Below are 115,343 nucleotides of genomic sequence, written 5' to 3'. Positions count from 1 at the left end.
GTCCCAAAACAGTTTTATCCAATTTTAATTTTGACATTGAAAATTGAACAATTTACATATTGAGAGGAGGAAAAAGAGTGGCTAGACAATATCCGTTAGAAATGTTTCGTAATATTGGAATAATGGCTCATATAGATGCTGGTAAGACTACATCAACTGAGCGTATATTATTTTATACAGGAAAAACACACAAAATTGGTGAAACTCATGAAGGTGCAGCAACAATGGACTGGATGGTTCAAGAACAAGAAAGAGGTATAACAATTACTTCAGCAGCAACTACTTGTTTTTGGAAGGATCACCAAATAAACATTATAGATACACCAGGACACGTAGATTTTACAGTAGAAGTTGAAAGATCCCTAAGAGTACTTGACAGTGCGGTAACTATACTTGATGCTAAAGGTGGGGTTGAACCACAAACTGAAACTGTATGGAGACAGGCAGATAAATACGGAGTACCTAGAATGATATTCGTAAATAAAATGGATATATTAGGTGCTGACTTCTATATGTCAGTTAACACAGTTAGAGAAAGATTGCGTGCAAATGCAGTTCCTATACAACTTCCAATAGGAAAAGAAGATAATTATCAAGGTCATGTTGATCTTATAAAGAATGTGGCTATAATTTTTGACCACGAATTGGGAGTAAACTTTGAAGAAGTTGAAATTCCAGAAGACTTAAAGGATAAAGCAGAAGAGTATAGAGGAGCTTTAATAGAAGCAATAGCTGAAACTGACGAAGAATTAATGATGAAGTACCTTGAAGGAGAAGAAATTACTGAAGAAGAAATTCATGTAGCTTTAAGAAAAGCTGTTATAGCTAATGAAATAGTTCCAGTTCTTTGCGGTACTGCATATAGAAATAAAGGTGTTCAACATTTGCTTGATGCAGTTATTGCTTACCTACCATCTCCAGTTGATATCCCATCAATTAAGGGAGTTGATGAAAATGGAGAAGAAGTTGAAAGACACGCATCTGATGAAGAGCCAATGGGAGCTTTAGCATTTAAAATCGCTACAGACCCATTTGTTGGTAAATTAGCTTTCGTAAGAGTTTATTCAGGTGTTATGAAGAGTGGTAGCTATGTATTAAACAGTAACAAAGGCAAAAAAGAAAGAATCGGAAGACTTGTTAAAATGCATGCTAACCACAGAGAAGAAGTAGAAGAATTATATGCTGGAGAATTAGGTGCTGTTATAGGTTTGAAAAATACAACTACTGGAGATACACTATGTGATGAAAATGCTCCAGTTATACTTGAAAGCATGGAATTCCCAGAACCAGTTATCCATGTAGCTATTGAACCAAAGACAAAAGCTTCTCAAGAAAAGATGGGTATAGCATTAGCTAAGCTTGCTGAAGAAGATCCAACATTCAAGACATATACTGACCAAGAAACAGGTCAAGTAATTATAGCTGGTATGGGTGAACTTCATCTTGAAATAATAGTTGATAGACTACAAAGAGAATTTAAAGTAGAATGTAATGTTGGTGCTCCACAAGTTGCTTACAAAGAAACTATTAAAACAGCTGTTAAAGCTGAAGGTAAGTTTGTAAGACAATCAGGTGGACGTGGACAATACGGTCACTGCTGGATTGAATTAATACCTCATGAAGGCGAATACGAATTTGAAAATGCTATCGTTGGAGGAGCTGTTCCAAAAGAATACGTTCCAGCTATAGACAATGGTATTCGTGAAGCTTGTCAAAGTGGTATTTTAGGTGGATATCCAGTTATAAACTTCAAAGTTAAATGTTATGATGGTTCATACCATGACGTTGACTCATCAGAAATGGCCTTCAAAGTTGCTGGATCTATGGCATTTAAGAATGGTATGGCTAAAGCAAACCCAGTGTTACTTGAACCTGTAATGAAGGTTGAGATAACAGTTCCAGAAGAATACATGGGAGATGTAATGGGTGATGTTAACTCAAGAAGAGGAAGAATTGAAGGAATGAATGCAAGATCAGGTGCTCAAGTTATAGATGCATTTGTACCACTTTCTGAAATGTTCGGATATGCTACAGTGTTAAGATCAAGAACACAAGGTAGAGGCGTATACAGCATGGAATTTGATCACTACGAAGAAGTGCCAAAGAACATAGCTGAAAAAGTTATAGGTGAAAAATAATTTATATAAAACAAGTAAACAATAAAAAACAATATAAAATTTAATTCATTAGATTAGGAGGAAGAATAAATGGCAAGACAAAAGTTTGAAAGAACAAAGCCACACGTAAACATAGGAACAATTGGTCACGTAGACCACGGTAAGACAACAACAACAGCAGCAATCACAATGACACTTGCAAAAGAAGGAAAAGCACAAGTACAAAAATACGACGAAATAGATAAAGCACCAGAAGAAAAAGAAAGAGGAATCACAATCAACACAGCACACGTTGAATACGAAACAGATGCAAGACACTATGCACACGTTGACTGTCCAGGACACGCTGACTATGTAAAGAACATGATTACAGGAGCAGCACAAATGGATGGAGCAATCTTAGTAGTATCAGCAGCAGATGGTCCAATGCCACAAACAAGAGAACACATACTACTAGCATCAAGAGTTGGAGTTAACCACATAGTAGTATTCTTAAACAAAGCAGACCAAGTAGATGATCCAGAACTATTAGAATTAGTAGAAATGGAAGTAAGAGATCTATTAAACGAATATGGATTTGACGGAGACGGATGTCCAGTAGTAGTAGGATCAGCATTAAAAGCAATTGAAGAAGATGATGATGCATGCATCCACGAATTAATGAAAGCAGTAGATGATTACATTCCAACTCCAGAAAGAGCAACTGATCAACCATTCTTAATGCCAGTAGAAGATGTATTCACAATAACAGGAAGAGGAACAGTTGCAACAGGAAGAGTAGAAAGAGGAACATTACACGTAGGCGATGAAGTACAAATCGTAGGAATGAAAGAAGAAATAGGAAAGACAACAGTAACAGGAATAGAAATGTTCAGAAAGATGTTAGATGAAGCAATGGCAGGAGATAACATCGGAGCATTACTAAGAGGTGTTCAAAGAGATGAAATCGAAAGAGGTCAAGTATTAGTAAAACCTGGCTCAGTAACACCACACAAGAAATTCGTAGGTCAAGTATACGTATTAAAGAAAGAAGAAGGTGGAAGACACACTCCATTCTTTAACGGATACAGACCACAATTCTACTTCAGAACAACAGACGTTACAGGATCAATCAACCTACCAGAAGGAGTAGAAATGGTTATGCCTGGAGACCACATAGATATGACAGTAGAATTAATAACTCCAGTAGCAATGGAACCAAACCTAAGATTCGCTATCAGAGAAGGCGGAAGAACAGTTGGTTCAGGAGTTGTTACTACAATATTAGAATAGTTTAAACTTATAGTTAAAGTAAGTTTCTAACAAAATGAAAAAGAGAGGGGGACGCCCTTCTCTTTTATTTATATAATTTAATATGGAAAAACGATGAAATAGAAGATTATCAAAGAAATTGTGATTAAATATAAAAAATACTTGTCAAATTTAAAAAAATATTATACAATATAAGAGTTGTGACACGATAATGGCGATGAAGCAAGAGGTTGCTGGGTTTACTCAGGTTATTCTTAGCTGAGCATGCTTGATCATGAATCAGGCGGCGATGTTATGTGATGTTTATGGTTTTCAAAATTTATGGAACACCTGGAGCAGTTTACATAACAACGTAGTTACATACAAGAATTAATGAGATATGAAAAGGAGGGAAATCAAAAATGGCAAATCAAAAAATAAGAATTAGATTAAAGGCTTTTGATCACAATATATTAGATCAATCAGCTGAAAAAATTGTTGAAACTGCAAAGAATACAGGTGCTAAAGTAGCTGGTCCAGTGCCACTACCTACTGAAAAAGATATAGTTACAATACTAAGAGCTACTCACAAATATAAAGATTCTAGAGAACAATTTGAAATTAGAACACATAAGAGATTAATTGATATATTAAGTCCATCACCAAAAACTGTTGATGCTCTAATGAGATTAGACTTACCAGCTGGTGTAGATATCGAAATAAAATTATAATTTTTAGAGATAATTGGATATTATGATCGGATTCGATCCGCTAATATTTTAGGAGGTGCAAGAAATGAAGAAAGCAATACTAGGTAGAAAACTTGGAATGACTCAAATATTTGATGAAAATGGTAAAGTGGTTCCAGTTACAGTTGTAGAAGCAGGTCCTTGCGCAGTTATCCAAAAGAAAACTGTAGAGAAAGATGGATACAATGCTATACAAGTAGGATTTGAAAACATTAGAGAAAAATTAGCTAATAAAGCTAAAAAAGGACACTTTGCAAAAAGTGGAGTTGCTTTAAAGAGAATAGTAAAAGAATTTAGATTAGAAGACGTTGATCAATATGAAGTTGGAAGCGAAATTAAAGCTGACACATTCGTAGCAGGAGAAAAAGTAGACGTATCAGGAGTTTCTAAAGGTAAGGGATTCCAAGGTACAATTAAGAGATGGAACTTTAACAGAGGACCTATGTCTCACGGTTCTAAATATCACAGAGCGGTTGGATCAATGGGAGCTTCATCATATCCATCAAGAACATTCAAAAACAAAAAGATGCCTGGACACATGGGAAATAGAAAAACAACTGTATTAAACCTTGAAGTTGTAAAAGTAATGCCAGAAAAGAACGTTATTTTAATTAAAGGTGGAATACCAGGTCCAAATAAAGGCTACGTTGTAATTAGAAATACAGTAAAAGCTTAAGACTTGGAAGAAAGGAGGATAAAGAATGCCTACAGTAGATTTATATAATAGAGAAGGACAAAAAGTTGGAGATATGCAATTATCTGACAACGTATTTGCCGTTGAAGTTAATGAAAGCGTATTGCATCAAGTTGTAGTTGCACAACTTGCAAATAAAAGACAAGGAACTCAATCAGCTAAGACAAGATCTGAAGTTTCTGGAGGTGGAAAGAAGCCTTGGAGACAAAAAGGAACTGGTAGAGCAAGACAGGGTTCAATAAGAGCTCCACAATGGATACATGGTGGTATAGTATTTGCTCCAAAGCCAAGAGACTATAGAATGTCAATTCCTAAATCAATGAAAAAAGTTGCTATGAAGTCTGCTTTAACAAGTAAAGTAAACGGAAATAGCATGGTAGTTCTTGAAAGCTTAGAGTTAGAAGTTCCAAAGACTAAAGAAATGGTTAAAATGATAACTGCATTTGAAGCTAAAAAACCTTTAATAGTTGTACCAGCAGCAAATGAAGTTGTTTTAAAATCTGTAAGAAACATAGAAGGGGCAACTGTTATCCCAGTTAATAATTTAAATGTTTATGATATATTAAAACATGATAAATTCATTGTTACAAAAGAAGCGGTTGCTAAAATTGAGGAGGTGTATGCATAATGATGTTAAGTAGTTACGATATCATTAAAAGACCTGTAATAACTGAAAAAAGCATGTCTGCAATGTCAGATAGAAAATACACCTTCATCGTAGATATTCATGCTAACAAATCTCAAATAAAGAGAGCAATTGAAGAAGTATTCGGTGTAAAAGTTGAAGAAGTAAATACAGCAAGAGTAATGGGAAAAGTTAAAAGAGTTGGTGTTCATATAGGAAAAAGACCTGACTACAAAAAAGCTGTAGTTACATTAACAGCAGACAGCAAAACAATAGAATTTTTTGAAGGAATGTAATAAATGAATTAGAGCTATTATTGGTGGTAGAGCCAGATAAGCGATAAAGAAGGAGGGAATTTATATGGCAGTTAAAAAGTTTAGGCCGGTTACGCCTTCATTAAGACAAATGACAATGTCTACTTTTGAAGAAATAACTACTGACAAACCAGAAAAATCACTTCTTGTTGCATTGACTAAAAATGCAGGAAGAAATGCTCAAGGTAAAATAACTGTTCGTCACCGTGGCGGTGGTGCTAAGAGAAAATATAGAATAATAGATTTCAAAAGAACTAAGGATGGAATACCTGCAAAAGTTACTACAATAGAGTATGATCCAAACAGAACAGCGTATATAGCATTATTAGTATATGCTGATGGTGAGAAGAGATATATAATCGCACCAGCTGGATTAAAAGTTGGGGATGCTTTAATGTCAGGTGTAGATGCTGATATTAAAATAGGTAACGCACTTCCATTACAAAACATACCTGTTGGTACAGTAATACACAATATTGAATTACAATCTGGAAAAGGCGGTCAAATAGTAAGAGCTGCTGGAACTTCAGCACAACTTATGGCTAAAGAAGGAAAGTACGCTATATTGAGACTTCCAAGTGGTGAAATGAGATACGTAAGAATCGAATGTAGAGCTACAATAGGAACAGTTTCAAACTTAACTAATGACATAATCAATATTGGTAAAGCAGGAAGAAAGAGACATATGGGTTGGAGACCTACAGTTAGAGGATCTGTAATGAACCCTAACGATCACCCTCACGGTGGTGGAGAAGGTAAATCACCTGTTGGACGTCCAGGTCCTGTTACTCCATGGGGTAAACCTGCTCTTGGATACAAGACTAGAAAGAATACTAAGTATTCTGATAGAATGATTATTAAGAGAAGAAATCAAAAATAGTTGATAAGTGGAAAGAAGAGAATTTATATTCTCTTCCTAAACATTTAAGAGTATGAAAGGAGGACACTAGCTTGAGTAGATCACTTAAAAAAGGACCTTTCGTTGCAGATTCTTTAATGAAAAAAATTGAGGAAATGAACGAAAATGGTGAAAAGAAGGTTATAAAAACTTGGTCAAGAAGTTCAACAATTTTCCCTCAAATGGTTGGCCACACTATAGCTGTCCATGATGGTAGAAAACATGTTCCAGTTTATATAAGTGAAGATATGGTAGGACATAAATTAGGAGAATTTGTTTTAACAAGAACATTTAAAGGCCACGTAGACAAAAGTGAAAAGTCAACACGTGTAAGATAGTTATAGGAAGGAGGAACTAAAATGGAAGCTAGAGCTATAGCAAAGTATGTAAGAATTGCTCCAAGAAAAGTAGCAGTTGTTCTAGATTTAGTAAGAGGTAAGAATGTAAACGAAGCTTTCGCTATATTAAAATATACTCCAAAAAGTGCAGCTGACATAATAAATAAAGTTTTGAAATCAGCTGTAGCTAATGCAGAAAATAATTTTAACTTAGATGTTAATAAATTATATGTTGCAGAAGCTTATGCTAACCAAGGACCAACATTAAAAAGATTTAGACCACGTGCGCAAGGTAGAGCGTATTCAATAATGAAAAGAACTAGTCACATCACACTAGTAGTAAAAGAAAGAGCATAGAAGGAGGGAAATAAGAGTGGGACAAAAAGTACATCCACATGGCCTCAGAGTCGGTGTAATAAAGGACTGGGACGCTAAATGGTATGCAAATGATAAGAATTTTGCTGACAATTTAGTAGAAGATGACAAAATAAGAAAATTTATAAAAAACAAATCTTACTCAGCAGGTATTTCAAAAATAGAGATTGAAAGAACTCCCAAAAGAGTTAAGATAAATATATACACTGCTAAGCCAGGAATGTTAATTGGAAAAGGCGGAAAAGGCATAGACGATTTAAAAGCAGAATTAGTGTCTATGGTAAGTGAAAAGAATGTAATAATCAATATAGTTGAAGTAAAGAAACCAGAAGTTGATGCTCAATTAATGGCTGAAAATGTTGCTCAACAACTTGAAAAAAGAATTTCTTTTAGAAGAGCTATGAAGCAAACAATTCAAAGAGCTATGAGAAGTGGTGTTAAGGGAGTTAAAACTGCTTGTTCAGGAAGACTTGGTGGAGCTGAAATTGCTAGAACTGAGCAATACCACGAAGGAACAATTCCTCTACAAACATTAAGAGCAGATATTGACTACGGATTTGCAGAAGCAAATACTACTTATGGAAAAATTGGTGTTAAAGTTTGGATTTATAAAGGTGAAATTCTTCCAAAGAGAAAAGTTAAAGCAGAAGAAGTTAACCAATAAGAAAGGAGGAATAAGTTATGTTGATGCCAAAGAAGGTAAAACATCGTAAGGTACAACGTGGCAGAATGAGAGGAAAAGCTACAAGAGGAAACTTTATCGCATACGGTGATTACGCTATACAAGCAACTGAACCAGGATGGTTAACAAGCAATCAAATAGAAGCTGCCAGAATAGCTATTAATAGATATATAAAAAGAGGTGGAAAGCTTTGGATTAAAGTTTTCCCAGATAAGCCAGTAACTGAAAAACCAGCTGAAACTCGTATGGGTTCTGGTAAAGGTTCACCAGAATACTGGGTAGCAGTTGTTAAACCAGGCAGAGTATTGTTTGAATTATCAGGAGTTCAAGAGGAAGTTGCTAGAGAAGCTATGAGACTTGCTTCACATAAACTTCCAATGAAGACTAAATTTGTTACAAGAAAAGATTTCGAGCAAATGGGTGGTGAAGTAAATGAGGGCTAATGAATTGCAAGAATTAAAACAAAGTTCTTCTCAAGAGTTATCAGCTAAATTAACTGATCTTAAGGCTGAGTTATTTAACTTGAGATTTCAATTAGCAACTGGTCAACTAGAAAACCCAATGAGAATTAGACAAGTTAAAAAATCAATAGCTCAAGTTAAAACAGTACTTAGAGAAAAAGAATTACAAGTGCTTGAACAATAACGCGCTGAAAGGAGGTTTATTCTGTGGAAAGAGGTAACAGAAAAACTAGAATAGGTAGAGTCGTTTCAGATAAAATGGATAAAACTATTGTAGTTGCAGTTGAAGATAAAGTTCGTCACCCATTGTATGGCAAGACTATAAATATAACTAAGAAATTTAAGGCTCATGATGAAAAGAATGAAGCTGGAATAAATGACAAAGTTTTAATAATGGAAACAAGACCATTATCTAAAGATAAGAGATGGAGATTAGTTGAAATTGTTGAAAAAGCTAAGTAATTTAATGGTTGGAAGGAGGTCGTTTATATGATACAGCCACAAACACGTTTGAAAGTAGCTGATAATACTGGTGCAAAGGAAATAATGTGTATCAGAGTTTTAGGCGGTTCAAGAAGAAAATATGGCAATATCGGAGATGTAATAGTTGCTAGCGTTAAAAGTGCAACACCAGGCGGTGTTGTTAAAAAAGGTGATGTAATCAAAGCTGTTATCGTAAGATCAAAAAGAGGCGTAAGAAGAGTAGACGGTTCTTATATAAAATTTGACGATAATGCTGCTGTTGTTATAAAAGATGATAAACAGCCAAAAGGAACACGTATATTTGGACCAATTGCTAGGGAACTAAGAGAAAAAGATAAAGAATTTAACAAAATATTATCATTAGCACCTGAAGTTCTATAAAAGGGAGGTGGCTGTGATGGCTAAAGTTCATGTAAGAAGAACAGACAAAGTAGTTGTTATTTCAGGTAAAGATAAAGGAAAAGTAAGCGAAATATTAGCTGTATATCCTAAAAATGGTAAAGTATTAGTGAAAGACGTTAATATAGTTACAAAGCATGTAAAACCAAGTAGAGAAAACATGCAAGGTGGATTAGTTAAACAAGAATCACCTATAAATAGTTCAAAAGTAATGTTATATTGCACTAAGTGTAATTCTGCTACAAGAGTTAGTAAAAAACTTTTAGAAGATGGAACTAAGGTAAGAGTTTGCAAGAAGTGCGGAGAAATACTATAGACTTTGAAAGGAGGTTTACTAGATGGATAGACTACAGGAAAAATATAATAAAGAAGTAGTACCAGCCCTAATGGAAAAGTTCGGATATAAAAATATAATGGAAGTTCCAAAGCTTGAAAAAATAGTTATAAATATGGGTGTAGGTGAAGCTAAAGACAACTCTAAAATATTAGAATCAGCTGTAGCTGACTTAGAAAAAATAACAGGACAAAAGCCAATAGTAACAAGAGCAAAAAAATCTGTAGCTAACTTCAAAGTTAGAGAAAACATGCCTATTGGATGTAAAGTTACATTAAGAAAAGATAAAATGTATCAATTTGCAGATAGATTAGTAAGTGTAGCTTTACCAAGAGTTAGAGATTTTAGAGGAGTTTCAGCAAAATCTTTTGATGGTAGAGGAAATTATGCTTTAGGAATTAAGGAGCAAATTATATTCCCTGAAATAGAATATGATAAAGTTGACAAAGTAAGAGGTATGGATATTATATTTGTTACTACTGCCAAGACAGATGAAGAAGCAAGAGAATTGCTTAGATATCTTGGAATGCCATTTGCTCAATAATAAGGAGGGAAGAACGTGGCACGTAAAGCAATGATTGAAAAGTGGAATAAAACCCCTAAATATGCTACTAGAGCATACACTAGATGTAGAATATGCGGAAGACCACATGCTGTTTTAAAGAAATATGGAATATGCCGTATTTGTTTTAGAGAATTAGCATATAAAGGTCAAATTCCTGGATGTAAAAAAGCTAGCTGGTAATATATAATATTGGAAAGGAGGCATAATAGATGGTTATGACAGACCCTATTGCAGATATGCTAACTCGTATAAGAAATGCAAACATAGTTAGACATGAAGTTGTTGAAGTTCCGTCTTCAAATGTAAAAAAATCTATAGCTAACATATTACTTCAGGAAGGATATGTTAAAGATGTAGAAGAATATGCAGATGGAGCAGTTCCAATGCTTAGAATGTCTTTGAAATATCAAGGAAAAGAAAGAGTAATAACTGGTCTTAAGAGAATATCAAAACCAGGTTTAAGAGTTTATTGTAAGAAAGACAATATACCAAAAGTGTTAAATGGATTAGGAGTTGCTATTATATCAACTTCTAAAGGTATAGTAACTGATAGAGACGCAAGAAATTTAGGTTTAGGTGGAGAAGTTGTTTGTTACATTTGGTAATTTAACGGAATAGGAGGTGTGGTAATGTCAAGAGTAGGAAGACTTCCAATAGAAATACCTAATGGAGTAAAAGTTGATGTAACACCAGATAACGTTGTTACAGTAAAAGGTCCAAAGGGAGAATTAGTAAAGGCTATGCATACAGATATAAACATAGCTTTAGAAGATAATCAAATTGTTGTTACAAGACCAAGTGAGATTGCTCAACATAGAGCTTTACATGGATTAACAAGAGCGTTAATTAAAAACATGGTTGTTGGAGTAACAGAAGGATACCAAAAGACATTAGAATTAGTTGGTGTTGGTTATAGAGCTCAATTAAAAGGAAAAGATCTAGTATTAAATCTTGGATATTCACATCCAGTTGAAATAAAAGCTGTTGAAGGCGTAGAGTACTCAGTTCCAGAAACAACAAAGGTTGTTGTTAGCGGAATTGACAAAGAATTAGTTGGTTCAGTAGCAGCTAATATAAGAGTTTGGAGAAAACCAGAACCTTATAAAGGCAAAGGAATTAAATACGCTGGCGAAGTTATAAGACGTAAAGAAGGTAAAACTGGTAAATAACAAGAGTAACAGCAGAAAGGAGTGAATGAAATGTTCAAGAAAGAAGATAGACAAAAAGCTAGAGTTAAACGTCATCTAAGAGTTCGTAACAAAATTACTGGTACAGCAGAAAGACCAAGATTAGCTGTATACAGAAGCGAAAAGAACATTTACGCACAAGTTATTGATGATGTAGCTAGAGTGACTTTAGTATCAGCTTCTACTTTAGATAAAGATTTTTCAGAAAAAGTAGGAAGTAACAAAGAAGCAGCTAAAGTTGTTGGAACAATGATAGCTAAAAAAGCTTTAGAAAAAGGAATCGAAGAAGTTGTTTTCGATAGAGGCGGAAATGTATATCATGGTAGAGTAAAAGAACTTGCTGAAGGAGCAAGAGAAGCAGGTCTAAAATTCTAGAGAAGGAGGGAAAGCTATGAAAATAGATCCTAGCACGCTAAATCTAAAAGAAAAAGTTGTATTTATAAATAGAGTTGCTAAGGTTGTTAAAGGTGGAAGAAACTTTAGATTTAGTGCTCTTGTAGTAGTTGGAGATGAAAATGGGCACGTTGGCGTTGGTATGGGTAAAGCTACTGAAATACCAGAAGCTATAAGAAAAGGTATCGAGGATGCAAAGAAACACTTAGTAGAAGTAGCAATAGTTGATACAACTGTTCCACACAGAATAGAAGGAAGATTCGGCAGAGGAGAAGTTTTAATAATGCCAGCTGCTGAAGGTACAGGAGTTATAGCTGGTGGTCCAGTTAGAGCAGTATTAGAATTAGCAGGATTAAAAGATGTTAGAGCTAAGTCATTAGGTTCTAATAACCCAAGAAATATGGTCGGAGCTACAATTGATGGATTATCAAAATTAAGAACTGCTGAGCAGATTGCTAAATTAAGAGGCAAAACTGCAGAAGAGATATTAGGTTAGGAGGGGATCAACCTTGGCTAAGCTGAAGGTTACACTAACTAAGAGCACTATAGGTAGAAAGAAAGATCATATAGCTACTGTAAATGCTTTAGGGTTAAGAAAAATAGGCAATAGTGTTATGCACGAAGATACTCCTCAAATAAGAGGTATGATAAGCAAAGTAAATTATCTTCTAGATGTTGAAGAAATACAATAAGAGGAGGTGTAGAGTATGCAACTTCATGAATTGAAACCAGCTGTAGGTTCAAAAAAATCTTCTAAAAGAGTTGGTAGAGGAAATGGATCAGGATTAGGTAAGACTGCAGGAAGAGGACAAAACGGACAAAATTCAAGATCAGGTGGAGGCGTAAGACCAGGATTTGAAGGAGGTCAAATGCCTTTATACAGAAGATTACCTAAAAGAGGGTTCACTAACATATTTGCAAAAGAATATGTTGAAGTTAACGTTAGCAGATTAAATATATTTGAAGACGGAACAGAAGTTACAATAGAATTACTTAAAGCTAATGGAGTAATTAGCAAAGTTAAAGATGGAGTTAAGATATTAGGAAACGGTAATTTAGAAAAGAAGCTTACCGTTAAAGCAACTAAATTCACAAAGGGTGCAATAGAAAAGATAGAATCCATGGGGGGAAAAGTAGAGGTGATATAATTGTCAACCTTACGTAATGCTTGGAAAGTTCCCGAATTAAGAAAAAGAATAATATTTACAATACTTATGGTAGCAATTATCAGGATGGGAAATCATATTCCTGTTCCTGGAATTGATACCGACGCACTATCTAATCTAGCAAAGGCGGGGACGCTGTTTAGTTTCTATGATTTGATGTCAGGCGGAGCACTAAGTAGCTTTAGTATTTTTGCTATGGGAGTTGTACCATACATCAACTCATCAATTATATTTCAGTTATTAACAATTGCTATTCCTTCATTAGAACAACTTTCTAAAGAAGGGGAAGAAGGAAGAAAAAAGATACAGAAATATACAAGATATGGTGCGGTTATTTTAGGTGCCCTCCAATCATTTGGAACATATGCTTTAATAAGAAATTATGGAGCGATTTCAAATGTAAGTAATTTCGATGTATTCTTAATAGTACTCACTTTAACAGCATCTTCAGTTTTCTTGATGTGGTTAGGTGATCAAATTACTGTTAATGGAATAGGAAATGGTGTTTCTTTAATAATATTTGTAAATATAATATCTAGATTACCACGAGAAATAGGAAGAATTGCTAGTTTACAATCAACCGAAGCAGTAAGTATAGTTCAAGTAATATTATTAATATTACTAACTATAGTATTATTTACTGCAGTTGTTATAGCTACATTAGCTGAAAGAAGAATACCAATTCAATATGCAGCTAAACAATCTGGTGGAAGAATGTTTAAAGGACAATCAACACATATTCCTATAAATATGAATTCATCTGGAGTTATAGCTATAATATTCGCTATGTCAGTTATGCAATTCCCTGCAACAATAGGAAGCTTCTGGCCTGAATCTGCATTTAATAGCTTTGTAACTGGGAGCAAATACAGTGTGTTTAAATATAATTCATGGCCTTATGCAGTACTTACAGTAGTACTAGTTATATTCTTCACATGGTTCTACTCAGAAGTTACATTTAAACCAGATGAAATGGCTGAAAATATACATAAGTCTGCTGGTTTTATCCCAGGAGTTAGACCTGGTGAGTCAACAGCAAGATTTATTGAAAAAGTATTGATGAGAGTTTCAATACTAGGTGGATTATTTGCTGCAGTTATTGCTATAATTCCAATGGGTGTAGAAGGCTTTACAGCTTTCAAAGGAATATCTTTTGGTGGTACTGCTTTATTAATTGAAGTTGGAGTGGCTCTAGATTTTATGAGACAGCTTGAATCTCAATTAATGATGAGACATTACAAAGGATTCCTTAGATAGAAATGTTATAAAGGATTTGGAGTTGATATCTATGAGAATAATTTTGTTAGGCCCTCCTGGAGCAGGTAAGGGAACACAAGCAAAGTTAATAAGTGAGAAATTTGATATTCCTCATATATCTACTGGAGATATATTCAGAAAAAATATTTCTGAAAAAACTCCTTTAGGAGTAAAGGCAAAAGAATATATGGATAAGGGACTATTAGTTCCTGATGAGTTGACAATTGATATAGTTAACGATAGATTAACAAAAGATGATTGTAAAAAAGGATTTTTATTAGATGGATTTCCTAGAACAGTGAAGCAAGCAGAAGCCTTAGAAGATTTTCTAAGTGGAAGAAATGAATCAATTGATACTGCATTGCTTATTGAAGTTCCTAGTGAATACATCCTAGATAGAATGACTGGAAGAAGAGTTTGCCCTTCATGTGGAGCAAGTTATCATATTAAATTCAACCCTCCTAAAGTTGATGGAATATGTGATTTATGCGGTAGCAAAATCATACAAAGAAAAGATGATACTGCAGAAACAGTAAAAGAGAGAATAGATGTATACGAAAAACAAACTCAGCCATTAGTAGACTTTTACAGAGCAAAAGATCAATTGTTTGTGGTTGATGGTACACAATTAATTGATACAGTTTTTGAGGTTATTTCTAATCACTTAGAAGGCGATAAGTAGATGATAATTATAAAAAACGATAAAGAAATTGAGCTCATGAAAAAGGCTGGAAAAATAGTAGGTGAAACTCTTGCATTACTGCAAGAATCTGTAAAACCAGGAATAACTACTGGTGAGTTGGATAGAATAGCAGAAGAATACATAGTAAAATGTAATGCTACTCCATCTTTTAAAGGATACTACGGTTTTCCTGCTTCAATATGTACTTCTATTAATGAAGAAGTTGTCCATGGAATACCAGGAGAAAAAGCACTAAAAGAAGGCGATATAATAAGTGTCGATTGTGGTGCTATTTTAAATGGTTATCATGGAGATGCAGCTAGGACTTTTGCTGTAGGTCAGATTTCAGAAGAAGCTAAAAATCTGATTGAAGTTACAACAGAAAGTTTTTTTACAGGCGTTAAAAAAGCAATCGTTGGAAATAGATTAACCGATATTTCCTCAGCAATTCAGGAATATGCTGAAAGCCGAGGCTATTCTGTAGTTAGGGATTTTGTTGGTCATGGCATTGGTACGAAAATGCATGAAGATCCTGAAGTACCCAATTTTGGAAGACCTGGAAGAGGACCCAAATTAATTAAAGGAATGGTTTTAGCAATAGAGCCAATGATTAATATTGGGGAGTTCTACGTAAGAGTTCAGTCAAATGATTGGACTGTAGTTACTAAGGATGGCACATTATCAGCTCACTATGAGAATACTGTGGCTATTTTAGATAATGGCCCAGAAATACTAACTCTAATTTAGGTTAATCGAGGTGACTATATTGTACGAAAAAGAACTTATAGGCAGAATAGCTTATTCAAAAGCCGGAAGAGATTCAGGCAGAATGTCTATAATATGGGATGTAATCGACAGCGAATATGTTTATATTATAGACGGAGATTTAAGAAAAATCGAAAGACCTAAGAAGAAAAAGTTAAAGCACTTAAACATTACCAACGAAGTTGTAGATGTTATAAGAGAGCTGATAATTTCTGGTGAAAGCATTAGTAATGCAAAAATTAGAAAGTGCTTAGAAAATAGGTACGATATTAAGGAGGGTTAAGTGCCTTATGTCAAAAGATGATGTAATTGAAATGCAAGGTACAGTTTTAGAAGCTTTACCTAATGCTATGTTTGAAGTTCAGTTAGAAAGTGGTCAAAAAATATTAGCACATGTATCTGGCAAACTAAGAATGAATTTTATTAGAATCTTACCAGGTGATAAAGTTACAGTTGAGCTTTCTCCATATGATTTAAGTAGAGGCAGAATAACTTGGAGAGCAAAATAGCGAGGAGGGTTAGTGATGAAAGTAAGACCATCAGTAAAACCTATATGTGAAAAATGTAAGGTTATAAAAAGAAAAGGCAGAGTAATGGTTATTTGCGAAAATCCTAAACATAAACAAAAGCAAGGTTAATAGATAAAAAGTCAATTTAATAGTTGATAATTTATTTAAATTGCAATATTATGTATAGGTATGATTGTTAATTTGAATAAAAGTTTATATGCGGCTGCTAACATAAATAGTAACAAACAACAGTTAAAATTAGGAGGTGTAGAATCCAATGGCAAGAATAGCTGGTGTTGACCTACCAAAGGAAAAAAGAGTTGAAGTGGGTCTAACATACATTTACGGGATTGGAATAAATAGATCTCGTGAAATTTTAAGTACTACTGGTGTTAATCCTGATACTAGAGTTAAGGATTTAACTGAAGAAGAAGTAAATGCAATAAGAGATTATATTGGAAAAAGCTTTGTTGTTGAGGGAGATTTAAGAAGAACAATAGCTCTTGACATAAAAAGATTAGTTGAAATTGGATGTTACAGAGGAATAAGACATAGAAGAGGTCTTCCAGTAAGAGGACAAAAGACTAAGACTAATGCAAGAACTAGAAAAGGACCTAAGAGAGCAATTAGTGCTAAAAAGAAGAAATAGTAAGGAGGGATGATAAGTGGCTAAAGCAAAGGCAAAAAAGACAAGAAGAAAAAAGGAAAGAAAGAATATTGAACATGGCTGTGCTCATATAAAATCAACCTTCAATAATTCAATCGTGACATTAACTGATGCGGTTGGTAACGCTCTATCATGGTCAAGTGCGGGAGCATTAGGATTTAAAGGTTCAAGAAAAAGCACACCATTCGCTGCTCAAATGGCAGCAGAAACAGCAGCAACAGCTGCAATGGAACACGGTTTAAAGAGTATAGAAGTTTATGTAAAAGGACCAGGTGCTGGTAGAGAAGCTGCAATCAGATCACTACAAGCTGCAGGTCTTGAAATAACATTAATAAAAGATGTTACACCAATACCACACAATGGTTGTAGACCACCAAAGAGAAGAAGAGTTTAATTATATAGAAACAGGAGGTGTTACTTAAATGGCTAGATATACTGGACCTACATGTAGACAATGTAGAAGAGAAGGCATGAAACTATTCCTAAAAGGGGATAGATGTTATACAGATAAATGTGCATTCGCTAGAAGAGGATATGCACCAGGACAACACGGACAAAGTAGAAAGAAACTTTCTAACTACGGAATACAATTAAGAGAAAAACAAAAAGCTAGAAGAATTTATGGAATTCTTGAAGGACAATTCAGAAGATACTATGAAAAGGCTAGTACAATGAGAGGAATTACTGGTGAAAACTTGTTAAGACTTCTTGAAATGAGATTAGACAACGTAGTATACAAATTAGGTTTTGGATCTTCTAGAGCAGAAGCTAGACAATTAGTTACTCATGGACATTTCTTAGTAAATGGTAAGAAAGTTGATATAGCATCTTACCAATTAAGTGTTAATGATATAATAACTGTTCGCGAAAAGAGCAAAGCTAGTGAAAAGTTTAAGGTTTTCGCAGAAAATCCTAAAACTTTACCAGCTTGGTTACAAGGAAGTACTGAAAACTTTGAAGCAAAGGTTGTTGCTGAGCCAACTAGAGCTGATATTGATGTTCCAGTAAATGAAACATTAATCGTTGAGTTATACAGCAAATAGGAATGGTAATTAGAATGGAATCAGTTGCCCTCAGTATGGTATAATTCATTAAGGGAGGGTTCGTATGTTAGAGATAGAAAAACCCAAAATAGAATGTGTTGAAACAGCTGAAGATGGTACTTATGGAAAATTTGTTATAGACCCATTGGAAAGAGGATATGGTATTACTCTAGGTAACTCACTTAGAAGAATACTATTATCATCTTTACCTGGAGTTGCAGCAAACTCTATAAAAATTGATGGAGTTCTTCATGAATTTTCAACTGTAACAGGACTAAAAGAAGATGTTACTGAGTTGATTCTTAATGTTAAAGGCTTAGCATTAAAGATGAGTGGAGAAGGTCCAAAAACTGTATACGTTGATGTTCAAGGACCAGGAGAAGTAACTGCTGCTGACATAGTTTGTGATGGCGATGTAGAAGTGGTTAATAAGGATCACCATTTAGCTACTTTAGATGATGGTGGTAAACTTTACATGGAAGTTAACATAAACAAAGGTAGAGGTTATGTTGCACAAAATAAAAATAAGATGGATGATCTACCAATAGGAACTATTCCTGTTGATTCAATCTATACTCCAGTAAAAAGAGTTAATTTTTCAGTTGAAAATACAAGAGTAGGTCAAATTACTGATTATGATAAATTAACTATTGAAATATGGACTAACGGAACAATTAAACCAGAAGAAGCTATTAGTCTTTCAGCAAAAATTCTTATAGAGCATTTTAAGTTATTTATGACTCTTACAGACCATGCAGATAATGTTGAAATAATGGTTGAAAAAGAAGAAGATAAGAAAGAAAAAGTACTTGAAATGACTATAGAAGAATTAGATCTTTCTGTTAGAAGTTATAACTGCTTAAAGAGAGCAGGTATCAACACTGTTCAAGAATTAACAGAAAGAACTATGGATGATATGATGAAAGTAAGAAATTTAGGTAAAAAATCACTTGAAGAAGTGCAAGAGAAGCTTGCAGCTTTAGGTTTAGGCTTAAAGAAATCCGATGAGTAAAGGAGGATGAAACATGGCACAACAACGCAAGTTGGGGCTTCCAACTGATCAGAGAAGAGCTATGCTAAGAAACCTAGTAACTAGTTTCTTAAAGAATGGTAGAATAGAAACTACTGTTACAAGAGCAAAAGAAACTAAGAATATAGCTGAAAAAATGATCACTCTTGCAAAAAGAGGAGATCTTCACGCTAGAAGACAAGTATTAGCATATGTTACTGAAAAAGAAGTAGTTGAGGATTTATTTGCAAACATTGCTCCAAAATATGCAGATAGAAATGGTGGATACACTAGAATATATAAAATGGGACCAAGAAGAGGAGACGGAGCAGAAATAGTTATACTAGAATTAGTATAATTGCTTTGAACGGGGATTAAGTATTTCTAGCTTAGTCCCCATTTTGCTATTGTTTAGGAGTATAATATTTAAAAGGAGTATTTACTCATATGAATCAAAATATGATAGAATGCAAAAACGTTATATATAAGTATGAAAAACATGATGAAGAACCTAAGGTTGCTGTAGACGGAGTTGATATTGACATAAAAAAAGGGGAGTTTTTAGTAGTGCTTGGTCATAATGGTTCAGGTAAGTCTACTTTATCTAAACATATGAATGCACTTTTAATCCCTACAGAGGGAAAAGTCTTTGTTGATGAAATGGATACAAGTGATGAGAAAAATGTATGGGAGATTAGAAATAAAGCAGGAATGGTATTTCAGAATCCTGATAATCAACTTGTAGCTACAATTGTTGAAGAAGATGTGGCATTCGGCCCAGAAAATTTGGGTATAGCCCCTGAAGAAATAAGGAAAAGAGTAGATGAAGCATTAAAGAAGGTAAATATGTACGAGTATAGAAAACATGCTCCACATTTATTATCAGGTGGTCAAAAACAAAGAATTGCTATAGCAGGAATATTAGCTATGAGACCAGAATGTATAATATTTGATGAACCAACAGCTATGCTAGATCCTTCTGGAAGAAAAGAAGTTATTAATACTATTAAGGATATTAACTCAAGATATGGCATAACCATAGTTCTCATTACACACTACATGGAAGAAGCTGTAGAGGCAGATAGAATTGTAGTTATGGATAAAGGAAAAATAAGAATGACAGGTTCTCCAAGAGAAATCTTTAGTAATGTGCCTGTGATGAAGGAAATAGGATTAGATGTGCCACAGGTAACTGAATTAGCTTATGAGCTTGAGAAAAGCGGGATAAATATAACTTCAGATATATTAACTATAAATGAGATGGTGGATGCATTATGTCAATTAAAATAGAAAATTTAACACATATATACATGCCTGGATCACCTTTTGAGAAGAAAGCGCTAGATGATATAAATATAACCATAGATGATGGTGAATTTGTTGCTCTTATAGGACATACAGGATCAGGGAAATCAACGTTAATTCAACATATAAATGGCCTATTAAAGGCAAGCAGTGGTAAAATATTTATTGATGATATTGATATAACTTCCGAGAAAGTCAAACTAAGTGAAATAAGAAAAAATGTAGGGCTTGTTTTTCAATATCCTGAATATCAACTATTTGAAGAAACAGTTGAAAAGGATATAGCATTTGGTCCAAAAAACTTAGGATTAGATAACGAAGAAATATCTAGGCGAGTAAAAAAAGCAATGAATATGGTAGGTTTAGACTATGACACATATAGTCAGAAATCACCCTTTGACTTAAGTGGAGGTCAAAAAAGAAGGGTTGCTATTGCTGGAGTTGTAGCAATGGAGCCTAATGTATTAATTTTGGATGAACCTACTGCTGGATTAGATCCTAGGGGAAGAGATGAGATTCTAGAGCAAATTAAGGCACTTAGAGAAGAATATAATATGACTATAATATTAGTATCACATAGCATGGAAGATGTAGCAAAGTTAGCTACAAGAGTGCTAGTTATGCATAAGGGTAAGTGTATTTTAGATGGTACTCCAAGTAAAGTATTTAAAGAGATAGATACCCTTGAAGATGTTGGACTTGCGGTTCCGCAGGTAACCTATCTAGTACAAAAGCTTAGAAGTAAGGGATTTAATATATCTGAAGATGTATTTACTATAGAACAGGCTAAAATAGAAATATTAAGATTATTAAAGGGAGCTAATAATAATGATTAAAGATATTACGATAGGTCAATACGTTCCAGGAGAATCTTTCATTCATAAATTGGACCCAAGAGTTAAAATATTATTGTCACTAGCATATATAGTGGACTTATTTTTAATAAATAATTTTAGGGGATATATTTTTATTATAGCGTTTACAGCATTGGCCATAATTGTTTCTAGGGTACCTTTTAAATATATATATAAGGGATTAAAACCTATACTTATTCTGCTTATAATTACTGCTCTATTAAATATATTTATGACGGGTGGTAATGCAGGAGAAGCTCCAATTTGGCATTGGAAGTTTTTAAGAATATATAAGGCAGGGTTAATATTAGCTGCATTTATGATTATTAGGTTAGTGTTTTTAATAGTAGGAACGTCGTTACTTACATTAACTACTTCACCTATTGAACTTACAGATGGATTAGAAAAATTACTAAATCCATTCAAAAAGATTGGGCTACCTGCTCATGAAATTGCTATGATGATGACAATAGCACTTAGATTTATTCCAACATTAATGGATGAAACTGATAAAATAATGAAGGCTCAAATGGCAAGGGGAGCAGATTTCGAATCAGGAAATATATTTGCTAGAGCTAAAAATTTAATACCTCTTCTAGTTCCTTTGTTTATTAGCTCATTCAGAAGAGCTGACGAGTTGGCTATGGCTATGGAAGCTAGATGCTATAAAGGTGGAGAGGGAAGAACAAGAATGAAAATACTGAAGATCCATAACGGAGACTTTGTTGCAATTGTTATTACATTAGTATTAATTGTTGTTTCTGTTTGGAGCAGAAGTTTTGCATAAATATATAAAAACATAACTATAAAAAGTTTCACTGGAGTGTTAAAAGTGAAAAAAAACATTAAGATTACCATAGAATACGACGGTACAAATTATGCAGGGTGGCAAAAACAAAAAAATGCTATTACTATACAACAAAAGGTTGAGGAAGCTATAGCAGAAGTTACAGGAAACCATATAGAAGTTATAGGATGTAGTAGAACAGATGCTGGAGTTCATGCTAAAGGGTTTGTAGGAAATTTTATTACTGATAGCACTATACCACCAGAAAAATTTAAGTATGCTATTAATAATAAGTTACCAGATGATATAGTAATATTAAAGTCAGAAGAAGTGCCTTTAAGTTTTCATTCTAGATATTGTAGTAAAGGAAAAACATATGTTTACACTATATTAAATAGAAATGAGCGACCAGTAATTAACAAAAACTACGTATATCAAGTTAGTAATTTATTGGACTTAGACTTAATGACGGAAGGAAGTAAGCATTTCCTTGGAAAACACTATTTTGATTCTTTTAGAAAGTCAGGGAGTTCTGTTAAGTCTACTGAAAGAACTATATATTCTATTGATATAAAAAAAGAAGGAGAATATATAACAATAAAGGTGACTGGTGACGGGTTTTTATATAACATGGTAAGAATAATGGTAGGTACTTTAATAGAAGTTGGTATTGGTAAAATACCTCCTACAGATATAAGCAATATTATAATAGCTAAGGATAGAGCTAGGGCAGGTAAATCTGTTCCACCGCAAGGACTATGTTTACACAAAGTATTTTACTAAAAGTTAAAAACCTATAAATTTTTATGATTTATATATAAATGATATTGACACGCCAGGCTGATTGTATTATAATATTCTTTGTTGTAATAATATATGATATATAAGACCACAGCCCCGGTCTTGATATAGAAGTGAAGAATGAGATACGCGATTGGAAAAGTTCAAGGAGGGAAAGAGATGAAATCATATCTTGCAAAAGCAAATGAAGTTCAAAGAAAATGGTATGTTATCGATGTTGAAGGAAAAGCACTAGGAAGAGCAGCAAGCCAAGTTGCTACAATATTAAGAGGAAAAAACAAGCCAACTTACACACCACATGTTGATACTGGTGATTATGTAATAGTATTAAATGCAGAAAAAATACTTTTAACAGGAAAGAAATTAGATCAAAAAATGTTAAGACACCACTCATCATATCCAGGTGGATTAAAAGAAGTGCCTTACAGAAAAGCATTAGAAAGTAAACCAGAATTTGTTTTCCAAGAAGCTGTAAGAAGAATGCTTCCAGAAGGACCTTTAGGAAGACAAATGCTTAAGAAATTAAAAGTTTACAGGGGTTCAGAACACGATCAACAAGCTCAAAAACCAGAAGTTTTAGAGTTAAGATACTAATAAAGAGCTGAAGGGAGGATACATATAGATGGCTAAAGTTCAATATTTCGGAACAGGAAGAAGAAAAAAATCAATAGCTAGAGTTATACTTGTACCTGGAGATGGTAAGGTTACAATAAATAAGAGAGATATCGAAAACTTTTTTGGATTAGAAACTTTAAGATATATTGTTAATCAACCATTAGTTTTAACAGGAACTAAAGACAAATTTGATGTAATAGTAAACGTTCATGGCGGTGGACTTACAGGTCAAGCTGGAGCTATAAGACATGGTATAACAAGAGCACTTGTTAAAGCTGATGAAGCTTTAAAACCAGAGCTTAAGAAAGCAGGATTCTTAACAAGAGATCCAAGAATGAAGGAAAGAAAGAAATACGGTCTTAAGAAAGCTAGAAGAGCACCACAATTCTCAAAGAGATAATAAACTGTATTTTGAAGGACAGGAAAGGATACCTTTCTTGTCTTTTTTATATTGTACTATCAATGCAGGTAGTATAATTGGGGGGATTATATGAATTTTTTAGATACAATCATGGGTCTTATTGGAGGTTTAGGACTATTCTTATATGGAGTAAAATTAATGGGAGAAGGCCTAGAGAATGTAGCAGGGAATAAGATAAAATACTTTTTTCAGAGATTGACATCAAATCCTATTAAAGCTGTACTTACAGGTATTATAATTACTGCAATTATCCAAAGTAGTAGTGCATCTACTGTTATGATAGTAGGGTTCGTTAACGCAGGATTAATGAGCGTATATCAAGCTGCAGGAGTAATAATGGGTGCTAACATAGGTACTACAGTTACTGCTCAAATCGTATCATTTAAATTAGATAGATTTATACCTGTATTTTTGGGAATAGGTGCTTTAACATATATATTCTCTAAAAAGGAAAAAATAAAAGAATTAGGACATGTAATATTAGGAATAGGGGTTCTTTTCTTAGGAATGAACTTCATGAAAGACACTATGTCTCCACTAAGTCATTCAGAATTTTTTGGAGAAATAATAATATCTCTTAAAGGCAATATATTTTTGGGGATTTTTGTAGGAATTATTATGACAGTAATTATTCAAAGTTCATCAGCATCAACTGGAATGCTATTAGCACTAGCAGAAACGGGTGTATTGCCAATTGAAGCTGCAATTCCAGTGTTATTTGGTAATAACATAGGTACATGTACAACTGCATTAATATCAAGCGTAGGCACAAATAAATCGGCCAGAAAAGCTGCACTCATTCATTTATTATTTAATGTAATAGGAACTATAATATTTATTCCATGTATTCCTTTGTTAAAATATATTGTAGTGGAGATGACACCGGGAAATGTTGCAAGGCAAGTAGCTGATGCTCATACTATATTTAATGTATTTAATACAGTTATAATGATATTTTTAATTAACTATTTAGTAATGTTAGCAGATAAAATTATACCGGGAGAAGATGAGCCAAACGATTTTAAAACAAGATTTATAGATGAAAGACTTGTAGAGACTCCCATTATAGCATCTGGACAAGCTATGCAGGAAATATTAAGAATGGCTGAAAAAGCAAAAGAAAATTTAAATATATCTATGGAAGCTTTTAACACTAGTAATGAAGAATTAATAAAAAAAGTTTATGAAAATGAGAAAACAATTAATTTTTTAGAAAATGAAATAACTATTTTTTTAGTGAAGCTATCTAATAGTGATTTACTGGAAGAGCAGAAAAATAAAATAATAGCAATGTTCCACGTAGTAAATGATATAGAAAGAATAGGAGATCATTGTAAAAACATAGCTGAGTTAACCTTAGAAAAAATATATAAAAGATTAGTTTTTTCAGATAAAGCTATGGAAGAAGTTAATCACATTTATGGCTATACGATAGATGCATTAAGTACAAGCGTTAGCAGCTTTAAAGAAAATAACACAAAAAAGGCTGAAGACACTTTAAATATAGAAGAAAATATAGATAGGCTAGAAGAAAAATATAGATTAGAACATATAAGCAGGTTAAACAATGGATTATGCAGTGCTCACTCAGGGGCAATATTTTTAGATGTTATAAGTAATTTTGAGAGAATAGGTGACCATTCAACTAATATTGCTGAATATGTTATAAACATAAATGGATAATAAATTTAATTGAAGAATAGATTTATATATTTTAATAATGAAAGAAATTTTACAAGTAATTTTAAGAATTACTTGTTTTTTTATTTATAAAAATAACTAGAATAGTAACTAAATACCTAGTAAGTTAATTATTTATTTGCTAAAAATTATATAAAGTATTAACTGATAATATAGGACAAAATATAAAAGAGGTTCAATTAGGAGGGATAAAAGTGAGAAAAAATAAAGCTTCAAAAAATTTTTTAATACTTCTAATGTTGATTATTATAAGTGGAACAATAGTTAATTTTAAATATATATCAGTAAAAGCATATGAAAAAGAAAAACAAACTAAAAATAAAACAATTTTGATAGATCCAGGACATGGTGGTATAGATGGTGGCGCAGTATCAAAATCTGGTACAGTAGAAAAAGATATTAACCTAAAGATTGCATTAAAACTAAAAAAGTCATTGGAGGAAAAAGGGTTTAATGTGATAATGACTAGAGAGTGTGATAAAGGTTTATACTCAGACCAAGGTAAAATAAGAGATAAGAAGAATGAAGATTTGAATAATAGATGTAAAATGAAAGGTGAAACAAACTGTGATGCTTTTGTAAGTGTACATTTAAATATGTTTGAACAAAGTCAATATTATGGAGCCCAAGTATGGTATTCAAAAGAGGGAGAAAGTTCTCAATTGGCACATATAATACAACAAAATTTATCGAAGGATTTAAAAAATAATAATCAAAGAAAAGAAAAAAGTGCAAAAGGAGCTTATAAGATATTAAGATGTTTTGATGATATACCATCTGTCCTAATAGAATGTGGTTTTTTATCTAATCCTACCGAAGAACAAAAATTAAAAATAGATTCATACCAAGAAGAAATATCTAACTCTATAAGTAAGTCTATAGAAGAATTTTTTATTATTAAAGAAAAAAGAGATAAAGAAATTACTAAAATAGAAAATGACAAGGTAGATGAAAGTATAGTAGAGAAGAAAAATAAGGAATAAAGAATAATGGAAAAGAAAAGTAGAATTTAATAAAGAAACATAAAATTAGTAGTATATAATATTATTATAACCGACATATTTCCTGGGAAATGTGTCGGTTATATTTATAATTATTCTTCACCCATACAGAAAGGACAATGTTTATGTACAGGGTGATCTAGATTTAATGATCCTTCATTTAACGAGCTGAACATTTCAACATCTTCTTCATCAATTTCGTCAATTTTACATTCAGGTTTTTCGTTTTTTAAGTCATGTATTACATTAGTAGAAAGATCATATGCATATCTTTTATAAAAAAAAGGATATCCAGTTCTTATCATATTTATCACCTCGTATTTTATTAATGTATTTTATAGTATCGTTCTTAATTTTATCATAAAATTGATAAATTTTATATCGATTTATAAAGAATAATTGCTAAAAATATATTACTATCAAATTTAGTATTACAATCTTCCCGAGAATTATTGATAAAATATAATATATAATATAAAGTTATATTATAAAAGATAATATAAAAGAATGGGTTTAACTAAATTTACGAGGTGGAAGATGTATGAGAGAAATAGAAATTTCCAGAATTATAGAAACAATTAAGCATATGTGCATAGAAGCAAACTACTATTTAAGTGGAGATATAAAATGTGCATTAGAAAATGCTTATAAATCTGAAAGTTGGGAAATAGGAAAGAATATATTAGAAAAAATTTTAAAGAACATAGATATTTCAGAAAAAGAAAATGTGCCAGTATGTCAAGATACAGGCATGACATGTATTTTTATTGAAATGGGGCAAGATGTCCATGTAGTTGGTGGAAACTTAGAAGATGCAATAAATGAAGGGGTTAGGAGAGGATATAAAGAAGGTTACTTAAGAAAATCTGTTTTGAGAGATCCATTAGATAGGGTAAATACACAAGATAATACACCTGCTGTAATATACTATGATGTGGTTCCAGGGAACAATTTTAAAATTACTGTTGCACCAAAGGGATTTGGGTCTGAAAATATGAGTAAAATTAAAATGTTAAGGCCAGCAGATGGTGTAGAAGGGGTAAAGAGTTTCATAATAGATACAGTAAAAGAAGCTGGGCCAAATCCATGTCCACCTATAGTTGTGGGAGTTGGAATAGGAGGGACTTTTGATAAGGCAGCTTATTTAGCAAAAAAAGCATTAATAAGGCCTATAGATGTAAGAAATAGTAATCCTTATTATAAAAAATTAGAAGAAGAATTACTTGAAAAGATAAACAATCTAGGAATAGGGCCTCAAGGATTTGGAGGAAGAACTACTGCATTAGGAGTAAACATTGAAACATATCCAACACATATTGCTGGATTGCCAGTGGCAGTTAATATTAATTGTCATGTAACGAGACATATAACAAGAGAGCTTTAAATTGTAATTCCTATGAAGCTAAAAAGGAAGGAATGAGTAGTGTGGACAAGAGAATAAAAACTCCATTAACAAAAGAAGTAATTGAAGATTTAAAGGCTGGGGATAGTGTATTTATTTCAGGAACCATTTATGCAGCTAGAGATGCTGCTCATAAAAGGTTGATTGAGCTTTTAAATAGTGGTAAAGAGTTACCTATAGATATAAAAGAGCAGATAATATATTATGTAGGACCTACACCAGCAAAACCAGGTATGGTAATAGGTTCAGCTGGACCAACCACAAGCTATAGAATGGATCCATATGCACCAAAATTATTAGACTTAGGACTTAAAGGAATGATTGGTAAGGGAGAGCGCTCATATGAAGTTAAAGAGGCTATAAAGAGAAATAAAGGGATCTATTTCGGAGCAATTGGTGGAGCAGGGGCACTTATAGCTAAATCTATAATAAGATCAGAGGTAGTTGCCTATGAAGACTTAGGATCTGAAGCTATAAGAAAGTTAGAAGTTATTGATTTGCCTGTAGTTGTTATAATTGATAGTAATGGTAACAATCTTTATGAAATAGGTCAAAATAGATATTTATCGAGTATTACAAGTTTATAGTAAAAGAGGGTAAATACAATGACTAGTCATTCAGAATGTATAAAAGATTATGTAGATAAAAGAGAGTTATTTAGAGAAACTCTTGTTAAAAGATTCAATATGCCGTTAGTAGTTATAAAAGTAAACTATCCAGGAACAAATAAGAGCAATGATATTACTAATAATATAATTGAAAACTTAGATGAAATAGTTTCAGATATATTTAGTCCATTTATTTTTTTTAAGATATTAAGAATAACAGAAGATGGACCAGTTTTAATACTTGTCATTAATGAAGATGCTACTGAAATAAAGAAAACAACTATAGAAATTGAAGATAAACATATATTAGGCACTTGTGTTAATATAGATGTTTATGATAAAAACACAAAAAAAATAAGTAGAAAAGATTTAGGGCATGACCTACGTAAATGCTGTATTTGTGACAACGAAGTAAAACAATGCATTGAAGAGAAAAAGCACAGCCAAGATCAGGTTATACAATATATAGTAGGAAAATATAGAGAATATATGGAGAGTTTTTATGGCAAAAAAATTTAGATTAACTCTTAAAACTAAATAAATTTAGGAGAGGTTATGTTAAAAAGAATTTCATTTAAAAAGAAAATAATAATTTTTTTAGTTCTATCAGTAATAGCAATATCTATTATTGTAAAAGAAGGTATTAATAATAGGAAGAATACTAACACTTCCTTAAATATAGTACATAAATTCAATTAAACTTTATTCAATGATATGAAAAACAGTAAGATTCATTAAATCTTACTGTTTTTGTATTAAATATGTATTTTAATCTTGATCAAGTATCATTTGTGCTACATTGTTTGAATGGTCACCTATTCTTTCGAAGTTAGAAAGCAAGTCAACAAAAATTGCTCCACCAGCAGGACTGCAGATTCTATTATTAAGTCTGTCAATATGATCTTTTCTAAAGCGTTTTTCTACAGTATCAATTTTCCCTTCAAGTTCAATAACTTCTTTAGCAAGTTTAAAATCAAAAGTACTAAAAGCGGAAATCATAGTATCAACTGCTTCTTTAGTTATTTTATATAAATCTTTTATATCAGCAATTGCTTTATCAGAAAATTGTATATTCTCGTTAATTTTAAGTTCAGTTAGTTCTATTATGTTTTTGGCGTGGTCACCAATCCTCTCCATATCACTAACTACATGAAATAAAGACGTTATAAGGTCGGATTGCTGTTCTGATAAATTAGTATTTGATAAAGAAACCATAAAATCAGTTACTTCTCTTTGAAGGAAGTTAATTAACTTTTCTTGCTCTGTAACGGATTCAATTAAACTTGCGCCATTATTAAGGAAAGCTTCCATTGAGTTATCAACATTTTCTGATGAAAGTTTACCCATTCTTGTTATTTCCTTAACTACTTGTCCACACGCAATTGATGGAGTCTCTAAAAGTCTTCTATCAAGATATTCCAAGTGGAATCCATCTAAATTTTCGTCTTCACCTGGTACTAGTTTATTTACAAACTTAACAAGTAATGGTATGAATGGAGCTTGTATTATAACATTACTTATATTAAATAATGTATGAGCGTTAGCAATCTGTCTTTGAATGTCTCCTCCAAACATAGGTACAATATATAGAACTAAATTAAATGCAAGCATAAACATTAGTGTACCCATAGAATTAAATGTAAGGTGTATTAATGAAGCACGTTTAGCATTTTTATTAGTTCCAATACTTGCAAGTAGAGCAGTGACACAAGTACCTATGTTGTCACCAAAAAGTATTGGAAGTGCTACATTAAGTGTAATTGAGTTGTTAGCGGCAAGAGCCATTAGAATACCAATAGTGGCACTACTACTTTGAACTGTAGCAGTCATGCCTAGACCTACCAGTATACCTAGTACTGGGTGCTTTCCTAAAGTGAGTATAAGAGTTCTAAATTCTGGCATATCTCTTAATGGTGTCATGGCACCTTCCATCATAGACATACCCACAAATAGAATACCGAATCCAAGAACGATATCGCCTATATCTCTTGTTCTTTTTTTACTACAAAATAATACCATAGCTGCTCCTATACCAAGTACTAAAGGAGCTACGTCAGATAATTTAAAAGCTATGAGTTGAGCAGTCATAGTAGTACCTATATTTGCTCCCATAATTACTCCAGCAGCTTGAAATAAATTCATAAGTCCAGCGTTAACGAAACCTACAGTCATTACCGTTGTTGCACTACTACTTTGTATTATTGCAGTAACTCCTGCACCTACCAAAATAGCAAGAACTCTGTTGCTAGTTAAAGCTTCAAGAATTTTTTTAAGTTTTTCTCCAGCAGCTTTTTGAAGACCGTCTCCCATGAGTTTCATACCATAGACAAACAGTCCAAGTCCACCAAATAACTTGAAAATCATAATGTAGTTCATACCTTACCTCAATCCCCTATCAATTCTTATAGTATTAATTAATTATTAAGTGCGTTAAAAATTCTACCACACTAATGTTAAGTTTATATTAAGAAATTAAAAAAATAAAGACGAAAAGTAAAAAAAATATAAAAAAATCGAAAAGAATACGAAAAATTAAAGAATAACTACCAATATTGCCAACATTCCTTGTGAATTTGTATTTTTATTTGGAAATTTAAGTTATAATTTTGTAGTTACGGTAATTAAGTTTTCTATTATAAATTTTTTCTTTTCGTGACTTTTAATGTATAATTATCGTATATATTATAGGCAGGTGTAAGGGGTGAATCACTTGTTAAACAATAATGAGGAAGACTTAATATTAGTAGAAGGAACACTTAATGGAAAAATAAAGAGTTTCGAAGATCTTGTCAGTAAATATGAAATAGTTGTAATGAGATTTATATATTCTATGATAAAGGACAAGCAGATATCAGAGGATATAACACAAGAAGTATTCATAACAGTATATAATAAGCTTTATACATTTGATAGTAAGTACAAATTTTATAGTTGGATTTTACGTATAGCTAAAAATAAATGTATAGATCACATCAGAAAATACAGCAAAATAAACGAAACAAATATAGATGAAATGTTAGGAATATCTTCAAAGGAGATTTCTCCAGAAAATATTATAGAATTTAAAGAAACCAAAGAAATAGTTCGGAGGTACATTAATAGTCTAGGTGAATTGGATAAGCAGATAATTATGCTTAGATATTCTAGTGATGTAACATTTAGCGAAATATCTAAAATTTTAGATATTAGCGAGTCCTCTGTGAAAAGGCGGTATTATAAAATAAAAGAGCAGTTCAAAAAATACATGGCTGTAGTAGAAAAGGGGTGTGAATATGAACTGTAGTATATTCACAGAAAATTTAGAAGCATATATAGCAAGAGATATTCCAGAAGACTTAGCACTTATGATGGACGAACACATTTTAGAGTGCGAAACATGTAGAGAACTTTATAAAGAAGAAATTTTATTAGAAAATGCCATTACAGAAGCTTTAAGTTTAGAAGATGTTATTTTAGAAAGCCAAAAAGATAAAATAATGAATAGAATTGATAAAAACAAATATAAAATTACTACTAATAATATAGAAAAAGTAAATAAGATGAGATATTTTAAAATTACTGCACCTATAGCTGCTGCAATACTATTTATTATACTAATAAATCCAACTAAAATATTTGAAAACTTTGAGAGCAAATCAAATAGCCTGAAACAGGAAAATAGTATAAGTAGCCAAGATATAAAAGATGCTGTAAACCCATCAAATAATATTGTTATGAAAGATAAAGAAGAAACAAATTCAAAAAAAACTGCTGATTTAAAAGAAGGAAGTAACTTAGAAGAAAAGGAAACTAGTATAGAGAAATCTAATAATATCAGCAAGAAAGATATTATTAAAGATAATACTAAAAATCAATTAAATAATAGACAGGAAACATCATCAAAAATTGAAAATGATAAAGCCATTGACACATCAAAAGAAAATGATAATGAACCTATAAACAATTTTGTTGATGATAATAAAAACCTGGAAATGCAAGTTAAATTTCATAAGAATTATGTTAATGATAAAGAAATAGTGAAATCACTAGGTGGGGGGATAAAGTCACCAAATGATAAATTTATAGCATCAATAAAAAAATCTGATATATATCTAGAAAAAATATATATAAAAGATCTTATTAAAAATGAAACTTGGTCTCTAGAAACAAATATAAACGATAAAAAGAGTTTACCTAATTATATAGAATGGTGGGATGATGAAAAATTATTTGTAGTTATTAGGGATAAAAAAGATGATTATTTAACAGAAAAACTATATATGTTAAATGTTAATAATGGAATTGCATACAAAGTCTATACACTTTCTGATAGTAATAGAGGTATAATAGATATAAATAAAATTGATGATAATGATATTGAGCTTAAGGTTAGAATAAATCCTAACGATAATCAAGATAAAGACTATATGGAAAGCTATATTATTCATAATATTAAGAGTAGTTTAATAAACAATAATAAATAAGAAGAGGGAGGAAGAATTGTATGATATTTAAAAATAAATCATTTAATTATAGAAAATGTATAACTCTTTCATTATGTATATTATTTATGACTACAGCTGTAAATCTTGCTGGATGTTCAAAGAAAACAGAGGTATCCCAAAATGAAAAAGTAGAGTCAAATAAAGAAGTGGATAAGATAGATACTAATACAAATGTAGACGTGAAGGAAAAGGAAAAAGAAAAAGACAAGGATAAAAAGGAAAATACTCAACAAAAAGAAGTGGTAGAGGAAACAGATAATATACCAGAAAAAAGTGATAAAGTTAAATTTACTAAACAGCAGTTAGATAAAAATGTTCAACCTGAATTTGCTACAAGTTGGATGAACTCTCCAAATAAAAAGTTAAGTGTTTGTATAGAAGGAAAGGGTCCTGATGCATCAGAAGAAGGTGTAGGTAAAATATATGCTAAAGATTTGTCTAGTGGTGAAAAATGGTCACTAGAAATTATGCCTAGTGAGGAACAAAATACACCTAAATTCATACAATGGATAGATGATGAAAATGTTATAAGTATAGTAGGACTAGGCTATGGAACTGTAGCTGTAGGTGGCAATTTATATAAGATAAATATTAAGACTGGTAAAACAACAGTTTTATATGATACAAAAGCTCCAAAAGTACAGGTGGTATCAGCTAAAAAAGTTAGTAATAAAATAGAAATTCAATTATTAGTATACGATGATAATGAATTTACAAAGACACATACAGATAAAAAGGTAATTAATTTAAAGTAAACTTAGGAGGTATAGCAAATAATTGAATGGACAAATCAAGAAAGTTATATATAAGAGCTTTAAATAAATATCAAAATGGATTTATAGATGAAGCTATTGATATATGTGAAGAGGTAATATCAATAAGCATAAAAAATAAAGCAGCTATAAATCTTAAAGGATTATTGTATTATTTCAAAGGAAATTTAGAAGGTTCAAAATCTCTATGGAAATTAAATTATGAAGTTAATAATGATGAAGTTGCAAGAAAGTATCTTCAAAATATAAAAGAAGATGAGAATAGATTCGTATTATACACTAAGGCAATAGCTTTGATTAAAGAGCTGAAGGTTAAGAATGCACTAGAACTACTAATAAAGTGTAGAGAAAGTGATTATAATTGTATAAATGTAAATAACGCTATGGCAACCTGTTATATAAGCATGGGGGATTATTCAAATGCTATTAAGAATGTAAATAGAGTATTCGAACTAGATAAAAATAATGAGACATCAAACAATAATAAGAAAATGCTTATAAAAAATGGAGTTAGCAGAAAAGAATTTAACAAGAAAAATAATTCAAGCAAAAGGTTGATAATAAGTGTAGCTTCACTGTTTATCTGCGTAATCATTGGAATAACTGGAACTACTAAATTTAAGCAATATTTATCAGGAAAAGATAAGCACGCTGCTAATTTAACTAGTACAAGCAGTTTAGAAGATAACAAAGAAAAAATTATTAAAGATAACCTAAATGAAAAAGATATAGATAAATTAAACAATTCGCAGAATATAAATTTAGATAAAAAAGATACTAGTAACACTGCAATACCTAGTCAGCAGCCAAATAAACAGCCTGAAAAAGTAGCTCCTAGTAAAAAAAGTATAGAAAATTCAACACAAAATAGCAAGGTAAATCAAAAAACTAATGAAAATAGTGTAGTTAAAAATAACGTAAAAAATAATACAGTTTCTGAAAAAGAAGGAGTAAAATATTTTTATAATCAGGGCAAATATGAACTTAAAACTAATAGCAATTTTAATAAAGCAATAGATAATTTATCTAAAGCTTATAGTTACGGAGAAAAAGAGTATTTATACCCCCATGTAGTATATTTGCTTGGAACAGCATATGAAGGCAAGAAAGATTATAAGAATGCAAGCAAGTATTATTTGGAGTATATGAATAAGTTTTCTAAAGGTAATTATACTGAAGAAGTATTATATAGGTTAGCTATTATGAATAAAGAAACCAATATGGATAGTGCGAAACAATATGCAGAAAAGCTTGCTAGTACATATCCAAATTCTCAATACAATAATTCAATAATACAGTCTATTATGAAAAAATAGAGAATGTATTACTTAAAGCAGTGTATCGTATTTAAAAAAAGATATTTGGATACAATAATTTATGTATAGGTATTAAAACATTAAAATTTAATACTTGACTACAATGGAAAATAGAGTTAGAATTGAAATATACCCCACAGAGGTATATAAATGATTCTTATGGAGGGATAATATATGATAAGAGAAATCGGAGGATCAAATTTTATACAAGAAGTAATAAATTCAGAATCAGCAGTATTGGTAGATTTCTGGGCTCCATGGTGTGGACCATGCAGAATGTTAGGCCCTGTAATAGAAGAAATAGCAGAAGATATGGGAGATAAAGTTAAATTTTTCAAAATTAATGTAGATGAAAATCCTGAAATAGCACAAAAGTATAGAATAGCAAGCATACCAAACGTTATGGTATTTAAAAATGGAGAAGTCGTAGAAAATATGGTTGGATTTAGACCAAAACAAGACTTTGTAAGTGCTCTTGCAAAACACGTTTAAATGTAGGACCGACAATGCATAATAAGCTATTGTCGGCTTTACTTATTTAGGAGGTAAAAAATGAGTGAAAGATATGATGTAGCAATTGTTGGAAGTGGACCAGCAGGCCTTGAAGCTGCTTTAAATTGCAAAATTAGAAATAAAAATATAATAGTTTTTGGAAGTAAAAATCTTAGTCCTAAAATAATGAAAGCACCTAAAATAAACAATTATTTAGGATTTTATGATATAGCTGGTAAAGACCTAAAAGAACACTTTGAGAAGCATATTGATAATATGGGAGTAGAAATAGTAGAAGAGAGAATAGATTCTATTTATGCTATGGGAGAATATTTTGCACTAATGGTTAATCAAAAGATGTACGAAGCTAGATCAGTAATTTTAGCTACAGGTATTGAATATGGAAAGCCATTAAAGGGAGAAGCAGAATTCCTAGGTAAAGGGGTAGGATATTGTGCAACATGTGATGCCCCATTGTACAAGGAAAAAACAGTAACTATAATAGGGTATAATAAAGAGGCAGAAGAAGAGGCAAACTATGTTAGTGAGCTTGCTTCTAATGTATATTATGTTCCTATGTACAGGGGAGATTTAGAACTAAATTCTAATATACAAATTATAAATGATAAGCCTGTAGAAGTAATTGGTACAGATAGAGTAACACAACTAGTTTTAAAGGATAGAACATTAGATACAGATGGTATATTTGTTCTAAGAGACAGCATATCTCCTGGCCAGTTAGTTCCAGGGTTGGAAATCGAGGACAATCATATAAAAGTTGACAGGCATATGAGAACTAACATAAAAAGATGCTATGCAGCTGGAGATTGTACAGGAAAACCATATCAATATATGAAGGCTGCAGGTGAAGGTCAAGTAGCTGCATTAACTGCAGTTGATGAACTTTAAGTAAAAAAATCTTAGACTATATTGAAGCTTATTTTATATTTAAAACTTTAGTTATTATAGGAATATGTTGAAAAAAGAAGTGAGGCAGTTCTAAAATTAGAACTGCCTTAATTTTTTTTATAATATATGTGCACGCTTCTTTAGTTAAAAATATATTACTTTACTATGAAAAATACATGGTTACCTATTTCTTTAAGATTTTTTTTATTTATATTTTTCATCCAAGCGGATGTGGCTATCTTTGGATTATAAAAGAAAACAGCATTTCCTGTAGGGTCAGCACCCCTTAGAGCATCCATTACTGCCCTATAACAATTTTCATCTGGAGTTACATTGATTTTGCCGTCTCTAACACAAGAAAAGGCAGCTTTTTGTTTAATAACACCTTCAATACTATTAGGGAATTTTACATCTTTAAGTCTATTTAATATAACTGATGCTACAGCAACCTTTCCTTCGTAGGGTTCTGCGCAACTTTCTGCATAAACAATTTGGGCCATTAAGTGTATATCATCATTTGTTATATAAACATTTTTTCCTTTAGCATTAAAAACAGTGACAACTTGTGATTCTTCTTTATATAAATTTTTTGTTTCAGAATCACATATTATTTTAGCGTTGGCATAATAAAATGAACAAGTTAACATAGTAATTAAAGCCATTATGCTAACTAAGAATTTTTTCATTTTTACTATCCTCTCCTTTAAAATTTGTGGAGCATTGCTTAAAGTAGGCTATTGATATTGTTCCCATTCGTAAAAAAATAATTCAAAAAATAATTAAATTTAACAACAGCATAGTTACTGCAATGATATTTTGTCGTTAAATTCATTATATAACTTCATAAAATCTTTAAAGCCATCATCTGCAGCTTTAAGTTTATCTTTAGAAGATGAATACAACTTATCTAGAGAAGTATCTTTTTCTACTCCAGCAGTAGAAGTTAAGCTTTCAGTTTTAACGGCATATTTAAAACTTTGTATATATAAATCGTAATTATCTAAAACTTTAATAAAAGCCGAACATATAGATGAAGCATCCTTAGGTATACTAATATTTGATACATTTGATCTTATGTCTGCCATGACAGCTTCAGAAGATGTTATATCATTTAAAATGGTATCATATCCTTTGGTTTTAGATCTTGCATCTAAAACTTCTGGCATGTAATCTTTTTTTATTTCATTAAATTTACTTAGCATATCGTTTAGAGATTTTAAAAAATCATGATTTTGGCTAAGTGTAATTTTTTCATCTGCATTTAAGCGTATTTGTTTTTCAGCGTAGGATATAGTATTATCTATAAGTTCTATACTTTCTTTTGGCAAGGTTAGATGAATACCTTCTATAGATATAAGAGTATAGTAATTCATACAGTCATCTCTATATTTCTGTAGCTGGGTTATGTAATTTCCTAAGTTAGGACTTTTTGAATCTTTACATATTGTAAATATTTGCTTATATATTGATATATTACTTTCTAAGCCATCTAATATATTTTTATGATCTTTTTCATATTTATTTGTAACAACTAAATTTTTTAACTTAGATAAGGAAGTTTGGAGTGAAGTAATTGAGTCAGAGAGGTTATTTATAATTTTCTCTGTATCAATAGTTTCACCTTTTGTAAAGTTTGAGGAATTTTCATTTGTTTTAGTTATATTAGCTACCTCAACATTTACTTTATTTTTATAAGAAGAGTGAGATTTATTTATAAAAAAGTAATATGTTCCTGAAAAAACACCGATACCTACAATAAGAGCAGAAAAAATAATTGCTAATGTAATTAATTGTTTTCTATTTAGCTTTTTCAATTTACCAACTCCTTTGTAAATAAAATAATATATATATTATTTTAACATAGGTAGAATATTATTCTAGTATATCATAAAACTTGAATATTCATTATAGAGCGTTGTTAAATATTTTGTTAATTAAATAACCTTTGTATTATTATTAAAGTAACAATGGTGTATAATTATAATATATTGAGACCGTGAGGTGAGAAAAAGTGGAGTTTATCAATTTGGTAGTTAATACTCTTAAAAGTATTAACGGATATTCTATATTAGATATTATAGTTGTATCATTTATTTTTTATAAGTTTTATATGCTTATGCATGAAACAAGAGCAGAACAATTATTAAAAGGAATTTTGTTAATAATATTATTGATTCCTGTTAGTAGTTTATTACATTTAACTACTTTAAATTGGATACTTAATAAGACAATAACAATAGGAGTTCTTTCCTTTGTTATTATATTTCAACCGGAAATTAGAAAAGCTCTTGAACACATAGGAAGAAGTGCTTTTACAGATAAACATATATTAGAAGATGAAGAAATAATTGAAGAAGTTATAACTGAAGTAACTAATGCAGTAGAAAATTTATCAAAAAGTAGAACTGGAGCTCTAATTGTAATTGAGCAAACAACTGGTCTTGGAGATATAATTTCTACTGGAACAAAAATTGATGCGGAAATTTCTTCTGCGTTATTAGAAAACATATTTGTTGTAAATACACCTTTACATGATGGAGCTACTGTAATCAGAAATGATAGAATTGCAGCAGCAGGATGTTTTTTGCCTCTTACTAATAATCCAAATATAAGCAAACAATTAGGTACTAGGCATAGAGCTGCTATTGGTATTTCTGAGATTTCAGACTCTTTGGTTATAATTGTGTCAGAGGAAACAGGAGTTATCTCCCTTACGGTAAATGGTAATTTAACTAGATATTATACAAAAGATAGATTAAAGGATATCTTAATAAGAATTATTAAATACAGGCAAGTTAAAAAGATGACATATAGGGAGAAGGTGAAGTCATGGTTCAAAAGAGCAGACGACAATTAATCGTAAAAATATGTTGCATTATCGCTGCTTTTATTTTATGGCTATATACTTCAAATGATGATAATACAAACATAACATACAAGATTTCAAATATTCCAATTGAAATTGTAAATGAAGATTATCTAATACAATCAGGATTGACAATTGTACCCAATCAAAAATTTACAACTTCTTTAAAGGTAATGGGAAAGCCTTCAGAAGTTTATTCAGTTAGAGCAGAACAGTTTAAATTAACAGCTGATTTAAGTGTTTATGCCTTAAAAAAAGGAGAAAATAGAATACCTATTAATATAATTAGAAGACCTAACAATGATATTAATATTGTAAATGATGGCTCTATGTGGATCTCCATAAAAGTCGATAATTACACAGAAAAAAATGTACCTATACAAGTTAAAGTAAAAGGAAACTCAAAAAATGGATTTAATGATGGGGTACCAGTAGTAAAACCTGAAACTGCATTGATAAGTGGTGCAGAGCAATATGTAAATTCTGTAACTAAAGCTATAGCTGAAGTCGAACTTGACAATCCAGATAAAAATATTAATCTTACCGCACCTTTAAGAGCAGTTGATGAACAAGGAAGAGAGGTCCAGGAAGTAATAGTAAATCCAAAAGTAGTGGATGTAACTGTACCTATTCAAAAAGTAAAGGAAGTAGGGGTAAATGTAAAAACTACTGGGGATTTACCAAAGGATTTGATTTTAAGAAATATAAATCTTAGTAAGGAAAAAATTATTATAACAGGAGATCCAAAGGAACTATTAGCTATAAATAAGCTAGATACAGAACCTATAGATTTAAGCAAATTAAAAGATGAAAAATCTAAAATAAAAATAAAATTAGTATTACCTAAAAACATTAAATTGATAGATGGTACAGATACTATTGATGGTGAAATAAATTTGGATAGAGTTGTAGAGAAAAATCTAACACTAGATATTAAAGTAGTAAATTTACAAAATGCTTATTCGGCTGATTTAGATAAAAAAAGCGTATCTATTGTTGTATCAGGTGGTAAAACCGCTATAGGTAAGCTTACTAATGATGTAATAAAGTGTTATGTAAATCTAGAATCTCTTGTAAATGGGGATTATACAGTACCTATAAATATAGAACTTCCTCAAGGGATAAGTATAATATCACAAAATTATAAATTCGTTAAAGCAAGCATTAAAGAAAAAACTGGAGATAATGTAGGAGAAAAAACTCAAGATAGTAAAGAAACAAGCAACAAACCAAGTAACTGAATTTATTTAACTAGAGTTCACATGGAATAGAAAACTATGTGAACTTTAGTTTCACTTTAGATATTGGAGGATAATAATGGCAATTAGAGTAAACAATATAATATTAGATATAGATGAAGATATAAATTTACTGCGTAAAAAAGCTGCAAAAAGGCTAAAAGTTAATGATAAAGATATTAAAAGCTTTAGAATAGTTAAAGAGTCAATAGACGCGAGAAAAAGGAATAATATAAAATTTAACTATAGTGTTGAAGTAGAATGTGAAAATGAATTTAAAGTTGTTGAAAGAGCAAATAATAAGGATATAAAAATAGAAAAAGAAAGTATAACTGAAGAGTTTATATTCGGCAATAAAGTGATGAAAGAAAGACCTATAGTTATAGGAATGGGACCGGCAGGCATGTTTGCTGCACTTAAGCTAGCGAAGAATGGATATAAACCTATAGTCATAGAACGAGGAGAGAAGGTTGAAGATAGAACTAATGCAGTAGAAAAATTTTGGCAAACCGGCCAGCTAAATTTAAACTCTAATGTCCAATTTGGAGAAGGAGGAGCAGGAACCTTTTCTGATGGAAAACTTACAACAAGAATTAAGGACAATAGATGTAATTTTGTACTTAATGAATTTGTTAAGGCTGGAGCTCCAGAAGAAATACTGTACATGGGCAAACCACATATAGGTACAGATATACTTAAAGATGTAGTTAAAAACATAAGAGAAAAAATTAAGCAATTAGGTGGAGAAGTTAAATTTAATAGCAAATTAGAAGATATTAAGATAAAAGAAAATAAGCTTGTAGGTATAATTGTAAATGGGGAAGAGATTCCCTGTGAAACACTTATATTAGCACTAGGACATAGTGCTAGAGATACTTACGAAATGCTGTTTAAAAGAGGAATATTTATGACAACTAAACCTTTTGCCATAGGGGTTAGAATAGAACATTCTCAGAGATTTATTGATGAAAATCAATATGGTAAATATGCAGATCATCCAAAACTTAGAGCTGCAGATTATAGATTATCCTATACAAGCAATATAACAAATAGAGCAGTTTATAGTTTTTGTATGTGTCCAGGTGGAGATGTAGTAGCAGCAGCTTCAGAGGAAGGAAGACTTGTAACAAATGGAATGAGCTATCATGCTAGAAATAAAGATAATTCTAATTCAGCTATTGTTGTTACGGTTGGAGAAAATGACTTTTCAGGGAATATGCCACTTAAGAGTATGGAATTTCAAAGACAGTATGAAAGTCTTGCATATAATTTAGGTGGGGGAGGATATTCAGCTCCTATTCAGCTAGTAGGTGATTTTTTAAAGGATAAAGTATCGACTAAGCTAGGTAATATAAAGCCTACATATAGACCAGGATATCGTTTTGAAGACCTTAGAAAATGTCTTCCAAAAGGAGTAATAGATACTTTAAAAGAGGGGTTAATTCAGTTTGATAATAAGATACCAGGATTTGCATCAGAAGATGTAATTATGACAGGAATAGAAACAAGGACATCAGCTCCTGTTAAAATTGAAAGGAATGAAAAACTCCAAAGCATATCATTAGAAGGATTATACCCTTCAGGAGAAGGAGCTGGATTTGCAGGAGGAATTATGTCAGCTGCAGTTGATGGACTAAAATCTGCAGAAAGTATAATGAAAGAATACGCGCCGTTATAAAGAGGATTCTTTGCTTCAAATGGAGTATTACGGATGGTAGTCATCAGATAAAATCTTTAAATGCTAGTAGTAATTATAAAAATTTAACAAAATTTAATTATATTTTGTTAAATTTACCTACTAGTATTTAAAGATTTTTTTTGGTAAAATATAATAATGATTGTGTTAATAAATTAACAATCAGCGGGGGAGTATCAAATTTATCATAAATGAGCATATTTAGTAATAATAAGAAATACAGGAGGAGATATTTGTGATAAAAAGCTTTAAAGAAATTATAGAAAAGGCAAAAACAGAAGACACTAGAACAGTAGCAGTAGCAGTAGCTCAAGATGAGCCAGTTCTAGAGGCTATTAAGGACGCTAAGGACAATGATATAGCAAATGCTATACTTGTTGGAGACAAGGAAGAGATAATATCCATAGGTCTAAAAATAGGAATGGATATGAATGATTACGAAATCATTGATGAAAAAGATGACAAGAAAGCAGCACTAAAAGCTGTAGAACTAGTATCAACAGGAAAAGCTGATATGGTAATGAAAGGTCTAATTACTACAGCAAACTTTTTAAGAGCGGTCTTAAATAAAGAGGTAGGACTTAGAACTGGCAAATTGATGTCTCACGTTGCAGTATTTGAAAATTCAAAATTTGATAGGCTCATATTCCTAACTGATACAGCATTTAATATGTATCCAACTTTAAAAGACAAAATACAAATAGTGGAGAATGCGGTAAAGGTAGCACATGCAGTTGGAGTTGATATACCAAAAGTTGCTCCAGTTTGCGCAGTAGAAGTAGTAAATCCAGATATGCCTGCAACACTTGATGCTGCAAACCTATCAAAGATGAGTGATAGAGGGCAAATTAAGGGATGCGTTATTGATGGACCTCTAGCTCTTGATAATGCTATATCTGAAGAAGCATGCAAACATAAGGGAGTAACAGGACCTGTAGCAGGGAAAGCAGACATACTTTTAATGCCAAATATTGAAGCGGGAAATATAATGTACAAGACTTTAACATATGCAACAGATTCAAAGAATGGTGGAATTTTAGTAGGAACATCAGCACCAGTAATTTTAACTTCTAGAGCTGATTCTCATGAAGCTAAAATGTATTCTATAGCTCTAGCAGGACTTATTTCAAATCATAATAAGTAAAAAAGTTTGAGATTAAAGAATAAGCAAGGCATAGAGACTATAAAATAATCAAAAAATTAACAAACTTACAACATATAAATAAAAGTTTATAGGCTAAACACATAGGGAGGAACTATAATGGGATACAAATTATTAATTATTAATCCAGGATCCACTTCAACTAAAATTGGAGTTTATGATGATGAAAATCAAATATTAGAAGAAACATTAAGACATTCTTCAGAGGAAATAGAAAAATATGAACATATTTATGATCAATTTGAATTTAGAAAACAAGTCATTTTAAATGTTTTAAAAGAAAAGAATTTTGATATAAATACATTGGATGCAGTAGTAGGTAGAGGTGGACTTTTAAGACCTATAGAAGGCGGAACTTATGCCGTTAACGAAAAAATGCTTGAAGATTTAAAATCAGGTGTTCAAGGACAACATGCTTCAAACTTAGGCGGAATAATTGCCAATGAAATTGCAAAATCATTAAATATACCTGCATTTATTGTAGATCCTGTTGTAGTGGATGAGTTAGATGAAGTTGCTAGAGTATCAGGAATACCTGAAATTGAAAGAAAGAGTATTTTCCATGCTTTAAATCAAAAAGCAGTAGCAAAGAGATATGCTAAAGAAAATAATATAAAATACGAAGATTTAAGCTTAATAGTAACTCATATGGGTGGAGGAGTATCAGTAGGTGCTCATAAAAATGGAAGAATTATAGACGTTAACAATGCATTAGATGGAGAAGGACCATTCTCACCAGAAAGAAGCGGTGGAGTTCCTATTGGTGATTTAGTTAAGATGGCTCATTCTAACGATTATACTTTAGAAGAACTAAAGAAAAAGATTAACGGAAAAGGTGGAGCAGTAGCATACCTTGGAACAAATGACTTTAGAGAAGTAGAGGCTATGGTAGAAAAAGGTGATGAAAATGCTACATTAATATTTAATGCTTTTGTATATCAGGTTGCAAAAGAAATTGGAAAGTGTGCCCCTGTGCTTTGTGGTAAAGTAGATTCAATAATTCTTACAGGTGGAATAGCATATAGCAAGAAAGTTGTAAAGGGATTAGAAGAAAAAATATCATTTATTGCACCAATAACTGTTTATCCAGGAGAGGATGAATTATTAGCTCTAGCACAAGGTGCAATAAGAGTTTTAAATGGTGAAGAAGAAGCAAAAGAATATTAAAAGAAATAAAAAATAGATAAAAAACAAAGGTGATATAAAATTACCTTTGTTTTTTTATTTATTAAATTTAGATTATATAACAATATTAAATTTTGATTATATATAGCTAATAAGATATAATATATTTAAATTATTGCAAGATTATTAAGAATTTTTAAAAAATTATATTATATAAAAGGGTAAGGTGATAAAATGAGCAGAATAAGGATATTTACAGGACATTTCGGCAGTGGGAAGACAGAAATAGCCATAAATTATGCTTTGAACCTGGCCAAAGATGGTAAGAAGGTTGCAATAGTAGATATAGATATAGTTAATCCATACTTTTGTGTGAGAGGCATTAAGGATTTTCTTGAAGCTAATGGAGTTAAGGTAATAAGTTCACAATCTAACTATGTTAATGCTGAGCTTATGGTAGTTCCTGCAGAGGTTAACTCAGTGTTTAATGATAAGAGCTATGAAGTGGTAATAGATGTAGGTGGAGACGAAGCAGGGGCAGTGGTTCTTGGACAATATAATAGATATTTTAAAGAGGAACCATATGAAATGTACTTTGTTATAAATAATAATAGGCCTCTTACATCGGATATAAAAAGCACAGAAGAGTATATAAGATCTATAGAAGGAGCTTCTAGACTAAAAGTTACTCATTTAATATCAAATACAAACTTAGGTAATGAAACAGAAATAGAGGATATTTTATATGGAGATGAATTAGTAAAAAAATTATCTGAGTATTTGAAAATTTCATATAAATATACAGTTTGCAGAAAGGATTTAGTAGAAAAACTGAATTTTAAATTAGGAGGAGAAATATATCCCATTGACATTTTTATGAAAAAGCCATGGGAATACTAAAATATTAAAATACATTTAAAAAGGGGGAGTATTTATGGCAAAAGTCACTTTTAGAGAAGACAGATGTAAAGGGTGTGGACTTTGTATAGGTGCATGTCCGATGAAAATTATATCTTTTTCAGACAAGCTGAATGTAAGAGGGTATCATCCGGCAGTAGTTACAGAAGACAAAATGAGCAAATGTATTGGATGCGCTTCCTGCGGGAAAATGTGTCCAGATTGTGTTATTACAGTGGAAAAATAGGGGGGGAAATCAATGAGTAAAAAGGTTTTAATGAAAGGAAACGAAGCCATTGGGGAGGCTGCCATTAAGTCAAACTGTCAATGCTTTTTTGGTTATCCGATAACACCTCAAACAGAGGTAGCGGCTTATTTATCTAGAAAAATGCCTAAAATTGGAAGAACATTTTTACAGGCAGAAAGTGAAATAGCAGCTATTAATATGGTATATGGGTGTGCTGGAACTGGTACAAGGTGCATGACATCATCTTCGAGTCCAGGAATTAGCTTAAAAGCAGAAGGAATTTCATATATTGCAGGAGCTGAATTACCCTGTGTGATCATAAATATAGTAAGGGGTGGCCCAGGACTTGGTAGTATACAACCTGCACAATCAGACTATTTTCAAGCAACAAAAGGTGGAGCTCATGGAGATTTTCATATGCCAGTTTACGCTCCAGCCTCTATTCAAGAGATGGTTGATTTGATACAGGAAGCTTTTGATGTAGCAGATATATATAGAACTCCGTGCATGATAATGGGAGATGGTATGTTAGGACAGATGATGGAACCTGTTGAATTTAAAGAAAGAGTACAAAGAGAGCTTCCAAGTAAAGATGATTGGAAAGCTGATGGCCTTAGAGGAAGAAAGAAACATAATGTAATAAATTCATTATACTTACAACCAGAACTCCTTGAAAAACATAATGAACATCTTTCAAAAAAATATAAAGAAATTAAAAATAATGAAATAAAATATGAGTTATATAAGTGTGACAGAGAAAATGATTTAATATTCGTGGCATATGGAACCACTTCGAGAATATGTAAGAATGTTATAAAGCTTGCAGAAGATGAAGGTATAAAACTTGGCTTGTTAAGACCAATAACATTGTGGCCTTTCCCAGATGAAGCCTTTGAAAAGACAATTGATCATACAAGATATGGATACCTAAGTGTAGAAATGAGTTGTGGTCAAATGGTAGAGGATGTAAGATTAGCTGTTGAAGGAAGGAAGAAGGTTTCTTTCTATGGCAGGGCTGGTGGAATGGTACCTCATCCAGAGGATATTTTAACTAAAGTTAAAGAACTTATAGGGGGTGTAAAATAATGAATGTGATATTTAAACGCCCAGAGGCTTTACTAGATATTCCTACACATTATTGTCCGGGATGTACCCATGGAATTATTCATAGATTAGTAGCAGAGACTATAGATGAACTTGGAATTTTAGATAAAACCATAGGAGTTGCTCCTGTTGGATGTGCAGTTCTTGCTTATGATTATTTTGCTTGCGATATGTTTGAGGCTGCTCATGGAAGAGCTCCTGCTGTTGCTACTGGTATAAAAAGGGCCAAACCAGATTCAACAGTTTTTACTTATCAAGGGGATGGAGATTTAGCAGCTATCGGAACTGCTGAAATTGTACATGCGGCTACAAGAGGAGAAAATATAACAACTATATTTGTAAACAACTGTATATATGGAATGACAGGTGGACAAATGGCGCCTACTACACTTCCAGGTCAAGTAACTGAAACGTCTCCTTATGGAAGAGATGTAAAAACAGCAGGACATCCTATACGAGTAGCTGAGATGCTGGCAACTTTAACTGGTGCCTGCTATGTAGAGAGGGTTTCTGTAGATTCTGTTCCAAACATTATAAAGGCTAAGAAAGCTATAAAAAAGGCATTTGAGAATCAAATTCAAGGAAAAGGATTTTCTCTTGTAGAAGTGCTGTCTATTTGTCCAACTAACTGGGGACTTTCACCTAAAGAATCTTTGGAATGGCTTTCTAATAATATGATACCTTATTATCCTCTAGGTGTTAAAAAAGACAGCACAAAGGAGGTGGAGTAGTATGGTATCTGAAGAGATAATATTTGCAGGTTTTGGTGGTCAAGGAATTTTGTCTATGGCGAAATTTTTAGCCTATGCTGGAATGGATAGTGATATGAATGTATCTTGGCTTCCCTCTTATGGTCCTGAAATGAGAGGAGGTACTTGCAACTGTTCAGTAATTATATCAGAGGACCTGGTAGGTTCTCCAATAATCACAAATCCGTCTACTGTAATAGTTATGAATAGACCTTCTTTAGAGAAATTTGAACCATTACTAATGAAAAATGGGCTATTGATAATGGATAGTGATCTAATAGATAAGCTACCTATTAGAGAAGATATTAATATAATTAGTATACCAGCTCAAAGTGAAGCAGAGAAAATAGGTAATAAAAAGATAGCTAACATGGTGCTTTTAGGAGCATTAGTAAAGAAAACTAAAATAGTAACAATAGATGCTATATTATCTTCACTTAAAGATCATGGTAAGGAGAGTTTCTTTGAAGTTAATAAAAAGGCTATTGAAATAGGGGCAGATTATATTAAGTAAAAGCAAGTTTTATGTTTATATACAAGTTATATGAAATTAATTTAGAAAAATAAAACCATAACAGGGCAAGATTCTGTCCTGTTATGGTTTTTATAATCAACAATTAGGAAATTAAGATTTTTAGACATTTAATAAGGTTTTATCAGAAAGTTTATTTACAACATTATCAATATTATCAGAAACTTTATTAATAGCTTCACCTTTACCAATAGATGGGTCATCTACTCCTTGAACTAGTATCTTTTCAAATCTACTTATACCCAAGAATTTAAATATATCGTGAAGATAATCTACACCATGATTGAATTTTCCATTAAAAATTTTTGGATAAACTCCGCCAGAAGATTGGATATAAACCATATCCCTTTCTTTATCATCCAAAAGTCCCATAACATCATCAGGAGTTATACTGATTACTTTATTATTAAGAATAATACAGTCTAAATACCTTTTAAGTCTGGAAGGGTAACTTACACTCCACATAGGTGCAGCAATTACATATGTATCTGCATTTAAAAATTGATCGCATAAAAAATTAATTCTATCTACGGACTTTTTATCCTGTTCTGATAGAGCACCGTATTGGGCACCTGAAACAGGCTCTGCCCTTCCTGAAAATATAACATGATTTATTTCAGGAATGTCCTCATTATAAAGGTCAAGTTCTTCTACAATGCAATCTGGATTTTTGGCAATAAAACGATTTACAAAATCCCTACCTACTGTCTTACTAGTGGACATCTCTTCTGGCTTTGAATTAACGGTAATATATAATAACCTTTTCAATGAAATCACCTCCAAATATACAATTATTATTAGCTTAATACTTTCACTTATTCAGAAAAGTATAAAATATAGCTTAATATAACAAGTTATTTAATATAAATATGAAACGTTATAAAATATAAATAAGGTTATGTTTCAATATAATTTAAGTAAGTTGGTATATAAATTTATTAAAATAGAATGGAGTAAAGATTATGATGATTTTAATTAAAAATGGAGAAATATATTCACCAGAATATATAGGTAAAAAGGATCTGTTGATATGTGGAAATAAAATAGAATATATAGGGGATAAAATTGAACTTTCAGGAAGTAATGTACCTATTAAAGTTATAGATGCATCAAACAGAATAGTTTTTCCAGGATTTATAGATTGTCATGTACATATCCTAGGGGGAGGAGGAGAAGGTGGATTTAGAACAAGAACTCCTGAAATAAATTTTAGAGATATAGTTAATGCTGGAGTTACAACAGTGGTTGGGTGTCTTGGAACTGATGGAGTAACGAGAAGTATGAAAAGTTTGCTAGCAAAGGCAAATGCTATTGAAGAAGAAGGAATAAGTACTTTCATATATACAGGTTCTTATAAAATACCTCCTAAACCACTAATGGCAAGTATTGAAGAGGATATAATACTTATAGATAAAATAATAGGGGTAGGAGAAGTGGCACTAGCTGACCACAGAGGTTCTCAACCTACTTTAGAAAAGATTGTAGAGCTTGCTTCAGATGCAAGAAGAGGGGGAATTCTTGCAGGAAAAGCAGGTATAATCAATATTCACATGGGAGATGGAAAAGATAAATTAAAGCACTTAATAGAAATTACAAAAAATACAGAAATACCAATAACTCAATTTTTGCCAACTCATATAAATAGAAATGAAGACTTATTTAAAGAAGGTATGGAATACGTAAAATTAGGAGGCAGAATAGATTTTACCACTAGCACTATTCCTAAGTTTATAGAGGAAGGAGAAGTTAAATGCAGTAAAGGGCTTAAAAGACTTTTAGATGAAGGTATAGATATTAAGAATGTTACTTTTTCTTCAGATGCTCAAGGAAGTCTTCCGCTATTTAATGACAAAGGAGAACACATTGGTAGTGGTATAGGAAAGATAAGTTCTTTATATGATGAAGTTAAGGACGCTATACTACAAGAAAATATAGAAATACAAACTGCTATTAAAGTAATAACATCCAATGTGGCTGATGCATTAAAGTTAAATAGGAAAGGAAGAATTAAATGCGGAAATGACGGGGATGTTGTTATAGTAAATAAGAATGATTTAAATATAATAGATGTAGTTGCTAATGGAATGATTTTATAGATAATAATTTAGTTGTAAATTAAATATATTGATTATATACTTAAATAAAATTAATAAAAATAAAAAATATATTAATATATTTAATTTTAGTATTGAAATTATTAATTTAATATCTTATAATAACAATATAACATATTAGGATAAATATGTTATAAGAGCATGTTTATATATGAAATAGGGGGAGAATGGGGTGGAATTTGAAAAAGAGATCAATTCAGAATTAAAGGTTAAGGGGAATCCAAGGTTAACATCTAATATCATTTTATTACTTCTAGGAAGATTAGTTTCCTTATTTGGCAGTCAAATATATAATTTTGCCATAGGGCTTTATGTTTTAAAGACAACTGGTTCTTCAGCAGCCTTTTCTATGACATTAGTTTTTGGTATGCTTCCAAGAATAATATTAGGCCCAGTGGCAGGAGTTATATCTGACAGGGTAGACAGAAAAAAGATAGTAGTTGCCATGGATATATTAAGTGGAGTAGTCATTTTGGCGCTTGCAGCAGTGGCATCAATAAATGGACTTAAGGTATCGTATATCTATATAGCCAACTTACTTTTAAACACATGCAATACATTCTTCGATATTCCTATGGGAGCTTCTATACCTAATATAGTAGATGATAAAAGTCTGGTTAAGGTAAATTCACTAAATCAAGCAGTATCATCTATGGCACAAATTGGCGGTCCTTTTTTAGGAGGAATAATTTTTGCACTTGTAGATATAAAATTATTTTTGGTAGTTAACGCTATTTCTTTTGTATTGTCTGGTATATCAGAAATGTTTATTGATTTTAATCTAAATAAAGTTGAAAAGGAAGATAAAAATAGAGAGAAAGATAAAGTTATTAAAGGTTTTTCAGAGGAATTTAAAGAGGGATTTACATTTTTAAAAGGAAGAAAGGTACTATCAATTATATTTGGATTTTCAATTTTTCTAAATTTTTTCTTAGCATTAGGGGTAACGGTGCCTTTTCCTTATATAGTTAATAACATTATAAACTTATCGCCTAGAAAATTTGGAATATTGGAAGCAATGATTCCACTGGGAATGATGATAGGCTCAATTATACTATCAATGCTTCCAGAAAAAGAGAAAAAATATAAATCCTTAGTTATAGGAATTATGTTCATAAGTGTTATATGCATATCTATAGCTCTACCTGTTTTACCTAGATTTGTGGAACTTAGCAAGTCTGTACACTTTATATACTATATTGTCTTTTTACTTATAGGGGGAATTTCAATTGTATATGTTAATATACCTATATTTGTAATTATGCAAAGAGAAACTCCTGATAATATAAGAGGAAGAATATTTGGACTCTTACAGACAATAGCTATGGGGATAAATCCAATTGGACTAATATTATCAGGACTTCTTATAGAAAAAATTCCTGTATATATATTACCAGTGGCATCAGGAATTATAATGATATTTATAACTTTATTAATGGCTTCAAATAAAGAAATAAAAACAATATAAGGCTATGTTTTAAAGATTATTGATGACCTTTAATATCTAAAATAATTCTAAATAAGAAAAAAGGGGTGAATATATGGGATATAAAATGTTAAGTAAATGTCCAGTGTGTAATTCAAGTTTAAAAATAACAAAGCTTAAGTGTAATAGGTGTGGGACAATTATAGAAAATGAATTTGAGCTATCTAAATTTGCATACCTAAGTAATGAACAATTGGAATTTGCAGAAGTGTTTTTGAAATGCAGAGGAAGTATTAAAGATGTTGAAAAAGAGATGGGGATATCCTATCCAACTGTAAGGGCAAAGCTTGATGATGTAATTGTAGCATTAGGATATTCTCTAAACAAAAAGCCTAAAGTAAGCAACAAGGAAGTATTAGATATGTTAGAAAAAGGAGAAATCTCTCCAGAAGAAGCTTTAAAGGTGCTAAAGGATGGAGAATTTCCAGAGTAGGTTTAAATTAATATAGGGGGTAATTTAAATGAAAGAAGATATATCAAGAATTTTAAAAATGGTAGAAGAGGGAAAAATCGATGCTGATAAGGCAACAGAACTTATATCTGCAATAAAAGAAAAAGAGAATGAGAGTTTAGATACTATAATACTAGATAAAAAAACAAATCAAGAAAAAATGCTAAAGATAAAAGTTAGGTCTGTAAAAGGTGACAATGTAGATGTAAAACTGCCTATTAAATTTGTTAAAGCAATGCTTAATGTGGGTAGCAAGATACCTGGCATGAGTATGAAAGGGGAAAATGGCTACGAAATAGACATGAATATTATATCAAGTGCAATTGATAATGACATAAATGGAAAAATAGTAGATGTAAAAAGCGCTAATGGAGATATAGTAGAAGTAGTTATTGAGTAAGGTGAAAAAATGAGAGTGCATATAAAAACCAGTGGAAAATTTAGATGTATAATACCAGCACCCTTATGGGTGCTAAGCCTTGCTTTTAAAGTCATGGCTAGACATGGGATTAAAAAATATATGCCTAATGGTGAAATGAGATATTTGGATGCTATAGATTTTGAAGAGCTGAATAGAGCTATAAAAGTTTTGAATAAATATAAAGGCATGGAGATAGTTAATGTCAATGCTTCTGATGGAACAAAAGTGAAGATAATATTGTAATACAGGTAAATTTACTCATATTGTTATAATGATAAATATGTAATATAATTAGAAGGAATGTGTATAAAAACATGTGTAAAGAGAGGTAACAAAATGAGTAGATTGTTTGGAACAGATGGAGTAAGAGGAATTGCTAATGAAGAGCTAACAGTTGAACTTGCATATAAACTAGGAAGAGCTGGAGCATTTGTGCTAACTGAAGGAACTCATAAACCTAAAATATTAGTTGGAATGGATACAAGAATATCAGGAGACATGTTAGAATCTGCACTAGTTTCAGGTATTTTATCAGTTGGAGCAGAAGCAATTTGTGCAGGCGTTGTGCCAACACCAGCTATAGCTTACCTTACAAGAAAGTATAATGCAGATGCAGGTGTTGTGATTTCAGCTTCCCATAATCCAGTAGAATATAATGGAATCAAGTTCTTTAATGGAAATGGTTATAAATTAAGCGATGAATTAGAAGATAGAATACAAAATATAATTGAAAATAATTTTGAAGGGGTACCATCCCCTACAGGAGCTAATTTAGGAAGAAAAATTATAAGTGAATCTGCATTAGATGACTACAGAGAATTTGCAAAGTCAACTATAGATGTAGATTTAAAAGGTCTTAAAATAGCTCTTGATTGTGCAAATGGAGCATCTTATGAAGCGGCAGTAGAAGCCTTTGAAGAATTAGGTGCTGAAGTTCATGTAATAAACAACAAGCCAAATGGAATAAATATAAATGAAAAATGTGGTTCAACTCATCCACAAGGCTTAATAGATTATGTTATAAGTGAAAAATGTGACCTTGGGCTTGCTTTTGATGGAGATGCAGATAGATGTCTTGCAGTAGATGAAAAAGGCAGACTTATAGATGGTGATTTTATAATGGCCATTTGTGGAAAGAACTTAAAGGAACAAGGTAAACTTAAAGATAATATGGTAGTTGTAACTGTCATGAGTAATTTAGGACTTGATTTAGCCTTCAACAAAGAGAAAATATCCACTATAAAAACTAAAGTTGGAGATAGATATGTCCTTGAAGAAATGGTTAAGGGCGGATATAAGCTTGGTGGAGAGCAATCAGGTCACATAATATTTTTAGATTATAACACTACTGGGGATGGTCTTGTTACAGGACTTCAAATAGCCTCTGTAGTGAAAAAGACTGGCAAAAGCCTATCAGAATTAGCATCAATGATGACTAAACTTCCACAAGTTTTAGTTAATGCAAAGGTACCTAATGATATGAAAGATATTCATGAAAAAGATGAAGAAATAGCTGCAGAAATAAGAAAAATAGAAGAAAGACTAAACGGCTCTGGAAGAGTTTTAATAAGACCTTCAGGAACAGAACCTTTAGTTAGAGTTATGCTAGAAGGTGAAGATCAAGCAGAACTAGATGAAATAGCACATTCACTTGCAAAAAAAATCGAAGAAAAAGCAAATTAATAATAAGGATAATACGGAATTATAAAATAAAGTACCTAAATTTAGGGTGCTTTATTTTATTTTGAGATAAAATGTATAATTTACTTATAGACTTTTTAACATTTGGTGAATAAAATATGAAACGGAATGAATATTATTGACGTATAATATAATGTAAAATATAATGGATAGGAAGCTTGTCAAAAAAAGTTTAGTGGAAAGGAGGGACATGAGAGTATATATTTAAATAAAAGCGCCAGAACTCAAGCAGTACAAAGAAAGCTCAGACTAACGTCTGAGTAAGTGATCATAACCAAATCGCAGATTTGGAACGCCTGCTTAAGTTGACGAGGGTGGGGAGTATCGAAGTTTCGGCGGATGCCCCACGGTATAGTACTACCGATAAAGACTGGCAAAACTGAGGAGTAATCTTTAGTACAAATCCAGTCAGGTACCAACAATACAAGCTTTCCTTAAAGAGCATTTAATAAAAATGCTTACAAAATAAAAATTAGCAAAAAGGGAGAATTGCATATGTGTGGAATAGTAGGATATTTAGGAAATAAAAATGCATCAGATATTTTAGTAGAAGGACTATCAAAACTTGAATATAGAGGTTATGACTCTGCAGGGGTTGCAGTTGTTGAAGATGAAAAAGTAGTTGTTAGAAAATGCAAAGGAAGACTTTCAAATCTTGAAGCAGTACTTGAAGAGAATAGATTAAATGGACATGTAGGGATTGGGCATACAAGATGGGCAACTCATGGAGCGCCATCAGATTTAAATTCACATCCTCATACAAATGAAGATGGAACAATAGCTGTCGTTCACAACGGTATTATTGAAAACTATATGATTCTAAAAGAATGGTTAACATCAGAAGGATATAAGTTTAAGTCAGAAACAGATACAGAAGTTATACCTCATCTTGTAGATTATTACTATGAAGGAGATCTATTAGATGCTGTAATAAAAGCAGTTAAAAGAATGGAAGGAAGCTATGCTATAGGTGTAGTTAGCAAGAAAGAGCCAAATAAGCTTGTAGCAGTTAGAAAAGATAGCCCACTAATAGTTGGAATAGGTGAAGGTGAAAGCTTTATAGCTTCAGATATTCCTGCTGTTTTGAATCATACAAGGGAAGTATATTTACTTGAAGATAATGAATTTGTGCTTATAGAAGAAAGTGGAGTAAAACTATTCGATTTTGATAAAAAAGAAATTAAAAAAGATGTATTTCACGTAACATGGAATGCAGATGCAGCTGAAAAAGGCGGATATGATCATTTCATGTTAAAAGAAATTCATGAACAGCCTAAAGCTATAAAGGATACTTTAACTTCAAGAGTAGCTAAAGGTCAAAGAATTAGTTTGGATAGTATAACACTTACAAAAGAACAAATAGCTGATATAGACAAAATATATATAGTGGCTTGCGGAACTGCTTATCATGCAGGTGTTGTAGGTAAATACGCTATAGAAAGACTTGCTAAAATACCAGTTGAAGTAGAAGTTGCTTCAGAATTTAGATATAGAGAACCACTTATAACGGAAAGAACACTTATGATAGTTATAAGTCAATCAGGAGAAACAGCAGATACTCTAGCAGCTTTAAGACTTGCTAAATCTCAAAATGCAAGAGTTATAGCAGTTACTAATGTAGTAGGAAGTTCAGTTGCAAGAGATGCAGATGATATATTATATACTTGGGCAGGACCAGAAATAGCTGTTGCTTCAACAAAAGCTTATGTAACTCAGCTCATAGCTATGTATATAATTGCTCTATACCTTGCAGAAAATAAAGGAAGTGTAAGAACTTCAGAAATAGATAAAATTAAATGTGCTCTTTTAAACTTATCAGAAGAAGCAGCTGAAGTGCTAAATCAAAAAGATAAGGTAAAGGAATTTGCTAAAAAGATATGTATGGATCAAGATATGTATTTCTTAGGAAGAGGGCTTGATTATGCAGTAGCAATGGAAGGTTCACTAAAGCTTAAAGAAATATCTTATATACATTCAGAAGCTTATGCAGCAGGAGAACTTAAGCATGGACCAATAGCACTAATAGAAGATAACACAACAGTGATTGCTCTTGCAACTCAAGAGTACTTATTTGAAAAAATGTTAAGTAACATTAAAGAAGTAAAGACAAGAGGAGCAAAGGTTATAGCAGTAGCAATGGAAGGACATGACGCTATAGAAAAGAGCGTTGATGAAGTTATTTATATACCAAGAGTTATGCCAATAGTAGCACCAATACTTTCAGTAATTCCATTACAACTTTTATCTTACTATATTTCAATAGAAAAAGGTTGCGATGTGGATAAGCCTAGAAATTTGGCAAAATCTGTTACGGTTGAATAGAGCCCAAAATGCTTATATAGGTTTTGTGCCCTGTACACTACAAATAAAGTCCACCTAGAACAAATAAAGTTGACATAAAAAATCATGGCAAGATATCAGTTTTTAATACTGAATCTTCCATGATTTTTTATTTAGAAAAAGAAAAATTGAAACAACAAAAAATTATTTTTTCAATGATAGATACATAAAGATGTATAGAATCTGTAGAATTTTGAAAAAACAAGTAAATGCTAAAGTTAAGTAATCATTACTGATAATTATGTTGTTAAGCTATTTATAGGATATATTTTGTGCAAATTTTTTAAAAACCTATAGTTATTAGTTTAGAAATAATACGACATCGTTTCTGGTATACAAATAGATGTCGGAATATTTACATAAAAAATAGTTGCAATATACAACTGTTTCGCATTACAATGAATGTAGAGGTGGTAAAATGGATAACAAAGAAAGTCACTATTTGAGAGAACTAATTAGAGTTCTTGTTAGAAACTTAGGGATATTAGAAGAAAGTGAAGCCACATGTTGTGGAACAACTGTTTCTCAATGTCATGCTATTGTTGAGATAGGTAGAGCAAAAGACATATCGCTAAATGAACTGGCTGAACTATTGACATTAGATAAAAGCACAATGAGTAGAACTATTAACAAATTAGTAGATTCAGGTTTAGCAATTAGAGAGTTACATCCGAAAGATAGAAGATATATCTCAATTAAATTAACAGATGAAGGAATTAAGGTATTTGATAATATTGAAAATAGCATGGAAAAGTATTATGGGGGCATTCTTTCTTCTATACCAAAAGAAAAGAGAGAGCAAGTACTAGAGAGTTTACAGTTAATAATTGAAGCTGCAAAGCAAAATAAGTGTTGCTAATGAAAGGGGTATAAGGAATGGGTAAGAATATAAAAGGTAAAGTAAAATCTTATTATGGTGGAATTGCGAAGAAAGTAAGTAATAATTCAAAGGCATCTTGTGGGTGTGGAACTGCTTGTTGCGGTGATGTTACTAATAATTCAAATATTTACACAAAGGAGTACTTGGAAGGTTTACCAGAGGATGCTGTAAATGCTTCTTTAGGCTGTGCTAACCCAGTAGCTTTGGCGGCATTTAAGAAAGGAGAAACAGTTTTAGATTTAGGGAGCGGTGGAGGAATAGATGCTTTTATATCTGCTAAGTATGTGGGGGAAGAAGGAAGAGTTTATGGACTTGATATGACGAATGAAATGTTGGAACTGGCAAATAAAAATAAGAAAAAAATGGGAGTAAACAATGTAGAATTTATAAAAGGTTATATTGAGGATATTCCTCTTGAAAATGAAACTATTGATGTTATTACTTCAAACTGTGTAATAAATTTATGTGAAGATAAAGAAGTTGCTTTAAAGGAAGCCTATAGAGTTTTAAAGAAAGGCGGCAGAATCGCTATAGCAGATATTGTTCAATTAAAAAAAGTTCCCAAAGATATTAAGCAAAGTGCTGAAATGTGGGTAGGATGCATTGCAGGCGCATTATATATAGATGTATATATAGATATACTTAAAAAGGTCGGCTTTAAGGAAGTTGACATCACACCAGTAAATATATATACTAAAGAAATTATTGAAGATATAGCAAAGCAAAAAAACTTAGGTGATGTATATAGTAAAATAGATGCCAATTTGCTTGATGGTGCTTATGCAGGTGCCCATGTTAAAGCATATAAGTAGGTGATATATATGAATTATAAAGTAAGAAAAGCAAAAATTGAAGACATTTCATATATAACAAGTATTTATAATCAAGGTATTGAGGATAGAGTTGCTACTCTAGAAACTAGATCAAGAAATAATACTGAAATGCTTGAAATGTAACTGTTATGGAGAAACTTATATAAAAAATGAAGATACAAATTAGTATGAGTATAAAAAGTACTAATTTGTATCTTCATTTTTATGTTAAGGTTATGGTGATTTTTTAAAAAATAGATTTTTTAAAAAATTATTGTTATATAACATTATTAAAATCAACATGTTAAAATATTGTAAGCGTAAAGGTATAAAAATATGTTGAGAAGTAAGATAAAGTTGTTGACAAAAAAGCAAACAAAGCATAGTATATGAGTATAAACGAATATAATCATGCAAAGGAGTGAAAAGATGGAATTCGTAGAGATATTTAAAGCACTAGGAGATGAAAATAGAATAAGAATACTTAACATATTAAAAGAAGGAGAACTCTGTGTATGCGAGATAGAAAGCATACTTGGAATTACTCAATCTAATGCATCAAGGCATTTAAACAAACTAAAAAGTTTGAAAATGATTAGCGGAGAGAAAAAGGCTCAGTGGGTATATTATGATATACACAGAGAATTTATAATTGAGAATGAGCTGCTTTATTCTTACTTGAGAAATAAGTTTGATGAGAGTGATTTATGTGCTGGAGATATAGAAAAGCTAAAAAAGTACAAGAGTAGTTCATTTACTTGTGAAGAATTAAGAGAAGATAAAGAAAAAGTAATAAAATATTTGGAGGGGAATCATGAGTGCAAAGAATAAAGAAAATAAAGGTATAGGTTTTTTCGAAAGATATTTAACTTTATGGGTAGCTATATGTATAGTACTTGGTGTTGTTATTGGACAGGTGCTGCCAGTTATTCCTGAAACTTTAAATAAGTTTGAGTACGCTAAGGTTTCAATACCAGTTGCTATACTTATATGGCTAATGATTTATCCAATGATGCTTAAAATAGATTTTTCTAGTATTGTAAAGGCCGCTAAGAAGCCAAAAGGACTTACAGTTACTTGTGTAACAAACTGGCTTATAAAACCTTTTACCATGTATTTAATAGCGGGATTTTTCTTAAATATAGTATTTAAGCAGTGGATATCCCCAGATTTAGCTAAAGATTATCTTGCTGGGGCAGTACTTTTAGGAGCAGCACCATGTACAGCTATGGTATTTGTATGGAGTCATTTAACTAAAGGTGATCCAGCATATACTGTAGTTCAAGTTGCAGTTAATGATTTAATATTATTAGTAGCCTTTACTCCAATAGTGGCATTTTTACTTGGAGTTACTGATGTAAGCGTTCCATATGATACTTTATTCTTATCGGTAATATTATTTGTGGTTATTCCTCTTGTAGGAGGATATTTATCAAGGAAGTATGTAGTAAAACATAAAGGAATGGAGTATTTTGAAAATGTATTTTTAAAGAAATTCGATAATGTAACAATAGGCGGACTTCTTTTAACCTTAATAATTATATTCTCTTTCCAAGGAGAAACTATATTAAATAATCCTCTACACATTGTTTTAATAGCAGTTCCACTTACAATACAAACTTTCTTAATTTTCTTCTTTTCCTATGGATGGGCAAAGCTTTGGAAATTACCACATAATATAGCAGCACCAGCAGGCATGATTGGAGCAAGTAACTTCTTTGAACTAGCAGTAGCAGTTGCAATATCTTTATTTGGATTAGATTCAGGAGCAGCTCTTGCAACTGTAGTCGGAGTTTTAACTGAAGTACCAGTTATGCTTACACTTGTTAAAATAGCTAACAATACAAGAGATTGGTTCCCTAAAATAGAAAACCAATAATTATATAAACACTTAGGAGGACAAATTATGAAACTAAAGGTAGCTTTTATATGCGTTCACAATTCATGTAGATCACAAATGGCAGAAGCGTTAGGAAAATTATTTGCATCGGATGCATTTGAATCTTATTCAGCTGGAACAGAAACAAAGCCACAAATAAATCAAGATGCTGTAAGAATAATAAAAAACTTATACAATGTGAATATGAATGAAACTCAAAGTTCTAAATTACTTCAAGATATACCAAAGGTTGATATTGTTATAAAAATGGGATGCAATGTTGTATGTCCATATTTACCTGCAAAACATGTGGAAGATTGGGGATTAGATGACCCAACTGGTAAAAGTGATGAAGAGTTTATAAAAATAGCTAAAACCATTGAAGAAAAAATTAGAGATTTAGCAAAAAGAATTGAAAATAAGAAAATTAATTTATAATATAAAACTAAAAAACATAATCTAAGGTAGTTATATCTAACCTTCAAATTATGTTTTTTTATTTTCAAGAAAAATATAGTAAATTATTGACAAGATTATAACAGAGGAATATAATACTTATATACCCATATGAGTATATAAGTATTATCAATTCAAACTAAAGGATGTGAAGATGTGGATAAACTTGTGAATTTATTTAAGGTAATGTCAGATGAAACCCGTTTGCGAATCTTAGTTTTACTCTATAATAAAGAACTGTGTGTATGCCAAATACAAGGAATATTAGAAGAATCCCAACCAAAGATATCTAAGCATTTAGCAAAATTGAGAGATATGGGATTTGTAAAGGATGAAAGAAGAGAGCAATTTATATACTATTATTTGGATTATGAAAATAAACTTCTTAAAGGAGTATTAGAAAATATATTCAATGATATAGAGGAGTATCCTATTATACAAAAAGATTTAGGAAGATTAGATAAAGCAGATGGATATATTGCAACGTGTAAGAAACAGTAGGGATATGAAGTGGTTTTTAAGTGGACAAATTAATGTAATTTTATATACGAAATATTATTTTGGTAGGTGAGGGGTAATGAATATAGTAACACAAATATTTGGGTTTCTTAATGATCAATTATTGAAAATGACTTGGCTATCTGAGCTTGTACGTTTATTTGTAGAAAAGGTATTTGGACTTTCTGTTAAAGAAAGATTAGGAGGAAGTATACAATTCTTTATTTACGATGTTATAAAAATATTTATATTATTATCAGTGCTTATTTTTATAATATCTTATATTCAGAGTTACTTTCCACCAGAAAGAACTAAGAAGATACTTGGAAATATAAAAGGAATTAAGGGAAATATATTAGGAGCACTCCTGGGAACTATTACACCTTTTTGCAGCTGTTCAAGTATTCCTATTTTTATAGGTTTCACTTCGGCAGGGCTTCCACTAGGAATAACTTTTTCATTTTTAATTTCTTCACCAATGGTAGATTTAGCATCATTATTGATTTTAATGTCATTTTTCGGAGCTAAAATTGCTATAGCTTATGTTGTTGTAGGCTTGATATTAGCGGTTGTAGGCGGCACTCTTATTGAAAAGTTAGGACTTGAGAAATACGTAGAGGGTTATGTTCATGAGATAGAAAATGTTGATGCTGAAGTTATAGAGCTAACTAGAGAGGAGAGAATATCCTACTCAAAGGATCAAGTTAAAAGTATCATTAATAAAGTGTGGTTGTATGTATTGATTGGCGTTGGCATTGGAGCTGCAATTCATAACTGGATTCCTCAATCTGTAATAGAAAATATAATTGGAAAGGATAATCCTTTTGCAGTATTACTTGCAACTATAGTAGGTATTCCTATGTATGCTGATATATTTGGAACCTTGCCAATAGCTGAAGCTTTATTTGGTAAAGGAGTAGGAATTGGTACAGTATTATCCTTTATGATGGCTGTAACAGCATTATCACTTCCATCTATGATTATGTTAAGTAAAGTAGTTAAGCCTAAATTATTAGGAGCTTTTGTAGCTATAGTTTCTATAGGAATAATTATTATAGGGTACTTATTTAATGCAATTTCATATATTTTTATGTAAATCTATTCTTAGTTATAGCTATTTAATGATTATAATATATTAATTTTAACTTTAAATTGGGAGATTAGATATGTCAAAAGTTATGCCCAGCAGGAGTTATTGAATATGTTGGAGATACTGGAACTAATTCTGGGAACTGTAATTGTGGCTGTAGTTGTTCTTAGTTATTAAAGCTGGAGATTAGAGAATAGCGATTAATTAAATTATAACATTATAAAAAATAATGCTAATAAATAAATATAAATTAAAGATAGGAGAGGAAATATCATGATAGTTAAAGTTTTAGGAACAGGATGTAAAAATTGCAAAAACTTAGAGGCTAATGCAAAGGAAGCTATAAAGGAATTAGGTCTTGATGCAACAGTAGAAAAGGTAGAGGACATGAAAGGCATTATGTCCTATGGAGTAATGAGAACTCCTGCACTTGTAGTAGATGAAAAAGTAAAGGCTATGGGCAGAGTTTTAAAGGTTGAAGAAATAAAAGAAATATTACAAGGTTAAAATTAAATTAAAGTAGGAGGATAACTTCCTACTTTTTTTTAGTAGGGCTTAGTGTATTTGTCAGCTTTATTATATAGAAGAACCTGGGTATACAGAGTTTTTACGCATTTAACAAAATACAGTAAGCATAGTAGTATAAGTTATCTTGTTTACATAAAATACACAAAGTAAGACAAATAAAGTTCACCTAAAAATCATGGAATTATATCAGTTTTTCAGACTGAATCATCCATGATTTTTTTATTTGTAAATAGAAAAATGAAAAATTATAGATATGGAAATTACAAGAATTATTTTGCCAGAGATATTTTTTAGTAAATTTATTGAAAAATATACTTTTTATAAATTTTTATGGAAAGCAAGCTTGACATTAGATGGAGTTGGTAGTATATTGGTAATGTAAAGTAAACTTTACATAAAATAATAAAAGGAGTGCACTTACTTGTGAAAAATAGATTAGAAGAAATTCGTAAGCAGAGAGGTATTAAACAGGAAGAACTTGCTTCTGCGTTGGAAGTTTCAAGGCAGACAATTGGTTCATTGGAGAACGGGCGTTACAATCCGTCTATTATTTTAGCTTTTAAGATTGCTAGATATTTTGGTATGACAATTGAAGAAATTTTTATTTATGAGGAGGAATAGAAATGAAAAGTAATAATCAGAAAAAAACAGATTCTATATTAGTGGGAGCAATAGTGTGGGCAATACTATTTTTAGGTATGGGACTTTATAAGTTAATTATTAAAAAGAATTTTGATGTGTTGGATTTCTCATTAGGCGGTTTATCTCTTGCATTCTTAATTTATTTATTAAAAAAGACAAAAGCAAATTTAAACGAGAGGCATGAAGATGAGAGAAAGAAATATATAAGTGAAAAATCTTCAAGTATCAGTTATGAAGTTCATTTTTTAGTCATTACAGTATTGTCTTTTTTAGTATTAAAGGGAAAAATTATAATAAGTTCTAGTAGTACAATTTTAATTGTATTAGGAAGTGCTTTAATAATAAAATCTATATCTTATTTGATTTGTAGGTATAAATATTAAGCTAAGCAGTATTAAATAATTGCTAAGAGATGATTTAAGCTAAAATACGAATTAAAGAAACTATTGACTTAAAAGTGGGAAATTATTTTAAAAATTAGGGCATCATAAACATAGAAGAATTACAAAAAATTAATGTAAACAGGAGTGTATGATATGCCCGAAATTAAGGAGTTAATTAAAGATATAAATAAGTTAAGAGAAAACTTAGAAAGTCTAATAATTGAAAAAGGAGAAGATTTACTTGATCCTGATGTTCTTGCTGCAAGCAGAATTTTAAATGTAGCAATAACTGAATATAACAAGATAGTAGAAGGAAAGATAAGAAAAAAATAACTAATATAAGGCTAGGTTTTAATTTTAAAAAACCTAGTCTTGTTTTTATTAATAATTAGACTAAATATTACAAACATCTAATTAATTAGCATATGTATCAAAAGTTTTGGTAATTTAGATAAAAATATAATCCTGTAATAGAAAATTTATACAAAATATGATAATATAATATTGGAATTACAGGAAAGGTGGCAGATCTATGGAAGGTAGAATAGAAAGTACAAAAAAAGTAGAAATAAATATGCGTTTTTCAGAATTTGAAATGCCGCCAATGCAAGATGTGTTAATAGTAGGTAAAAGAGCACCGATTGGACCAGAGGCAGCAAGAAGAATGGTAGACATACTTTCTCCAGAACAGTATAAGATAATTAGAATTGAACATGAATACATAGAGGCAGTTGTAGTAAGACGATCTTTATTAAACATGCTTGAAGAAGATAAACTTATTTCAATGATAATAGAAGAAGGAGGATGTATTGCTAACGAGTCTATGATTATAAGAGCACAGATAAATATAACCCTTCATGTTAGCAAATCTATTGACTTATGATAAATAAAGTTTTAGATATAATGGATAAAAATTTTATGAAGATCAACATCTTGAATGGAGTAAGGAAAGTTCAGGATGTTTTTTATAAAGAAAATATAGAATGTTTTGCAGTATATGAAGAAGATAAATTGGTTGGTGTGGTTACAAAGAAAGAATTAGTTTATGCTCATCCAAATAGAATAGTTATAGATGTTATGTCTAAAAAATATAAATGTGTAGATAGTAATACATATGTATGGGAGATTAGAGAAATATTTAATTCAAATAGAGATGTTGAAGTTATATTTGTGGAAAATAAAAATGATACTATAGGGTTTGTAACAAGGATAAGATTAAACATTGAATTGGGAAAACATATTGATTTACTTACAGGATTGTATAAGAGCGATTACATATTGTACAATGCATATAATTCTATAAAAAGTGGACAAAACACAACTATAATTTTTATAGATTTAAATAATTTTGGATATATAGATAAAAAGTATGGTCATATAAATGGAGATGAAGTGCTAAAGAGTGTAGCACAGGTACTAAGAGAAAGTGTTAATTCAGACTGCTATTTATGTAGATACGGGGGAGATGAGTTTGCAATATTAACTCAATGTTGTATAGAAGATAGCAAAGCAATTGCAGAGAAAATAATAAATACTATAGATACATTTAAGTTCCCTAATGATATACCTGTTTCAGCAGCAATAGGAATTTCGGGATGTACAGTAGGCAATAAGAAAATAGAAAATATAGATGGATTAATAAATAACTTAGTAAATATAGCTAGTTTATCATCTACAAAAGCAAAAAAGAATAATAATTCAATTATTATTGAAAATGTTGATATTGATGAGATTGCATAAAAGTAATCTATATAAAAAGGTTGAGAAGGACTTTATAAGTTCTTTCTCAACCTTTTTAGTTAGTGAACATATAATCTAGTGGAATTTTATTTTTGTTTATTTTTTATAAGAATATTCATGTCTTTAATGGTAATACTTTTTGAATCATATTCTAATAAGCCTTCTTTTCTCATTTTGGTTAGTTCTCTAGATAGAGAAGGCCTTTGTATACCAAGCCTTTCAGAGAGTTCTTTCTTTGACATAGTGAGATTAACTATAGTGCTTTTTTGAATATGGTATTCATATGTTAAAAAATCAATAATGCAGTCTCTGATTGTTTTTAAGGTAATTGAGTTTATTTTGTCTGTTAAGGTTATAGTTTTATCTGAAATGACGGATATTAGGCCAATTAAAAAGTTTGAATTGATTTGACAAAGTTCAAGTACTAATTCTTTATTTATGTGTAGTATAGTGGAATCAAACTTAGCTATGACTGTCATAGGATAGCAATTTTTACTTGAGAATATAAGATTTGCTCCTAAAATGTCACTAGATGCAAAAGTTGAAATAGTTAATATATTTCCATTTTCATCTATCTTTTGTACTGATACTTCTCCTGTCAAAATGACGTCCATAGTCCTGCATACCTCATTTTGAAAATGAATTACTTCTCCTTTCTGATATTTTTTAATGCTATATTTATTTATTTTAAGCAATTGCATAAGTTCCTCTTTTGTGAAAGACATAAATAGATTAATGTTAGTTATTGCATCTATATAGTTTTTAATATTCAATACAAATCACCTCAAATTAGTAACCTAGGTTACTGTGTGTTGTTACATTAAGAAGTATAATATAAAAAAATACAAAATGGAAGGAGAAGGATTATGTTAGAAAAAAATTATAAGTTTACTGTTTCAGACACAAAGAATATTGAGAGGATTATTGATGATGATAATGTAAATATAAACCATATGATATTGACAACCGGTACAGGGCTTCCAGAACATTATTCAAATTCTAATGTGTATATGATTATTGTAAGAGGGACAATTACACTAAAGTTATGTGAGCAGGAACCACAGAAATATGTGGCAGGGCAAATTATTAGAATACCATATAACGTAAAAATGAATGTAAATAATTTTGATGAAGAAGTACTTGAGTTTTTTGTAGTTAAATCTCCTAGTCCGAAGCATTATGGAGATAAGCAATAGTGGACATATTAACATTATCTCTCTGGATTATAACAGGAATTGCCTTGATTATTTCAATAATAAAGGATAAACATAAAACCATAAATTCTATGAAAATGGGAAAAGGGATGATGAAAAATGTAATAGGAGAGATAATAGGAGTATTATTTTTAATAGGATTAATATTAACTTTTATACCACCTGAAACCATTAAAGAAATAGCAGGTAAATCTAATACTTTGATATCTACAATTGTTTCTGCTTGTGTAGGGAGTATTACATTAATACCAGCCTTTGTAGCCTTTCCGTTAGTTGGATCTCTTGTAGACGCAGGTATAAGTATTGTTCCAGCAGTTGCTTTTTTAACCACTTTAACCATGGTGGGAATTGTGACATTTCCTCTCGAAAAAGAGGAATTTGGGACAAAGTTTGCATTAACAAGAAATCTTTTAAGTTTTGGGTTTGCTATAATTATTTCACTGTTAATGGGGGTAGTGATATGAGTATTGTTAAAGCCTTTAAAAAGAATAAACTACTATTAGTAGTAATAATAACATACATTGCCTTATTAGTAGTAATGCCACAAAAAGCAATAGAATCAGGTAAAAATAGTATGTACTATGTAATAGAGATGATTCAAATTATGCCTGTTATATTTATTTTAACTTCTTTAATAGAAGCCTGGATTCCAAGAGAAACTATTATCAAAGGATTTGGAGAAAACTCAGGATTTAAAGGAGCAATTCTATCTTTTATTCTTGGTAGCTTTTCAGCTGGACCTATATATGCAGCTTTTCCTGTTTGTAAGACTCTATTTAAAAAAGGAGCAAGTATTTCTAATATTGTTATTATATTAAGTACCTGGGCAGTTATTAAAATACCAATGCTAGCAAATGAAGCAAAATTTCTAGGTATTAAGTTTATGATGATTAGATGGATTTTAACCGCAACTTCTATATTTATAATAGCATATAGTATGTCTGTATTAATTAAAAAGGATAGTATTCCAATTGATAATGAAGAGATTAAAGAAGTAAGAGATATATTAGATATTAAACATCAATATTGTATTGGATGCGGAATATGCACACAACTGCTTCCAGATAATTTTGTATTAGTTGCTGGAAAAGCAAAAGTTAAACAAAATCAAGTTTCATTAAAGGGAAAAGAGAATATAAATGAAATAATTGAAAGATGTCCTGCAAAAGCAATTTCTTTTAAATAGGAAAGTATCTAAGAATAAATATAAATCAAACTAAAAATCAGTATTTTTAATCAAAAAATGATTGAGAATAACTGATTTTTTATATTTTGAAACTTGACAATAATAATTAAGTGATATATTATTTAATTAAGTAAGTACTTAAGTATTTAAAGGAGTAAGTCATGAAGAATATAGTACAAATATTTAAAGCACTAGGGGATGAGACAAGACTAAAGATATTAATTATACTTTCAAGAAGAAGAATATGTGCAAAAGGAATTTCAAAGCATTTGGATATTTCAGAAGCAGCAGTGTCGCAACATTTAAAGGTGTTAAAAGAAGCGGGAATTGTTAAAGGAGAAAAGATTGGATACTATGTCCACTATGATTTGCAGGAGGAAGGCTTATCAAAAATAAGTGATTTTATCCATGACATTAAGAGTCAGAATGCTTCTGAAGATTGCATTTTTAATATAAGTATACCAAAAGATTGTAAGGCGGTATGTAAAATGAATAAAAATAAATGCTGCCAAAAATATAGTAAATAAAAGGAGAAAAGATATGAAAGTATGTATTCCAGTTAAAGAAAATAAAGGTGTAGAAAGTATTCCATATAATCATTTTGGATCAGCTCCATGTTTTATAATTTATGATACAGAAAGTAAAGAAATTAAAACAATTGAAAATGGTGATTTAAATCACGCTCATGGGATGTGTCAGCCTCTAAAGGCTTTATCAGGAGAAAAAGTTGATGTAGTTTTAGTTGGAGGTATTGGTGCGGGAGCAATTAATAAGTTGAAAGATCAAGGTATAAAGGTTTGTAGAGTTGTGGAGGGAACAATTGAAGAAAACATTGAATTATTAAAAGAAGATAAGTTGGTGGAGTTTTCTATTAATAATATCTGTAGTAATCATGATTGTCACCATTAAAATAAACAAATAATTATATATGAAAAGAATTAAAAAATATTAAATAAACATGACAGGATTATGTCATGTTTATTTTTATTATCTATAAAATATGTAAAAAAATTACATAAACATTAATATGTATACTAAAATACGAAAATTTTAAAAAATTGAAGGAAATGTATTTTTGTTGTCGAATTTAATATTTATTAGGTAATAATTAAAATCTATTATAAAAATTATATATAGAAATAGGCAAACTAAAGCATTCTATCTAAAAATTATAGTCTAATTAATCTGTTTTACTAAAGCATATTAGCAATTAGAGTAATGAGAGAAATTCTATCTCATAATGTAAAGGCGGAAGGAGAATAATTAATTGGAGGAAGCTAAATTAATCTATGAAAATGTTATGAAGAAAGATGATTTTAATATAAGTATATTAATTTTTATTATGTCAATACCAATACTGATTGTTGTAAGTAATAAAAACATATTATTATTTCATTTTATGGTTGAATGTATAATCATTTTTCTATGCTTTAGTATAACAATGCTTATAATTAACACGCAAGAAATTTCTGATGATAGATGGTTTAAGTTTCTAGGTTTAGTCTTTGGCTTTATTTGTATTTTTGAGTTGATTCATGCAACTTTATATGAAGGTATGAATATAGTAGGCGGCGATACCGCTAATCAATCTATTCAATTGGCATTATGTGAAAGTTATATACGAAGTTTAGCTATATTTATATTTTTGAGAGGTTTTTTCAAGAAAATTAAAAGTTCAGCAATATTTTATATAGTATCTATAGTTAATATAGTAGTATTACTAATGATATTATTTTGGAAAACGTTCCCTTTGTGCTATATACAAGGAAGTGGACCTACTTTATTTAAGCGGGTAAGTGAATATATCATCTGCAGTATTTTAATAGCAAGTATGGTAGTTCTAACATCAATAAGAGAAAGGTTTAGTAAAGACGTAAGAACATATGTAGGTATAGCTATATTATTTTCATTAATATCTGAAGCAGCTTTCATCTTCTGTACAGATACATATAACTTATCTAGTGTAGTTGCTCATGTATTTAAATTAATGTCACTATATATTATTTATAAAATCACATTAACAAATACTCTAAAAAGGCCTTTAAAAATGCTTAATGTAAAACTTTTAAAGGGATATGAAGAGTTAGAAGAAATAAATAAAGAATTAAATAGTCAAAATTCTGAGCTTATAAAGGCAAGATCTGAATTGATAAGGAGAAAGAAAAGATATAAAAATCTTATTAGAAGTTTACCTATTGCCATTATATTAAGGAATGAAAAATCTATTTTATTTGCTAATAATACAGCAATAAATTTACTAGGGGCAAAAAGCGAAAAAGATATAGTTGGTATGGATATATTTGATATTGTGCATCCAGAATATATAGATATTGTAAAGAAGGAAATAGAAAATACACAAAAAGGTATACATTTGGATAGCTCAGAAGAAAAAATACTTGGTTTAGATGGCAGAAGTATTGATGTAGAAATTTCATCACTTCCTATAAGATGTGATAATGAAGAATTAGTTATGGTAGTATTTAGGGATATTACTTCTAAAAAGCTTTCTGAAGCAATGGAAAAAGAATTAATAGAAACAAGGCAAAATGAAAAATTAAGAACAGAGTTTTTTGCTAACTTATCTCATGAATTTAGAACACCTATAAATGTTATATATAGTTCATGTCAGTTAATGGATATATATATAAAACAGGGATCGGTAATAGATACTGAAAAATATAATACAATTATTAAACAAAACTGCTATAGAATATTAAGATTAATCAATAATTTAATTGATACTACAAAAATTGATGATGGCTTCTATAAAATTAATCTTCGATATTGCAATGTTGTTAGTGTAATTGAAGATGTTGTAATGTCTATTTCGGCATATATAGAAAATAAAGGCATAGAACTAATTTTTGATACTGAAGTAGAAGAAAAATATACTCTTTGTGATTCGGATATTCTTGAGAGAATAATATTGAACTTAATATCTAATGCTATAAAGTATGGAAGAGAAGAGGAAGGAAAAATAGAGGTAAATATATATGATTTAGGAACTTCTATTAATATTTCAGTTAAGGATAATGGAGGAGGAATACCAGCATATAAGCAAAAATTTATATTTGAAAGATTTGCTAGGGTAGATAAATCTTTGAATAGACTACAAGAAGGTAATGGCATAGGACTATATATTGTAAAGTCTCTAATAGAGATGCATAATGGAACAATATCAGTAAAAAGTAAAGAAGGGGAAGGAGCAGAGTTTACTGTTAATCTTCCTATGAATGTTCCTCAAAATGAAACTATGGATGAGGTTTGTTTAGATCAATCTATAGATTTAAATAGAATAATTGAAAAAATAAGGATTGAATTTTCTGACATATATTCAATTGAAAATTTTATGTAGAAAACTCTCTGAAGATTAAAAATTGTATATGACCATATTACAATTATTTTATTTTTGACATTAAATTACCTTAATGGTATTATTTGATTAAATATTTCTATCTAGGAGGCAAAATATAAAATGTGCAAGCGTATAATGAAGTTAAATATTACCATGCTGCTGAGCTTACTATTTGTATTTATATTTTCATATTCTAATGCTTATGGGGAAACTGACTCAAAACTTTGGGAGCTTCAAACAATCAGTGAACCTATGAAAGAATGGTCAATTAAATTCAATTATGAATTGGATGACTCTGTAGTAGATGAAAACAATACATATGTAACAGATGCAGGTGGAAATAAAGTTAATACGAGTTTTTCTTTAGAAAATAATAATAAGATCATTGTAATAAAGCCAAATCAAGAATATAAAAAGGGAGCGTATTATTATCTGCATATAGATGACGGTATTAAAACTAAAAATGGTAAAATGCTAAAAAAGAAAATTAAAATGCCTTTTATATTTAAAGAGGCATCTTTGACAATAGATGAAAATGATACATCCAAGTTTAATGATCAAGTGAAAGAATATATATTTAAAGATATAAAAAGTTTAGCCAGTAAGGATTCAAAAAATTGGAGAATAAGTAATTTAAAATATGAAGATGGAACAAAAGGAGAACTTCTAGAAAACTTTGGACGCAATCTTTCTCCTCTGGAAATTCCTATAACTCTTAATGGAAATTTTAAAGTATATATAGGCTATGCTTCTGGGACAAACTCTATTGGCATAAAAAAATCTTCTAACGATGAATATATAAGCATAACAAACGATGCACATTATGGTTCTAAGAGTAATTATGGAGATCAGTATATTTATGAAAAATTTGCTTTCCTAGATAATTTTAATAATGAAAGTTTGACAATAAAAAATGATTACCAGAACCCTACAAGAATTGCCTATTTTAGATTTGTTAAGGCCACAGCTGAGGAAATAAAACTATATAATACCCCAGATGAAGGTGAAAAAGGGAAAAGAGTTATATATGATAATGATGGATATTCTAGTTTTTGTGACGGGATTTTTCATGATTCTAAGTCATTAGACTATATGCTAGTAAGTCCATTAGCTAAAAAAAATGTAGGAGTCTTAAATTGGTGTTTAGGAACAACTGGATTACTAAATTATAATAGCAAATATGCAGGTAAAGCATTTGCTTCATTTGATAAATATAATTCTCAGCTTAGAGATATAGATAAAAGAGCCAAGGAACAAGTACTAAATATACTAAGTGAAGGAAAATCTCCTTTAGAATTTTTAGCAGAGTTCGGAGAGGGAGATGGACTAGATGTATATGCATCTTTACGTATGAATACTTTTTACCCGGAGGATAAGTATGGATATTTAAATGGAAGTATCTATAGCAGCTATAAAGATGTGAAGCAGAAAGATGAATATGGATTAAGTTATTTATATCCAAAGACTAGAGATTATATATTAAATGTATTAAAAGAAGCCTCTTCCTTTAAATATGTAGATGGAGTTACTTTAGATTTTTGTAGATACCCTGTAGTAATGACTTCAGAAGCCAATCAAGCTACCAAAGTAAAAATTATGACTGACTTTATGAGAAAAGTGAGAAGAGAGATCCCAAACAAGAAGATAGTTGCAAGAATACCTTATAATAATTATATTTCTTATGGATATGATATTAAAACATGGATAAAAGAAGGATTGGTAGATATTATTGTCCCTTCAAATATAACTGTAGATGATTTTTTTGATATTAAGCCTTTCGTAAATATGGTTAAGGGATCTAAGGTAAAACTTTATATAGGAATTTGTGCAGATGTGAAAGGGCATGATCTAACAAAAGAAGAAGAAGAACTTATTAAAGCTGGTTTATACGTTCATAATAAGAGCTATCTTACTTTGCATGAATATATGGTAAGAGCAGCAGAAATATATAAGGCTGGAGGAGATGGGATTTTCTTATTTAATACTTCCTATAAAATATATATAAACAATAATACTCCAGAGGAAACCAAATTTTTAGGAGATAAGGTAGCTATGACTAAATGGTATACATTCCACTATAATCCAAAGCCTATAATTAAAAAAGTTTTTATAAGAGAAGTGTAAAAATTAAATTTTGTTAAATAGACATAGTAAAAGATAAATAGAGAGCTCTCATGTTTATGTATTGGACATGAGAGCTTTCTATTTTATACAGTTTTTTACTTGATAATCGGAATCATAAGTTTTAGGTTATCATTACTATAATATATTAACTATCGTTATCATTTGATAACGATTAACGGCGGTGAATAAAGCATTGACACTTTGAAAATAAAGGAGTATATTTATAATTAATATTTTTTCAATTGATAACAAAAAAGAAATGTGAGCATATAATATAGCAATGTAACAATATGAAGATGGGTATTAAAAAGAGTGAAAAGAGGTATGAAAATGGAAAATCAGCAAGTTGTTGGATTGACCTTTGAACAAGTAAAAGAATTACAAAAAGAATATGGCTTAAATGAGTTTGTAAAAAATGAAAAAGTCAATCCACTAAAGAAATTTTTAGGTGTATTTAAAGAACCTATGTTTCTGCTTTTGCTGGGAACAGCACTTTTATATTTTATACTTGGAGAAGCACAGGAAGCATCTATTATGTTAGTATTTGTTGTATTTGTAGCTTCAATAACTTTTATTCAAGAATGGAAGACGGAGAAAACTTTAGATGCCTTAAAAGAGTTAACATCACCTCAGGTTACTGTCCTTAGGAATGGTGAAAGGTTGGAAATTAAAAGCTCGGAGCTTGTTCCAGGAGATATTATATATTTGGCTGAAGGAGAGAGAATTCCAGCGGATTGTGAAGTGCTTGAGGCCTCAAATTTTTCAGTTGATGAATCTGTATTAACTGGTGAATCTGAGCCTGTTTTTAAAATTCCAACAGATAAACTTGATTTAGAGAGTGAAGGTAGTGGACGAGATGACTATTGGAAGGAGAATATTGCTTATGCAGGAACCTTATCTATTTTCGGATCATGTACTGCTAAAGTAAAACATACAGGATTTAACACAGAGTATGGTAAAGTAAGTAAAGCAGTAAGTGAAGCTAAAGAAGAGTTAACGCCTCTGCAAAAGAAAACCCAATCACTAGTCAAAACACTAGCAGTAGTTGGATTTTTTCTATGTTTAATAGTAATAATTCTATCTTATTCTTATAATCATAACCTAATTCAAAGTATTCTTTCAGGAATAACTTTGGCTATGGCTATAATACCAGAAGAGTTCCCAGTAGTGCTTACAGTGTTTTTATCTCTTGGGGCTTTTAGGCTTGCAAAGAAGAACACATTAATGCGTAAAATTTCAGCTGTAGAAACATTAGGCTCTGCTACTATCTTAGCTGTGGATAAAACAGGTACTATAACAAAAAATGAGATGGAAGTTAAAAGTGTATATGATAATAATAAATTGTTAAACGCAAATGATTTTGATAATAAAAATTTAAGCAGTCTAATGATTTTATCTTGTGAAAAAGAAGTTTACGATCCTATGGAGAAGGCAATTATTCAAATCGGAATAAAAAATATAGAAAATATAGAAGAACTTCATAATATAGAAATTGCAAAGAAAATTCCATTTAACTCAAAAACTAAGAGGATGGCTAATATATATAAGCTGGATGACAATCATTATGTTGCAGCTAAAGGATCACCAGAAACTATCATACCATTATGTGATTTAGGTGAAAATGAAATTAAAACTTTAAACAATATTATAGATGAAATGGCAAATAGAGGACTTAGAGTACTAGCCTTTGCAGATTCATTTTCTGAAATAGTTAATGAAAATATAGAAAGCTATAAAATGAAATTTAGAGGATTAGTAGGATTGCAAGATCCCCCTAAAGATGGTGTGAAGGAAGCAATACAGGTATGTAAAAAGGCTGGTATTAGAGTTATTATGATAACTGGAGATTATAGCAAAACAGCTGCTGCCATAGGAAGTGAAATTGGATTAAAATTTAAAGATTGTACTATTACTGGTGAAGATATAGATAAAATGTCAGATGAAGAACTTTGTGAAGCGGTAAAACATTGTGATATTTTCTCTCGTGTTATACCAGAGCATAAAATGAAAATAGTAAAAGCTTTAAAGGCAAACGGAGAAGTGGTTGCAATGACCGGAGATGGTGTAAATGATGCACCAGCTCTTAAGAGTGCTGACATTGGAGTAGCCATGGGCAAAAGAGGAACAGAAGTTGCAAAAGAAGCTGCTCATATGATATTGATGGACGATAATTTTACTACCATAGTCAGTTCAGTTAAAGACGGCAGAAGAATATTTGACAACATAAGAAAGGCTATGGTTTATATAATGGTAATCCATATACCTATAGTAGCTCTAGCTTTATTCTCGCCAATATTTAATTTACCTCAGATATTACTTCCTGTGCATATTGTACTTTTGGAGCTAATTATTGATCCTACCTGCTCTATAATTTTTGAAGGAGAAGATGCAGAGCCATATATAATGGAGCAGCCACCTAGATCACCTAAAGAACCGCTGCTTAATAAGAGCTTAACATTTAAAGTAATATTACAAGGTTTATCAATGTTTTTAGCATCCTTTATTCCGTTTCATTATCTTGTAGATATAGGAATAAACGTAGACTTGGCTAGAAGTTTTTCACTGACAACACTTATAGTTTCAAATGTTACTTTAGTTTTAGTGAATAGATCAAATGCACAATACCTATTCCACATATTCAAGGAATCTAAAAATACTGCAAGATTATTAATCAATAGTGTTGCACTAGTAATGACATTAGCAATAGTGTATATACCATTTTTAAATTCTATTTTTAGAACTAAGCCTCTAGGTGGAACTATGTTACTATGGGCAGCTATAATTGGTGTAATGTCAACGGGCTGGTGGGAGTTAGTAAAGGTTGTCCAAAAAAGAAAAAATACCAGTGAGATATAATATAAAAAACCATGAAATTGTTATTATTTCATGGTTTTTGTTTTTTTAAAATTGTTGACAGAATTTAAATGGAGGAATATACTATACATGAACATATGAATACATATTCATATGAAGGAGGGATAAAATGAGTATTAATTCAAATAAAATTGAAAGTTGTAGTTGTACCATAATACATGAAGACTTAATAAGTAAAGTAAAACAAGGTATGCCAGAGGATGAAGTACTTTATGATTTAGCAGAATTATTTAAGGTATTCGGGGATACAACTAGAACAAAGATATTGTATGCTTTATTTCAATCTGAAATGTGTGTATGTGATTTAGCTGCACTTTTAGGAATGAGTCAATCAGCAATTTCACACCAATTGAAAGTGTTAAAAAATACTAGACTGGTAAAGTACAGAAGAGATGGTAAAGTCGTATACTATTCATTAGATGATGATCATATTAAGAAGATATTTGATTACGGATTTGCCCATGTAAAAGAAAGATAGTTTGGGGGAAGCTAAAAATGAGTAATATAATTAAAAAAGAACTTATTTTAGAAGGATTAGATTGTGCAAACTGTGCAGCGAAAATAGAAACTAAAGTTAATGATATAGATGGGGTTTCTAGTGCTAATATGAATTTTGTAACTAAAACTCTAAGTATTGAAATTGAGAATGAGGACAAGGTAGAGCCAATTATAGCTGAAACTAATAGTATAGTAAACAGATTAGAACCAGATGTTATAGTTAAGGAAAAAAGTATAGTTAAAAATCAAGAAAAAGAACATGGACATGAACATCATCATAGCCATGGAGAAGAAAATAATAAAGAAGAAATACTAAAACTTATAATAGGGACTCTATTATTTGCTGCTGCAATAGGAATTAACTTATCAGCTAATATTAAGTTCTTGCTATTTTTAGCTAGTTACTTAATAGTTGGTGGTGAAATTTTAATAAGAGCATTAAAGAATATTTTAAGAGGACAAGTTTTTGATGAAAATTTTCTGATGAGTTTAGCTACAATAGGTGCTTTTGCTATAGGGGAATTCCCAGAAGGTGTAGCAGTAATGTTATTTTATCAAGTAGGTGAATTATTTCAAGATATGGCTGTAGACCATTCAAGAAAGTCTATAAGTGCATTAATGGATATTAGACCGGATTATGCTAATATAAAAGTTGGAAATGATATAAAAACAGTATCACCAGAAGAAGTTAATGTAGGTGATCTAATAATTGTAAAACCGGGAGAGAAGATTCCTCTTGATGGTAAGGTTATAGATGGGAAATCTATGGTAGATACTTCAGCACTGACAGGAGAATCAGTTCCAAGGGAAGTAGAAGAGGGAACTGAGGTTTTAAGCGGTTTTATAAACAAGAGTGGATTATTAACTATAGAAGTAACTAAAGGGTTTGGAGATTCTACAGTATCTAAAATATTAGAATTAGTAGAAAACGCAAGTAGTAGAAAAGCTCCTACAGAAAATTTTATAACAAAATTTGCAAGATATTATACTCCTGTGGTAGTTATAACAGCAGCCCTACTTGCTATAGTTCCGCCAATTATAGTACAAGGAGCAACATTTTCACAATGGTTATATAGAGCATTGATATTCTTAGTAATATCTTGTCCTTGTGCATTAGTTGTATCTATACCTCTTGGTTTCTTTGGAGGCATAGGTGGAGCATCTAAAAATGGAATTTTAATTAAGGGAGGAAATTATTTAGAAGCTCTTAATGATGTAGAAACTGTTATATTTGATAAGACAGGAACTCTAACAAAGGGAGTATTTAAAGTTACAGAAATAAATCCAATAGAAGGTGTAGCTAAGAGAGAGCTTTTAAGGTATGCTGCTTTTGCAGAAGCCTATTCAACTCATCCTATAGCAGTTTCTATTCTAAAAGCATATGGAAATAAGGTTAACAAAGATGAGATAGAAGGTTATGACGAAATAGCTGGACATGGAACAATAGTTAAACTTAAGGGAAAGGAAGTAGCTGTAGGAAATTCAAAGCTAATGGATAAAGAAGGTATTCCTTATGATAAATTAGAGGTGGCAGGTACTGTAGTTTACGTAGCTATAGACAATAAATACTATGGATATATAGTGATTTCTGATGAGGTAAAAGAAGATTCTAAGGATACAATAAAATTACTTAAGGATATTGGAATTAAAAAAACTATAATGCTTACAGGAGATACTGAATTCGTTGCTAAGAAAGTTGCAGGAGAGTTAGGGTTAGACGAAGTATATTCAGAGCTACTGCCTGATGAAAAAATTGAACAGGTTGAAAGAATTGATAAACAAAAATCTCCTAAAGGCAAACTTGTATTTGTAGGAGATGGAATCAACGATGCACCAGTTCTTGCTAGAGCTGATATAGGTATAGCTATGGGGGGATTAGGTTCAGATGCGGCTATTGAGGCTGCCGATGTAGTAATTATGACAGATGAGCCATCTAAGATAGGAACTGCTATAAAAATTGCAAAGAGAACAAGAGGTATAGTAATTGAAAATATAGTATTTGCATTAGGAGTTAAGGTAGTAGTATTACTTTTAGGAGCATTTGGTGTTGCAACTATGTGGGAAGCAGTATTCGCTGATGTTGGCGTAGCGGTAATTGCTATCATAAACTCTATGAGAGCTCTTAAAGTAGATAATTTATAGACATATATTTAGGCTGTGTTTTAAAGATTGCTGAGTTCATTATAATGAGAAATGTAATTCTTATTTAGAATTTTTTTCCATATTATAAACTATCAGCAATCTATTAAAACATAGCCTTTATTTTATATTGTCATAAATTCTTGGTATTTTTACATTGAATTAAATTAAATTACAAAAAATATACGTTTTATTGCATAAAATTACAAATAGGAAAAAATATTCGCGAATAGTAAATAGGGTAAAACTCGATAAATTTAACATATATTTAATAAATGTGGTATAATAAACACGTATAAAGTTTAATAATTTGCATAAGTATGCATATTATTAAACATGGGGTTTTATATAGCTTTATGGGTGCGTTTTACAAAAGAGAAAATAATTTATTAAATTTAAGGAGGGGATAACTTTGGAAAAGGAAGATATGAAACAATTAGTATGCAAGACTATTGAGGAAAATGCATACAAAATTGTAGCTTTGGCCAAGGATATAGAAAAGGATCCAGAGCTAGGTTATAAAGAAGTAAAAACTTCTGAGAAGGTTTGTAGTTTTATGAAGGAATTAAATTTAAACTACAAAAATAATTTAGCATTAACTGGAGTAAAAGGGAGGCTTAAGGAAAAGGCTAGCGGGCCTAACGTTGCTATATTAGGAGAGCTAGACGGAGTAATATGTTTTGACAGCCCAAATGCAGACAAAGAAACAGGAGCATCTCACACATGTGGACACAACTTACAAGTTTCTGCAATGCTAGGGGCCGCACTAGGATTAAAGTTATCAGGCATCGAAGAAAGTTTATGTGGTAATGTAACTTTTATGGCAGTACCATCAGAAGAATATATAGAGATAGAGTACAGAAATAAGTTAAGAGAAGAGGGGAAAATACATTTCCTAGCTGGCAAACAAGAATTAATATACCAAGGTGAATTTGATGATGTGGACATTGCTATGATGTTTCATTCATTAAAAAATTGTCCAAGACCTACAGTAGCTATTGGGGATAGCAGCAATGGTTTCTTAGGTAAAACAATAGAATATGTAGGTAAAGCAGCACATGCAGCAGAGGCACCCCACGAAGGAGTAAATGCACTAAATGCAGCAATGCTTGGAATGATGGGAATAAACGCTCTGAGAGAAACATTTAGAGATGAAGACTCAATAAGAGTTCATCCTATAATTACAAAAGGAGGAGATACTGTAAACAGCGTTCCTGCTGATGTAAGAATGGAGACTTATGTAAGAGCTAAAACAGTAGAAGCTATAAAAAATACCAATGAAAAGGTAGACAGAGCATTATTAGGTGGAGGATATGCTATAGGAGCAAAGACTATAATAAATACTATTCCAGGACATCTTCCTTTAAAATGTTCATCAAAATTAAATAGTTTATTTAAAGGTAATGCTGAAAGATTACTTACAGAAGAACAAATAATAGATAGTGGTCATTTTGCAGCTTCAACTGATATGGGGGACGTATCAAACTTGATACCATCTATACATCCTTTCATAGGAGGAGTTTCAGGAAATCTTCATACAAAAGATTTTAAAGTAGAAGATTACGATGCGGCTCTAATTTTACCAGCTAAGCTTATGGCAATGACTATAATAGACTTATTATATAGTAATGCAGAAGCGGCAAAAGAAGTTATAGATTCTTATGAGCCTACTTTTAAGAGTAAGGACGAATATATAGAGTTTTTAGAAGGATGTTTTGAAAGGAAGGTGCAGTAAATGAAAAATTGGAAAAATCATATTATTGTCCTTATACTAGTTATTATTGCAGAACTTATAGGAGTAATAAAATTTAAAGTTGGACCAGGAACGTTAGTATTCTTACCAATGCTTTATGCACTTATTATAGGTATATTCCTAGGACCTAAATTTTTAAAGTTAGTAAATGATAAAGATATGAAAGAGGCAGGTACTCTAATTACAATTTCATTAATGCTTCTTATGGCAAGATACGGAACATTAATTGGACCTACTCTTCCTAAAATAATAAAATCAAGTCCTGCATTAATACTACAAGAGTTCGGAAATATTGGTACTGTATTTTTAGGAGTACCTCTAGCAATATTCTTAGGATTAAAACGTGAATCCATAGGAGCAGCTCACTCTATTGCCCGTGAACCTAATGTCGCTTTAATAAGTGATATTTACGGTTTAGAAGGAGATGAAGGAAAAGGTGTTATGGGAGTATATATTTGTGGTACTGTTTTTGGAACAGTATTCTTCGGACTATTAGCTAGCTTTTGTGCAGCTTATACTCCACTTCACCCATATGCTCTTGCAATGGCATCAGGAGTAGGTAGTGCAAGTATGATGACTGCTGCTGTTGGATCATTAAGTGCTATGTTCCCAAGTATGCAAGAAACTCTAGCTGCCTTTGGGGCTGCAAGTAATATGTTATCAGGGCTAGATGGACTTTATATGTCACTGTTTATTGCTCTTCCTTTAACTGAATGGCTTTACAGGAAAATGTACAGAGTGAAATACGGTGTCCAGGCTCCGGAAGTCAAAAAGAAAAAAGAAACTTCTAAGGAGGCTTAATATATGAAAATTAAAGATTCTTTATTTATACTTATATTGATGGGAATTTTATCTTTAGTGGCAAATATGGTAGGCCCTAAAAATAATATAATAGATGCACTTCCAGGAATGGCTATACTTGTATTAATAGCTATTTTAGGAATTGTTTTAGCCAAGATAATTCCAGGAAAAATACCTGCTGTAGCTTACATAGTTACCTTAGCATGTATTTTAACCTATCCTGGAGTTCCAGGAGCAACAACAATTTCAAAGTATATGGCAAAGGTAGATTTTTTAAGTTTAACTACTCCAATACTTGCATATGTAGGTATTTCTATAGGAAAAGATTTAGACAGCTTTAAAAAATCTGGTTGGAGAATAATTATAGTATCTTGTTTTGTATTCGTAGGAACTTATTTAGGTTCAGCTATTATAGCTCAAGTTATTTTAAAGGCCTTAGGGCAGATATAATATTAAAAATAAAAAGCTCTTTCAGCTGCTTTAAGCAGCTGGGAGAGCTTTTATTAAAGTTAAAGGTCATTAGGAAATTTTATATTAGTAGCATATAAAACTGTCAATTCTTCTTAAATCTATTCCGAAGTAAACCCATCTATAACCCATCCATCTGTAACCGGATAAAGATCTTCTGCCTACATAGGTAACCCATGCCCAGAAAGATCTTCCGTTATCCAGCCAAATATATACATATCTAAACATGCATCGCCTTATTGAGCCTGGATCAACAGCCTTTACCCCTGGTTGAGCTTTAGTTTGAGCTTTTGAAGGTGTAAAAGATGGTGGTGGACCCATAGGAGGTCTACCAGATGGGCCACCTGCGCCTCCCCCTGGAGCTCCTGAAGGTGGCATTCCAGGAGGTCCAAATGGAGGGCCACCTCCTGGTGGAAGTTGACGATAGAAAAATTGACTAGGTATCAAATAATAATCATAAGGATACAAAGTTTTACACTCCTTTTAAGTATTACAATACATGATATGTATTATAAGCCTAAGAGGTTAATATAATTTTCCCTTAAATTTTTTTATTAGAGATGGAAGTACTTTTTCTATATCTCCAATAATTCCGTAATTTGCAATCTTGAAAATAGGAGCATCAGGATCTTTATTTATTGCAATTATAGTATCAGAAGATGATATACCAGCTAAATGCTGAATTGCTCCTGAAATACCGCAAGCAAAATAAAATTTAGGAGAAACAGTTTTACCAGTCTGTCCAATTTGATGACTATAATCAATCCAACCTTCATCAACTGCTCCGCGAGATGCCCCAATTTTAGCCTTTAGTACTTCTGCTAACTCTTCAATTAACTTCATATTTGTAATATCTCCTATTCCTCTTCCAGCTGCCACTATTATTTCAGCGTCTTCTAGATTTAAACTTTCACTAGGAAAAGCACACACATCTAAAACCTTTAATTTAGTAGAAGTAGGTATATAAATATTAGGCTTTATAACCTGGCCTGGTTTGTTATAATCAGGTTCTATCGCCTTCATAACTTTAGGACGAACAGTAGCCATTTGAGGTCTATGATTAGGGCAAACAATTGTAGCCATTAAGTTTCCGCCAAAGGCAGGTCTAGTTTGAAGAAGAATTTTTTTGTCTAAATCTATTTCAAGTATAGTACAATCTGCAGTAAGCCCTGTATTAATCTTGGAGGCTATTCGAGGGGCTAAAGATCTTCCATAAGCCGTAGCTCCAAATAGCATTATATCTGGTTTATATTTTTTTATTAAATCTGATATTATATGAGCATAACTTTCGTCATTATACTTGCTTAATATTGGATTATCTACACAGTATACATAATCAGCACCGTAAGCTATAAGTTCCTTTGAAGCTTTATCTAGGTTTTCACCAAGTATAACTGCATAAATATTTGTATTTAAGTCTTTAGCTAATCTTGTAGCTTCACCTAAAAGTTCAAAAGCTACATTTTCTACAGTGCCAGCATTTTGTTCTGCAAAGACCCAGATACCTCTATATTGTGAAGTGTCAACTCCACCAGACTGATCTCTTACTAACTCTATAGCATTAAATTTACACTTACTTACACAAGAGCCGCATAGAGTACAATTATCTAATATTACCGCTTTTTTATCTTTAACTTTTATTGCTCCGAAAGGACATTCATTGACACAGATCTTGCACCCAACGCACTTATCTTTTAATATATTAATACTACTCATTATATACCTCCATTAATCTACTGATAGACCCATAGATAATAGACTATCCACAAGCTTTTCAGATTGTTCTTCAGGTGTTCCTTCTATTATTTCGCTTTTAATGTTATACTCTGGTATAAATGTTCTAACAACCTGTGTAGGAGATCCGTTTAGACCAGTGCATTTATTATCTGCACCTATATCATTAACAGACCAAATAGTCACTTCTTTACAGGCAGCTTCTCTTAAGTTTTTAATAGAAGGAAGACGAGGTACATTTAAGTCTTCTACAACAGTAATAAGAGCTGGAAGGGAAGATTCAATAATTTCATAGCCATTTGCTATAAGCCTTTGGCAGCGGATGTATCCATCTCTTAATTCTTCTATCTTACTTACATAGGTAATATGAGGTATATTTAATTTTTCTGCAAGACTTGGTCCCACTTGTGCAGTATCACCATCAGTAGCTTGTTTGCCGCATATTATAAGATCATAATTTTTAATAGCTTTAATACCCATAGAAAGTGCATAAGAAGTAGCAAGAGAATCAGCTCCGGCAAAGGCTCTATCGCTAAGAAGAAAGGCTTCATCTACTCCAAGAGCCATAGTTTGTTTTAAAAGCGATGCAGTTTGAGGTATTCCCATACTTATAGCAGTGATTTTACCGCTAAAGGCATCTTTTATTTTAATGGCTTCTTCAATAGCATAAGTATCAAAAGGATTTATAATTGATTCAATTCCTTCTCTTATAATGGTATTGGTTTCTTTATTCATTTTCACTTCATTAGTCCCAGGGACTTGTTTAACACATACTATTATGTTCATATCTTTCACCTACTCCTCAAAAAGGTTTCCTCTATTTAATCTGTTTTCAGGGTCAAATAATTTTTTCAAGGCTTTCATTTCTTTTATTCCTTGTTCACCCATCATTTTACCTAATAGAAGTGTTTTTAATTTACCAATACCATGTTCAGCAGAAACAGTTCCACCAACATTTATAACTTCTTCTGCCCAGTTATTATATAATTCCTTGCCTTTAGTATAATCATCTATATTTCTTGGTATTATGTTTACATGAAGATGGTTATTTCCTATATGACCAAATATTACAGATTCTAAATTATAATCTTTTAAAGTACTATTGTATAAATTCATAATTTCCTTAAGCTTTAAATTAGGTACTGCCATATCAGTTCCCAGCTTTGTAAGCCTAGTGTCAGCTTTACGTCTTTCATCAATTAATAGGTTTACTGCTTCAGGAACTGCATGTCTAAAAAATTTAAGCTGGTTCATGGCTTGAGGATTTGTAGCAACCCAAGTATCTTTCTCACTGCCACCACAGCTTTCTATTGCATTCCCAGTATTCATTACCATATTTATAATTTCCTCTTGGCTATCTCCGTGATATTCAATATAAACAGCTGTATGAAAATGTAGAGGTAATTCTAATAACTTTGAGAAAGCTGGATTTACTTGTCTCTCTTTTCTAAGTAAATCCAGTGCATTGTGGTTAAAAAATTCTACTGCTGCAGGTAGAGAATTTTCTCTGAATTTTTCAATAAATTCTAAGGAGTCTTCTTCATTATTGAAGAAAGCTGTTATGCCATAAATAGATTTAGGTTCTTTTAAAAGTTTTAATTCCATTTCACTTATAATTCCTAGGGTACCATCTGAACCTATAAAAAGATCTAATAAATCCATGTCTTGCTTTACATAATATCCAGAAGCGTTTTTAACTTGTGGCATATGGTATTTTGGAATAGTACCATTAATTGTTTTGCCGGAATCAGTTTTAATAGAGAATATACCTTTATTTGATATATCTCTTTCCCTCTTTAAGGTTACAGTGCTACCGTCAATTAAAATTACACGTATCTCTTGTATATGGTTTCTAGTTGGTCCATATTTAAATGAACAGGCTCCAGAAGCATTGCAAGCTGCCATTCCACCTATTGATGCAGTAGTTTCTGTGGGATCAGGAGAAAAAAAGTAAGTCTGGGAACTTTTCAATCTTTCTAAAGCATCAAGAGATTCTTTGCTCCAATTTTCAGTGTCAAATTCCCGTTTCTTTAGCATTTCTTTAATTTCTGATAATAAAACACCTGGTTGTACCCTAAGAAAAAATGTGTCTAGTCTATCATCATATCGAAGTCCTAATACCTTATTCATTCTACTTAAGTTTAATATATGTCCACCATTAGGAACTGCTCCAGCAGCTATACCAGTACGTGCTCCCTGGAGGGTTACTAAAGTTTTATTTATCTTAAGAGATTCTAGTATATCTATAATTTCAAATTCATTTTTAGGAAAAGAAATAGATTCAGCATTTCCAACTTTTCTAGATTCATCCCTAAGATAGTCTTGATGTTCTTTTTCTACTTTCTTTATAAGAACATTAACCATTTTAATTGCCCCCTTTTGTTTAATTTTCTAAATAAAATGCCCCAAAAATGTTCTAAATATTACATTATATTTGTATTTTGAAATTAAGTATAACTTAAATTGCAAAATTTTTAAAGTTAATTTCCAATATCAAATTAAATTTTATATAAATGAAGACGAGTATAAAATAGAATATTAAAAATGTAGTTAAAATCAAGAGTTTATAATAATAAAAAGCTTAGTTATATTTTAGATGATCTAATGAGGATTAATTTAGCTAAGGAGGCATTAAATATGATTAATACCCAAAAGGCTATAGGGACGTCTATTCAGGTTTCAGAAGATGTGCTGACAGATTTTTTTATGCCTATTAGTAAAAGAAAAGGCAAAACTAAAAATAAGTCACATGTAATTCCCATATATTTTTATAGGTATATAGGGTCAGAAAAAAATGAAGAATTATATCATAAAGAACTAAAAGAATTGGATGAAAAATTATTGAATTTAGGTGGTTTATACAGAAGATTTATATCTCCACTACCTAATATAGTGGACAATCAGATATTAGGAAAAATATACCCTGTGTTTGAAGCATACAATGATAAAAATTTTTCTTCAGATAGTCTGGAGGAGATTCTTAACTTATTAATAAAAAATAATATACTTCCAAAATTGAATAATAAAATAATAGATTATTCAATTGAAAAAAGTTTCAAGCAAGTTATAGAAACATACTTTAATAATGAAAAGGTTATAAGTCTAACGCTAATAAAAAATTTTATAATAAAGTTGGGGACATGGATAAATAAATTTGTACCTAGCTTATTAAAAGAGTTTAATCTTAGCAACGTTTGGACTAAAGAAATAAATAATCCAAAAGTTTTATATTATGGAGATATAAAAAAACATGAAATTTACTTTTTAATATTTTTATCTAAATTAGGCTGTGATGTCTTATATATCAATTCCTTAGAAGATAAGTATTTTCCTCAAATAGATATGGATAATCAGTATTCAAAAGTAATAAAACATTCAAAATGCTTTAGATTAAAAGAGTTTCCTAAAAATAATATAGAAAGATCAATAAATAACATAGAAATACCAGTAAATAATATTAAAAAATTAGAGCCTAAAATGAGTAGAGGAAAGCTAGAACCTGTAAAAATTCAGCCATCTATAAATATCAATTGTAATGAAAGTCAGCTAAATAAAGCAGAAAAGTCTTTTGAGGAGCTTGCTAGATTATCTACATCTACAGTTATGATTAAGAAATATGATAAAGAAGACAAGGTTATAGGAACAGGCTCAGGAGTAGTTATAAATAATAAAGGACTCATAATAACCAATTTCCATGTTATAAAAAATGGTACTTATTTTGGAATTATTTTTGAGGATGTAAAGGAAGAATTTTATACATATACCGTAGTTAATTGGGACGTAGAAAGAGATTTAGCTTTGATTAAAATTAGTTTGTCAACAACTGCTATTCAAATGGATGTATATGGTGAAGTAAGAAGAGGACAAAAGGTAGTGGCCATTGGAAGTCCATTAGGTTTAATGAATACAATATCAGATGGTATTGTATCAGGATTTAGAAGGTCAGAAGTTGAAGACTTTATACAAATTACTGCACCTATATCACCAGGCAGTTCAGGAGGAGCGTTATTTAATATGTATGGTGAATTAATAGGTATAACATCAGCCGGATATGTAGAAGGACAAAATATCAATTTAGCAATACCAATAAAATATGTTTATAGATTATTACAAGAGGAGTTCACAAAAATAAATGAAGAAATTATGGATAGATGTTCTTATTTCAAATTTCATAATTTTATATTACATTTTGATGGATTCTTTAGATATACTAAAGATAATTTATATAAAATAAGTTTATATAGATTTGAATATAGTGAATATGACTTTTATACATTAACTAAGCAATATGGGTTTAAAAGTTCTGTAGAAAATTTTTACATAGAAATTATAAGCCATATAGCTAAAGAGTACAATTTAAACAAAATAGAATTTGAAATTGGATCTGAAAACTACATTTTTTCATATACATATGATAACAATATAATAAAAAATAAATACTGGAAATAAGACTAATATACAGTCTTAATCGTCATTTTATAAATTATTTATTATATATTTTAAAATAACTGATTGACATATAAATCTAGGTAATTTAAATTATATTTAGAATATTTTTCAAGGAGATATAGAAAATGGAGATTGAGTCTTGTGATAATGATGAAATTTTAAAGCTTAGGAAATATGTAATGGAATTAGAGGAAAGACTCAATGAGACTGAATATAATTATAAAAGTCTTATTGAGTTTTTACCAGATGTCATATTTTTAAGTAAAAAGAATAAGATACTTTTTACTAATAATAAAGGTATAGAGCTTATAGGAGCAAAGACTAAAGATGAAATAATAGGTAGAGGTGTATTGGAGTTTATACATCCGGATTATAGATATGGAGTCATGGAGGGAATAAATGATATTATTACTAAAGGTAATGAATGTAATTTAAAAGAGCAGATGTTAATTAAATTAGATGGAAGTTTTTTAGATGTAGAGATGAAATCAATTTTGCTGCATATAAATAAAGAGAATATAGGAGTTACAATAGTAAGAGATATTACAGAAAGAAAAAGGGTAGAAGAGGTTTTGAAGGAAAGTGAAGCGGAAAATGAAATTAACAAACTCAAAACAGAGTTTTTTGCTAACATTTCTCATGAGTTAAGGACACCGCTAAATGTAATATTAGGATCTCAACAGCTAATAGCCTTATATTTAAAAAATCATGAAATACTAAAGATGAATTCAGAAAAAGTGGACAAGCATCTTGCAATCCTAAAGCAAAATTGTAATAGGTTGCTTAGAATAATTAATAATCTTATTGATATCACAAGAATTGATTCAGGATTTTTTGAACTTAACTTAGGTAATTATAATATTGTAAATATTGTTGAAGATATAACTTTATCAGTAGCTGAGTACATAGAAAGTAAGGGTATAGAACTTATATTTGATACAGAAATAGAGGAAAAGATTATTTCCTGTGATCCAGATAAAATTGAAAGAATAATACTAAATCTTCTTTCAAATGCTATAAAGTTTACTAGAGATAGAGATAAAATAAATGTAAATATATATGATAAAAAAAATACTGTGCTAATATCTGTAAAGGATACTGGAGTAGGAATTCCAGATGACAAGTTAAGTACAATATTTGATAGGTTTAGGCAGGTAGATAGTTCATTTACTAGAAAAAGAGAGGGAAGCGGAATAGGATTAGCTTTAGTAAAATCACTTGTAGAAATGCATGAAGGGAATATAAGTGTAAAAAGCGAGTATGGAAAAGGCAGTGAATTTATAATAGAACTTCCAGCAAAAAAGTTGGAAGGAGCTTTTATAGAAGAAAATAAAGATATAAACATAGGACAGGAAAAAGTAGAAAGAATAAAGATTGAATTTTCTGACATATATTCTATATAGAATGTAAAATATTGAGACAGGCTATACTTTTTTATAATGGTCTATTATTAATTTGATATTTTAGAAAAATATATTTTTATATTTATGATTTATGAGTTTATAAATTTATAATAAATAACTTATAAGTATACTTTATGGAAGGCCATTGCGTGAAGTAACTTATTTTTTTTGCAAATTTAATTACATAAAAATACAGTTATTACACAATGTTGAATAAACCTATAAAATTTATTTCAATTTTAGTAATTTGATATATTAAATCTGTAGCAAAATATTACATATGTACAGGAATATTACACTTAGTCTGTAAAAAAAATATATAAATCTTGAATTTTGTTAATTTGAAGTTTGGCATGGTATTTGCGAAATAGAAGAATTAAGACTTAATTTTATTTCTTCAGGAAGAATATACCTAAATCTCATTCTTCCGGATTTATTTAAACGTCCATTGAATACGTTTTCCAATTAAGACAATATATTTTATTAAAGCTTAAATGTGTAGCTTATCAAAGTGTTTAGAAAGTGGAAAGTGTTGTTAAATGGTACTGCTATTATAATTCTGGCAAAGCAAAAATAATGAAAGGAGGACTTTTTGGTATAAAAACTTGAAAGAATGACTTTATTGGAATTAGACGTAAGAGTTAATTGTTAGTGTGGGAGTGTACAAGAGTATATACAAGGGGGGATTTTAATGAAAAGATATGGTAAGCTTACAGCTTTAATATTAAGTAGTGTAATGGTATTTTCTGCATTATCACTTACAGGCTGTGGTAAGAAAGACGATTCAGCAGCAACTAATGGAACAAATAAAACTGATACTTCAAAATCAGGAAAGGATCCTATTAAGATAGGAGTATTAACTTCAAAGTCAGGTGTCCTTGAAACTTGGGGAACTGATGAAATAAGAGGTATTGAATTAGGAATAGAGTATGCTACAAACGGTACAAATGAAGTAAACGGACAACCAATACAATTAATTATAGAAGATGATACTTCAACTGCAGGTGTAGCAGTACAAAAAGCTGTTAAATTATTAGAACAAGATAAAGTTCATATGATAACAGGGGGAATTAGTAGTGGTAATGCATTAGCAGTTATGGAGAAAGCTGCTGCAGCAAAAGTACCTTATATAATTGAATCAGCAGCAACTGACGCTATTACAGGGAAAAACTTTAACCCATATACATTTAGAGTAGGTCGTTCATTTAGACAAGTTACTATGGCTGGAGGAGCATATTTAAACAAAGTTGGTAAGACATTCTACGTACTTGCACCAGATAACGTTGCAGGTAAAGATTTCGCAACTGCTTGGAAAACAGATATTGAAGCAGGCGGAGGAAAAGTTGTTGGAGAAGCTTACGCTCCAATAGATTCAACAGACTTTACTTCTTATCTTACTAAGATTAAAGACGCAAAACCAGATGTTTTAGTTATGGTAATAGTAGGAGATAACTTTACATCTAAGTTACCACTTCAAATACAAGAATTAGGAATAAATAAGACTTGTAAATTAGCAGCAGACATAGCTGATATCCCATTCCTTAAGGCTGTAGGTAAAGCAGGAGAAGGATTAATGGGACCAGTAATATACTACAATAACATATTTGATAACAAAGAAAACAAATGGTTTGTTGAGAAATATAAAGAAAAATATAAAGATGTACCAGACTTATTTGCATCATCCGGATTTACAGGTGGAATAGCAATAGTAGAGGGATTAAAGAAGGCTGGCGGAAGTCTTAAAGGTGATGATTTAGTTAAAGCTTTTGAAGGATTAAAGTTTAACAGTGTTAAAGGTGAATACTATATTAGACCACAAGACCACCAAGCTATGCAACCAATACCAGTTGTAGAATTGAAAAAAATCGATAAATCTTATGTAGAACCAAACTTACTAGAATTAGTTCCAAGAGAAAAATTAGAACCACCAATAACTGCACCTGGCAGAAAATAGGATTAATAGTAGTAGAATTCACCAACAAATTTCAGGTGAATTCTACTGTATAATAACATATTTTAATCGAAATTATTAGAATGTTCAGTTAAGTTAAAATTCTAATAGTATATGAGTGGTGCAAACTAAAAAAGTAAACGGGGTGAACTAAAAGGATATGGCGAATAATATTTTAGAGCTTAAAAATGTAAATAAAACCTTCGGTGGACTTGAAGTAATAAAGGATGTAAACCTTGAACTAGAAAGAAATACTTTTAAAACTATAATAGGTCCTAATGGAGCAGGAAAGACAACTCTATATAATCTAATAAGTGGAGCAATGAAGCCAACTAGAGGAGAAATATTTTTTAATGGTGTAAACATAACAGGATTACCACCACACAAAATTACAAATATGGGACTAGGAAGATCATATCAAGTAACTAATATATTTCCTAACTTAACAGTTCATGAAAATATCAGAATTGCTGCTCAATCAAAAGGAAAAAATAATTTTAGAATATTATCTGATTATAAAAAGTTTAAAGAATATATAGATATAGCTGATGAGGTTATAGAAAGAGTAAAGCTATCAGGCAAAGGTAATATGCTAGCAGTTGAACTATCTCATGCTGAACAGAGAAAATTAGAAATTGGCATTCAACTTGCACTAGGTGGAGAGCTTATTTTACTAGATGAACCCACTGCAGGAATATCTCTAGAAGAAGTTCCAGCGTTAATAGATGTTATTGAATCTATTAAAAAGTTAGGAAATAAATCAATACTTTTAATAGAGCATAAGATAAACATCATCATGAGAATATCAGACACTATAGCTGTACTACACGGCGGTGTAATCATAGCAGATGATACACCAGAAAAAATTAAGCAAAATGTAGCAGTACAAAAGGCATACTTGGGAGGAGGAGCACTATGAAGAATATATTAGAGTTGAAAGATGTACAAACTTATATAGGTCAGTTCCACATACTTTCAGGTGTTAGTCTTGAGATTGAACAAGGAAAAGCAACAGTAATATTAGGAAGAAATGGTGCAGGTAAGACTACTACACTAGAAACAATAATGGGATTAAGACCTGCTTCTTCTGGACAAATCGTTCTTGATGGAGAAGATATAACTAAGCTGAAGGATTATCAAATTCCAAAAAAAGGAATAGGTTATGTCCCAGAAGATAGAGAAGTTTTTTCTGATCTTACTGTAGAGGAAAACTTAGTAATTGCTTCAAGAGATAAAAGTGTTTATCAAAAAAAATTAGATTTCGTATTTGAATTATTTCCAGATATGAAGAAATATTTTAAACATAAAAGTAGAATATTAAGCGGCGGACAACAACAAATGCTTTCAATATCAAGATCACTTATTAATGATAATAAGGTTATCTTAATTGATGAGCCATCAAAAGGTTTAGCACCTTTAATAATTGAAGATTTAATAGATAAAATTAATGAAATAAAGAAAACAAATACCATTATTATGGTTGAACAAAATTTTGACATGGCTACTCGAATAGGTGATGTATTTTATATAGTAGATGACGGAAAAACAGTGTATAGGAGCGGGAGAGAAGATATTTTATACAATGAGGAAGTTAAGACTAAATATTTAGGAATATGATTGGGGTGAGAGAATGGGCACAATATTAATTTTAATAGTTTATGGAGTATCACTGGGAATGTTATATTTCTTATTGGCTTCTGGTCTTTCATTAATATTTGGATTAATGAACGTATTAAACTTAGCTCATGGTTCGCTTTTTATGTGGGGAGCGTATATGAGCTTTACAGTATACAAGTATACTAATAGTTTTATACTAGGTTTAATAGTGGGAGCAGTTTTTGTTGGATTGATAGGTGGAGTAGTAGAAAAATACTTAATAAAGCCTTTAAAAGGAAAACACATGTATCAGTTGTTGATGACATTTGGTTTAATTTATATTCTAGATGAAGTTGTTAAGATAATTTGGGGAACAAAGGTAATGGTAGCTCCTAAACCCGATTGGCTTAATGGATCTATAGATTTAGGAAGCAATACCCTACCATATTATAGAATATTTATTATAGTTGCAGGAGTATTAGTCTTCGTAGGTGTTACTTTACTTCTTAAAAAGACTAAGCTTGGTATGATAATAAGAGCTGGTATCGAAAGACCACATATGGTAAGAGCTTTAGGAATAAATGTAGGTATGATATTTACAATAACATTTATGTTAGGTGCAGCTATGGCAGGGTTTGGAGGTGCAGTAGCAGGTCCATTCCTAAGTCTATATCCAGCTATAGGTGTTGAACAAATATTCTATGCTTTAATTGTTGTAGTAATTGGTGGTATCGGTAATTTCTCAGGATCTATTGTGGCTGGACTTCTAGTAGGCATTATTCAATCTATTGTAGGATACTATGTTCCAGAACTATATATGATATCAGCAATAGCAATTATGATTGTAACACTAATTGTTAAACCACAAGGACTTCTATCGAAGGGGGCGAAAGCATAATGAGTAAGAAGAAAGTATCTTTAATTGTTTTAGCGATTTTACTAATAGTATTTCCTTTTGTCATAAGTTCGCCTTTCGTATTATCACTAGCTATTCAAATATGCATATTTGGAATATACGCCTTAAGCTATGATTTATTACTTGGCTATACAGGAATAGTTTCCTTTGGACATGCACTTTTCTTTGGTGGAGGTGCTTATATAACAGCTATATTGATGAAAACCTATAATTTCCCTTTTATAGTATCTTTAATTATAGTGTTGATTATATGTTTATTGATAGGCTTTATAATGGGTGCTTTAACTATCCGTGCAAAGGATACTTATTTTTCAATGTTAACTATGGCACTAGGACAATTTTTCTTTGTAATTGTATTAAAAGCAAGTAAGATTACTGGTGGAGATGATGGATTCCATGGTGTACGTGCTTTAGTTTCAGATAAGAGAGTGTTCTATTATATAATTCTAGTATTGCTTGTGCTCGTTTATCTATTTGCAAAACGACTAATAAGCTCACCTACAGGTAGAGTACTTCAAGCAATTAGAGAAAATGAAGTTAGAGCAGGAATGATTGGATATAATGTATTAAACTATAAATTAGTAGTTATATTAATTTCTGGTGCTATTGCGGGATTTGCTGGATCACTTTATGTTGTTTTCCTAGGATCAGCATACCCAGCTTTAATACACTCAGATATGACTATGAAAGCATTGTTCATGACAGTTCTAGGGGGAATGGGAACATTAACAGGTCCTATTATAGGATCAGTACTTGTAACACTAGCAGAAAACTTCTTAAGTGCAGTTATGCAAAGATGGATGTTAGTGTTTGGTATGATATACGTATTTATAATCCTATTCTTCCCAGGTGGAATAGCTAGAATAGGACAAAGCATTAAAAAGAAGAGAACTATAGTTAAATCTACAAAGGTTAATGACACAAAAGCTTAATGGCAATAGGCTAAATCTAATTAAATTACAAGTTTAACTTTTAAAGGAGACTATTAACTTAGAGTAACAACTCTAAGTTAATAGTCTCCTATTCTTATTCTATTGAGAAAATAATAGAGGGGGTTCCATTGTAAAATAAAAAATCGTTCGACAAATTATGTGCAAATGACTACAAGTCACAAAAAATTGTCCAACAAATATTACATGATTAAAAATATAGATGCAAAGGCTAAAATAAATGAGCTAATATGTAATGAAATCGTTGTGATTGTTATAAATTTCATAATTTAAAACCTATTAGATAACCTAATTTAACTTGATAACAGGTTAAAAATACCAGTAAATAGGGTATGAAATTTGGGTTTTATTCATATGAATGTTAAAAATACTACAATATTACATTAAAAAAGAAATTGTATTATAATTATTAAGGGTTGATATAGAACAAAAAACAATAATTTGAGAAATTCAATTCACATTTTCCGGGGAAGGAGTGATTAAATTGAAAGAAAATCAATGTTGTTGTGGGGGTAATAATACAGATCCCAAACTAGAACAAGTCAAAGAAATAGTTGAAAAACACAAAAAACTCAAGGGAGCTCTAATACCTGTGCTCCATGGAATACAAAAGTTATATGGGTATTTACCGGAAGAAACCTTACACATAGTATCCCAAGAACTAAAAATTTCTATGGCTGAAATCTATGGTGTAGCAACATTCTATTCATTATTTACATTAAAACCAAAGGGAGAACATATAATAAGGGTTTGTATGGGGACAGCCTGTTATGTTAAAGGAGCCCAAGATATTATTGATAAGATATCGTCAGTGCTTGGAATTGGCATTGGTGAGACCACAAAAGATGGAAAATTTACTCTTGAGGCAGCTAGATGCCTTGGAAGTTGCGGCTTAGCACCGGTACTTACAGTGGATGATAAGGTTTATGGAAAAGTAACAGTAGATCATGTAATTAAAATATTGGAAGAGCATAAATAGAGAGGAGGATTTTCATGAGAAATCTTACTTTAGATGACTTGGACAAAATAAAGCAAAAAAACTTAGATAAAGTTAATCAAGAGAAAGATAGAAAAACAACTAGAATAACTGTAGGAATGGGTACTTGTGGAATTGCAGCAGGAGCAGCACAAGTATATGAAATTATTGAAGAAGAAATAAATAAGTTAGGACTTAAGGATATAGTATTAGTTAAGACAGGATGTATTGGTGCATGCAGATTAGAGCCTTTAGTAGAGGTTATAAGACCTGGAGAAGAAAAAGTAACTTATGTTAAAGTAACACCAAGCAAATCCAGAAGGATTGTCCATGAACATGTAATGAATGGACATCTAATAGAAGAATATACAATACACCTTATAGAAAACAGAATTCTCAATGACTTTACAATAATAGATGATTAATTGGGGGGAGCAGAATGGAGTTTTATAATTCTCAGATGCTAATCTGTAGCGGAGAAGGTTGTAATTTATTAGATGCTAAAAAGATTACAGATTTATTTAAATTAGAATTGAAACAAAATGGATTAGATAGAGAGGTTGAAATTATAAAGACTGGTTGTATTGGTCTTTGCAGCTTAGGGCCAATAATAGTAGTTTATCCAGGGGGAACTGTATATGCTAACGTTAAACCAACTGACGTTCACGAACTTGTTCAAGAGCATTTTATTAATGGTAAACCATTAAAACGTCTTCAATACCAATTGAACCCAGGGGACGGAAGAATAAGATCATTAGAGCATATAAACATGTATAAAAAGCAATACAGAATTGTTTTAAGAAATTGCGGTATAATCAATCCGGAAGATATTGATGAATATATAGCTAGAGATGGATATAAGGCATTGGGAAAAGTGCTTACAGAAATGAAGGCTGAAAATGTAATCGATTTAATAACAAAATCTGGATTAAGAGGAAGAGGAGGCGGAGGCTTCCCAACAGGTACTAAATGGAAGTTTGCAGCAGCTCAAAAGAGCGATGAGAAGTATATAATTTGTAATGCAGATGAAGGAGATCCAGGAGCTTTCATGGATCGTTCTGTTTTAGAAGGAGATCCACATTCGGTTCTAGAGGCAATGGCTATTGGTGGATATGCAATAGGTGCTAACAAAGGATTTATATATATAAGAGCTGAATACCCATTAGCAGTTGAAAGACTAAATACAGCAATAGCACAAGCTAAAGAGTATGGGTTATTAGGTGATAATATTTTAGGAACAGGATTTAAATTTGATATAGAAATAAGATTAGGAGCAGGAGCTTTTGTGTGTGGAGAAGAAACTGCCTTAATTCAATCCATAGAAGGAAAAAGAGGAATGCCAGTTACAAAACCTCCATTCCCAGCTGTTAGTGGTCTTTGGGGTAAACCAACAGTAATTAATAATGTTGAAACCTTTGCTAATATATGCCCTATTATACTAAAAGGATCAGAGTGGTTTAGATCAATAGGAACAGAGAAAAGCCCTGGAACAAAGGTATTTGCTCTAGGAGGAAAGATAAGAAATACAGGGCTTGTTGAAATACCCATGGGGACAACTTTAAGACAAGTTATATTTGATATAGGTGGAGGTATTCCAAATAATAAGCAATTTAAAGCAGTACAAACAGGAGGACCTTCAGGAGGATGTATTCCAGCAAGATCTATAAATATCCCAATAGAATATGATACTTTAATAGAGCTTGGATCAATGATGGGATCAGGCGGTATGATCGTAATGGATGAAGATAACTGTATGGTGGACGTAGCTAGATTCTTCCTTGACTTTACAAAGGATGAGTCTTGTGGTAAGTGTACATCCTGCAGAATTGGAACAAAGAGACTTCTTGAAATACTTGAAAAGATAACTAATGGTGAAGGAACCATGGAAGATATAAGTAAATTGGAACGCTTAGCACAACAAGTTAAAAATACTTCTCTTTGTGGACTTGGGCAGACTGCTCCAAACCCAATTTTATCAACTTTAAGATATTTTAAAGATGAGTATATTTCTCATGTAGTTAATAAAAAGTGCCCAGCTAAGGCATGTAAATCACTAGTTAAATATCATATTAAGCCTGACATATGTAAAAGATGCGGTATGTGTGCTAAGAACTGCAGCGTAAGTGCTATATCCGGAAAAATTGGAGAGGCATATAAGATTGATCAAAGTAAATGTATTAAATGCGGATCTTGTAAACAAGTATGCCTATTTAACGCAATAGTTAAAGAATAGTTACTTGAGAGAGAGGTGAAGGACATGGAAAAGATTAATTTAACAGTAGATGGTGTAAAAGTACAAATTGAGAAGGGAACCACAGTTTTAGATGCGGCAAGAACTATTGGAGTGGATATACCTACTTTATGTTTTCTTAAAGATATAAATGAGGTTTCCAGTTGTAGAGCTTGTCTAGTAGAGGTTGGCCCAAAGCTTCTTCCATCTTGTACAGTAGCAGTGGAAGAGGGAATGGTAGTAAGAACTAACACTCCAAAAGTAAGAGAAGCTAGAAAAACTGTAGTAGAGTTGCTATTATCAAATCATAAAAGGGAATGCACAACTTGTATCAGAAACGGAAATTGTGAACTTGAAAAGTTGGCACAGGATTTGGGATTAACAAAGATAGAATATGAAGGAGAAAGAGTTAAGGCACCTATGGATGTTTCTTCTAAATCTCTTATAAGAGATCCTGAAAAGTGTATACTTTGTGAGAGATGTATAAGCGTATGTAGAGACGTCCAAACCGTTGGAGCTATAAATTTTTCAGGAAGAGGTTTTGTAACAAAGGTAGCTGCGGCTTATGAAAGACCGCTAGGTGAAACTATTTGTGTAAATTGTGGGCAGTGTGTTGTAGATTGTCCAACAGGAGCCTTAACTGAAAAGGAAACAATAGATAGAGTTTGGGAAGCACTAGCAGACCCCACTAAGTTTGTAATAGTTCAAACTGCTCCAGCTATAAGGGTTGCTCTTGGAGAAGAGTTTGGACTTCCGATTGGAACGAGAGTTACAGGAAAAATGGCAGCTGCCTTAAGGAGAATTGGTTTTCACAAAGTATTTGATACTAACTTTGCAGCAGACCTTACAATAATGGAAGAGGGAACAGAACTTTTAAAAAGATTAGAAACTGGAAAAAATCTTCCACTTATGACATCCTGCTGTCCAGGCTGGGTAAAATTTATTGAGCATAATTTTCATGATATGCTAGATAATTTATCTACTTGTAAGTCTCCACATGAAATGGAAGGAGCTATGATAAAGAGCTATTTTGCAAAAAGGGAAGGAATAGATCCAGAAAAAATAGTGGTTGTATCCATAATGCCATGTATTGCTAAGAAATTTGAAGAAGATAGAGAAGAATTATCACAAGAAGGAATGAAGGATGTGGATTATGTACTTACAACCAGAGAACTTGCTAGAATGATAAAACAATCTTCTATTGATTTTATAAATCTTAAGGATGAAGAATTTGATAATCCATTTGGAATAGGTTCTGGAGCAGCCACTATATTCGGAGCAACAGGGGGTGTTGCAGAAGCTGCTTTAAGAACAGTATTTGAAGTTGTTTCAGGAAATGAGCTTGAAGAAATAGAATTTAATGCTGTCCGTGGAACTAAAGGGGTTAAAGAAGCTGAAATAACTCTTCCAAATGGAAAGGTAATAAGTACAGTAGTAATAAGTGGACTTGGAAATGCAAGAAGAGTGCTAGATCAAATTAGAAATGGTGAAAAGAAATATGACTTTATAGAAGTTATGGCATGTCCGGGGGGATGTGTAACTGGTGGAGGACAACCGATAACAAGTCCTAAGACAAGGGAAAAAATAAATATAAAAGAAGAAAGAGCAAATGCTATCTATGAAGAAGACAGAGGTCTTCCAATTAGAAAATCTCATAAGAATCCATATATAATTAAAGTGTATGAGGAATTCTTAGGGGAAGCCAACGGACATAAAGCTCATGAATTACTTCATACTGAGTATGTAAAGAGAAATATGTTTTAGTATATAAAAAATAGAGAGATAAAAGATCAGGGTTTAATTTATAGGGGGAATATCAATATATAGAAAGCTATCACTAATTCAAAATTGGTGATAGCTTTTTCGATTAAACTGTTTTTACCATAAAGCTTATTTAATAGTTGATTATGCAACTATTTTATGCTAATGTTTTTCTATCTAGATAGAAATAATAATACATAGAAGCTTTTTTCGAAAGGTTGTGGTAATGGTTATGGAAAAAGTTGATGAAAAAGTATATAAAAATAGGTGGATTATATTATTTAACATTGTTATGATGACATTTATGTCATGCTTAGATAGTAGCATTGTAAATGTGGCTTTACCAGTAATGGCAAATAAACTCGATGTTAGTATGGCATCTATAGAATGGGTTGTAACTAGCTATTTAATAGTTATCTCATCTACGATTTTAATATTTGGCAGATTGGGAGATGTAAAAGGAAAGACCAGAATATTTAAATTTGGAATTATTTTGTTTACTATAGGATCACTAATGTGTGGAATTTCAACATCACTATTCTTCTTAGTAGTAGCAAGAGTACTACAAGCTATTGGAGCAGCGGGTACTATGTCTACTAGCCAAGGCATAATTACTCATGTATTCCCAAGTAATGAGAGAGGAAGAGCCCTTGGAATTTCAGGAACATCTGTAGCTCTTGGTACAATGGTAGGGCCTCCATTAGGAGGATTCATAGTATCAGTTTTAAGTTGGAAATATATATTTTTAATAAATGTGCCTATAGGACTAATTACATTTTTCATGGGGACTAAAATACTTCCAAAACCACAAGAAAATATAAAAGAAAAACTGGATATAAAGGGAGCAATTTTGTTTATAACTGCTATAGTACTTATATTTGGTTCCTTGATACAGGGGCAGAATGTTGGATATAATAACCCTACAATAATATTGGGATTTGTTGTCGGAATATTGGCTATGGTAGTATTCATAGTAATTGAAAAGAGAGTTGAATATCCACTATTGCAGCTTTCAATTTTTGAAAATAAGCTGTTTTCACTTAGTATTTTCTGTGGGTTTATATCATTTGTAGCCATTAGCTGCCCAAACATAATACAACCTTTTTATCTCCAGAAAGTAATGAAATTATCTCCATCAGTTACTGGCATACTTATGATTGCATTTCCAGTAGTTTTGGCTATTGTTGCCCCTGTAAGCGGCTACTTATCAGATAAAATAGGATCAGAGCTGCTTACATTTTTAGGATTGCTATTTACAAGCGCTGGATTATTTCTTATGTCTACGCTGAATCAATATTCAAATTTATGGGTTTTAACCTTTTTTGTAGTTATAATGTCTATAGGGAATGGATTATTTCAATCTCCAAATAATTCGCTTATTATGTCAACAGTTCCAAAGAATAAGCTAGGAATAGCAGGTAGTGTCAATGCTTTAGTTAGAAACCTTGGAATGGTTTTCGGAATTTCTCTTTCCACTACACTGTTGTACAACAGAATGAGCCATAAAATTGGCTATCATGTAGTGAATTATGTTGAAGGTAGAGACGATGTTTTTGTATACGGAATGAGATATGTTTATATTACTGCAGCAGTTATATGTGCTAGCGGAGCATTGCTTACAGCATTAAGATTATATAAAAGTAAGGTATTATCACAAAAACAATAATAACTGTATTTAAGAGTAGTGATTATACTACTGATAGCAGATTCAATAAGAAGGAGTTATAATATAATAAAAACATTTAAAAATGGATTATTATAAAGAGGGAGAAGTGATTATATGGGGCGAAAGTACACTAAAAGAGAACTTATCCAAATTATACTTGGCAGTGAAGAAGATTTTGAGAATGTAGAAGAAGATATTATTCATACCCTTGTTAATGAAATTGTATCTAAAGATGTACATCAGGCACATAAGGATAAGCTAAGCTTCGGAGATAAGATGGCGGATAAAATGGCTGAATTTGCGGGAAGCTGGGTTTTCATAATTTGTTTTGCACTGTCTATTGTATTATGGATAACATTGAATATTTATCTATTAACTAAGCCTTTTGATCCATATCCATTTATACTATTGAATCTAGTTTTATCCTGTGTAGCAGCTATTCAAGCACCTATAATCATGATGAGTCAGAATAGACAAGAAGAAAAAGATAGGATAAGATCTAAAAATGACTATAAAGTAAATCTTAAAGCAGAGCTTATAATTGAAGATTTACATTACAAAATCGATAAGTTACTTCAAAATCAAGAAAATATAAGTAATAGACTAGACGAATTGGAAAAATTAAACAATAAGGAAAAAGATGAAAAATAATAGAGTAGAATTTAATATGAAAAATATAATAGAAAGCTATCACTAATTCAAAATTAGTGATAGCTTTTGCAATTATGGAATAGGATTATAAAGAAGTTTGTTAAAAGTGGTTAAAAAATTTTATATTGCCACCCCTCGAAAATTTTAATTATATACGTATATTTAATAGTTGTATAAGATATAAAAATTTTATGCAAGAGGTGAATTATGCTTAACATTGGAAGTGTTTTAGAAGAAAAATATGAAGTAATTAGAGTTTTGGGAAAAGGAGGTATGGGAACAGTTTATTTATGCAAAAATAGGAGGCTCGGCAACTTTTGGGCTATAAAAGAAATAAAAAAAGACAATGACATAAATATAGATATTTTATCTGAGCCTAATATATTAAAAAAACTAAACCATCATGGCATTCCTAGAATAGTAGACATATTTTATAAAGATAATAACCTTTACATGGTTGAGGACTATATAGAAGGAAAGACATTAAAGCAATATGTAGAGGAAACTGGAACTATAACTACCGAAGATGCGTGTAATATTGTATTAGATATATGCGATATTATAAGTTATTTACACAGTCTTAATCCACCTATTATATACAGAGATTTAAAGCCATCTAACATAATGATAGCCCCAAGTGGAAAGGTGGTATTGATTGATTTTGGTATTTCAAAAATATATAAAGCAGATAAAGTTGTAGATACTATAGCTTTAGGATCTAACGGGTATGCAGCTCCAGAACAGCGTGGTTTAGGGAAATCATGCAGACAAACGGATATATATGGTATTGGGATGGTTATGTATTCTATGGTTGCTGGAAAAACTGTACTTACAGGTACAGGCTTAGAACCATTTATAGAAGAAAGCTATAGTAGTAATGTAGGGGAAGATTTTAAAAGAATAATACAAAAGTGTATTAGAAATGAAATTAATGATAGATATTATTCTGTTGAGGAACTAAGATATGAAATTATAAAATATCTGAAGAACACTAAGGCTGATAATACTGTACTTTTAAATAAAACCAGTATGATAAAAGGTATGAATCCAAAGGAAAAGTCCCCTGTAAAAGAAAAAAAACATAATATAAAGAAAGCTATACCACTGTTTTTAGTAGTTGGAATAGTTATTTTAGCAGCTATATATGTTCCATATAATAGCAATAAAAAAATTAATGATACAAATCTTACAAATAAGCCAAATGTAGACGATGCTATTAAGGTTGATAAAATAGAGGAAAATCCAAAAGTCGTAGAAGAAAAACCAAAAGTAACGGAACAACCTGTAAATAATACTGTCAATAAAGCTATAAATAAGGAAAGCGATAATAAAAGCAATTCAGATAGTAAAGAGACTTATCAGAAACAAAATAAAGGAAAAGCTTATGGTAAAAAGAAAAAGAAGAAAGACTAATAGAGTTAATTATAGTCTTTGTTGGGTTAGTTAGCATATTTTGATTATTGATAGCCACATCCCCCTATTAATATAATTATTATGTCTGATTATATTATTTGAAGCTATTTAAAGATGTGAAAATTACTTAATTTGGGGGAAAAAATATGAAAAAGTTAACTTCAATGATCCTTACTTTGATGGTAACTGCAGCAACTATAACTTTTAATACTAAAACATCAATTGCTGCAGATACTCTGCCCATAACAAGAGGACAGGCTGAGGAAAGAGCACTAAATATGATAAATGTAACCTGGAATTATTCAAAGGATCGTAACAGTAAATTAGATGAATATTATTCATCGCTTGTTACTCAGCCAGATCAGTTGAAAAGCATTACAAATGGAACAGTTCAAGGAATTCCATACAACTGGGGAGGACTAGACAGTATAGACTCACATTCAGATAATACACCTTGGTCAAATTTCTTAAGTGCAGTTAATAACGGTGCATATATAGGAAATGTTAATACAGAAGCAGGATGCGGATATATTCCAGGTACTGCTGGTATTGATTGCTCAGGATTCGTACAAGCTACCTTTAACATTAAGGATTATAAAATTTCAACATCAACAATGTTTGATAAATATTTTACCCAAATAGATTTAAACAATATAAAGCATATGGATATATTGGACAGGCCTGGTGATCATGTAGTGATTTTCGATAAATGGGGGACATTAAATGGAGTCTATGGAGCTTTTACCTATGAATCAACACCAGATGTAATCTATGGAGGAATACAAGGGACTAAGAAATACTTCTTAAGTATGGATGAAATAAATAATGGTTATATACCTGGAAGATATGTTAACATAGTTGAAGATAGTCAAAATCAACTACCAAAACCAGTTGAAGCATGTAATTTTGCAAAGGTTTCTAATGTGAACTTTTATGCTAATCTTAGAATGAGTCCATCAGCAACGTCAAGTATAGTTGGTACAATACCAAAAGATACAATTGTTTATTTAATTGATTATTCTTTAGGATGGTATCAAATAAGTTATAATGGAAAAGTCAGCTGGATTTATGGAAGTTTAATAGCGCCTATTGAAAGTGGTAAATATGTTACTGTAAACTCTGTGTACCAGTTAAATATGAGAAATAATCCATCAATAGCTTCTTCAATAGTTGGATGTATTTCTCGAAATCAATATGGAGAAGTGCTTGATTATTCAAGTGATGGAAAATGGATTAAGATAAAGGTAAATGGTGTTATAGGATGGTCATCTAGAACTTATTTAAGCTATATATATTAATAGAGTTGCATAAGTATTGAATAGGAGAATAGCAAGAACTATTCTCTCTGCTTTTGACAGCATATATTTATCAACAGCCTAATAAATAAACTGCTAGTAAATTGTTATTGCTAACAGTTTATTTTTTTATTAAAGTTAAATATATTGGAAAAATGACGTGCCTTTTTATGCATCATAAAGAAAATTTAAGAAAAAATTAATGTGTATAGTAATTGTATAATAATAAACTAGTGCTACAATGATATTAAAGTTTTAAAAGCTTATGAATATAATCCATGAGGAAGAGAGATTATGAATAATGTAATTAAAATTATAGATAGCTAAAAATTTTAAATTAAAGATAATACCATAGATAAAAGGTATATATACAAGGGAGATTAAAAAAATGTCAGTAGAACTAGGAAAAATATTAAATGTTTTATTGAATCTAGACAAATATCTATTTAATATTGTCAACCATAATGTCACCATTACATATGTAATATTGTTTGTTATTATATTTAGTGAAGCAGGGTTAATTATAACTTCTTTTTTACCAGGAGATTCATTGATTTTTGTTACAGGAACATTGACTTCAATGAAGCTGCTAAATTTACCTCTAATTTTTGTTGTTTTATACGGTGCAGTTATATTAGGAGATACTATAAATTATTATATAGGCAAGTTCTTAGGAAAGAGAATTTTAGGTAAAGAAAGCTCCCGTTTTATAAAAAGAGAACATATTGAGAAAGCTCATATCTTTTATGATAAGCATGGGAAATTGGCTGTTATAATGGGAAGATTCATTCCAGTAGTCCGAAGTTTTATTGCCTTTGTGGCAGGGCTTGGCGCTATGAATTTTTCTAGGCTTATAGGATATGCAGCTATTGGAGGATTATTGCGTGTGCTTGTGTTTTTATTTGCAGGATATTATTTTGGAAGTTTGCAGGTAGTTAGGAATAATCTAGAAGTTGTTATTGTATTAGTAGCAACAATTTCCATGTTACCTGCTATTGTGGGAATCATAAAGCAGAGGGTTAGGCAGCATTTGGAAAATGAAAAATAATTGAATTTTTATCAATTTTGAAATAGAATATATAAGAATGTTAATTACTAAGAGAAAAGAGTAGAAAATACTTTTATAGATAAAAAGAGGTGCTAGTATGGGTAAGCTATCAGGAAGTGGTTGTGAAATATTAATCCCTTCAAGTGAAAAAAAGCCATTAAAAGATATTGAAAGAAGCATAATAAAATCATATAGAAAGCATATATGGACAAAGTTTACTAGAGCAATTAAAGATTATAAATTAGTTGAAGAAGGAGATAGAGTTGCAGTAGCAATATCTGGAGGAAAAGATAGTTTGTTAATGGCAAAGCTATTTCAAGAGCTTCAACGACATGGACAAATTAAATTCGAATTAGAATTTATTGCAATGGATCCAGGTTTTCACGATACTAATAGAAAATTACTTCTTGATAACTGTGAATATTTAAATATTCCAGTAAAAATATTTGAGTCAGGTATTTTTGAAGTGGTTGATCGTATTGCAGGGGATTATCCATGTTATATGTGTGCAAGAATGCGTCGTGGTTCTCTATATTCAAAAGCTCAAGAATTGGGATGTAATAAGTTGTCACTAGGACATCATTTTAATGATGTTATTGAAACTACATTATTAAATGTACTTTATGCTGGTAACTTTAAAACAATGAAACCTAAGCTTAAGTCTACAAATTTTGAAGGTCTAGAACTTATAAGACCACTTTACTATATACATGAAGATGACATTAAAAGATATACATCAAATTCTGGAATTACACCTATGAACTGTGGATGTATAGTAGCAGCACAAAAGACTTCAAGCAAACGTCGTGAGATTAAAGAACTTATTAGAGAATTAAAGAAAAACTTTAAGGATGTTGAAAAGTCAATTTTTCAATCAGCACAAAATGTAAATATAGATTCTATTTTAGGTTGGGAGAAAAAAGGACAAAAATATTCGTTTTTAGATTTTTACGATGAAGAATAATATGGCAAGTACCGCACTAGTAAATTAGTGCGGTATTTACATCATAAAGTATATAAGCTTTATATTTTTTCAAGAGTTAAGTAAGTGTGGTTAAATTTATTATTTTCATCTACAGTTCCTTTATGCATTTCGGTTATTTTCCAATCATTTTTATTATATCCAGGGAAAAAAGTATCTCCTTGAAAGTCATGATGTATTATGGTAAGATATATCTTCTTTGCATATGGCATCAATTCAGAAAAAATTTCTCCTCCTCCTATTACAAAGTATTCTTCTTTACTGTGAATAAGTGGATTTATTTCATCAACACTGTGGATAACTTTCACATTTATATTTTCCATATTATAATCTCTATTTCCAGTTAACACTATATGCTTTCTTCCAGGAAGTACACTTGGAAGGGCCTCAAAAGTTTTTCTACCCATAATCATTGTTTTAGTTTTAGATAGAGTTATCTCTTTAAAATGTTTTAAATCTTCAGGAATTTTCCAAGGAAGATTATTATCTTTACCAATTACATTATTTTGAGATACTGCAACTACAAAACTCAGCATATTTTTCACCTCTTTTATTAGTACTAAAATTATAACATTGAATTAATATCTGTAATATATAAGTTAAATATTTATCAAATTTATTATGAAATTTTTTAATAATTCATGTATATATGGTATAATTTTTATATAGAACAAATGTAAAGTTGAATTTAGTTGTACTTTATAAGCTTAGGTAAAATGTCTAAAGTTGTTATATATCAAATTGAAAGCAACTGCAAGGAGAATAATTATGATTAAAGGGAAAAAAGTTATAATTAGACAGCTAGAACTAGGAGATGAAGAATATTTTCACAAATGGTGGAATGATGAGCTGATGATGGAGCATTCAGGAAATGCTTTTGGAACTTTACAAAGCAAAGATAGTATAAGAAAATGTATTGTAGATCAAATTGAAGATTGTTCTATGTTTCCTGAAAGCAAAAGATTCATTATACTAAGAAAAGATGATTTAGTTCCTATTGGTGAAATCAATTATATGAACTGGGATGCAAGAAACCAAAAGGCTGAAATAGGTATAAAAATATGTTATATAAAAGAGCAAGAAAAAGGATATGGCTATGATGCACTATATTATTTTATTGATTTTCTATTCAAATTTTTAAATTTAAATAAAATAGAATTAACTACTATGATAGATAATATAAAAGCTCAAGGACTGTACAAAAGATTAGGTTTTAAAGAAGTAGGTATAATTAGAGAAGCTTATTTTGACAGCAGGATTGGTATATTTTCTAGTGTAGTATTTATGGACTTATTGAAAAGTGATTGGAAAGAAATAAAATCAAGCTCAATAATATAAAACACAAAACACGTAGGCAAGTACTTACGTGTTTTTATATAAATTGTAAAAAACTTCTTGACACACAATGAAATCATGTGTAAAATTAATTTTAAAATTGAATAAAAGATTAATCTTATCAAGAGTGGTTGAGGGACTGGCCCGATGAAACCCGGCAACAGCTAGTTTAAAGCTTTAAACTAGAAATGTGCTAATTCCTGCAGGAAATATCCTGAAAGATAAGAAGGGAGTAGGCTATTTAAATTAATAGTCTAATGCATAAGTAATTATAACCGCTTCTTATCGAGAGATTGAAGCGGTTTTTTTTATGCAAAATAGTATAACGCGTTAAACTAACACTAATGAACATGTAGGGGGCTACATGGAAAGTTTTAAATGAATGTAAAAATCAGCATTCATTTAAAACAGAGCATAAATTATGTAAAAGGGGGCAATTTTTATGAGTAAAAATTGGAAAAAGGGGACTATATGTATACAAGGAGGATATACGCCAAAAGCAGGAGAGACAAGAGTATTACCAATTTATCAAAGCACAACTTATAAATATGAGGATCCAGACCAAGTAGCAGCATTATTCGATTTAGAGGCAGAGGGGCATATGTATTCTAGAATCAGTAATCCTACTGTAGCTGCCTTTGAAGAAAAAGTTAGTGCTCTTGAAGGGGGCGTTGGAGCTGTCGCTGTATCAGCAGGTCAAACAGCTACTGCTTTAGCTATATTAAACATTTGTAAAACAGGAGATCATGTAGTTGCTGCATCTACACTTTATGGCGGAACTTTTAGTCTGCTTTCAACAACCTTAAAGAAATTTGGAATAGATGTAACTTTTGTAAATCCAGATTCAGATGAAGAAGAAATATTAAAGTGCTTTAAAGAAAATACAAGAGCTATTTTTGGTGAGACCATAGGGAATCCAGGATTAAATATTTTGGATTTTGAAAAGTTTTCATCAGTCGCAAAGAAAAAGCAAGTGCCTTTTATTGTAGATAATACAATAGCAACTCCATATCTTTGCAACCCGCTAAAACTTGGAGCTAATATAGTTGTTCATTCTACAACAAAATATATTGACGGTCATGCTACCAGTATAGGTGGAATCATTGTAGATGGTGGAAATTTCAATTGGGACAATGGAAAATATCTAGAGCTTATAGAACCAGATCCAAGTTACCATGGAGTTAAATATGTTGAGAAGTTTGGAAATGCAGCATATATAGTGAAAGTTCGTGTTCAGCTTTTAAGAGACCTAGGAACTTGCACAAGTCCTTTTAATGCCTTTTTATTTAATCTGGGACTTGAAACACTACATTTAAGAATGGAAAGACATAGTGAAAATGCTTTTAAGTTAGCTAAATACCTAGAGAAACATGAAAAAGTAAGCTGGGTAAGCTATCCTCTCCTTGAAAGCCATACTACCTATCCTCTAGCTAAAAAATATTTGCCTAAAGGGGCTAGCGGTATATTAACTTTTGGAATAAATGGAGGAATTGAAGCAGGTAAGAAATTCATTAGAAATCTAGAATTAGCTGCTTTAGTAGTTCATTTAGGAGATGCAAGAACATCAGTAATTCATCCTGCTAGTACAACACATAGACAATTGAATGAAGAGCAGCAGGTAGCATCAGGAGTTACACCAGACTTAATTAGGGTTTCTGTAGGAATCGAAGATATTGAAGATATTATAGCTGATTTTCAACAGTCTTTAGAGAATTTAGGGAACTAATCCGATGACTACCCGCTCTAATACTCTCATGGGAGTAAAAACTCCCTCCGAAGCAAAGAACTCTGTTAATATAAGTATTATAATAAGATAAGGAGAAAGAAAGTATGCCAATTATAATACCCAAAAATCTTCCTGCAGCAAAAATTCTTGGGGATGAAAATGTATTTGTGATGTATGAAGATAGAGCATTACATCAAGATATCAGACCTTTAAAAATAGTTATACTGAATTTAATGCCAACCAAAATTCAAACAGAAACTCAAATTTTAAGATTACTTGGGAATACTCCTCTTCAAGTGGAGATTAAATTACTTCATATTGAAGAGCACAAATCAAAAAATACATCTGAGGAGCATTTAGAAAGCTTCTATAATAGCTTTAAAGATATAAAAGATGAAAAGTTTGATGGCATGATAATAACTGGTGCGCCAATTGAGCATTTAGATTTTAAAGAGGTCGATTACTGGAATGAACTAAAAGAAATTATGGATTTTTCAGCTTCTAATGTAACTTCTACACTTCATATATGCTGGGGAGCGCAGGCAGGACTCTATCACCATTTTGGGATTCCTAAATATCATCTCTCTAAAAAGATGTTTGGTGTTTTTAAACACACTATAACAAATAGTGGAGTGAAACTTTTAAGAGGTTTCGATAATGAATTTTATGTACCTCACTCCCGCTATACAGAGGTATTGAAAAATGATATTGAAAAGGTTGAAAAACTTGAAATTTTGTCAGAATCAGAAGAGGCAGGAGTGTATATAGTAGCTTCTAAAGATGGAAAACAGATATTTATTACAGGCCATTCAGAATATGATGATATAACCTTAAAATCTGAATATCTTAGAGATATTTCAAAGGGATTGAATATAGAGATACCTAAAAACTATTTTATAGGTGATGATCCTAAAAAAGAGCCTATTGTAAGATGGAGAGCTCACGCTAATTTAATATTCTCCAACTGGCTTAATTATTATGTTTATCAAGAGACGCCTTATGATCCAAACATAAGAACCTAAATAGTTAAGAAGATATAATCACAGAAATAAAGAGTGCAATAGTGAGAAGTTAGTTCCACTATGCACTTTTTTTTATAATTATAAATTAAACCTTTATTTAGAATGTTGTAAATGCTGATAATAAAGGGGTTAATAGCAATTAAAGTATGTTTTAACTGTTTATACATAAATTTATACATTTTAAGTATAAAAATTTATTGTGTAGATTACGATAATTATACAAGGTGGTAAAAAATAAGGAGGGATAAAATGAATAAAAAACTAAAGACATTAGTGGCTACATTTGTCATATCAGCATTTATTATTCCAGTAAGTTATGTAAATGCTAAACCCTATGACAATGTAAAAGATGTTAACACTAAAAAGGTTGACTTAAAGGACAAGAACAACAAGGAAAAGGACAAAAATACTAAACAATTAGAGAACATGCTAAAGGTAATTACAAAAAGATTAGACTCAATTGAAAAGGAAACATCTAAAATTAATGATAAAATCAGTAGTTATTTTAGTACTGGAGAATCAAATTCTGAAGACACAGATGGTGAAAGTCAAGTAGAGAATCCACAGGAAAATAAAGACATAACTGAAAGTACTGAGCCAAGTGAAAGTGGACAAGCAACTTTAGAAGGAACTGAAGCTACAGAAGCTACAGTAGAAACCACTCAACAAGATGGTACAACAAATAATGAAACAGTAGAAGCATCAGAGGATACAACTAAGACAGAAGAAACAGAAAAAATAGAAGAAACAACTGAAGCAACTGAAGATGCAGAAGAAGCAGAAGATGCAACAGACGAAGAAGAACAAAAGGAAATTGATGAAATAGAAGAAGATTTTAAAGATGAGGATAATTCACGTTACAATAGTTTTTATGGAAAATTAAATGCTGAGCTTAATAAGCTTAATAGTGTAGTTAATAAACTAAATTCTTTAGGAAATAAGTATGGTAAAGATAATACAGAATTAAAAAAGGCTTATGATAGAGTAAATGAAATAAAAGAAAAAATTAATACTATTATAGGAGAATTAGATGCAAAACAAAAGGAAGTTGTAAGCTCTGTAAGAAATGATAAAAACAAAAAAGTATTAGAAACAAAAAAAGATATTAGTGTAAATAAAACTTGGGCTATCACATTTACTAAAGAGTTAGATCCAACTACTGTTAATGGTGAAAATGTTGTAGTTTCTGATGGACAAGGTAATGTAGTGGCAGTTGATATAAGCTATAATACAGAGAAAAAACAAATAGTTATTGAGTGTAAAGAAGGATTTAAATCTGGTACTACTTATTATTTAAACCTTTCAACTAACTTAAAATCTGTACAAGGAAATAACTTAAGTGAACCTATAGAAATGGGATTTACTATAAAATAATTTATCCTGTAAACATTGGATTGGGATAAATTAAGCGACATAAATATTTATTTAATATTGATTTATAATCCGTAACAATAGTTGCGGATTATTTTTATCCTTCCATTTAATTATAAAATAATGACTACTTTCAGCTTATTAATAAATGAAAGTAGTCATTATTTTATTTATTATGCTGGGTTTACAAATCCTTTTCCTTGTACCTCAGATGTATCAGTTATGGATATAAAAGAATTAGGATCAATTTCTCTAATAAGTTGTTTTAGCCTTGGAAGCTGCCCTGGAGATACTACACAGTATATTATATTTATTTGTTCTTTAGTATAAGCGCCTTCACCGTAAAGTATTGTAATTCCTCTATTCAATTTATTCATTATAGCCCTAGATACTTCATCTTCTTTTTTAGTTACAATTATAAGCATTTTTTGCCTACTAAAGCCTTTAAGTACCATATCCATGAAATGGGAAGAGGCATACATAACAATGAGAGTATATAAACCAACTTGGATTCCAAAAAATACAGAGCCCACAGCTACTATAATAAAATTAAGTGCAAAACTTGCCATGCCTATATCCATATTATATTTTCGTTTAGCAATTACACTAATTATATCTATTCCACCAGTAGAACCTTGATTAGAGAAAACTATACCAAGACCCAATCCACCTATGACTCCACCATATATGCAATATAATAACCTGTTTACATCAAGTGCAGGAGATAGAATTTTTGATAAAGGTGAGGTTATCATAAGACCTAATGAAAGTGCTAAAGTTCCTATTCCAGTAAATAAAGTGAATTTCTTATCTATTTTTAAAATACTTAATATAAAAAGAGGAATATTGAGTATTAGAACCAATAATCCCACTGGGATATTAAATAAATAATGGATTATAAGACTAATTCCAGATAAACCACCGTTTAATAATTTACTGGGGATTATAAATAGATTAACTGCAGCAGCATTTATAAGACTACCTAAAATTATCATTATAGTTTTTTTGGTGAATTCAGTTTTTGACATATTTAAAAAATCTATATTCATTTTTAACCTCCTGATAAAAGCTTAAAATTATTATACCCACAAATATAGTATTAAACAAAAATTCATATTATATCTAATCTGAATAATGTAGAAGATTATAGAGAAGATAATTAATAAGATTAAATACATGAAATGGGCAGGAGGAAAAGATGGTTCAATTGACATTAGCACACTATATATATGTGTTAATTATTATTGCCATAATAATTACTATAGTTTTAAAAAAAGACATTACTCTAATTTCAATTTTAGGAGTAGGTATAATAGGTTTTGTAAACAGTCTAAATCCTTTAAGAACATTAATAGTAATATATAGAGCAATAACAGTTTCGGGAAAAGAATTTATCGACATAATACTTATAATCTCATTAGTAAATGCTATGTCAAAAGCTTTAAGTGATATAGGAGCAGACCAGATTATGATAGCTCCAATTAAGAAGTTAATGGTAAATAAGGTGGTGGCATTTTTTATACTTGGCATTACAACTACTATTACTTCTTGGTTTTTTTGGCCAACACCAGCAGTAGTGTTTATAGGTGCAATTATGGTTCCAGCTGCTATAAAAGTTGGTATTCCAAGAATGTGGGTGGCTGTTATCTTATGTTTATTTGGAAAAGGAGCAGCTTTATCAAGTGATTTTATAATACAAGGTTCTCCTGCTATTACTGCCAGGGCAGCAGGAATAGAAAATACTCTTGATGTTGTAAAGGCCAGTATACCCTTTTGGAGTACTATGAGTATTTTCAGCATTGGTACTGCTTTTATATTAATGCATTATGATAAAAATGAAGATATTGCAGAAGGAAAAGTAGATAAAATAGAAAATCAAATTAGTAAATATACACCTGGGTCAAAGCTAATTTCAACATTAGTTCCACTATTTTTTTTAATAGATGTAGCACTTTTAGTTACATTCAATCTAAAAGGGGATGAAGCCACAGCCTTGATAGGAGGTACTTCTGTAATAATATTAATTATTACAACTATTAAGAGGTGTCATCTTTCTAAAGCTTCTGGGATTATTACAATGTATATAAAAAATGGATTCATGTCTGGAATGAAAGTATTTGCTCCAATAATCGTAATAGGGGCTTTCTTCTTTTTAGGTAGTGAAGATACTGCAAAACAAATCTTAGGACCTAATGCCACTGGATTTTTAACTGACATTGGAATTTATATATCTACTAAGATTAAATTATCAAAATTTACGGTGGTTGCAATGCAGGGAGCTATTAGTGCTATGTTAGGGATAAGTGGATCTGGATTTGGAGGACTTCCTTTAGTAGGTACGCTGGCAAGAGCTTTTCATACTTCAATTAACGTAAACCTAGAGAAAATAGCTGCCTTTGGCCAGGTTATTACAATATGGATAGGTGGTGGAACTATTATACCTTGGAGCGTAGTTCCTGTAGCTGCCATTTGTGAAGTTAATCCATTTGAACTTGCCAAAAAGAATTTAATTCCAGTTATAGTTGGATTAATCGCTACACTTATTATGGGTTTGATATTAATCTAGATTGGAATAATTATTATAATTTTACCCACACTAAAACTATAGCAATGTAAGATGTAGGAGGAAACAGACTTGGATAATGAGATAAGCAATAAAAAGTTAAATATTCTTCTTTTCAGCGGAGAATATGATAAAGCCTTAGCAGCACTAACAATAGCTAATGCAGCTAGAGAAATCGGAGTAGAAGTGACAATGTTTTGTGCATTTTGGGGATTATTTTTATTGAGAGATCCAGATAAGATGACACTGGAAGATAAAACGGCTTATGAAAAAATGTTTAATATGATGACGCCAAAGGGACCTGATGAATTACCACTATCAAAGATGAATATAGCTGGAATAGGGAAGGCAATGTTAGAGGAAATGATGGAAGATGTAGAAGCACCACGTTTAATAGATTTTTTAAAAGGAGCAAGAAAAAAAGGCGTTAAGTTTTATGGCTGTA

131 protein-coding genes and 1 riboswitch (1 of these 132 only partly in view) are annotated in these 115,343 nt (G+C 31.0%); of the genes, 119 read left to right on the top strand and 12 right to left on the bottom strand.

The window, feature by feature from the left end; genetic code table 11:
* The first annotated feature begins 77 nt into the window (after window positions 1-77).
* From fusA to cwlD, 42 genes are all read left to right on the top strand, one after another.
* Complete coding sequence (gene fusA / locus ACWW38_RS08035; RefSeq protein ID WP_456260265.1) at window positions 78-2,138, top strand: elongation factor G; 2,061 nt, start codon at window positions 78-80, stop codon at window positions 2,136-2,138.
* A 69-nt stretch (window positions 2,139-2,207) separates the two neighbouring features.
* On the top strand, window positions 2,208-3,389 hold the full coding sequence (gene tuf, locus ACWW38_RS08030) for an elongation factor Tu (RefSeq protein ID WP_456260264.1): 1,182 nt from the start codon (window positions 2,208-2,210) through the stop codon (window positions 3,387-3,389).
* 380 nt (window positions 3,390-3,769) lie between these two features.
* Entirely contained in the window at window positions 3,770-4,078 is a 309-nt protein-coding gene (rpsJ, locus tag ACWW38_RS08025; protein ID WP_268059724.1) for a 30S ribosomal protein S10, read from the top strand.
* Between the two features lie 64 nt (window positions 4,079-4,142).
* Entirely contained in the window at window positions 4,143-4,772 is a 630-nt protein-coding gene (gene rplC / locus ACWW38_RS08020; RefSeq protein WP_456260263.1) for a 50S ribosomal protein L3, read from the top strand.
* A 25-nt stretch (window positions 4,773-4,797) separates the two neighbouring features.
* Window positions 4,798-5,418 carry a 50S ribosomal protein L4 gene (gene rplD / locus ACWW38_RS08015; RefSeq protein WP_456260262.1) on the top strand — a complete coding sequence of 207 codons (621 nt, stop codon included), beginning with the start codon at window positions 4,798-4,800 and terminating at the stop codon, window positions 5,416-5,418.
* The gene (gene rplW, locus ACWW38_RS08010; protein WP_456260261.1) at window positions 5,418-5,711 is read left to right on the top strand and encodes a 50S ribosomal protein L23; all 294 of its coding nucleotides are present in this window, start codon (window positions 5,418-5,420) and stop codon (window positions 5,709-5,711) included. The genes rplD and rplW overlap by 1 nt, the downstream gene beginning before the upstream one ends.
* A gap of 64 nt (window positions 5,712-5,775) precedes the next feature.
* On the top strand, window positions 5,776-6,609 hold the full coding sequence (gene rplB / locus ACWW38_RS08005) for a 50S ribosomal protein L2 (protein WP_456260260.1): 834 nt from the start codon (window positions 5,776-5,778) through the stop codon (window positions 6,607-6,609).
* Between the two features lie 71 nt (window positions 6,610-6,680).
* On the top strand, window positions 6,681-6,965 hold the full coding sequence (gene rpsS / locus ACWW38_RS08000) for a 30S ribosomal protein S19 (protein WP_456260259.1): 285 nt from the start codon (window positions 6,681-6,683) through the stop codon (window positions 6,963-6,965).
* A 21-nt stretch (window positions 6,966-6,986) separates the two neighbouring features.
* On the top strand, window positions 6,987-7,322 hold the full coding sequence (gene rplV, locus ACWW38_RS07995) for a 50S ribosomal protein L22 (protein WP_456260258.1): 336 nt from the start codon (window positions 6,987-6,989) through the stop codon (window positions 7,320-7,322).
* Window positions 7,323-7,338: 16 nt separating this feature from the next.
* Window positions 7,339-8,004 (top strand): 30S ribosomal protein S3, encoded by a 666-nt coding sequence (rpsC, locus tag ACWW38_RS07990; RefSeq protein ID WP_456260257.1) that lies wholly within the window; start codon window positions 7,339-7,341, stop codon window positions 8,002-8,004.
* A gap of 17 nt (window positions 8,005-8,021) precedes the next feature.
* A complete protein-coding gene (rplP, locus tag ACWW38_RS07985) occupies window positions 8,022-8,465 on the top strand; it encodes a 50S ribosomal protein L16 (protein ID WP_456260256.1) in 444 nt (147 codons plus the stop codon).
* Window positions 8,455-8,667: a 50S ribosomal protein L29 gene (gene rpmC / locus ACWW38_RS07980; RefSeq protein WP_456260255.1), complete on the top strand. Its 213-nt coding sequence runs from the start codon at window positions 8,455-8,457 to the stop codon at window positions 8,665-8,667. Before rplP ends, rpmC begins: the two co-directional genes overlap by 11 nt.
* A gap of 23 nt (window positions 8,668-8,690) precedes the next feature.
* Window positions 8,691-8,945: a 30S ribosomal protein S17 gene (rpsQ, locus tag ACWW38_RS07975; RefSeq protein ID WP_456260254.1), complete on the top strand. Its 255-nt coding sequence runs from the start codon at window positions 8,691-8,693 to the stop codon at window positions 8,943-8,945.
* A gap of 27 nt (window positions 8,946-8,972) precedes the next feature.
* Window positions 8,973-9,347: a 50S ribosomal protein L14 gene (gene rplN / locus ACWW38_RS07970; RefSeq protein WP_456260253.1), complete on the top strand. Its 375-nt coding sequence runs from the start codon at window positions 8,973-8,975 to the stop codon at window positions 9,345-9,347.
* Window positions 9,348-9,363: 16 nt separating this feature from the next.
* Window positions 9,364-9,681 carry a 50S ribosomal protein L24 gene (gene rplX / locus ACWW38_RS07965; RefSeq protein ID WP_456260252.1) on the top strand — a complete coding sequence of 106 codons (318 nt, stop codon included), beginning with the start codon at window positions 9,364-9,366 and terminating at the stop codon, window positions 9,679-9,681.
* A gap of 22 nt (window positions 9,682-9,703) precedes the next feature.
* The gene (gene rplE, locus ACWW38_RS07960; RefSeq protein WP_456260251.1) at window positions 9,704-10,243 is read left to right on the top strand and encodes a 50S ribosomal protein L5; all 540 of its coding nucleotides are present in this window, start codon (window positions 9,704-9,706) and stop codon (window positions 10,241-10,243) included.
* Window positions 10,244-10,258: 15 nt separating this feature from the next.
* On the top strand, window positions 10,259-10,444 hold the full coding sequence (locus ACWW38_RS07955; RefSeq protein WP_456260250.1) for a type Z 30S ribosomal protein S14: 186 nt from the start codon (window positions 10,259-10,261) through the stop codon (window positions 10,442-10,444).
* Window positions 10,445-10,473: 29 nt separating this feature from the next.
* On the top strand, window positions 10,474-10,869 hold the full coding sequence (gene rpsH, locus ACWW38_RS07950; RefSeq protein WP_456260249.1) for a 30S ribosomal protein S8: 396 nt from the start codon (window positions 10,474-10,476) through the stop codon (window positions 10,867-10,869).
* Window positions 10,870-10,893: 24 nt separating this feature from the next.
* Entirely contained in the window at window positions 10,894-11,433 is a 540-nt protein-coding gene (gene rplF, locus ACWW38_RS07945; RefSeq protein WP_456260248.1) for a 50S ribosomal protein L6, read from the top strand.
* Window positions 11,434-11,463: 30 nt separating this feature from the next.
* A complete protein-coding gene (gene rplR, locus ACWW38_RS07940) occupies window positions 11,464-11,826 on the top strand; it encodes a 50S ribosomal protein L18 (protein WP_456260247.1) in 363 nt (120 codons plus the stop codon).
* Between the two features lie 16 nt (window positions 11,827-11,842).
* On the top strand, window positions 11,843-12,340 hold the full coding sequence (gene rpsE, locus ACWW38_RS07935; protein WP_456260246.1) for a 30S ribosomal protein S5: 498 nt from the start codon (window positions 11,843-11,845) through the stop codon (window positions 12,338-12,340).
* A gap of 13 nt (window positions 12,341-12,353) precedes the next feature.
* Window positions 12,354-12,536 carry a 50S ribosomal protein L30 gene (gene rpmD / locus ACWW38_RS07930; RefSeq protein WP_456260245.1) on the top strand — a complete coding sequence of 61 codons (183 nt, stop codon included), beginning with the start codon at window positions 12,354-12,356 and terminating at the stop codon, window positions 12,534-12,536.
* A 15-nt stretch (window positions 12,537-12,551) separates the two neighbouring features.
* The gene (gene rplO / locus ACWW38_RS07925) at window positions 12,552-12,992 is read left to right on the top strand and encodes a 50S ribosomal protein L15 (protein WP_456260244.1); all 441 of its coding nucleotides are present in this window, start codon (window positions 12,552-12,554) and stop codon (window positions 12,990-12,992) included.
* Window positions 12,993-14,267: a preprotein translocase subunit SecY gene (gene secY / locus ACWW38_RS07920; RefSeq protein ID WP_456260243.1), complete on the top strand. Its 1,275-nt coding sequence runs from the start codon at window positions 12,993-12,995 to the stop codon at window positions 14,265-14,267.
* A gap of 31 nt (window positions 14,268-14,298) precedes the next feature.
* Window positions 14,299-14,949 (top strand): adenylate kinase, encoded by a 651-nt coding sequence (locus ACWW38_RS07915; protein WP_456260242.1) that lies wholly within the window; start codon window positions 14,299-14,301, stop codon window positions 14,947-14,949.
* A complete protein-coding gene (gene map / locus ACWW38_RS07910; protein ID WP_456260241.1) occupies window positions 14,950-15,696 on the top strand; it encodes a type I methionyl aminopeptidase in 747 nt (248 codons plus the stop codon).
* Between the two features lie 19 nt (window positions 15,697-15,715).
* On the top strand, window positions 15,716-15,997 hold the full coding sequence (locus ACWW38_RS07905; protein WP_456260240.1) for an RNA-binding protein: 282 nt from the start codon (window positions 15,716-15,718) through the stop codon (window positions 15,995-15,997).
* Window positions 15,998-16,004: 7 nt separating this feature from the next.
* Entirely contained in the window at window positions 16,005-16,223 is a 219-nt protein-coding gene (infA, locus tag ACWW38_RS07900; RefSeq protein ID WP_456260239.1) for a translation initiation factor IF-1, read from the top strand.
* 15 nt (window positions 16,224-16,238) lie between these two features.
* Complete coding sequence (rpmJ, locus tag ACWW38_RS07895) at window positions 16,239-16,352, top strand: 50S ribosomal protein L36 (RefSeq protein WP_003373491.1); 114 nt, start codon at window positions 16,239-16,241, stop codon at window positions 16,350-16,352.
* A 148-nt stretch (window positions 16,353-16,500) separates the two neighbouring features.
* Window positions 16,501-16,872 carry a 30S ribosomal protein S13 gene (gene rpsM / locus ACWW38_RS07890; RefSeq protein ID WP_456260238.1) on the top strand — a complete coding sequence of 124 codons (372 nt, stop codon included), beginning with the start codon at window positions 16,501-16,503 and terminating at the stop codon, window positions 16,870-16,872.
* Window positions 16,873-16,888: 16 nt separating this feature from the next.
* On the top strand, window positions 16,889-17,284 hold the full coding sequence (rpsK, locus tag ACWW38_RS07885) for a 30S ribosomal protein S11 (protein WP_456260237.1): 396 nt from the start codon (window positions 16,889-16,891) through the stop codon (window positions 17,282-17,284).
* A gap of 28 nt (window positions 17,285-17,312) precedes the next feature.
* Window positions 17,313-17,933, top strand: a complete 621-nt coding sequence (gene rpsD, locus ACWW38_RS07880) for a 30S ribosomal protein S4 (protein WP_456260236.1) — start codon at window positions 17,313-17,315, stop codon at window positions 17,931-17,933.
* 64 nt (window positions 17,934-17,997) lie between these two features.
* Window positions 17,998-18,945 (top strand): DNA-directed RNA polymerase subunit alpha, encoded by a 948-nt coding sequence (locus ACWW38_RS07875; RefSeq protein ID WP_456260235.1) that lies wholly within the window; start codon window positions 17,998-18,000, stop codon window positions 18,943-18,945.
* Window positions 18,946-18,958: 13 nt separating this feature from the next.
* Window positions 18,959-19,300 (top strand): 50S ribosomal protein L17, encoded by a 342-nt coding sequence (gene rplQ / locus ACWW38_RS07870; RefSeq protein WP_456260234.1) that lies wholly within the window; start codon window positions 18,959-18,961, stop codon window positions 19,298-19,300.
* An 89-nt stretch (window positions 19,301-19,389) separates the two neighbouring features.
* Window positions 19,390-20,232, top strand: coding sequence for an energy-coupling factor transporter ATPase (locus ACWW38_RS07865; protein WP_456260233.1), 843 nt, complete (start codon window positions 19,390-19,392; stop codon window positions 20,230-20,232).
* Window positions 20,217-21,083 carry an energy-coupling factor transporter ATPase gene (locus ACWW38_RS07860; protein ID WP_456260232.1) on the top strand — a complete coding sequence of 289 codons (867 nt, stop codon included), beginning with the start codon at window positions 20,217-20,219 and terminating at the stop codon, window positions 21,081-21,083. Before ACWW38_RS07865 ends, ACWW38_RS07860 begins: the two co-directional genes overlap by 16 nt.
* Window positions 21,076-21,888 (top strand): energy-coupling factor transporter transmembrane component T family protein, encoded by an 813-nt coding sequence (locus ACWW38_RS07855; protein WP_456260231.1) that lies wholly within the window; start codon window positions 21,076-21,078, stop codon window positions 21,886-21,888. The genes ACWW38_RS07860 and ACWW38_RS07855 overlap by 8 nt, the downstream gene beginning before the upstream one ends.
* Before the next feature lie 45 nt (window positions 21,889-21,933).
* A complete protein-coding gene (gene truA, locus ACWW38_RS07850; protein ID WP_456260230.1) occupies window positions 21,934-22,671 on the top strand; it encodes a tRNA pseudouridine(38-40) synthase TruA in 738 nt (245 codons plus the stop codon).
* A 177-nt stretch (window positions 22,672-22,848) separates the two neighbouring features.
* Window positions 22,849-23,283 carry a 50S ribosomal protein L13 gene (gene rplM, locus ACWW38_RS07845; protein ID WP_456260229.1) on the top strand — a complete coding sequence of 145 codons (435 nt, stop codon included), beginning with the start codon at window positions 22,849-22,851 and terminating at the stop codon, window positions 23,281-23,283.
* 28 nt (window positions 23,284-23,311) lie between these two features.
* Window positions 23,312-23,704, top strand: coding sequence for a 30S ribosomal protein S9 (rpsI, locus tag ACWW38_RS07840; protein ID WP_456260228.1), 393 nt, complete (start codon window positions 23,312-23,314; stop codon window positions 23,702-23,704).
* 90 nt (window positions 23,705-23,794) lie between these two features.
* Window positions 23,795-25,408: a Na/Pi cotransporter family protein gene (locus ACWW38_RS07835; protein WP_456260227.1), complete on the top strand. Its 1,614-nt coding sequence runs from the start codon at window positions 23,795-23,797 to the stop codon at window positions 25,406-25,408.
* A gap of 254 nt (window positions 25,409-25,662) precedes the next feature.
* Window positions 25,663-26,409: an N-acetylmuramoyl-L-alanine amidase CwlD gene (cwlD, locus tag ACWW38_RS07830; protein ID WP_456260437.1), complete on the top strand. Its 747-nt coding sequence runs from the start codon at window positions 25,663-25,665 to the stop codon at window positions 26,407-26,409.
* 110 nt (window positions 26,410-26,519) lie between these two features.
* Here the strand turns inward: cwlD and ACWW38_RS07825 are convergent, their stop codons facing one another.
* Complete coding sequence (locus ACWW38_RS07825; RefSeq protein WP_456260226.1) at window positions 26,520-26,732, bottom strand: hypothetical protein; 213 nt, start codon at window positions 26,730-26,732, stop codon at window positions 26,520-26,522.
* A gap of 236 nt (window positions 26,733-26,968) precedes the next feature.
* On the opposite strand from ACWW38_RS07825, the gene ACWW38_RS07820 reads away from it, so the two are divergent.
* Genes ACWW38_RS07820 through ACWW38_RS07805 form a run of 4 tightly spaced genes read left to right on the top strand, consistent with a single transcriptional unit; the run spans window position 26,969 to window position 29,136 of the window.
* Entirely contained in the window at window positions 26,969-27,811 is an 843-nt protein-coding gene (locus tag ACWW38_RS07820) for a fumarate hydratase (protein WP_456260225.1), read from the top strand.
* Window positions 27,775-28,416: a Fe-S-containing hydro-lyase gene (locus tag ACWW38_RS07815; protein WP_456260224.1), complete on the top strand. Its 642-nt coding sequence runs from the start codon at window positions 27,775-27,777 to the stop codon at window positions 28,414-28,416. The genes ACWW38_RS07820 and ACWW38_RS07815 overlap by 37 nt, the downstream gene beginning before the upstream one ends.
* Window positions 28,417-28,434: 18 nt before the next feature.
* The gene (gene citX, locus ACWW38_RS07810; RefSeq protein WP_456260223.1) at window positions 28,435-28,956 is read left to right on the top strand and encodes a citrate lyase holo-[acyl-carrier protein] synthase; all 522 of its coding nucleotides are present in this window, start codon (window positions 28,435-28,437) and stop codon (window positions 28,954-28,956) included.
* A 36-nt stretch (window positions 28,957-28,992) separates the two neighbouring features.
* The gene (locus ACWW38_RS07805) at window positions 28,993-29,136 is read left to right on the top strand and encodes a hypothetical protein (protein ID WP_456260222.1); all 144 of its coding nucleotides are present in this window, start codon (window positions 28,993-28,995) and stop codon (window positions 29,134-29,136) included.
* A gap of 69 nt (window positions 29,137-29,205) precedes the next feature.
* Here ACWW38_RS07805 and ACWW38_RS07800 read toward each other — a convergent pair whose 3' ends face one another.
* Window positions 29,206-30,813, bottom strand: a complete 1,608-nt coding sequence (locus tag ACWW38_RS07800) for a Na/Pi cotransporter family protein (RefSeq protein ID WP_456260221.1) — start codon at window positions 30,811-30,813, stop codon at window positions 29,206-29,208.
* A gap of 334 nt (window positions 30,814-31,147) precedes the next feature.
* On the opposite strand from ACWW38_RS07800, the gene ACWW38_RS07795 reads away from it, so the two are divergent.
* The 6 genes from ACWW38_RS07795 (at window position 31,148) to ACWW38_RS07770 (ending at window position 36,411) form a co-directional block, all read left to right on the top strand.
* Window positions 31,148-31,720, top strand: a complete 573-nt coding sequence (locus ACWW38_RS07795) for an RNA polymerase sigma factor (RefSeq protein WP_456260220.1) — start codon at window positions 31,148-31,150, stop codon at window positions 31,718-31,720.
* Window positions 31,710-32,900 carry a DUF4652 domain-containing protein gene (locus ACWW38_RS07790; RefSeq protein WP_456260219.1) on the top strand — a complete coding sequence of 397 codons (1,191 nt, stop codon included), beginning with the start codon at window positions 31,710-31,712 and terminating at the stop codon, window positions 32,898-32,900. Before ACWW38_RS07795 ends, ACWW38_RS07790 begins: the two co-directional genes overlap by 11 nt.
* A 20-nt stretch (window positions 32,901-32,920) precedes the next feature.
* A complete protein-coding gene (locus ACWW38_RS07785) occupies window positions 32,921-33,676 on the top strand; it encodes a DUF4652 domain-containing protein (RefSeq protein ID WP_456260218.1) in 756 nt (251 codons plus the stop codon).
* 26 nt (window positions 33,677-33,702) lie between these two features.
* Window positions 33,703-35,010 carry a tetratricopeptide repeat protein gene (locus tag ACWW38_RS07780; RefSeq protein ID WP_456260217.1) on the top strand — a complete coding sequence of 436 codons (1,308 nt, stop codon included), beginning with the start codon at window positions 33,703-33,705 and terminating at the stop codon, window positions 35,008-35,010.
* 174 nt (window positions 35,011-35,184) lie between these two features.
* Window positions 35,185-35,502: a thioredoxin gene (gene trxA, locus ACWW38_RS07775; protein ID WP_456260216.1), complete on the top strand. Its 318-nt coding sequence runs from the start codon at window positions 35,185-35,187 to the stop codon at window positions 35,500-35,502.
* Between the two features lie 60 nt (window positions 35,503-35,562).
* Entirely contained in the window at window positions 35,563-36,411 is an 849-nt protein-coding gene (locus tag ACWW38_RS07770) for an NAD(P)/FAD-dependent oxidoreductase (protein WP_456260215.1), read from the top strand.
* A gap of 155 nt (window positions 36,412-36,566) precedes the next feature.
* On the opposite strand, the gene ACWW38_RS07765 is transcribed toward ACWW38_RS07770, so the two are convergent.
* Both ACWW38_RS07765 and ACWW38_RS07760 read right to left on the bottom strand, forming a co-directional pair.
* Complete coding sequence (locus ACWW38_RS07765) at window positions 36,567-37,097, bottom strand: cell wall hydrolase (protein WP_456260214.1); 531 nt, start codon at window positions 37,095-37,097, stop codon at window positions 36,567-36,569.
* A gap of 114 nt (window positions 37,098-37,211) precedes the next feature.
* A complete protein-coding gene (locus tag ACWW38_RS07760; protein ID WP_456260213.1) occupies window positions 37,212-38,225 on the bottom strand; it encodes a hypothetical protein in 1,014 nt (337 codons plus the stop codon).
* A 197-nt stretch (window positions 38,226-38,422) separates the two neighbouring features.
* Between ACWW38_RS07760 and cdaA the strand changes: the two genes are divergently transcribed.
* The 10 genes from cdaA to ACWW38_RS07710 all read left to right on the top strand — a co-directional run bounded on the left by cdaA (window position 38,423) and on the right by ACWW38_RS07710 (window position 48,009).
* Window positions 38,423-39,268, top strand: a complete 846-nt coding sequence (gene cdaA, locus ACWW38_RS07755; protein ID WP_456260212.1) for a diadenylate cyclase CdaA — start codon at window positions 38,423-38,425, stop codon at window positions 39,266-39,268.
* Complete coding sequence (locus ACWW38_RS07750; RefSeq protein WP_456260211.1) at window positions 39,241-40,518, top strand: CdaR family protein; 1,278 nt, start codon at window positions 39,241-39,243, stop codon at window positions 40,516-40,518. Before cdaA ends, ACWW38_RS07750 begins: the two co-directional genes overlap by 28 nt.
* Window positions 40,519-40,594: 76 nt before the next feature.
* On the top strand, window positions 40,595-42,193 hold the full coding sequence (locus tag ACWW38_RS07745) for an NAD(P)/FAD-dependent oxidoreductase (protein ID WP_456260210.1): 1,599 nt from the start codon (window positions 40,595-40,597) through the stop codon (window positions 42,191-42,193).
* Window positions 42,194-42,446: 253 nt separating this feature from the next.
* Window positions 42,447-43,355, top strand: a complete 909-nt coding sequence (gene ptb, locus ACWW38_RS07740; protein WP_456260209.1) for a phosphate butyryltransferase — start codon at window positions 42,447-42,449, stop codon at window positions 43,353-43,355.
* A 117-nt stretch (window positions 43,356-43,472) separates the two neighbouring features.
* The gene (gene buk / locus ACWW38_RS07735) at window positions 43,473-44,540 is read left to right on the top strand and encodes a butyrate kinase (protein ID WP_456260208.1); all 1,068 of its coding nucleotides are present in this window, start codon (window positions 43,473-43,475) and stop codon (window positions 44,538-44,540) included.
* A 192-nt stretch (window positions 44,541-44,732) separates the two neighbouring features.
* Entirely contained in the window at window positions 44,733-45,398 is a 666-nt protein-coding gene (locus tag ACWW38_RS07730) for a nucleotide-binding protein (RefSeq protein WP_456260207.1), read from the top strand.
* 34 nt (window positions 45,399-45,432) lie between these two features.
* Window positions 45,433-45,642 carry a 4Fe-4S binding protein gene (locus tag ACWW38_RS07725; protein ID WP_456260206.1) on the top strand — a complete coding sequence of 70 codons (210 nt, stop codon included), beginning with the start codon at window positions 45,433-45,435 and terminating at the stop codon, window positions 45,640-45,642.
* A 12-nt stretch (window positions 45,643-45,654) separates the two neighbouring features.
* Window positions 45,655-46,728 carry a 3-methyl-2-oxobutanoate dehydrogenase subunit VorB gene (locus ACWW38_RS07720; RefSeq protein WP_456260205.1) on the top strand — a complete coding sequence of 358 codons (1,074 nt, stop codon included), beginning with the start codon at window positions 45,655-45,657 and terminating at the stop codon, window positions 46,726-46,728.
* A complete protein-coding gene (locus ACWW38_RS07715; protein ID WP_456260204.1) occupies window positions 46,728-47,477 on the top strand; it encodes a thiamine pyrophosphate-dependent enzyme in 750 nt (249 codons plus the stop codon). The genes ACWW38_RS07720 and ACWW38_RS07715 overlap by 1 nt, the downstream gene beginning before the upstream one ends.
* 1 nt (window position 47,478) lies before the next feature.
* Window positions 47,479-48,009 (top strand): 2-oxoacid:acceptor oxidoreductase family protein, encoded by a 531-nt coding sequence (locus tag ACWW38_RS07710; protein WP_456260203.1) that lies wholly within the window; start codon window positions 47,479-47,481, stop codon window positions 48,007-48,009.
* Window positions 48,010-48,129: 120 nt separating this feature from the next.
* Here the strand turns inward: ACWW38_RS07710 and ACWW38_RS07705 are convergent, their stop codons facing one another.
* Window positions 48,130-48,795, bottom strand: coding sequence for an FMN-dependent NADH-azoreductase (locus tag ACWW38_RS07705; RefSeq protein WP_456260202.1), 666 nt, complete (start codon window positions 48,793-48,795; stop codon window positions 48,130-48,132).
* Window positions 48,796-48,989: 194 nt separating this feature from the next.
* Between ACWW38_RS07705 and iadA the strand changes: the two genes are divergently transcribed.
* The 21 genes from iadA to ACWW38_RS07600 all read left to right on the top strand — a co-directional run bounded on the left by iadA (window position 48,990) and on the right by ACWW38_RS07600 (window position 65,448).
* On the top strand, window positions 48,990-50,123 hold the full coding sequence (gene iadA / locus ACWW38_RS07700) for a beta-aspartyl-peptidase (protein ID WP_456260201.1): 1,134 nt from the start codon (window positions 48,990-48,992) through the stop codon (window positions 50,121-50,123).
* Window positions 50,124-50,313: 190 nt separating this feature from the next.
* Window positions 50,314-51,609 carry an MFS transporter gene (locus tag ACWW38_RS07695; protein WP_456260200.1) on the top strand — a complete coding sequence of 432 codons (1,296 nt, stop codon included), beginning with the start codon at window positions 50,314-50,316 and terminating at the stop codon, window positions 51,607-51,609.
* A 73-nt stretch (window positions 51,610-51,682) separates the two neighbouring features.
* Window positions 51,683-52,060 carry a DUF2089 family protein gene (locus tag ACWW38_RS07690; protein WP_456260199.1) on the top strand — a complete coding sequence of 126 codons (378 nt, stop codon included), beginning with the start codon at window positions 51,683-51,685 and terminating at the stop codon, window positions 52,058-52,060.
* 28 nt (window positions 52,061-52,088) lie between these two features.
* Window positions 52,089-52,478, top strand: coding sequence for an SHOCT-like domain-containing protein (locus tag ACWW38_RS07685; protein ID WP_456260198.1), 390 nt, complete (start codon window positions 52,089-52,091; stop codon window positions 52,476-52,478).
* 9 nt (window positions 52,479-52,487) lie between these two features.
* A complete protein-coding gene (locus tag ACWW38_RS07680; RefSeq protein ID WP_456260197.1) occupies window positions 52,488-52,742 on the top strand; it encodes a hypothetical protein in 255 nt (84 codons plus the stop codon).
* A 93-nt stretch (window positions 52,743-52,835) separates the two neighbouring features.
* Window positions 52,836-54,182 carry a phosphoglucosamine mutase gene (gene glmM, locus ACWW38_RS07675; RefSeq protein ID WP_456260196.1) on the top strand — a complete coding sequence of 449 codons (1,347 nt, stop codon included), beginning with the start codon at window positions 52,836-52,838 and terminating at the stop codon, window positions 54,180-54,182.
* Window positions 54,183-54,695: 513 nt separating this feature from the next.
* On the top strand, window positions 54,696-56,522 hold the full coding sequence (gene glmS, locus ACWW38_RS07670) for a glutamine--fructose-6-phosphate transaminase (isomerizing) (protein WP_456260195.1): 1,827 nt from the start codon (window positions 54,696-54,698) through the stop codon (window positions 56,520-56,522).
* A gap of 436 nt (window positions 56,523-56,958) precedes the next feature.
* The gene (locus ACWW38_RS07665; RefSeq protein ID WP_456260194.1) at window positions 56,959-57,399 is read left to right on the top strand and encodes a MarR family winged helix-turn-helix transcriptional regulator; all 441 of its coding nucleotides are present in this window, start codon (window positions 56,959-56,961) and stop codon (window positions 57,397-57,399) included.
* A 17-nt stretch (window positions 57,400-57,416) separates the two neighbouring features.
* Complete coding sequence (gene arsM, locus ACWW38_RS07660; protein ID WP_456260193.1) at window positions 57,417-58,232, top strand: arsenite methyltransferase; 816 nt, start codon at window positions 57,417-57,419, stop codon at window positions 58,230-58,232.
* Between the two features lie 9 nt (window positions 58,233-58,241).
* Window positions 58,242-58,376, top strand: a complete 135-nt coding sequence (locus ACWW38_RS07655; RefSeq protein WP_456260192.1) for a hypothetical protein — start codon at window positions 58,242-58,244, stop codon at window positions 58,374-58,376.
* Between the two features lie 285 nt (window positions 58,377-58,661).
* A complete protein-coding gene (locus ACWW38_RS07650) occupies window positions 58,662-59,063 on the top strand; it encodes an ArsR/SmtB family transcription factor (RefSeq protein WP_456260191.1) in 402 nt (133 codons plus the stop codon).
* On the top strand, window positions 59,047-60,111 hold the full coding sequence (gene arsB / locus ACWW38_RS07645) for an ACR3 family arsenite efflux transporter (protein ID WP_456260190.1): 1,065 nt from the start codon (window positions 59,047-59,049) through the stop codon (window positions 60,109-60,111). Before ACWW38_RS07650 ends, arsB begins: the two co-directional genes overlap by 17 nt.
* Before the next feature lie 27 nt (window positions 60,112-60,138).
* Complete coding sequence (locus ACWW38_RS07640) at window positions 60,139-60,549, top strand: arsenate reductase ArsC (RefSeq protein WP_456260189.1); 411 nt, start codon at window positions 60,139-60,141, stop codon at window positions 60,547-60,549.
* Between the two features lie 174 nt (window positions 60,550-60,723).
* A complete protein-coding gene (locus ACWW38_RS07635; RefSeq protein ID WP_456260188.1) occupies window positions 60,724-61,068 on the top strand; it encodes an ArsR/SmtB family transcription factor in 345 nt (114 codons plus the stop codon).
* A gap of 76 nt (window positions 61,069-61,144) precedes the next feature.
* A complete protein-coding gene (locus tag ACWW38_RS07630) occupies window positions 61,145-62,161 on the top strand; it encodes a permease (protein ID WP_456260187.1) in 1,017 nt (338 codons plus the stop codon).
* Between the two features lie 267 nt (window positions 62,162-62,428).
* Window positions 62,429-62,662 carry a thioredoxin family protein gene (locus ACWW38_RS07625; protein ID WP_456260186.1) on the top strand — a complete coding sequence of 78 codons (234 nt, stop codon included), beginning with the start codon at window positions 62,429-62,431 and terminating at the stop codon, window positions 62,660-62,662.
* Between the two features lie 444 nt (window positions 62,663-63,106).
* Window positions 63,107-63,304, top strand: a complete 198-nt coding sequence (locus tag ACWW38_RS07620; RefSeq protein ID WP_456260185.1) for a helix-turn-helix transcriptional regulator — start codon at window positions 63,107-63,109, stop codon at window positions 63,302-63,304.
* Between the two features lie 2 nt (window positions 63,305-63,306).
* Window positions 63,307-63,708: a DUF2178 domain-containing protein gene (locus ACWW38_RS07615; protein ID WP_456260184.1), complete on the top strand. Its 402-nt coding sequence runs from the start codon at window positions 63,307-63,309 to the stop codon at window positions 63,706-63,708.
* 153 nt (window positions 63,709-63,861) lie between these two features.
* Complete coding sequence (locus ACWW38_RS07610; RefSeq protein WP_456260183.1) at window positions 63,862-64,041, top strand: Spo0E family sporulation regulatory protein-aspartic acid phosphatase; 180 nt, start codon at window positions 63,862-63,864, stop codon at window positions 64,039-64,041.
* A gap of 199 nt (window positions 64,042-64,240) precedes the next feature.
* Window positions 64,241-64,591: a hypothetical protein gene (locus tag ACWW38_RS07605; protein WP_456260182.1), complete on the top strand. Its 351-nt coding sequence runs from the start codon at window positions 64,241-64,243 to the stop codon at window positions 64,589-64,591.
* A complete protein-coding gene (locus ACWW38_RS07600) occupies window positions 64,588-65,448 on the top strand; it encodes a diguanylate cyclase (protein WP_456260181.1) in 861 nt (286 codons plus the stop codon). The genes ACWW38_RS07605 and ACWW38_RS07600 overlap by 4 nt, the downstream gene beginning before the upstream one ends.
* An 86-nt stretch (window positions 65,449-65,534) precedes the next feature.
* Here the strand turns inward: ACWW38_RS07600 and ACWW38_RS07595 are convergent, their stop codons facing one another.
* Entirely contained in the window at window positions 65,535-66,221 is a 687-nt protein-coding gene (locus ACWW38_RS07595) for a Crp/Fnr family transcriptional regulator (RefSeq protein WP_456260180.1), read from the bottom strand.
* Between the two features lie 93 nt (window positions 66,222-66,314).
* Between ACWW38_RS07595 and ACWW38_RS07590 the strand changes: the two genes are divergently transcribed.
* From ACWW38_RS07590 to ACWW38_RS07530, 13 genes are all read left to right on the top strand, one after another.
* The gene (locus ACWW38_RS07590; protein WP_456260179.1) at window positions 66,315-66,644 is read left to right on the top strand and encodes a cupin domain-containing protein; all 330 of its coding nucleotides are present in this window, start codon (window positions 66,315-66,317) and stop codon (window positions 66,642-66,644) included.
* Window positions 66,644-67,126: a permease gene (locus ACWW38_RS07585; RefSeq protein ID WP_456260178.1), complete on the top strand. Its 483-nt coding sequence runs from the start codon at window positions 66,644-66,646 to the stop codon at window positions 67,124-67,126. The genes ACWW38_RS07590 and ACWW38_RS07585 overlap by 1 nt, the downstream gene beginning before the upstream one ends.
* Window positions 67,123-67,848: a permease gene (locus ACWW38_RS07580; RefSeq protein ID WP_456260177.1), complete on the top strand. Its 726-nt coding sequence runs from the start codon at window positions 67,123-67,125 to the stop codon at window positions 67,846-67,848. The genes ACWW38_RS07585 and ACWW38_RS07580 overlap by 4 nt, the downstream gene beginning before the upstream one ends.
* Before the next feature lie 161 nt (window positions 67,849-68,009).
* Complete coding sequence (locus ACWW38_RS07575; protein ID WP_456260176.1) at window positions 68,010-68,375, top strand: ArsR/SmtB family transcription factor; 366 nt, start codon at window positions 68,010-68,012, stop codon at window positions 68,373-68,375.
* Window positions 68,376-68,388: 13 nt separating this feature from the next.
* A complete protein-coding gene (locus tag ACWW38_RS07570) occupies window positions 68,389-68,757 on the top strand; it encodes a NifB/NifX family molybdenum-iron cluster-binding protein (RefSeq protein ID WP_456260175.1) in 369 nt (122 codons plus the stop codon).
* 358 nt (window positions 68,758-69,115) lie between these two features.
* Window positions 69,116-71,203: a sensor histidine kinase gene (locus ACWW38_RS07565; RefSeq protein WP_456260174.1), complete on the top strand. Its 2,088-nt coding sequence runs from the start codon at window positions 69,116-69,118 to the stop codon at window positions 71,201-71,203.
* Between the two features lie 120 nt (window positions 71,204-71,323).
* The gene (locus ACWW38_RS07560) at window positions 71,324-73,327 is read left to right on the top strand and encodes an Ig-like domain-containing protein (RefSeq protein WP_456260173.1); all 2,004 of its coding nucleotides are present in this window, start codon (window positions 71,324-71,326) and stop codon (window positions 73,325-73,327) included.
* Between the two features lie 330 nt (window positions 73,328-73,657).
* Window positions 73,658-76,183, top strand: a complete 2,526-nt coding sequence (locus ACWW38_RS07555; RefSeq protein WP_456260172.1) for a cation-translocating P-type ATPase — start codon at window positions 73,658-73,660, stop codon at window positions 76,181-76,183.
* Between the two features lie 127 nt (window positions 76,184-76,310).
* Window positions 76,311-76,679 (top strand): ArsR/SmtB family transcription factor, encoded by a 369-nt coding sequence (locus ACWW38_RS07550; RefSeq protein WP_456260171.1) that lies wholly within the window; start codon window positions 76,311-76,313, stop codon window positions 76,677-76,679.
* Between the two features lie 17 nt (window positions 76,680-76,696).
* Window positions 76,697-78,841, top strand: coding sequence for a heavy metal translocating P-type ATPase (locus ACWW38_RS07545; RefSeq protein WP_456260170.1), 2,145 nt, complete (start codon window positions 76,697-76,699; stop codon window positions 78,839-78,841).
* Window positions 78,842-79,250: 409 nt separating this feature from the next.
* On the top strand, window positions 79,251-80,573 hold the full coding sequence (locus ACWW38_RS07540; protein WP_456260169.1) for an amidohydrolase: 1,323 nt from the start codon (window positions 79,251-79,253) through the stop codon (window positions 80,571-80,573).
* Window positions 80,574-81,392 (top strand): DUF3100 domain-containing protein, encoded by an 819-nt coding sequence (locus ACWW38_RS07535; protein ID WP_456260168.1) that lies wholly within the window; start codon window positions 80,574-80,576, stop codon window positions 81,390-81,392.
* A gap of 3 nt (window positions 81,393-81,395) precedes the next feature.
* Entirely contained in the window at window positions 81,396-81,842 is a 447-nt protein-coding gene (locus ACWW38_RS07530; RefSeq protein WP_456260167.1) for a DUF340 domain-containing protein, read from the top strand.
* Between the two features lie 84 nt (window positions 81,843-81,926).
* Here the strand turns inward: ACWW38_RS07530 and ACWW38_RS07525 are convergent, their stop codons facing one another.
* From ACWW38_RS07525 to ACWW38_RS07510, 4 genes are read right to left on the bottom strand one after another with little or no spacing between them, the layout of a single operon-like run.
* Window positions 81,927-82,328: a hypothetical protein gene (locus ACWW38_RS07525; RefSeq protein WP_456260166.1), complete on the bottom strand. Its 402-nt coding sequence runs from the start codon at window positions 82,326-82,328 to the stop codon at window positions 81,927-81,929.
* A gap of 57 nt (window positions 82,329-82,385) precedes the next feature.
* Window positions 82,386-83,576, bottom strand: coding sequence for an FAD-binding protein (locus ACWW38_RS07520; protein WP_456260165.1), 1,191 nt, complete (start codon window positions 83,574-83,576; stop codon window positions 82,386-82,388).
* Window positions 83,577-83,588: 12 nt separating this feature from the next.
* Window positions 83,589-84,380, bottom strand: a complete 792-nt coding sequence (locus tag ACWW38_RS07515) for an electron transfer flavoprotein subunit beta/FixA family protein (protein ID WP_456260164.1) — start codon at window positions 84,378-84,380, stop codon at window positions 83,589-83,591.
* A gap of 9 nt (window positions 84,381-84,389) precedes the next feature.
* Window positions 84,390-85,958, bottom strand: coding sequence for an FAD-binding oxidoreductase (locus tag ACWW38_RS07510; protein ID WP_456260163.1), 1,569 nt, complete (start codon window positions 85,956-85,958; stop codon window positions 84,390-84,392).
* A gap of 273 nt (window positions 85,959-86,231) precedes the next feature.
* On the opposite strand from ACWW38_RS07510, the gene ACWW38_RS07505 reads away from it, so the two are divergent.
* From ACWW38_RS07505 to ACWW38_RS07425, 17 genes are all read left to right on the top strand, one after another.
* Window positions 86,232-88,043 carry a YceG family protein gene (locus tag ACWW38_RS07505; RefSeq protein ID WP_456260162.1) on the top strand — a complete coding sequence of 604 codons (1,812 nt, stop codon included), beginning with the start codon at window positions 86,232-86,234 and terminating at the stop codon, window positions 88,041-88,043.
* Window positions 88,044-88,168: 125 nt separating this feature from the next.
* Window positions 88,169-89,446: an MASE3 domain-containing sensor histidine kinase gene (locus tag ACWW38_RS07500; protein WP_456260161.1), complete on the top strand. Its 1,278-nt coding sequence runs from the start codon at window positions 88,169-88,171 to the stop codon at window positions 89,444-89,446.
* 691 nt (window positions 89,447-90,137) lie between these two features.
* A complete protein-coding gene (locus ACWW38_RS07495) occupies window positions 90,138-91,400 on the top strand; it encodes a substrate-binding domain-containing protein (protein ID WP_456260160.1) in 1,263 nt (420 codons plus the stop codon).
* Between the two features lie 157 nt (window positions 91,401-91,557).
* On the top strand, window positions 91,558-92,316 hold the full coding sequence (locus ACWW38_RS07490) for an ABC transporter ATP-binding protein (RefSeq protein WP_456260159.1): 759 nt from the start codon (window positions 91,558-91,560) through the stop codon (window positions 92,314-92,316).
* Window positions 92,313-93,014, top strand: a complete 702-nt coding sequence (locus ACWW38_RS07485; RefSeq protein WP_456260158.1) for an ABC transporter ATP-binding protein — start codon at window positions 92,313-92,315, stop codon at window positions 93,012-93,014. Before ACWW38_RS07490 ends, ACWW38_RS07485 begins: the two co-directional genes overlap by 4 nt.
* 13 nt (window positions 93,015-93,027) lie before the next feature.
* Complete coding sequence (locus ACWW38_RS07480; protein WP_456260157.1) at window positions 93,028-93,891, top strand: branched-chain amino acid ABC transporter permease; 864 nt, start codon at window positions 93,028-93,030, stop codon at window positions 93,889-93,891.
* Window positions 93,891-94,841, top strand: coding sequence for a branched-chain amino acid ABC transporter permease (locus ACWW38_RS07475; protein ID WP_456260156.1), 951 nt, complete (start codon window positions 93,891-93,893; stop codon window positions 94,839-94,841). Before ACWW38_RS07480 ends, ACWW38_RS07475 begins: the two co-directional genes overlap by 1 nt.
* Window positions 94,842-95,343: 502 nt before the next feature.
* Complete coding sequence (nuoE, locus tag ACWW38_RS07470; RefSeq protein ID WP_456260155.1) at window positions 95,344-95,838, top strand: NADH-quinone oxidoreductase subunit NuoE; 495 nt, start codon at window positions 95,344-95,346, stop codon at window positions 95,836-95,838.
* 14 nt (window positions 95,839-95,852) lie between these two features.
* Window positions 95,853-96,260 carry a (2Fe-2S) ferredoxin domain-containing protein gene (locus tag ACWW38_RS07465; RefSeq protein WP_456260154.1) on the top strand — a complete coding sequence of 136 codons (408 nt, stop codon included), beginning with the start codon at window positions 95,853-95,855 and terminating at the stop codon, window positions 96,258-96,260.
* Window positions 96,261-96,274: 14 nt separating this feature from the next.
* Window positions 96,275-98,068: an NADH-ubiquinone oxidoreductase-F iron-sulfur binding region domain-containing protein gene (locus tag ACWW38_RS07460; protein ID WP_456260153.1), complete on the top strand. Its 1,794-nt coding sequence runs from the start codon at window positions 96,275-96,277 to the stop codon at window positions 98,066-98,068.
* Between the two features lie 24 nt (window positions 98,069-98,092).
* Complete coding sequence (locus tag ACWW38_RS07455; RefSeq protein WP_456260152.1) at window positions 98,093-99,829, top strand: NADH-dependent [FeFe] hydrogenase, group A6; 1,737 nt, start codon at window positions 98,093-98,095, stop codon at window positions 99,827-99,829.
* A 229-nt stretch (window positions 99,830-100,058) separates the two neighbouring features.
* A complete protein-coding gene (locus ACWW38_RS07450; RefSeq protein WP_456260151.1) occupies window positions 100,059-101,492 on the top strand; it encodes an MFS transporter in 1,434 nt (477 codons plus the stop codon).
* A gap of 114 nt (window positions 101,493-101,606) precedes the next feature.
* Window positions 101,607-102,143, top strand: coding sequence for a DUF1003 domain-containing protein (locus tag ACWW38_RS07445; protein WP_456260150.1), 537 nt, complete (start codon window positions 101,607-101,609; stop codon window positions 102,141-102,143).
* A 207-nt stretch (window positions 102,144-102,350) separates the two neighbouring features.
* Window positions 102,351-103,556, top strand: coding sequence for a serine/threonine-protein kinase (locus tag ACWW38_RS07440; RefSeq protein ID WP_456260149.1), 1,206 nt, complete (start codon window positions 102,351-102,353; stop codon window positions 103,554-103,556).
* Between the two features lie 146 nt (window positions 103,557-103,702).
* Complete coding sequence (locus tag ACWW38_RS07435) at window positions 103,703-104,854, top strand: SH3 domain-containing protein (protein WP_456260148.1); 1,152 nt, start codon at window positions 103,703-103,705, stop codon at window positions 104,852-104,854.
* A 385-nt stretch (window positions 104,855-105,239) separates the two neighbouring features.
* Entirely contained in the window at window positions 105,240-105,899 is a 660-nt protein-coding gene (locus ACWW38_RS07430) for a VTT domain-containing protein (protein WP_456260147.1), read from the top strand.
* Between the two features lie 97 nt (window positions 105,900-105,996).
* Entirely contained in the window at window positions 105,997-106,863 is an 867-nt protein-coding gene (locus tag ACWW38_RS07425) for a tRNA 2-thiocytidine biosynthesis TtcA family protein (RefSeq protein ID WP_456260146.1), read from the top strand.
* Between the two features lie 59 nt (window positions 106,864-106,922).
* Here the strand turns inward: ACWW38_RS07425 and ACWW38_RS07420 are convergent, their stop codons facing one another.
* Complete coding sequence (locus tag ACWW38_RS07420; protein ID WP_456260145.1) at window positions 106,923-107,417, bottom strand: dihydrofolate reductase; 495 nt, start codon at window positions 107,415-107,417, stop codon at window positions 106,923-106,925.
* Between the two features lie 232 nt (window positions 107,418-107,649).
* Between ACWW38_RS07420 and ACWW38_RS07415 the strand changes: the two genes are divergently transcribed.
* From ACWW38_RS07415 to ACWW38_RS07400, 4 genes are all read left to right on the top strand, one after another.
* Window positions 107,650-108,219 (top strand): GNAT family N-acetyltransferase, encoded by a 570-nt coding sequence (locus ACWW38_RS07415; protein WP_456260144.1) that lies wholly within the window; start codon window positions 107,650-107,652, stop codon window positions 108,217-108,219.
* A gap of 112 nt (window positions 108,220-108,331) precedes the next feature.
* Window positions 108,332-108,444: riboswitch (SAM riboswitch) on the top strand.
* 214 nt (window positions 108,445-108,658) lie between these two features.
* A complete protein-coding gene (locus ACWW38_RS07410) occupies window positions 108,659-109,942 on the top strand; it encodes an O-acetylhomoserine aminocarboxypropyltransferase/cysteine synthase family protein (protein WP_456260143.1) in 1,284 nt (427 codons plus the stop codon).
* Between the two features lie 104 nt (window positions 109,943-110,046).
* Window positions 110,047-110,964, top strand: a complete 918-nt coding sequence (gene metA / locus ACWW38_RS07405; RefSeq protein WP_456260142.1) for a homoserine O-acetyltransferase MetA — start codon at window positions 110,047-110,049, stop codon at window positions 110,962-110,964.
* Between the two features lie 249 nt (window positions 110,965-111,213).
* Window positions 111,214-112,338: an Ig-like domain-containing protein gene (locus ACWW38_RS07400; RefSeq protein WP_456260141.1), complete on the top strand. Its 1,125-nt coding sequence runs from the start codon at window positions 111,214-111,216 to the stop codon at window positions 112,336-112,338.
* 170 nt (window positions 112,339-112,508) lie between these two features.
* On the opposite strand, the gene ACWW38_RS07395 is transcribed toward ACWW38_RS07400, so the two are convergent.
* The gene (locus tag ACWW38_RS07395; RefSeq protein WP_456260140.1) at window positions 112,509-113,384 is read right to left on the bottom strand and encodes a YitT family protein; all 876 of its coding nucleotides are present in this window, start codon (window positions 113,382-113,384) and stop codon (window positions 112,509-112,511) included.
* Between the two features lie 149 nt (window positions 113,385-113,533).
* Between ACWW38_RS07395 and ACWW38_RS07390 the strand changes: the two genes are divergently transcribed.
* Window positions 113,534-114,901 (top strand): hypothetical protein, encoded by a 1,368-nt coding sequence (locus ACWW38_RS07390; RefSeq protein WP_456260139.1) that lies wholly within the window; start codon window positions 113,534-113,536, stop codon window positions 114,899-114,901.
* Between the two features lie 69 nt (window positions 114,902-114,970).
* Window positions 114,971-115,343, top strand: the 5' portion of a protein-coding gene (locus ACWW38_RS07385) for a DsrE/DsrF/DrsH-like family protein (RefSeq protein ID WP_456260138.1). Its footprint extends 119 nt past the window's final position; 373 of the gene's 492 nt are visible here — the first part of the coding sequence; it begins with the start codon at window positions 114,971-114,973; its stop codon lies beyond the right edge, outside the window.

This window comes from Clostridium sp. JNZ J1-5, from assembly GCF_053901425.1.
The sequence above is the reverse complement of the archived record's forward strand: the minus strand, read 5'-3'. Positions and strand labels throughout refer to the sequence as shown.

Excerpts from the sequence above, each read along its gene's own strand:
- ACWW38_RS07805 (WP_456260222.1), top strand. The coding sequence starts at position 28,993 with ATGTTAAAAAGAATTTCATTTAAAAAGAAAATAATAATTTTTTTAGTT.
- ACWW38_RS07410 (WP_456260143.1), top strand. The coding sequence starts at position 108,659 with ATGAGTAAAAATTGGAAAAAGGGGACTATATGTATACAAGGAGGATAT.
- ACWW38_RS07725 (WP_456260206.1), top strand. The coding sequence starts at position 45,433 with ATGGCAAAAGTCACTTTTAGAGAAGACAGATGTAAAGGGTGTGGACTT.
- ACWW38_RS07415 (WP_456260144.1), top strand. The coding sequence starts at position 107,650 with ATGATTAAAGGGAAAAAAGTTATAATTAGACAGCTAGAACTAGGAGAT.
- ACWW38_RS07400 (WP_456260141.1), top strand. The coding sequence starts at position 111,214 with ATGAATAAAAAACTAAAGACATTAGTGGCTACATTTGTCATATCAGCA.
- ACWW38_RS07875 (WP_456260235.1), top strand. The coding sequence starts at position 17,998 with ATGTTAGAGATAGAAAAACCCAAAATAGAATGTGTTGAAACAGCTGAA.
- rplP (WP_456260256.1), top strand. The coding sequence starts at position 8,022 with ATGTTGATGCCAAAGAAGGTAAAACATCGTAAGGTACAACGTGGCAGA.
- rplD (WP_456260262.1), top strand. The coding sequence starts at position 4,798 with ATGCCTACAGTAGATTTATATAATAGAGAAGGACAAAAAGTTGGAGAT.
- ACWW38_RS07730 (WP_456260207.1), top strand. The coding sequence starts at position 44,733 with ATGAGCAGAATAAGGATATTTACAGGACATTTCGGCAGTGGGAAGACA.
- ACWW38_RS07630 (WP_456260187.1), top strand. The coding sequence starts at position 61,145 with ATGAATATAGTAACACAAATATTTGGGTTTCTTAATGATCAATTATTG.
- buk (WP_456260208.1), top strand. The coding sequence starts at position 43,473 with ATGGGATACAAATTATTAATTATTAATCCAGGATCCACTTCAACTAAA.
- ACWW38_RS07480 (WP_456260157.1), top strand. The coding sequence starts at position 93,028 with ATGGGCACAATATTAATTTTAATAGTTTATGGAGTATCACTGGGAATG.
- ACWW38_RS07435 (WP_456260148.1), top strand. The coding sequence starts at position 103,703 with ATGAAAAAGTTAACTTCAATGATCCTTACTTTGATGGTAACTGCAGCA.
- ACWW38_RS07500 (WP_456260161.1), top strand. The coding sequence starts at position 88,169 with ATGGAGATTGAGTCTTGTGATAATGATGAAATTTTAAAGCTTAGGAAA.
- rpsJ (WP_268059724.1), top strand. The coding sequence starts at position 3,770 with ATGGCAAATCAAAAAATAAGAATTAGATTAAAGGCTTTTGATCACAAT.
- ACWW38_RS07450 (WP_456260151.1), top strand. The coding sequence starts at position 100,059 with ATGGAAAAAGTTGATGAAAAAGTATATAAAAATAGGTGGATTATATTA.
- ACWW38_RS07465 (WP_456260154.1), top strand. The coding sequence starts at position 95,853 with ATGAGAAATCTTACTTTAGATGACTTGGACAAAATAAAGCAAAAAAAC.
- glmM (WP_456260196.1), top strand. The coding sequence starts at position 52,836 with ATGAGTAGATTGTTTGGAACAGATGGAGTAAGAGGAATTGCTAATGAA.
- metA (WP_456260142.1), top strand. The coding sequence starts at position 110,047 with ATGCCAATTATAATACCCAAAAATCTTCCTGCAGCAAAAATTCTTGGG.
- tuf (WP_456260264.1), top strand. The coding sequence starts at position 2,208 with ATGGCAAGACAAAAGTTTGAAAGAACAAAGCCACACGTAAACATAGGA.
- ACWW38_RS07485 (WP_456260158.1), top strand. The coding sequence starts at position 92,313 with ATGAAGAATATATTAGAGTTGAAAGATGTACAAACTTATATAGGTCAG.
- ACWW38_RS07665 (WP_456260194.1), top strand. The coding sequence starts at position 56,959 with ATGGATAACAAAGAAAGTCACTATTTGAGAGAACTAATTAGAGTTCTT.
- ACWW38_RS07550 (WP_456260171.1), top strand. The coding sequence starts at position 76,311 with ATGAGTATTAATTCAAATAAAATTGAAAGTTGTAGTTGTACCATAATA.
- ACWW38_RS07715 (WP_456260204.1), top strand. The coding sequence starts at position 46,728 with ATGAATGTGATATTTAAACGCCCAGAGGCTTTACTAGATATTCCTACA.
- ACWW38_RS07510 (WP_456260163.1), bottom strand. The coding sequence starts at position 85,958 with ATGGTTAATGTTCTTATAAAGAAAGTAGAAAAAGAACATCAAGACTAT.
- rplF (WP_456260248.1), top strand. The coding sequence starts at position 10,894 with ATGTCAAGAGTAGGAAGACTTCCAATAGAAATACCTAATGGAGTAAAA.
- ACWW38_RS07440 (WP_456260149.1), top strand. The coding sequence starts at position 102,351 with ATGCTTAACATTGGAAGTGTTTTAGAAGAAAAATATGAAGTAATTAGA.
- ACWW38_RS07590 (WP_456260179.1), top strand. The coding sequence starts at position 66,315 with ATGTTAGAAAAAAATTATAAGTTTACTGTTTCAGACACAAAGAATATT.
- ACWW38_RS07520 (WP_456260165.1), bottom strand. The coding sequence starts at position 83,576 with ATGAGTAGTATTAATATATTAAAAGATAAGTGCGTTGGGTGCAAGATC.
- ACWW38_RS07460 (WP_456260153.1), top strand. The coding sequence starts at position 96,275 with ATGGAGTTTTATAATTCTCAGATGCTAATCTGTAGCGGAGAAGGTTGT.
- ACWW38_RS07710 (WP_456260203.1), top strand. The coding sequence starts at position 47,479 with ATGGTATCTGAAGAGATAATATTTGCAGGTTTTGGTGGTCAAGGAATT.
- ACWW38_RS07690 (WP_456260199.1), top strand. The coding sequence starts at position 51,683 with ATGGGATATAAAATGTTAAGTAAATGTCCAGTGTGTAATTCAAGTTTA.
- ACWW38_RS07390 (WP_456260139.1), top strand. The coding sequence starts at position 113,534 with ATGGTTCAATTGACATTAGCACACTATATATATGTGTTAATTATTATT.
- ACWW38_RS07495 (WP_456260160.1), top strand. The coding sequence starts at position 90,138 with ATGAAAAGATATGGTAAGCTTACAGCTTTAATATTAAGTAGTGTAATG.
- ACWW38_RS07605 (WP_456260182.1), top strand. The coding sequence starts at position 64,241 with ATGGAAGGTAGAATAGAAAGTACAAAAAAAGTAGAAATAAATATGCGT.
- arsB (WP_456260190.1), top strand. The coding sequence starts at position 59,047 with ATGAGTGCAAAGAATAAAGAAAATAAAGGTATAGGTTTTTTCGAAAGA.
- ACWW38_RS07720 (WP_456260205.1), top strand. The coding sequence starts at position 45,655 with ATGAGTAAAAAGGTTTTAATGAAAGGAAACGAAGCCATTGGGGAGGCT.
- rplV (WP_456260258.1), top strand. The coding sequence starts at position 6,987 with ATGGAAGCTAGAGCTATAGCAAAGTATGTAAGAATTGCTCCAAGAAAA.
- rpsE (WP_456260246.1), top strand. The coding sequence starts at position 11,843 with ATGAAAATAGATCCTAGCACGCTAAATCTAAAAGAAAAAGTTGTATTT.
- rplE (WP_456260251.1), top strand. The coding sequence starts at position 9,704 with ATGGATAGACTACAGGAAAAATATAATAAAGAAGTAGTACCAGCCCTA.
- ACWW38_RS07835 (WP_456260227.1), top strand. The coding sequence starts at position 23,795 with ATGAATTTTTTAGATACAATCATGGGTCTTATTGGAGGTTTAGGACTA.
- glmS (WP_456260195.1), top strand. The coding sequence starts at position 54,696 with ATGTGTGGAATAGTAGGATATTTAGGAAATAAAAATGCATCAGATATT.
- ACWW38_RS07790 (WP_456260219.1), top strand. The coding sequence starts at position 31,710 with ATGAACTGTAGTATATTCACAGAAAATTTAGAAGCATATATAGCAAGA.
- infA (WP_456260239.1), top strand. The coding sequence starts at position 16,005 with ATGTCAAAAGATGATGTAATTGAAATGCAAGGTACAGTTTTAGAAGCT.
- citX (WP_456260223.1), top strand. The coding sequence starts at position 28,435 with ATGACTAGTCATTCAGAATGTATAAAAGATTATGTAGATAAAAGAGAG.
- rplB (WP_456260260.1), top strand. The coding sequence starts at position 5,776 with ATGGCAGTTAAAAAGTTTAGGCCGGTTACGCCTTCATTAAGACAAATG.
- ACWW38_RS07600 (WP_456260181.1), top strand. The coding sequence starts at position 64,588 with ATGATAAATAAAGTTTTAGATATAATGGATAAAAATTTTATGAAGATC.
- ACWW38_RS07580 (WP_456260177.1), top strand. The coding sequence starts at position 67,123 with ATGAGTATTGTTAAAGCCTTTAAAAAGAATAAACTACTATTAGTAGTA.
- ACWW38_RS07555 (WP_456260172.1), top strand. The coding sequence starts at position 73,658 with ATGGAAAATCAGCAAGTTGTTGGATTGACCTTTGAACAAGTAAAAGAA.
- rpsI (WP_456260228.1), top strand. The coding sequence starts at position 23,312 with ATGGCTAAAGTTCAATATTTCGGAACAGGAAGAAGAAAAAAATCAATA.
- rplR (WP_456260247.1), top strand. The coding sequence starts at position 11,464 with ATGTTCAAGAAAGAAGATAGACAAAAAGCTAGAGTTAAACGTCATCTA.
- rplO (WP_456260244.1), top strand. The coding sequence starts at position 12,552 with ATGCAACTTCATGAATTGAAACCAGCTGTAGGTTCAAAAAAATCTTCT.
- ACWW38_RS07610 (WP_456260183.1), top strand. The coding sequence starts at position 63,862 with ATGCCCGAAATTAAGGAGTTAATTAAAGATATAAATAAGTTAAGAGAA.
- rplC (WP_456260263.1), top strand. The coding sequence starts at position 4,143 with ATGAAGAAAGCAATACTAGGTAGAAAACTTGGAATGACTCAAATATTT.
- ACWW38_RS07800 (WP_456260221.1), bottom strand. The coding sequence starts at position 30,813 with ATGAACTACATTATGATTTTCAAGTTATTTGGTGGACTTGGACTGTTT.
- rpmC (WP_456260255.1), top strand. The coding sequence starts at position 8,455 with ATGAGGGCTAATGAATTGCAAGAATTAAAACAAAGTTCTTCTCAAGAG.
- ACWW38_RS07420 (WP_456260145.1), bottom strand. The coding sequence starts at position 107,417 with ATGCTGAGTTTTGTAGTTGCAGTATCTCAAAATAATGTAATTGGTAAA.
- ACWW38_RS07770 (WP_456260215.1), top strand. The coding sequence starts at position 35,563 with ATGAGTGAAAGATATGATGTAGCAATTGTTGGAAGTGGACCAGCAGGC.
- rplQ (WP_456260234.1), top strand. The coding sequence starts at position 18,959 with ATGGCACAACAACGCAAGTTGGGGCTTCCAACTGATCAGAGAAGAGCT.
- ACWW38_RS07820 (WP_456260225.1), top strand. The coding sequence starts at position 26,969 with ATGAGAGAAATAGAAATTTCCAGAATTATAGAAACAATTAAGCATATG.
- ACWW38_RS07545 (WP_456260170.1), top strand. The coding sequence starts at position 76,697 with ATGAGTAATATAATTAAAAAAGAACTTATTTTAGAAGGATTAGATTGT.
- ACWW38_RS07425 (WP_456260146.1), top strand. The coding sequence starts at position 105,997 with ATGGGTAAGCTATCAGGAAGTGGTTGTGAAATATTAATCCCTTCAAGT.
- rplN (WP_456260253.1), top strand. The coding sequence starts at position 8,973 with ATGATACAGCCACAAACACGTTTGAAAGTAGCTGATAATACTGGTGCA.
- ACWW38_RS07685 (WP_456260198.1), top strand. The coding sequence starts at position 52,089 with ATGAAAGAAGATATATCAAGAATTTTAAAAATGGTAGAAGAGGGAAAA.
- ACWW38_RS07455 (WP_456260152.1), top strand. The coding sequence starts at position 98,093 with ATGGAAAAGATTAATTTAACAGTAGATGGTGTAAAAGTACAAATTGAG.
- rpsD (WP_456260236.1), top strand. The coding sequence starts at position 17,313 with ATGGCTAGATATACTGGACCTACATGTAGACAATGTAGAAGAGAAGGC.
- rpsH (WP_456260249.1), top strand. The coding sequence starts at position 10,474 with ATGGTTATGACAGACCCTATTGCAGATATGCTAACTCGTATAAGAAAT.
- ACWW38_RS07640 (WP_456260189.1), top strand. The coding sequence starts at position 60,139 with ATGAAACTAAAGGTAGCTTTTATATGCGTTCACAATTCATGTAGATCA.
- ACWW38_RS07765 (WP_456260214.1), bottom strand. The coding sequence starts at position 37,097 with ATGAAAAAATTCTTAGTTAGCATAATGGCTTTAATTACTATGTTAACT.
- map (WP_456260241.1), top strand. The coding sequence starts at position 14,950 with ATGATAATTATAAAAAACGATAAAGAAATTGAGCTCATGAAAAAGGCT.
- ACWW38_RS07865 (WP_456260233.1), top strand. The coding sequence starts at position 19,390 with ATGAATCAAAATATGATAGAATGCAAAAACGTTATATATAAGTATGAA.
- ACWW38_RS07395 (WP_456260140.1), bottom strand. The coding sequence starts at position 113,384 with ATGAATATAGATTTTTTAAATATGTCAAAAACTGAATTCACCAAAAAA.
- ACWW38_RS07825 (WP_456260226.1), bottom strand. The coding sequence starts at position 26,732 with ATGATAAGAACTGGATATCCTTTTTTTTATAAAAGATATGCATATGAT.
- ACWW38_RS07625 (WP_456260186.1), top strand. The coding sequence starts at position 62,429 with ATGATAGTTAAAGTTTTAGGAACAGGATGTAAAAATTGCAAAAACTTA.
- ACWW38_RS07855 (WP_456260231.1), top strand. The coding sequence starts at position 21,076 with ATGATTAAAGATATTACGATAGGTCAATACGTTCCAGGAGAATCTTTC.
- ACWW38_RS07745 (WP_456260210.1), top strand. The coding sequence starts at position 40,595 with ATGGCAATTAGAGTAAACAATATAATATTAGATATAGATGAAGATATA.
- ACWW38_RS07615 (WP_456260184.1), top strand. The coding sequence starts at position 63,307 with ATGAAAAGTAATAATCAGAAAAAAACAGATTCTATATTAGTGGGAGCA.
- iadA (WP_456260201.1), top strand. The coding sequence starts at position 48,990 with ATGATGATTTTAATTAAAAATGGAGAAATATATTCACCAGAATATATA.
- ACWW38_RS07785 (WP_456260218.1), top strand. The coding sequence starts at position 32,921 with ATGATATTTAAAAATAAATCATTTAATTATAGAAAATGTATAACTCTT.
- ACWW38_RS07430 (WP_456260147.1), top strand. The coding sequence starts at position 105,240 with ATGTCAGTAGAACTAGGAAAAATATTAAATGTTTTATTGAATCTAGAC.
- rplM (WP_456260229.1), top strand. The coding sequence starts at position 22,849 with ATGAAATCATATCTTGCAAAAGCAAATGAAGTTCAAAGAAAATGGTAT.
- ACWW38_RS07530 (WP_456260167.1), top strand. The coding sequence starts at position 81,396 with ATGAAAATTAAAGATTCTTTATTTATACTTATATTGATGGGAATTTTA.
- ACWW38_RS07505 (WP_456260162.1), top strand. The coding sequence starts at position 86,232 with ATGATTAATACCCAAAAGGCTATAGGGACGTCTATTCAGGTTTCAGAA.
- ACWW38_RS07680 (WP_456260197.1), top strand. The coding sequence starts at position 52,488 with ATGAGAGTGCATATAAAAACCAGTGGAAAATTTAGATGTATAATACCA.
- ACWW38_RS07445 (WP_456260150.1), top strand. The coding sequence starts at position 101,607 with ATGGGGCGAAAGTACACTAAAAGAGAACTTATCCAAATTATACTTGGC.
- ACWW38_RS07655 (WP_456260192.1), top strand. The coding sequence starts at position 58,242 with ATGAATTATAAAGTAAGAAAAGCAAAAATTGAAGACATTTCATATATA.
- ACWW38_RS07490 (WP_456260159.1), top strand. The coding sequence starts at position 91,558 with ATGGCGAATAATATTTTAGAGCTTAAAAATGTAAATAAAACCTTCGGT.
- ACWW38_RS07475 (WP_456260156.1), top strand. The coding sequence starts at position 93,891 with ATGAGTAAGAAGAAAGTATCTTTAATTGTTTTAGCGATTTTACTAATA.
- ACWW38_RS07560 (WP_456260173.1), top strand. The coding sequence starts at position 71,324 with ATGTGCAAGCGTATAATGAAGTTAAATATTACCATGCTGCTGAGCTTA.
- ACWW38_RS07575 (WP_456260176.1), top strand. The coding sequence starts at position 68,010 with ATGAAGAATATAGTACAAATATTTAAAGCACTAGGGGATGAGACAAGA.
- rpmJ (WP_003373491.1), top strand. The coding sequence starts at position 16,239 with ATGAAAGTAAGACCATCAGTAAAACCTATATGTGAAAAATGTAAGGTT.
- cwlD (WP_456260437.1), top strand. The coding sequence starts at position 25,663 with ATGTTGATTATTATAAGTGGAACAATAGTTAATTTTAAATATATATCA.
- ACWW38_RS07780 (WP_456260217.1), top strand. The coding sequence starts at position 33,703 with ATGGACAAATCAAGAAAGTTATATATAAGAGCTTTAAATAAATATCAA.
- rpsM (WP_456260238.1), top strand. The coding sequence starts at position 16,501 with ATGGCAAGAATAGCTGGTGTTGACCTACCAAAGGAAAAAAGAGTTGAA.
- ACWW38_RS07650 (WP_456260191.1), top strand. The coding sequence starts at position 58,662 with ATGGAATTCGTAGAGATATTTAAAGCACTAGGAGATGAAAATAGAATA.
- ACWW38_RS07570 (WP_456260175.1), top strand. The coding sequence starts at position 68,389 with ATGAAAGTATGTATTCCAGTTAAAGAAAATAAAGGTGTAGAAAGTATT.
- ACWW38_RS07860 (WP_456260232.1), top strand. The coding sequence starts at position 20,217 with ATGTCAATTAAAATAGAAAATTTAACACATATATACATGCCTGGATCA.
- trxA (WP_456260216.1), top strand. The coding sequence starts at position 35,185 with ATGATAAGAGAAATCGGAGGATCAAATTTTATACAAGAAGTAATAAAT.
- rplW (WP_456260261.1), top strand. The coding sequence starts at position 5,418 with ATGATGTTAAGTAGTTACGATATCATTAAAAGACCTGTAATAACTGAA.
- rplX (WP_456260252.1), top strand. The coding sequence starts at position 9,364 with ATGGCTAAAGTTCATGTAAGAAGAACAGACAAAGTAGTTGTTATTTCA.
- ACWW38_RS07915 (WP_456260242.1), top strand. The coding sequence starts at position 14,299 with ATGAGAATAATTTTGTTAGGCCCTCCTGGAGCAGGTAAGGGAACACAA.
- ACWW38_RS07535 (WP_456260168.1), top strand. The coding sequence starts at position 80,574 with ATGAAAAATTGGAAAAATCATATTATTGTCCTTATACTAGTTATTATT.
- arsM (WP_456260193.1), top strand. The coding sequence starts at position 57,417 with ATGGGTAAGAATATAAAAGGTAAAGTAAAATCTTATTATGGTGGAATT.
- ACWW38_RS07515 (WP_456260164.1), bottom strand. The coding sequence starts at position 84,380 with ATGAACATAATAGTATGTGTTAAACAAGTCCCTGGGACTAATGAAGTG.
- ACWW38_RS07750 (WP_456260211.1), top strand. The coding sequence starts at position 39,241 with ATGGTTCAAAAGAGCAGACGACAATTAATCGTAAAAATATGTTGCATT.